The organism is Bacillus sp. JUb11 (assembly GCF_024807925.1).
GTDB lineage: Bacteria > Bacillota > Bacilli > Bacillales > Bacillaceae > Bacillus > Bacillus altitudinis.
Genome location: NZ_JANUEZ010000005.1, coordinates 288358 through 373883 on the forward strand (window position 1 = coordinate 288358; position 85526 = coordinate 373883).

The 85526-nt window shown below is 39.9% G+C and carries 83 protein-coding genes and 1 pseudogene; 69 read left to right on the forward strand and 15 right to left on the reverse strand.

What is annotated here, in order from left to right; genetic code table 11:
* Positions 1–45 precede the first annotated feature (45 nt).
* The 30 genes from rnjB (at position 46) to M2369_RS11800 (ending at position 40262) form a co-directional block, all read left to right on the forward strand.
* Positions 46–1713, forward strand: a complete 1668-nt coding sequence (rnjB, locus tag M2369_RS11655) for a ribonuclease J2 (RefSeq protein WP_008344715.1) — start codon at positions 46–48, stop codon at positions 1711–1713.
* Positions 1714–1834: 121 nt separating this feature from the next.
* Positions 1835–2563: a ClpP family protease gene (locus M2369_RS11660; protein WP_008344713.1), complete on the forward strand. Its 729-nt coding sequence runs from the start codon at positions 1835–1837 to the stop codon at positions 2561–2563.
* Positions 2560–2796: a YlzJ-like family protein gene (locus tag M2369_RS11665; protein ID WP_008344712.1), complete on the forward strand. Its 237-nt coding sequence runs from the start codon at positions 2560–2562 to the stop codon at positions 2794–2796. Before M2369_RS11660 ends, M2369_RS11665 begins: the two co-directional genes overlap by 4 nt.
* Before the next feature lie 110 nt (positions 2797–2906).
* The gene (locus M2369_RS11670; protein ID WP_259254269.1) at positions 2907–5282 is read left to right on the forward strand and encodes an FtsK/SpoIIIE family DNA translocase; all 2376 of its coding nucleotides are present in this window, start codon (positions 2907–2909) and stop codon (positions 5280–5282) included.
* A 164-nt stretch (positions 5283–5446) separates the two neighbouring features.
* Positions 5447–6172, forward strand: coding sequence for a GntR family transcriptional regulator (locus tag M2369_RS11675; protein WP_008344706.1), 726 nt, complete (start codon positions 5447–5449; stop codon positions 6170–6172).
* 102 nt (positions 6173–6274) lie between these two features.
* Positions 6275–7504 carry a bacillibactin exporter BcbE gene (gene bcbE, locus M2369_RS11680; RefSeq protein ID WP_172793306.1) on the forward strand — a complete coding sequence of 410 codons (1230 nt, stop codon included), beginning with the start codon at positions 6275–6277 and terminating at the stop codon, positions 7502–7504.
* Positions 7505–7823: 319 nt separating this feature from the next.
* Complete coding sequence (locus M2369_RS11685) at positions 7824–10940, forward strand: MMPL family transporter (protein WP_100325014.1); 3117 nt, start codon at positions 7824–7826, stop codon at positions 10938–10940.
* Positions 10941–11085: 145 nt separating this feature from the next.
* Complete coding sequence (gene yfmF / locus M2369_RS11690) at positions 11086–12366, forward strand: EF-P 5-aminopentanol modification-associated protein YfmF (RefSeq protein ID WP_259254274.1); 1281 nt, start codon at positions 11086–11088, stop codon at positions 12364–12366.
* Positions 12363–13655 (forward strand): EF-P 5-aminopentanol modification-associated protein YfmH, encoded by a 1293-nt coding sequence (gene yfmH, locus M2369_RS11695; protein WP_058337317.1) that lies wholly within the window; start codon positions 12363–12365, stop codon positions 13653–13655. Before yfmF ends, yfmH begins: the two co-directional genes overlap by 4 nt.
* A 151-nt stretch (positions 13656–13806) precedes the next feature.
* Positions 13807–14283 carry a MarR family winged helix-turn-helix transcriptional regulator gene (locus M2369_RS11700; protein WP_024720380.1) on the forward strand — a complete coding sequence of 159 codons (477 nt, stop codon included), beginning with the start codon at positions 13807–13809 and terminating at the stop codon, positions 14281–14283.
* On the forward strand, positions 14261–17380 hold the full coding sequence (locus M2369_RS11705; protein WP_259254276.1) for an MMPL family transporter: 3120 nt from the start codon (positions 14261–14263) through the stop codon (positions 17378–17380). Before M2369_RS11700 ends, M2369_RS11705 begins: the two co-directional genes overlap by 23 nt.
* A gap of 29 nt (positions 17381–17409) precedes the next feature.
* Positions 17410–18138: an elongation factor P 5-aminopentanone reductase gene (ymfI, locus tag M2369_RS11710; RefSeq protein ID WP_259254278.1), complete on the forward strand. Its 729-nt coding sequence runs from the start codon at positions 17410–17412 to the stop codon at positions 18136–18138.
* A gap of 72 nt (positions 18139–18210) precedes the next feature.
* A complete protein-coding gene (locus M2369_RS11715; RefSeq protein ID WP_003211590.1) occupies positions 18211–18468 on the forward strand; it encodes a DUF3243 domain-containing protein in 258 nt (85 codons plus the stop codon).
* Between the two features lie 131 nt (positions 18469–18599).
* Positions 18600–19391, forward strand: a complete 792-nt coding sequence (locus tag M2369_RS11720; protein ID WP_039166619.1) for a DUF3388 domain-containing protein — start codon at positions 18600–18602, stop codon at positions 19389–19391.
* A 23-nt stretch (positions 19392–19414) separates the two neighbouring features.
* On the forward strand, positions 19415–20326 hold the full coding sequence (locus M2369_RS11725) for a helix-turn-helix domain-containing protein (RefSeq protein WP_259254283.1): 912 nt from the start codon (positions 19415–19417) through the stop codon (positions 20324–20326).
* A gap of 75 nt (positions 20327–20401) precedes the next feature.
* The gene (pgsA, locus tag M2369_RS11730) at positions 20402–20983 is read left to right on the forward strand and encodes a CDP-diacylglycerol--glycerol-3-phosphate 3-phosphatidyltransferase (protein ID WP_008344688.1); all 582 of its coding nucleotides are present in this window, start codon (positions 20402–20404) and stop codon (positions 20981–20983) included.
* Positions 20984–20999: 16 nt separating this feature from the next.
* Complete coding sequence (locus M2369_RS11735) at positions 21000–22250, forward strand: competence/damage-inducible protein A (RefSeq protein ID WP_259254285.1); 1251 nt, start codon at positions 21000–21002, stop codon at positions 22248–22250.
* Between the two features lie 177 nt (positions 22251–22427).
* On the forward strand, positions 22428–23471 hold the full coding sequence (gene recA, locus M2369_RS11740; RefSeq protein ID WP_007499478.1) for a recombinase RecA: 1044 nt from the start codon (positions 22428–22430) through the stop codon (positions 23469–23471).
* A 300-nt stretch (positions 23472–23771) separates the two neighbouring features.
* Positions 23772–25334 carry a ribonuclease Y gene (gene rny, locus M2369_RS11745; RefSeq protein ID WP_003211958.1) on the forward strand — a complete coding sequence of 521 codons (1563 nt, stop codon included), beginning with the start codon at positions 23772–23774 and terminating at the stop codon, positions 25332–25334.
* An 89-nt stretch (positions 25335–25423) separates the two neighbouring features.
* Positions 25424–26218 carry a TIGR00282 family metallophosphoesterase gene (locus M2369_RS11750; protein ID WP_019744184.1) on the forward strand — a complete coding sequence of 265 codons (795 nt, stop codon included), beginning with the start codon at positions 25424–25426 and terminating at the stop codon, positions 26216–26218.
* Between the two features lie 202 nt (positions 26219–26420).
* Positions 26421–26681: a stage V sporulation protein SpoVS gene (gene spoVS / locus M2369_RS11755; RefSeq protein ID WP_003211281.1), complete on the forward strand. Its 261-nt coding sequence runs from the start codon at positions 26421–26423 to the stop codon at positions 26679–26681.
* A 203-nt stretch (positions 26682–26884) separates the two neighbouring features.
* Positions 26885–29929, forward strand: a complete 3045-nt coding sequence (locus M2369_RS11760; protein WP_259254297.1) for an efflux RND transporter permease subunit — start codon at positions 26885–26887, stop codon at positions 29927–29929.
* A 175-nt stretch (positions 29930–30104) separates the two neighbouring features.
* Positions 30105–31169 (forward strand): L-threonine 3-dehydrogenase, encoded by a 1065-nt coding sequence (tdh, locus tag M2369_RS11765; protein WP_178896756.1) that lies wholly within the window; start codon positions 30105–30107, stop codon positions 31167–31169.
* Positions 31169–32347, forward strand: coding sequence for a glycine C-acetyltransferase (locus M2369_RS11770; protein ID WP_259254299.1), 1179 nt, complete (start codon positions 31169–31171; stop codon positions 32345–32347). The genes tdh and M2369_RS11770 overlap by 1 nt, the downstream gene beginning before the upstream one ends.
* 158 nt (positions 32348–32505) lie before the next feature.
* Positions 32506–34032: a tRNA (N6-isopentenyl adenosine(37)-C2)-methylthiotransferase MiaB gene (gene miaB / locus M2369_RS11775; protein ID WP_007499471.1), complete on the forward strand. Its 1527-nt coding sequence runs from the start codon at positions 32506–32508 to the stop codon at positions 34030–34032.
* A gap of 1 nt (position 34033) precedes the next feature.
* Positions 34034–34468 (forward strand): regulatory iron-sulfur-containing complex subunit RicA, encoded by a 435-nt coding sequence (gene ricA, locus M2369_RS11780; protein ID WP_008344661.1) that lies wholly within the window; start codon positions 34034–34036, stop codon positions 34466–34468.
* A 248-nt stretch (positions 34469–34716) separates the two neighbouring features.
* Positions 34717–35262 (forward strand): outer spore coat protein CotE, encoded by a 546-nt coding sequence (cotE, locus tag M2369_RS11785; RefSeq protein WP_007499466.1) that lies wholly within the window; start codon positions 34717–34719, stop codon positions 35260–35262.
* A 124-nt stretch (positions 35263–35386) separates the two neighbouring features.
* Positions 35387–37963, forward strand: coding sequence for a DNA mismatch repair protein MutS (gene mutS / locus M2369_RS11790; protein WP_259254304.1), 2577 nt, complete (start codon positions 35387–35389; stop codon positions 37961–37963).
* A 22-nt stretch (positions 37964–37985) separates the two neighbouring features.
* The gene (mutL, locus tag M2369_RS11795) at positions 37986–39887 is read left to right on the forward strand and encodes a DNA mismatch repair endonuclease MutL (RefSeq protein WP_259254305.1); all 1902 of its coding nucleotides are present in this window, start codon (positions 37986–37988) and stop codon (positions 39885–39887) included.
* 204 nt (positions 39888–40091) lie between these two features.
* The gene (locus M2369_RS11800; RefSeq protein ID WP_162837044.1) at positions 40092–40262 is read left to right on the forward strand and encodes a hypothetical protein; all 171 of its coding nucleotides are present in this window, start codon (positions 40092–40094) and stop codon (positions 40260–40262) included.
* 145 nt (positions 40263–40407) lie between these two features.
* Here the strand turns inward: M2369_RS11800 and bslA are convergent, their stop codons facing one another.
* Positions 40408–40944, reverse strand: a complete 537-nt coding sequence (bslA, locus tag M2369_RS11805; protein ID WP_024720390.1) for a biofilm surface layer hydrophobin BslA — start codon at positions 40942–40944, stop codon at positions 40408–40410.
* Positions 40945–41069: 125 nt separating this feature from the next.
* The gene (locus M2369_RS11810) at positions 41070–41471 is read right to left on the reverse strand and encodes a hypothetical protein (RefSeq protein ID WP_173426647.1); all 402 of its coding nucleotides are present in this window, start codon (positions 41469–41471) and stop codon (positions 41070–41072) included.
* 590 nt (positions 41472–42061) lie between these two features.
* Between M2369_RS11810 and M2369_RS11815 the strand changes: the two genes are divergently transcribed.
* The 3 genes from M2369_RS11815 to M2369_RS11825 all read left to right on the forward strand — a co-directional run bounded on the left by M2369_RS11815 (position 42062) and on the right by M2369_RS11825 (position 44913).
* Positions 42062–42535 (forward strand): CarD family transcriptional regulator, encoded by a 474-nt coding sequence (locus tag M2369_RS11815; RefSeq protein ID WP_007499456.1) that lies wholly within the window; start codon positions 42062–42064, stop codon positions 42533–42535.
* Positions 42536–42849: 314 nt separating this feature from the next.
* Positions 42850–43599: a poly-gamma-glutamate hydrolase family protein gene (locus M2369_RS11820; protein ID WP_056704764.1), complete on the forward strand. Its 750-nt coding sequence runs from the start codon at positions 42850–42852 to the stop codon at positions 43597–43599.
* Between the two features lie 165 nt (positions 43600–43764).
* Positions 43765–44913 carry a Rap family tetratricopeptide repeat protein gene (locus M2369_RS11825; RefSeq protein WP_056704766.1) on the forward strand — a complete coding sequence of 383 codons (1149 nt, stop codon included), beginning with the start codon at positions 43765–43767 and terminating at the stop codon, positions 44911–44913.
* A gap of 89 nt (positions 44914–45002) precedes the next feature.
* Here M2369_RS11825 and M2369_RS11830 read toward each other — a convergent pair whose 3' ends face one another.
* Complete coding sequence (locus M2369_RS11830; protein WP_259254316.1) at positions 45003–46328, reverse strand: S8 family peptidase; 1326 nt, start codon at positions 46326–46328, stop codon at positions 45003–45005.
* A 584-nt stretch (positions 46329–46912) separates the two neighbouring features.
* Between M2369_RS11830 and M2369_RS11835 the strand changes: the two genes are divergently transcribed.
* Positions 46913–47647: a poly-gamma-glutamate hydrolase family protein gene (locus tag M2369_RS11835; protein WP_259254318.1), complete on the forward strand. Its 735-nt coding sequence runs from the start codon at positions 46913–46915 to the stop codon at positions 47645–47647.
* Positions 47648–47723: 76 nt separating this feature from the next.
* Positions 47724–48173 carry an OsmC family protein gene (locus M2369_RS11840; RefSeq protein WP_058213761.1) on the forward strand — a complete coding sequence of 150 codons (450 nt, stop codon included), beginning with the start codon at positions 47724–47726 and terminating at the stop codon, positions 48171–48173.
* Positions 48174–48219: 46 nt separating this feature from the next.
* Here the strand turns inward: M2369_RS11840 and erbB are convergent, their stop codons facing one another.
* The 4 genes from erbB to M2369_RS11860 all read right to left on the reverse strand — a co-directional run bounded on the left by erbB (position 48220) and on the right by M2369_RS11860 (position 49848).
* Entirely contained in the window at positions 48220–48588 is a 369-nt protein-coding gene (gene erbB, locus M2369_RS11845; protein ID WP_007499443.1) for an SMR family multidrug efflux transporter EbrB, read from the reverse strand.
* A 15-nt stretch (positions 48589–48603) separates the two neighbouring features.
* Positions 48604–48921 (reverse strand): SMR family multidrug efflux transporter EbrA, encoded by a 318-nt coding sequence (gene erbA / locus M2369_RS11850; RefSeq protein WP_017367286.1) that lies wholly within the window; start codon positions 48919–48921, stop codon positions 48604–48606.
* Between the two features lie 2 nt (positions 48922–48923).
* Complete coding sequence (locus M2369_RS11855) at positions 48924–49466, reverse strand: TetR/AcrR family transcriptional regulator (protein WP_041507251.1); 543 nt, start codon at positions 49464–49466, stop codon at positions 48924–48926.
* A gap of 112 nt (positions 49467–49578) precedes the next feature.
* Entirely contained in the window at positions 49579–49848 is a 270-nt protein-coding gene (locus tag M2369_RS11860) for a spore coat protein (RefSeq protein WP_259254322.1), read from the reverse strand.
* Positions 49849–49952: 104 nt separating this feature from the next.
* On the opposite strand from M2369_RS11860, the gene M2369_RS11865 reads away from it, so the two are divergent.
* The 9 genes from M2369_RS11865 to M2369_RS11905 all read left to right on the forward strand — a co-directional run bounded on the left by M2369_RS11865 (position 49953) and on the right by M2369_RS11905 (position 56827).
* Positions 49953–50354 carry a YmaF family protein gene (locus tag M2369_RS11865; protein WP_007499437.1) on the forward strand — a complete coding sequence of 134 codons (402 nt, stop codon included), beginning with the start codon at positions 49953–49955 and terminating at the stop codon, positions 50352–50354.
* A gap of 69 nt (positions 50355–50423) precedes the next feature.
* Positions 50424–51374: a tRNA (adenosine(37)-N6)-dimethylallyltransferase MiaA gene (gene miaA / locus M2369_RS11870; protein WP_259254324.1), complete on the forward strand. Its 951-nt coding sequence runs from the start codon at positions 50424–50426 to the stop codon at positions 51372–51374.
* 25 nt (positions 51375–51399) lie between these two features.
* Positions 51400–51621 carry an RNA chaperone Hfq gene (gene hfq, locus M2369_RS11875; protein ID WP_003211269.1) on the forward strand — a complete coding sequence of 74 codons (222 nt, stop codon included), beginning with the start codon at positions 51400–51402 and terminating at the stop codon, positions 51619–51621.
* A 161-nt stretch (positions 51622–51782) separates the two neighbouring features.
* The gene (locus M2369_RS11880; RefSeq protein WP_096881442.1) at positions 51783–52115 is read left to right on the forward strand and encodes a YmzC family protein; all 333 of its coding nucleotides are present in this window, start codon (positions 51783–51785) and stop codon (positions 52113–52115) included.
* Between the two features lie 79 nt (positions 52116–52194).
* The gene (locus M2369_RS11885) at positions 52195–52407 is read left to right on the forward strand and encodes a hypothetical protein (RefSeq protein WP_003212415.1); all 213 of its coding nucleotides are present in this window, start codon (positions 52195–52197) and stop codon (positions 52405–52407) included.
* A 265-nt stretch (positions 52408–52672) separates the two neighbouring features.
* A complete protein-coding gene (gene nrdI, locus M2369_RS11890) occupies positions 52673–53065 on the forward strand; it encodes a class Ib ribonucleoside-diphosphate reductase assembly flavoprotein NrdI (protein WP_017359034.1) in 393 nt (130 codons plus the stop codon).
* Positions 53025–55127, forward strand: coding sequence for a class 1b ribonucleoside-diphosphate reductase subunit alpha (nrdE, locus tag M2369_RS11895; protein ID WP_017359033.1), 2103 nt, complete (start codon positions 53025–53027; stop codon positions 55125–55127). Before nrdI ends, nrdE begins: the two co-directional genes overlap by 41 nt.
* Before the next feature lie 17 nt (positions 55128–55144).
* Positions 55145–56125, forward strand: coding sequence for a class 1b ribonucleoside-diphosphate reductase subunit beta (gene nrdF / locus M2369_RS11900; protein WP_024720404.1), 981 nt, complete (start codon positions 55145–55147; stop codon positions 56123–56125).
* Positions 56126–56209: 84 nt separating this feature from the next.
* A complete protein-coding gene (locus tag M2369_RS11905; protein WP_058213759.1) occupies positions 56210–56827 on the forward strand; it encodes a hypothetical protein in 618 nt (205 codons plus the stop codon).
* A 55-nt stretch (positions 56828–56882) separates the two neighbouring features.
* Here M2369_RS11905 and M2369_RS11910 read toward each other — a convergent pair whose 3' ends face one another.
* The gene (locus M2369_RS11910) at positions 56883–57641 is read right to left on the reverse strand and encodes an N-acetylmuramoyl-L-alanine amidase (protein WP_259254325.1); all 759 of its coding nucleotides are present in this window, start codon (positions 57639–57641) and stop codon (positions 56883–56885) included.
* Between the two features lie 320 nt (positions 57642–57961).
* On the opposite strand from M2369_RS11910, the gene spoVK reads away from it, so the two are divergent.
* The 5 genes from spoVK (at position 57962) to glnA (ending at position 63500) form a co-directional block, all read left to right on the forward strand.
* The gene (spoVK, locus tag M2369_RS11915) at positions 57962–58921 is read left to right on the forward strand and encodes a stage V sporulation protein K (RefSeq protein WP_008344008.1); all 960 of its coding nucleotides are present in this window, start codon (positions 57962–57964) and stop codon (positions 58919–58921) included.
* Positions 58922–59041: 120 nt separating this feature from the next.
* Positions 59042–60304 carry a GTPase HflX gene (gene hflX / locus M2369_RS11920; protein ID WP_017359031.1) on the forward strand — a complete coding sequence of 421 codons (1263 nt, stop codon included), beginning with the start codon at positions 59042–59044 and terminating at the stop codon, positions 60302–60304.
* A gap of 18 nt (positions 60305–60322) precedes the next feature.
* On the forward strand, positions 60323–61603 hold the full coding sequence (locus M2369_RS11925) for a methionine gamma-lyase family protein (protein ID WP_259254327.1): 1281 nt from the start codon (positions 60323–60325) through the stop codon (positions 61601–61603).
* Between the two features lie 91 nt (positions 61604–61694).
* On the forward strand, positions 61695–62105 hold the full coding sequence (locus M2369_RS11930) for a MerR family transcriptional regulator (RefSeq protein ID WP_007499423.1): 411 nt from the start codon (positions 61695–61697) through the stop codon (positions 62103–62105).
* A gap of 60 nt (positions 62106–62165) precedes the next feature.
* Positions 62166–63500, forward strand: coding sequence for a type I glutamate--ammonia ligase (gene glnA, locus M2369_RS11935; RefSeq protein WP_007499421.1), 1335 nt, complete (start codon positions 62166–62168; stop codon positions 63498–63500).
* 129 nt (positions 63501–63629) lie between these two features.
* Here glnA and M2369_RS11940 read toward each other — a convergent pair whose 3' ends face one another.
* Together M2369_RS11940 and M2369_RS11945 are read right to left on the reverse strand one after the other, a co-directional pair.
* Complete coding sequence (locus M2369_RS11940) at positions 63630–63890, reverse strand: YesK family protein (RefSeq protein ID WP_024720407.1); 261 nt, start codon at positions 63888–63890, stop codon at positions 63630–63632.
* Positions 63891–63924: 34 nt separating this feature from the next.
* Positions 63925–64344, reverse strand: coding sequence for a stress protein (locus M2369_RS11945; RefSeq protein WP_159159677.1), 420 nt, complete (start codon positions 64342–64344; stop codon positions 63925–63927).
* A gap of 190 nt (positions 64345–64534) precedes the next feature.
* On the opposite strand from M2369_RS11945, the gene M2369_RS11950 reads away from it, so the two are divergent.
* The 8 genes from M2369_RS11950 to M2369_RS11985 all read left to right on the forward strand — a co-directional run bounded on the left by M2369_RS11950 (position 64535) and on the right by M2369_RS11985 (position 72132).
* Positions 64535–65380, forward strand: coding sequence for an SMI1/KNR4 family protein (locus M2369_RS11950; RefSeq protein ID WP_259254328.1), 846 nt, complete (start codon positions 64535–64537; stop codon positions 65378–65380).
* Positions 65381–65778: 398 nt separating this feature from the next.
* A complete protein-coding gene (locus M2369_RS11955) occupies positions 65779–66888 on the forward strand; it encodes a response regulator aspartate phosphatase (RefSeq protein ID WP_039166523.1) in 1110 nt (369 codons plus the stop codon).
* Positions 66889–67023 (forward strand): hypothetical protein, encoded by a 135-nt coding sequence (locus M2369_RS11960; RefSeq protein WP_259254329.1) that lies wholly within the window; start codon positions 66889–66891, stop codon positions 67021–67023.
* 88 nt (positions 67024–67111) lie between these two features.
* A complete protein-coding gene (locus tag M2369_RS11965) occupies positions 67112–67333 on the forward strand; it encodes a hypothetical protein (protein ID WP_259254330.1) in 222 nt (73 codons plus the stop codon).
* A 487-nt stretch (positions 67334–67820) separates the two neighbouring features.
* On the forward strand, positions 67821–68156 hold the full coding sequence (locus tag M2369_RS11970; RefSeq protein WP_056704783.1) for a hypothetical protein: 336 nt from the start codon (positions 67821–67823) through the stop codon (positions 68154–68156).
* 571 nt (positions 68157–68727) lie between these two features.
* The gene (locus M2369_RS11975; protein ID WP_259254331.1) at positions 68728–69606 is read left to right on the forward strand and encodes a hypothetical protein; all 879 of its coding nucleotides are present in this window, start codon (positions 68728–68730) and stop codon (positions 69604–69606) included.
* A 106-nt stretch (positions 69607–69712) separates the two neighbouring features.
* The gene (locus M2369_RS11980) at positions 69713–71638 is read left to right on the forward strand and encodes a T7SS effector LXG polymorphic toxin (RefSeq protein ID WP_259254332.1); all 1926 of its coding nucleotides are present in this window, start codon (positions 69713–69715) and stop codon (positions 71636–71638) included.
* Positions 71639–71643: 5 nt separating this feature from the next.
* Positions 71644–72132: an antitoxin YezG family protein gene (locus M2369_RS11985; protein WP_259254333.1), complete on the forward strand. Its 489-nt coding sequence runs from the start codon at positions 71644–71646 to the stop codon at positions 72130–72132.
* A 69-nt stretch (positions 72133–72201) separates the two neighbouring features.
* On the opposite strand, the gene M2369_RS11990 is transcribed toward M2369_RS11985, so the two are convergent.
* On the reverse strand, positions 72202–72663 hold the full coding sequence (locus M2369_RS11990) for a macro domain-containing protein (protein WP_259254334.1): 462 nt from the start codon (positions 72661–72663) through the stop codon (positions 72202–72204).
* A gap of 186 nt (positions 72664–72849) precedes the next feature.
* On the opposite strand from M2369_RS11990, the gene M2369_RS11995 reads away from it, so the two are divergent.
* Both M2369_RS11995 and M2369_RS12000 read left to right on the forward strand, forming a co-directional pair.
* On the forward strand, positions 72850–73392 hold the full coding sequence (locus M2369_RS11995; protein ID WP_046526678.1) for a GNAT family N-acetyltransferase: 543 nt from the start codon (positions 72850–72852) through the stop codon (positions 73390–73392).
* Positions 73393–73532: 140 nt separating this feature from the next.
* Positions 73533–74114 carry an undecaprenyl-diphosphatase gene (locus M2369_RS12000; protein WP_259254335.1) on the forward strand — a complete coding sequence of 194 codons (582 nt, stop codon included), beginning with the start codon at positions 73533–73535 and terminating at the stop codon, positions 74112–74114.
* Positions 74115–74171: 57 nt separating this feature from the next.
* Here the strand turns inward: M2369_RS12000 and M2369_RS12005 are convergent, their stop codons facing one another.
* A complete protein-coding gene (locus tag M2369_RS12005; protein ID WP_024720418.1) occupies positions 74172–74543 on the reverse strand; it encodes an iron chaperone in 372 nt (123 codons plus the stop codon).
* A 385-nt stretch (positions 74544–74928) separates the two neighbouring features.
* On the opposite strand from M2369_RS12005, the gene M2369_RS12010 reads away from it, so the two are divergent.
* The 5 genes from M2369_RS12010 (at position 74929) to M2369_RS12030 (ending at position 78962) form a co-directional block, all read left to right on the forward strand.
* On the forward strand, positions 74929–75582 hold the full coding sequence (locus M2369_RS12010) for a CotZ-related putative spore coat protein (RefSeq protein ID WP_096881450.1): 654 nt from the start codon (positions 74929–74931) through the stop codon (positions 75580–75582).
* A gap of 74 nt (positions 75583–75656) precedes the next feature.
* Positions 75657–76001: a DUF3992 domain-containing protein gene (locus tag M2369_RS12015; protein ID WP_008343952.1), complete on the forward strand. Its 345-nt coding sequence runs from the start codon at positions 75657–75659 to the stop codon at positions 75999–76001.
* A 44-nt stretch (positions 76002–76045) separates the two neighbouring features.
* Positions 76046–76921 carry a BclA C-terminal domain-containing protein gene (locus M2369_RS12020; protein ID WP_259254341.1) on the forward strand — a complete coding sequence of 292 codons (876 nt, stop codon included), beginning with the start codon at positions 76046–76048 and terminating at the stop codon, positions 76919–76921.
* A gap of 244 nt (positions 76922–77165) precedes the next feature.
* Complete coding sequence (locus tag M2369_RS12025; RefSeq protein ID WP_056703282.1) at positions 77166–78278, forward strand: response regulator aspartate phosphatase; 1113 nt, start codon at positions 77166–77168, stop codon at positions 78276–78278.
* Between the two features lie 462 nt (positions 78279–78740).
* Complete coding sequence (locus tag M2369_RS12030; RefSeq protein WP_024719106.1) at positions 78741–78962, forward strand: hypothetical protein; 222 nt, start codon at positions 78741–78743, stop codon at positions 78960–78962.
* A gap of 39 nt (positions 78963–79001) precedes the next feature.
* Here M2369_RS12030 and M2369_RS12035 read toward each other — a convergent pair whose 3' ends face one another.
* Both M2369_RS12035 and M2369_RS12040 read right to left on the reverse strand, forming a co-directional pair.
* Entirely contained in the window at positions 79002–79697 is a 696-nt protein-coding gene (locus M2369_RS12035) for a YoaK family protein (protein ID WP_008343947.1), read from the reverse strand.
* A 34-nt stretch (positions 79698–79731) separates the two neighbouring features.
* Positions 79732–81597 (reverse strand): DNA ligase D, encoded by a 1866-nt coding sequence (locus M2369_RS12040; RefSeq protein WP_259254346.1) that lies wholly within the window; start codon positions 81595–81597, stop codon positions 79732–79734.
* Positions 81598–81712: 115 nt separating this feature from the next.
* Here M2369_RS12040 and ku point away from each other — a divergent pair, with 115 nt between their 5' ends.
* Positions 81713–82561 carry a non-homologous end joining protein Ku gene (gene ku, locus M2369_RS12045; RefSeq protein WP_007499384.1) on the forward strand — a complete coding sequence of 283 codons (849 nt, stop codon included), beginning with the start codon at positions 81713–81715 and terminating at the stop codon, positions 82559–82561.
* Between the two features lie 28 nt (positions 82562–82589).
* Here the strand turns inward: ku and M2369_RS12050 are convergent, their stop codons facing one another.
* Entirely contained in the window at positions 82590–83033 is a 444-nt protein-coding gene (locus M2369_RS12050; protein ID WP_007499382.1) for a DUF2188 domain-containing protein, read from the reverse strand.
* A gap of 159 nt (positions 83034–83192) precedes the next feature.
* Between M2369_RS12050 and M2369_RS12055 the strand changes: the two genes are divergently transcribed.
* The 4 genes and pseudogenes from M2369_RS12055 to M2369_RS12070 all read left to right on the forward strand — a co-directional run.
* On the forward strand, positions 83193–83666 hold the full coding sequence (locus M2369_RS12055; protein ID WP_051404169.1) for a VOC family protein: 474 nt from the start codon (positions 83193–83195) through the stop codon (positions 83664–83666).
* Positions 83667–83714: 48 nt separating this feature from the next.
* Complete coding sequence (locus tag M2369_RS12060; RefSeq protein ID WP_259254351.1) at positions 83715–84128, forward strand: Rrf2 family transcriptional regulator; 414 nt, start codon at positions 83715–83717, stop codon at positions 84126–84128.
* A gap of 134 nt (positions 84129–84262) precedes the next feature.
* Positions 84263–85113 (forward strand): annotated as a pseudogene (locus tag M2369_RS12065) (SDR family oxidoreductase).
* A gap of 132 nt (positions 85114–85245) precedes the next feature.
* Positions 85246–85526: transposase (locus M2369_RS12070; protein ID WP_259254352.1), on the forward strand; the 281-nt coding region annotated here is incomplete at its 3' end.

The following is an 85526-nucleotide window of genomic DNA, read 5'->3' on the forward strand; positions in this document are numbered from 1 at the left end:
CATTAAGCGATGATGGACGGGCTTGAGACTAGGAGGATAAGAATTTTGAAAAAGAAAAATACAGAGAACGTAAGAATTATTGCACTGGGAGGCGTTGGAGAAATCGGGAAAAACTTATATGTCATTGAGATTGATTCCGACATATATGTTGTAGATGCAGGACTCATGCATCCAGAAAACGAAATGCTAGGCATTGACGTGGTCATTCCTGATATCTCTTATTTAACAGAACGAGCTGATCGGGTGAAAGCAATTTTTCTTACCCACGGACATGATGAAGCAATCGGAGGCGTATTCCATTGCTTAAGCAAATTGTCTGTACCAGTTTACGGTACGAAGCTGACCCTTGCGTTACTTCGAGAAAAGTTAAAGCAATACGGCTTCAATCAAAAAGCTGATTTGCGAGAGGTTCATGCAAAGTCAGTCATTACATTTGAAACAACAAAGGTATCGTTCTTTAGAACGAATCACAGTATTCCTGATTCAGTCGGAATCAGCTTCAAAACATCTCTTGGTTCAATCGTATGCACAGGTGATTTTAAATTTGATCAAACCCCAGCGCTTAACCAAGCCTGTGACATCGGAGAGATTGCGAAAATTGGAAACAATGGCGTTTTAGCACTTCTTTCAGACAGTGCAAATGCTGAAAAACCAGGCTATACACCTTCTGAGGCGCTCGTCCAAGACGAAATCTCAAATGCGATGTACAATGCTGAAAATCGTGTGATTGTCGCTGTATCTTCATCAAATATTAATCGTGTACAGCAAATCATTAATGCCACAAACCAAAATGGCCGTAAGCTTGCAGTAGCAGGGAAAAATATGATGACAACGCTTCAGCTTGCGATCAAACTTGGTTATGTGACAGCAGACGAAGAATTATTTGTTCCAGTCCAAGAAGTGAAAAAAATGGCGAAAAACAGTGTGGTCATTCTCACAGCAGGAAGCCACGGTGAGCCTCTCGCTGCTTTAACAAAAATGGCGAAACAAAATCACAAACAGCTTCATATTGAAAAAGATGACACGGTTGTGATTGCGTCTACACCTCTTCCAGGACAAGAACTCACCTATTCAAAAACGGTGGATTTCCTTACAAGAAGCGGAGCACAAGTGATTTTTGCTCAAAAACGTGTGCATGTATCTGGACATGGCTGTCAAGAAGAGTTAAAGCTCATGCTGAACTTACTGAAGCCAAAGTATTTAATTCCAGTAAACGGCGAATATCGCATGCAAAAAGCACATTCTCGTATTGCTGAAGAAGTGGGCATGAAACGAAGCGACATTTTCTTAATTGATAAAGGGGATGTTGTGGAATTTAGAGGTCAAAACGTCAAAATCGGTGAAAAAGTACATCAAGGGAACATTTTGATCGACGGTCTTGGTGTTGGTGATATTGGGAATATTGTCTTACGTGATAGACGACTATTGTCTCAAGATGGCATCTTAATTGTGGTCATTACGCTCGATAAACAAAAGAAACAATTAATTTCTGGACCTGAGATCATCACAAGAGGATTTGTTTATGTAAGAGAATCCGAGGAGCTGATTGTGAAAGCAACAGAAATGGTCAAAGGGATTGTGAAAGAGCAAACGGAAAACTCAATTGTTGAATGGTCAACACTGAAACAATCCATGCGCGATGTACTAAATCAATTCCTATATGAAAAAACAAAACGTAAGCCAATGATCATTCCAATTATTATGGAAGTGTGATGAGAAAAGTCCAAAGAGCACAAGCTCTTTGGGCTTTTTTGATGTGACATGATGAATGCGGATGGAATGTGACGATCTTGTTCATAATAGGAGGAGAGTTTTTAGGAAAGGATGGAGACAAATGGACGAACAGAATGAACAGCAGCCTGAGCGAAAACCAGAAGAAAAAGATAGCATTATGAGCAAAATACAACAGCTTGGTGAAACAGCCGTCCCGCAGTTGTCACAAGATACAAACATACATTGCCTGACTATTATTGGACAAATTGAAGGGCACATGCAGCTGCCGCCACAAAATAAAACAACCAAATACGAACATGTCATTCCACAAATCGTAGCAGTTGAACAAAACCCAAAAATTGAAGGGCTTCTGATCATTTTAAATACAGTGGGCGGCGATGTAGAAGCAGGACTAGCCATTGCAGAAATGCTCGCTTCTTTATCCAAACCGACTGTATCCATTGTGCTTGGCGGCGGCCACTCTATTGGGGTCCCAATCGCCGTATCGTGTGATTATTCATACATTGCCGAAACAGCAACGATGACCATTCACCCTGTACGCTTAACCGGTCTAGTCATCGGTGTTCCGCAAACCTTTGAATACTTAGATAAAATGCAGGAAAGAGTCATAAATTTTGTCACGAGTCACTCAAACATTACAGAAGAGAAATTTAAAGAGCTTATGTTCTCTAAAGGCAATCTAACAAGAGACATCGGGACAAATGTCGTTGGCCATGAGGCGGCTGAATACGGACTGATGCATGAAGTCGGCGGCGTTGGACAAGCGATTAAAAAGCTGAACGAGCTTATTGGAGAACGGGCTGCACAAAACGAGGGGCTGATCCAATGATTTTATATACACCTATGCCTTATGAAGCCATTTACGCTGAGGAACAAGGAGAACGCAAACTCCAGCAGGTAAACATTCAGGGCGTGCCAGTGATGGTTGAAATGAAAGAAGATGAAGCGGAAATCGTTCAAGTAATGAGTACGAATCCAATGGACTTTTTGAATCAGGAGCTTGCACCAGGTAAGCGATTGAAGTTACATTTAGGCACCAATCAAACCGACTCATATGAATGATTCTATGCTATAATAAAGGGAAAACTTACAACAAGATGCAGCCAAAACCAGGCTGCTTTCTTTCTGATCTTTTCGTAGGTTATATTTTCTTTTGTAGTAAGGTGATGAGTATGGCGAAAAAGAGAAAACGTAAAACAAGAAAAAAACAAAATAAACAGCTAAAACTGAAATATGAACTAAATGGGTTAGTCTGTATTGCCATAGCGATCATTGCCATTTTACAGCTAGGTGTAGTTGGACAAACCTTTGTACATCTATTCCGATTCTTTGCAGGTGAATGGTTTATTCTCTGCCTTATCGGATTATTTCTTTTTGGTGTAACGATTTTTTGGAAAAAACAAATTCCTGATTTACTGACAAGAAGAAAAGCAGGTTTATACTGCATCATTGCGAGTATCTTGCTTTTGTCCCATGTGAAGCTTTTTCAGCATCTTTCAGCTGCAGGCGTGATAGGCTCTCAAAGTGTGATCAGAAATACGTTTGAGCTATTTTTAATGGATATGAAAGGTGAGACAGGCTCGCCCGATTTAGGAGGTGGTATGATCGGTGCCGTATTATTTGCGGCCTCCTATTTCTTGTTTGCACAAGCAGGGTCGCAAATCATGGCCATTGTGCTAATGCTGATTGGCATTGTTCTGATCACTAACCGGTCACTGCAAGAAATGGTCAAAAAAGTGACGCTACCTGTATCACAATTTTTGGTGAAGCAGTGGAAAGCATTTATTGAAGATATGAAAGGCATAAGGCAGGCGAAAAAGAATGCACCTGCGCAGAAAACAAGTGAAAAGAAAAAACGTTCACGCATACAAGAAGAGGCCGAAGAAGATCATGATCAAATCTTGATCGAGGAAGAAGAGCAGGCTTCTGACAATCGTCAGCCGATTATCTCAAGTTTTGCTGATCGAGATGACATGCTCACACCGCCGGTTCAAAAAGATCAGCCGGTCAATGAGCCAGATCCTCTTCAAGAAACTGTACAAGGCACTCCGTCTCATGATACAGGGGATGAACCGAAAGAAGCTCCGCCTATGACGTTTACGGAGCTTGAAAATAAGGATTATGAGCTGCCATCGCTTGATATTTTAGCTGAGCCGCAGCATTCAGGTCAGCAAACAGATAAGAAGAATATTTATGAAAATGCAAGAAAGCTTGAAAAGACCTTCCAAAGCTTCGGTGTAAAAGCAAAAGTGACACAAGTTCATTTAGGGCCGGCCGTCACAAAATATGAAGTATACCCTGATGTCGGCGTGAAGGTAAGTAAGATCGTCAACTTGAGTGATGATTTAGCCCTTGCATTAGCAGCAAAAGACATTCGAATTGAGGCGCCGATTCCTGGTAAATCCGCCATCGGAATTGAAGTGCCCAACGCAGAAATTGCGATGGTTTCTTTAAAAGAGGTTTTAGAATCGAAACAAAATGACCGCCCAAATGCCAAGCTACTCATCGGACTGGGCCGAAATATTTCTGGTGAAGCTGTGCTGGCTGAAATGAACAAAATGCCGCATTTACTTGTGGCTGGCTCAACAGGAAGCGGAAAAAGCGTATGTATCAATGGCATTATCACAAGTATTCTCATGAGAGCAAAACCTCATGAAGTGAAGATGATGATGATTGACCCGAAAATGGTTGAATTAAATGTTTATAACGGCATCCCGCATCTGTTGGCTCCAGTTGTAACCGATCCTAAAAAAGCCTCACAGGCACTTAAAAAAGTGGTTAGTGAAATGGAGCGCCGTTATGAATTGTTTTCTCATACGGGCACAAGAAATATTGAAGGGTACAATGATTACATTAAACGAATGAATCAATCAGAAGAGGCGAAGCAGCCAGAACTACCTTATATTGTCGTCATTGTAGACGAGCTTGCTGATTTAATGATGGTTGCTTCCTCTGATGTGGAAGATTCCATTACAAGGCTTTCTCAAATGGCACGTGCTGCAGGGATTCATTTAATTATCGCCACACAGAGACCTTCGGTTGATGTCATTACTGGTGTCATTAAAGCCAATATTCCATCCCGTATTGCATTTAGCGTATCGTCACAAACCGATTCAAGGACCATTCTTGATATGGGAGGCGCAGAAAAATTGCTGGGCAGAGGGGATATGCTGTTTTTACCTGTCGGTGCGAACAAACCAGTTCGTGTACAAGGCGCCTTTTTATCAGATGAAGAAGTGGAACATGTCGTTGATCATGTCATCACACAGCAAAAAGCACAATATCAAGAAGAAATGATCCCAAGTGAAGAAACGCAAGATCAGCTTGGGGCTGTGGACGACGACTTATATGATGAAGCAGTTGAACTGATCATTGGTATGCAGACGGCCTCTGTTTCTATGCTGCAAAGGAGGTTCCGCATTGGTTATACTCGTGCTGCACGTCTTATTGACGCAATGGAAGAGCGCGGGGTTGTCGGACCATATGAAGGAAGTAAACCGAGAGAAGTCCTCCTTTCAAAAGAACAACATGACGAGCTCTCTTCATAATTCGAAGAGAGCTTTCCTAACACAAAGTTAACGATATATTGATTATGTTAACTGGATGTCAGACTATTTATTTATTTGCAAAAACGTGATATAGTTATGTTCATCTTATCTCGGAATAGAGATTTCTCATCTTATCATTTGCATTGATTAGACGGAGGGAAAACATGTCGACCAAAACAGACAATCGCCATTTATATTTGAAAGTGATTGACCGTATTAAAGAAGATATTCAAACAGGCGTATATGCCGAAAAGGAAAAGCTGCCTTCTGAATTTGAGCTCTCAAAGCTTTTAGGCGTGAGCAGAGCGACACTTCGTGAAGCCCTTCGTATATTAGAAGAAGAGAAATATTTAATAAGAAGGCATGGTGTGGGGACTTTCGTCAACTCAAGACCGCTTTTTTCTACTGGCATTGAACAGCTGACAAGTGTCACAAAAATGATTGAACAGGTCAATATGACGCCAGGTACCATCTTTTTGTCCTCACAAGAAGGGGAGCCGACGGAGAATGATGTCATTCGTTTTCAGTGTGATGAATCCGAGAAGGTTTTTTCAATGGAACGCGTTCGAACAGCAGATGGACAGCCAGTCGTCTATTGTTTAGATAAAATTCCGGTCAAACATCTTCCCGCTTCTTTTACTCACGAGGAAGAGTCGCTTTTTGAGCTGTTTGGGAGAGAACCGCATAGCGGAATCAAATATGCAGTGGCAGACATCGAACCGATTGGTTATCACGATCAGGTTTCACCGATATTAGAATGTGACCCAGAAACAGCGTTACTATTACTGAAACAAATGCACTATGATCAAGATGATCAGCCGGTCTTATACTCGCTCAATTATTTTCGAGCGGATAAATTCAGCTTTCATGTCATACGTAAACGATTTTAAAAAGCAGTCGCTTCCATAGGCGGTTGCTTTTTGTTTGTCTATACATAAAACCCGTGAAACATGCCACACTAATACGTAACAGTATATAGAATTGGGTGAATGATGTTGGGCGAGAAAACAGTCAGTAAAAAGAATATTATTGCATTATCATCAGTGCCTCTAATCATGACGCTTGGGAACTCGATGCTAATACCCGTATTACCAGAGATAGAAAAGAAACTCTCAATCACTTCCTTTCAAGTGTCACTCATTATTACGGTATACTCCGTTGTGGCGATTTTGTGTATTCCGATTGCCGGTTATTTATCTGACCGAATTGGGCGGAAAAAGGTGCTTTTGCCTTGTCTTTTAATCGCAGGGCTTGGAGGAGCTGTTGCAGCTGTTGCCTCAACCATCATGAAAGAACCGTACATGTGGATTCTATTTGGCAGGGTCCTTCAAGGAGTTGGCTCAGCCGGGGCAGCACCTGTCGTTATGCCGTTTATTGGCGATTTGTTTCACGATGATGAAGAGGTAAGTGCGGGACTTGGAGCAATTGAAACTTCTAATACAGCTGGAAAGGTACTCAGTCCTATTATTGGGGCACTTCTCGCTTCTTGGTTTTGGTTTGTGCCGTTTTGGTTCATTCCATTCTTTTCAATCATCAGTTTTGTGATGGTTCTGTTTATGGTTGAATCCGCAAAGAAAGAGGAAGATCCGCCTACATTTAAAGAGTTTTTAAAATCAACAAAGACGATTTTTAAACATGAGGGACGCTGGCTTTATGCCATTTTTGCTATTGGTGGTTTTATTATGTTTCTTCTTTTTGGCGTGCTCTTTTATTTATCAGATAACCTAGAGGCAGCGTATCAAATAACGGGTGTCAAAAAAGGCTTGCTGCTAAGTATCCCGCTCCTTTTCTTATCAATCAGCTCGTATATTGCGGGGAAAACAATCGGGAAAGAAAAGGGGAAAATGAGGATATTTCTCATCGTTGGTATGGCTCTTTTATCACTTTCGTATATATTTTTATGGTGGAATCACAGTTTTTACGTGTTGTTTGTCTGCTTAAGTATTGGCGGCGTAGGGATTGGCATTGTGCTTCCAGCACTTGATGCGTTGATAACAGAAGGGATTGAAAAAGAGCAGTGTGGAACCATTACGTCATTTTATAGCAGTATGCGTTTTATCGGTGTTGCTTTAGGACCTCCAATTTACGCATTTCTTATGGATAAAGGAGACTCCATCGTTTTTATTCTATCGACCATATGTAGTCTCATTTCATTATTTTTGGTCCTCTTTTTCATCCAGCCAGATGAAAAGGATGAAAGTGAACAATTGAAAACGGTTTAAACATAGAAAAAAGACGGTATTTTGCCATCTTTTTTCTTTTTTATAAATTGACATGTAAAATTTTGATAGTTAAACTAATGTATAGTAATATCTTTTAAATTATCCCAAATAGGAGGTGTTCAAAAACATTCATTTTCTGTCTTTGTTTTAAGGCAGAAATTGAGCTCGTGGCTGATGATGGATATGCGTTTCTTCAACACGAAAGGACAATTGAATAGGTCATCCTGCCATTAGCACGTTGAAGGAGACGAAGTCAGCACTTCAGACACGCTCAAAAACAGCAAATTGATTGATGAACTAGAAGGAGCTTGAAGCAGCTATGTTGCAAATAATTAAAGCAAGATGGATTGTATTAATGGTGTGGATGATAACAGCTGTGATTCTGTTTATTACTGCGCCCGATTTAGAGGAATTAACAAGAGAAAAAGGGCAGTTAAAGGTTCCAGAGGGGACACCAACAGCTGAGGCACTTCACTTATTGGATAAGCTTTCAGATCATAATGGGAAAAAAGATACTGGTGTGATTGTATTCTCCGAACAACATTTGTTCCCTGCCAAAGAGCAGGAATTAAAAAAGGCTTTAGCTGCACTCATGACACATGCCCCAGAACTCCACATTGACGGAATTACTTCGTATTTTCATGTAGATCGTGACATTCAAAAACAACTTTTATCAAAGGATAAAAGTACACTTCTTGTTCCATTCAAATTCGACCACTACGAAACAAAAGCTGTGAAGGTTAAAGAACGAATTGAGGAAGTTTTAAAGCCCTACAACGTCTCATATGAAATGACAGGTCAAAAATTTGTGGACTCAGATGTCATTAAAAGCTCTCAACAAGGTCTGAAGAAAACTGAACTTATCACGATGATTTTTATTTTCTTTATTTTAATAATTGTATTCAGATCGATACTGGCACCTGTTGTTCCGCTTATTACGATTGGCATTTCTTATGCTGTCAGCCGGTGTATTGTGGCTTTTCTCGTAGAATATACACCATTTCCTATTTCTAATTTCACTCAGATTTTTATGGTAGCTATTATGTTCGGTATAGGAACGGATTATTGTATATTACTTTTAAGCCGTTTTAAAGAGGAGATTGGTCAGGGGCGTGATGTCAAAGAATCGATTATCATCACGTATCAATGTGCAGGGAAAACAGTCTTTTTCAGCGGCTTAGCTGTGTTAGTCGGCTTCTCAAGTATTGGTTTTGCAAAATTCCAATTGTACCAATCAGCCGTCAGCGTTGCCGTAGGCGTTGGCATCCTGCTCATTGCACTTGTCACAATCGTTCCCTTTTTTATGTCGGTTTTCGGAAAATCCCTTTTTTGGCCGTCTAAAAGAGAAAACATTCGTCATCCACAAAGTAAGATTTGGGAATGGGCTGGGCGCTTTTCATTTAAAAGACCGCTCATCAGCTTAGGTGTAGTTGCACTCATCACTGTTCCTCCGATTCTGATGTATGACGGCACTCTTTCTTATAATAGTTTAAATGAGATTGGGACAAAGTATGAGTCAGTGTCTGCATTTAATACGATATCTGAGCAATTTGGCTTTGGTGAAGCGCTGCCGCTGAATGTGCTTGTCGAAAGTGACAATGAGCTCGATAATCAAGAAAAGATTGTCATGATTGAAAAACTGACCCGTAAGTTAAATGACATTGAGGAAGTGAAAGCGGTTCGCAGTGTCACTCGCCCAGTTGGAGACGGGTTAAGTCAGCTCTACGTTACCTCTCAAGCGAAAGAGCTGGGAGGAGAGCTTGGGAAAGGTCACGAGGGCATCGGGAAAATTACAGATGGCTTGACCGAAACAAACTTAGCACTTCTCAAACAAAAACCAAAAATTGAAGAATCCGCTAAAGGGATTGATCAATTGATTGATGGGACAAAAGCCATCAAAGGCGGTATCGGAGAAGTGAGGAAATCACTCATTTCTTTAGAGGATGGTGTGAGGCGTAGTAAAGAGGGCGTAGGAACCATTCGCACTGAAATCAAACAAGCGAAAAAAGAATTAGAGCAAGAATACCGCAGAAGTGAAACCATGATTCAAGATCTTGAACGAGTCGTAAGCACACTGGAAGGTCACGCAACATCAAATGAGCAGCTGATGACAACGATTAAAAAAGTGAAACAATCCTATGAAAACGTATCATTTGAAGGGCTTGAAAACCGGCTTCCAGAAATCAAAGACATGAATGAATATAAAGAAATCAAAAAAGTATTCAAAGACACAAAAGGAATGCTCGATCAAGCTGGAGAGCAAATGAGCGTCTATGAAGAGGAAGCATCTGCCTTTAAACAAAAGATCAAGAAAGCAGATCAAGTCATTCAAACGTTCTCAAGCAAGCAAAAAGAAATCAAACAACAAGTAAAGGCGCTGATGACAGGTCTAGATCAAATTTATGATGGTCTTGATGAAACGAATAAAGGACAAAAACAGCTCATCAAAGAAATGCCTAAAATTGAAGATGGCGCAGATCAGCTGACAGATGGCCAAAAAGCCGTGAAAAAAGGGTTTAACCAGCTATCATCTAAACTATCACTATTAACAGATGGATTAGATGAAAGTATTTCCGGACTTGAGCAAGTAAAAAGCGGCTTTACCGAGGCAGACAGCTACTTAAAACAGCTTCAGGAAGCACCAGATGAAGAAGTAACGGGCTGGTTTATACCAGAAGAAGTATTGAAACGCCATGAGTTTAAGAAAATATTTAATACGTATATGTCCCCAGATCGTAAATTAACAACCTTTGAAGTGATTTTAAATGTAAATCCATACAGCAATGAAGCAATGAAAGGTGTAGCAAAAATCGAAGAAACCCTTGATCAATATTTACCTGTAAGTGGTTTGAAAAATGCCAATTACGGTGTATCTGGTATCTCCAGTTTAAATGTTGACTTAAAAGAAACGTCAGACGGTGACTTTATCAGAACGGTTATTTTCATGTTAATTGGTATCTTTATTATTTTAGTTTTATTACTAAGGTCAATCGTCATGCCGATATACTTAACACTTTCACTCATATTAACGTATTTTACATCCATTGGCTTAACAGAATGGATTTTCAAAACATTCTTTGGCTACGATGGTGTCAGCTGGGCTGTTCCATTTTTCAGCTTTGTTATCCTTGTGACCCTTGGCATTGATTATTCGATCTTCCTGATGGATCGCTTTAATGAATGGAAGGGAGAGCATGTTCAAGCATCCATGATATCAGCGATGAGAAATATGGGGTCCGTCATTATTTCAGCAGTTGCTATTTTAGCGGGTACTTTTGCTGCGATGCTGCCATCGGGTGTATTATCATTAGTTGAAATTGCAACGGTCGTACTCATTGGACTTTTATTATATGCTTTTGTTGTTCTACCACTCTTTATCCCGGTCATGGTTCGCATCTTTGGAAAATGGAATTGGTGGCCGTTTAGAATGAAATAACAACATGCGTCTCTGCTTTTAGCAGAGGCGTTTTTATTTCCTATCCTTTCCTCTGATTGATATAATGACTATTAAATGGCTGTTTCACGTATATATCAGCTATGTTCTAATACATAATAAATAGGATGAACAAAGGAGGTTTCTCATGACGTACTTACAAGAGAAGACATTTGATACACCTGGTCTTCATACTCATATTGTCAAAACAGAAAAATTTAAAACCGTGACGATCCTTTTTAAAATGCTTGCGCCTTTATCCAAAGATGACGTCACCATGCGTTCCCTTTTCCCGCATGTGCTTTTAAGAGGAACAGAAAAAATGCCGAAAACGGGAGAGCTTCGTGCTTATTTCGACGAGCTCTATGGGGCGACCGTTTCCGCAGACATGGCGAAAAAAGGTGAAAATCACATCATTACCTTCCGTCTAGAAATGGCGAATGAAAAATATTTAAAGGATCAAACCCCTTTACTAGAAAAAGGGATTGCCTTACTTTCTGAACTATTATTCCACCCGTACGTGGAAAACGGAGTATTTCATGAATTGTACGTTGAGCAAGAAAAACGAACATTGAAACAGCGCATTCAAGCCGTTTATGATGACAAAATGCGCTATTCAAACTTAAGACTTGTACAGGAAATGTGTAAAGGTGAGCCATATGCACTGCACGTCAATGGTGAAATGGAAGACGTCGAAGCGATTACGGCAGAAGCGCTCTTTAAAGCATACGAACATGCACTTAAGTCCAACCAGCTGGATCTCTATGTTGTGGGAGACGTTGATGAACAAGACATCAATCGAATGGTCTCGCAATACTTTAAAACAAGTGAAAGAGAGCCAGTCAAACAAAATACCGAATCATCAAGATCACAAATAGAGCTAAAAGAAGTCATTGATGAAGAGGACGTAAAACAAGGAAAGCTGAACATTGGCTTTCGCACACATACAACGATAGCAGATGAAGATTATCCGGCGCTGCATTTGTTTAATGGCATATTCGGCGGCTTCTCTCATTCAAAGCTATTTATCAATGTGCGGGAAAAAGCAAGTCTTGCGTACTATGCAGTCTCTAGACTTGAGAGCTTTAAAGGTTTGATGATGGTCATGTCAGGAATTGAAGTCGGCAACTATCAGCAGGCAGTAGACATCATCAAAGAACAATTTGATGCCATGCAAAAAGGCGATTTTTCTGATGAAGCAATTGAACAGACAAAGGCTGTCGTCAAAAATCAGCTGCTCGAAACCATTGATACGTCTTATGGAACAGCGGAATACTTATATCAGCATGCCGTCGTGCCAACAGGGGAGAGCCTCGATTCCTTTTTAGAAGCGTTAGACAGAGTGACAAAAGAGGACATCATCAAAGTGGGTCAAAAAATCGAATGGGATACGACCTATTTTCTTAAAGGAACGGAGGGTGCTTCATGACAGTGAAAACAATTCAATTCGACCAGCTGCAAGAAACGGTCTATCACGAAAAAATGGATAGCGGACTTGACGTCTATGTGCTCCCGAAGCAAGGGTTTAACAAAACATATGCAACCTTCACAACAAAATACGGTTCTGTCGACAATGAATTTGTGCCGCTTGGCAAAGAAGACATGATCCGAGTGCCTGATGGAATTGCCCATTTCTTAGAGCACAAGCTGTTTGAAAAAGAAGATGGAGATGTGTTTCATACATTTAGTAAACAAGGAGCAGCCGCAAATGCTTTTACGACATTTACGAGAACAGCTTACTTATTCTCGAGCACCTCAAATGTCGAACAAAACCTTGAGACACTCATTGATTTTGTGCAAGAACCTTATTTTACTGAAAAAACTGTCGAAAAAGAAAAGGGCATCATTGGTCAAGAGATTAACATGTATGATGACAATCCCGACTGGCGTTTATTCTTCGGTTTGATTGAAAATCTATATCAAGAGCATCCTGTGAGAATTGATATAGCTGGAACAGTAGAAAGCATCGCTCCGATTACAAAAGATCATTTGTATGAATGCTATGAAACGTTCTATCACCCAAGCAATATGCTTCTATTTGTTGTCGGTCCCGTTGATCCGAAGCAAATATTAGATCAAGTTCGAGCGAATCAGGCGAAAAAGCCATTTACAGACCAGCCAGAGATCAAACGAAAAGACATCAATGAGCCTGAAGGTGTGTACCGAAAAGAATACGAACTTCCAATGAACGTACAAGGTTCAAAATGTATGTTTGGATTAAAAACAAAGAATCCTCATAAAAAAGGCAATGAACTGTTAAAACATGAGCTCGGAATGAATCTCATTTTAGAGACGCTGTTTGGTAAAAGCTCCTTACAATATGAACAGATGTATGAAAAAGGCTTAATTGATGAGACCTTCAGCTACGATTATACGGAAGAAGGCGGTTTTGGCTTCACTTCAGTTGGTGGAGATACAAATGACCCTGATCAACTCGCAGATGAATTAAAAGAAACGCTTCTTCAAGCAAAAAGCCTGATCACAGAAGAAAAGATTGAACTTGCTCGCAAGAAAAAAATTGGCAGCTTTTTAAAAGCAATGAACTCCCCGGAGTACATCGCCAATCAATTCACTCGATACGCATTCTTAGAAATGAGCTTATTTGATGTCGTGCCAGTACTGGAGCAAATCCAATTAACAGATATTCAGCAAATCTTAGACGAAGAAATTGATGAAGAACGAATGTCAGTTTTTAAAGTCGTACCGAAAACAAAATAAAACGAAAAAAGACAAACTCAACATATAAGAGTTTGTCTTTTTTGTGTCCAATGGAAGAAAGCGCTTTATATGCGAAGATATTGATTGACAATTGTTTCGGTAATTAGTTAAACTCTTTAATAGTTAAACAATCAAACTAAAGGAGCAGCATATGGTACAAAATAAAATTGCCCAGCTCATCCAGAGATATGCGGACGTCTATCTCATGATGGAAAAAAAAGTATCGAGTATGATCACGGAAAAGCTCGATAAAGAACTGACACTTGATCAATATTACTCGCTTCGATACATCAATTTACACCCAGGATGTACATCAACAGACCTTGCCATCGAATGTAATGTCAATAAAAGTGCTGTGACATCCATGACCAATCGTCTTTTTAATAAAGATTATATTTATCGAGAGCATGATCAAGCTGATCGAAGAAACGTTCATCTTTATGTGACACCCGAAGGAAAAGAAGTGGTCAGCCGAATGGAAAAGCAGCTTCAGGATCTTGTTCGGTCATATTTAGAAAAATTTGATGAAAAAGAAATAGAATCATTTATTCAAACATATGAAAAGATTTATCAAATTATCATCGAAGAGGAGGCACAACATAGTAATGAGAGCAATCATAAAGGGTAGATGGCTGATTACGATCCTTTGGGTCGTACTAGCGGCTGTATTATTAATCACCGCTCCTAATATGGCGCAATTAACAAAAGAAAAAGGGCAGATTTCTGTTCCAGATGGTTATCCTTCTTCCTACGCCGATCAATTATTAAAGAACATGTCTGAAAATGGGGATACGGAAAAATCGATCGTCATTGTCTTTCAAGGAAAGGATATCGTCAAAGAAAGAGAAGCCTCTTTAAAGAAAGCGATGGAGATTTTAGAAAAGGATCAAGATCTCCATGTTGAAGACATCACTTCTTATTTTGATGCAAACAAAGATATTAAAAAACAGATGCTCTCTAAAGATCAAACAACACTTCTTGTTCCAGTTACATACGACTCGAACAAAATCAAAGCATCCGATTTTAAAGAAAGAGTCAATGAAAAGCTTAAGAGTCTGAACCTGAAATTTGAAATGACAGGGCAGCCGCTAATTGACGATGATGTCATCACAAGCTCACAAGAAGGTCTGAAAAAAACGGAATTCATTACAATAGGGTTTATTTTAATTGTTCTTGTGCTTGTCTTTAGATCCGCAGTGGCACCGTTCGTTCCTTTAGTGGCCGTGGCGCTTTCCTATTTGGTCAGCCAATCAATTGTGGCTTACCTAGTAAAGTATGTTGATTTTCCGCTCTCGACCTTTACCCAAATTTTTATGGTCGCCATCATGTTTGGGATTGGAACCGACTACTGCATCCTGTTGCTAAGCCGGTTTAAAGAAGAACTATCTCACGGAAAAGATAAGATTGAGGCGATTATTACAACATATAAGACGGCAGGTAAAACCGTTTTATTCAGCGGAATTGCTGTCCTCATTGGTTTTACGTGTATCGGTTTAGCCCAATTCCAACTGTATAAATCAGCTGTCGCCGTGGCGGTTGGTGTCGCCGTGTTAATTGTGGCACTGCTCACTGTCGTTCCATTCTTTATGGCGGTTTTAGGAAAAGTGTTATTTTGGCCGATCAAAGGCGATATTGCCCACCCGCAATCGAAAATGTGGGAAACAGCCGGTCGTTTTTCATTTAAGAAACCACTTCTCAGCTTGCTAATCGTTGCAATTATTACCCTTCCAGCGATTCTTATGTATAAAGGAACACTTTCATATAACAACCTAGACGAAATCGGCAATAAATACGAATCCGTCAATGCATTTAATACGATCTCTGACAAATTTGGACCAGGTGAAGCCCTTCCAGCAACCGTTGTCGTGAAATCATCCGATCTTTTAGACAATAACGAAGGTCTGATTGCTGTTGAAAAACTAAGCCGCGCCATTGAACAAACAGATGGCGTGAGTAAAGTAAGAAGTGCGACACGCCCTGTTGGAAAAGGACTGAATGATCTGTACGTGAAATCTCAAGCCAAAGAGCTAAATAACGGGCTTGATAAAAGTAACGAAGGGTTGAAAAAGATCCAAGATGCTCTTACAACCATGAGTAAATCCATCGAGGATCAAACACCACAAATTAAATCATCTGGAAAAGGCATTAACAAATTGATTTCTGGAACCGAATCCGTAAAATCAGGTATTCAAAACGTCGAAAAAAAGATGAGAGATCTGCAAAACGGAATTGATCAAAACAAAAAAGGTGTTTCTGAAATTAAAGAAAGAATAAAGGGTGCAAAAAAGGAATTAACAGATCAAGTCGCACAAGTGAATCAGCAAGTGGCACTGTATAAAAGCATTTCCAAAGAATTAAAAGCAGCATTGGCACAAGTTGATACTTCATCCTCTGCCGCAGCGGATGTGAAAGCTTTGATCAGTCAAGCGAATAAACAGTTCAGTACACTTGAAGAGCAAATTCCGCAAGTGAAAGAAAATCAATCATATCAAGCCATCAAGGCTTCATATAAGGAACTTTCTACTACCTTGCAAGAAGGAGCCAAACAGGCTGACAGCTATGCAAAACAAGCAAAAGAAGCAAAAAAACAGCTTGAAGCAGCAGATGCTTTTATCGCAAAAGCTTCAGAGCAGCAAAAAGTGTTTACAAATCAAATTGATGAGCTGATTGCTGGCTTAGAATCCATTGAAAACGGGCTAGATCAAACGTCTAAAGGCCAAGGACAGTTAGCTGATAGTATGCCTAAACTTGCAAATGGAGCCGGCGACATCATTAATGGTCAAAAACAAATGAAAGAAAAAATTGGCGGCTTTGGTGACGATCTGACCAAGCTGACAGATGGTCTAAACAAAAGTGTCGACGGCCTTGAGAAAATTTCAAACGGCTTAATGGGTGCAGGAGACTACTTAGATGAACTGAAAAACGCACCAGATCAAGACATGGCCGGTTGGTTTATTCCAAAAGATGTCCTAAAAAATAAAGCTTTCAAGCAAGTGTTCGATTCCTATATGTCGGATGACCGCAAAATGACAAAGATTGACGTCATTTTAGAAGACAATCCATATGGAAACGACGCCATGAAAACAATTAAACAAGTAGAAGCTTCCGTCAAACGTGCACTTCCTGAAACAAACTTAAAAGATGTTTCATTTGGCGTATCTGGTGTTTCAAGTATGAACGCTGATTTAAAACAGCTGTCAGACCAAGACTTCAATAAGACGGTTTTTTACATGATGATCGGTATTTTCTTAATACTAGTGATTCTCTTCCGTTCTCTCGTGATGCCGCTTTACTTAGTTGGATCGCTGATTTTAACGTACTTTACCGCCATTGGTGTAACAGAATTTATTTTCACCCATTTCTTCGGATATCCGGGCATCAACTGGGCTGTTCCATTCTTTGGCTTTGTCATCTTAATGGCGCTTGGAGTCGATTATTCGATTTTCTTAATGGAACGTTTCAATGAATACAAAACAAAAGACATTCAGTTTGCCATGACTGAATCAATGAAAAATATGGGATCTGTTATTATGTCTGCTGCCGTCATTTTGGCAGGAACATTTGCAGCGATGCTGCCATCAGGTGTATTGTCACTCCTACAGATTGCAACACTTGTTCTCACAGGGCTTTTATTGTATGCACTCGTTGTGCTACCATTGTTCGTACCTGTGATGGTCAAATTGTTCGGATCAGCGAATTGGTTCCCATTTAAACGAAAAGAATAAGGATTCCATAAAGAAAGTAGGAACAAAGTATGAGTCGTTGGGCACTGATTACTGGTGCCAGTGGCGGAATTGGGCAGGCGACAGCCAAAAAGCTTGCCCAAGAAGGCTGCCATCTGATGCTCCATTATCATCAAAATGAACAAGCGGCTAGTCGTCTTTCCGCTGATCTCAAAGAAACATATCAAGTAGAAACGTACGTCGTTCAGGCTGATTTAGCGAAAACAGGCGGAGCAGCAGAGCTTGTCAGCCGCCTGCCGCTTGATCCAGATATTCTTGTTTTAAATAGCGGAAAGAGTCATGTTGGTTTAGTGACAGATACTGAAAAAGAAATTTTAGCCAGCATGGTGCAGCTTCATGTGACAAGTCCATATGAGCTTACCCAATCTATTTTGCCTGCCATGATCCAAAAAAAGTCAGGTCATATTATTGCAGTTAGCTCGATATGGGGGGAAACGGGTGCCTCGTGTGAAGTACTGTATAGTATGGTCAAGGGTGCTCAAAATGCCTTCATTAAAGGGCTTGCCAAAGAGCTTGCCCCAAGTGGAATTAGAGCAAATGCAGTCTCACCAGGTGCTGTTCAAACTGATATGATGAAAAGCTTCACACAAGAAGACCTTGCGATGATGGAAGAGGAGATTCCGCTCGGCCGTCTTGCCGCACCTGAAGAGATAGCCGATGTCATTTGGTTTCTCGCCTCAAAGCAGTCAAGTTATATGACAGGTCAAATTTTATCCGTTAATGGCGGCTGGTACTGTTAAAAACGTGTATAATTCGTCACTCCATGACAAAAGCTATGGCTGTAATTCATCTTTTCGAATGGAGGAATCGACATGTCAGTACTTGAGAACTGGGACCATTGGAAAAACTTTTTAGGAGACCGTTTAAATCATGCGCAGGATAAAGGCTTAAAAGATGATACTATCAATAACCTTGCGTATGAAATTGGCGGATACCTGGCTAATGAAGTTGAAGCAAAGAATGAGCAAGAAAGAGTACTTGCTGACCTTTGGAGCGTCGCATCAGAAGATGAGCAGCGCGCAATTGCCAATATGATGGTCAAACTGGTTGAAAATAATAGCTCGCACTAAACAAAAAGAGGGGTCGTTTGTGCCTCTCTTTTTATTTTAACTGTTTCACAACATTGTGCTTTCTAAAAATGTGAAAATGCTTTATGATAAAGGAAGGTAAAAATTTGCCACAATGAAGGGGGTAATATCATTTGGCAAAGCTCGAATGGTATTTTGAATATGAGATACAGGTGAACCGTCCCGGACTTTTAGGAGACATTTCTTCTTTAATGGGGATGCTTTCAATTAATATTGTGACAATTAATGGTGTTGATGTATCAAGACGCGGCATGCTTCTTCGCTGTGACCACACAGAACAAATTAAGCGGCTTGAATCAATTTTAAATACAATGGAAACGATAAAAGTAACGAAACTAAGACAGCCAAAACTTCGTGACCGTTTAGCTGTTCGTCATGGAAGATACATTCAGCGTGATGCGGATGACAAAAAGACGTTCCGTTTTGAAAGGGACGAGCTTGGTCTACTTGTCGATTTTATGGCTGAATTATTTAAAAAAGAAGGACATAAATTGATTGGAATTCGCGGAATGCCGCGGGTTGGAAAAACAGAATCAATTGTTGCTTCAAGTGTATGTGCAAGTAAGAGATGGCTGTTTGTATCGTCTACTCTTTTGAAACAGACCATTCGCAGTCAGCTGATTGCAGATGAATACAGCCCAGATAACGTCTTTATTATTGATGGGATTGTGTCGACAAGAAGAGGTTCTGAGAAGCACTTGCAGCTTTTAAGAGAAATTATGAGACTGCCTGCTACAAAGGTTGTAGAGCATCCAGATATCTTTATTCAAAATTCAGAATATACAATGGATGATTTCGACTACATCATTGAATTGCGTAATAGTGCAGACGAAGAAATTACATACGAGCACGCTGAAGAACCACAAGTGTTTGATCATTCTGGTTTTTCTGGCTTCGATTTTTAATATGGTAATGGTAGGTGTTTGTTTTGACTGAATTGGGAAAACGGCTCGTTGAGGCCAGAGAGGAAAAAGGGATGTCGCTGGAGGATCTGATGGCGGCAACCAAAATCCAAAAGCGCTATTTGCTAGCAATAGAACAAGGAAATTATGATATCATTCCAGGTAAATTTTACGTCAGAGCGTTTATTAAACAATATGCCGAAGCCGTTGGACTGAATCCTGAACAATTGTTCGAAGAGTTTCGTAAAGATGTACCAAGCACGTATAACGATGAAGTGTCTGATAAATTATCAAATATTAAACCGCAAAGAGAGCTGCCAAAGCCTGCCTCAAAGGTACTGGAGCTGCTTCCGACGATTTTAATCATTGGAGGGATCCTTGTGGTGATCGCTATCATTTATGTGATCGTTCAAGCGGTTAATCATGATAGCGGACAAAAAAATAATCAGGCGGCTCCTCAGCAATCAGAATCAAAATACGAAGTGTCTGAGGATTCATCGCTTGCAAAGGATCAAAAGAAAAAGGATAAAGCTTCGTCAGATGATCAAGAAACATCATCTGAAAAAGACGATTCCTCAAAGGATTCATCTAAAGACGATAAAGATGTTTCTTTGAAGGCGACGAATACAGAGGGTTCTACGACAACGTATGAAGTATCAGGTGCAGAAGAGATGGAGCTAACCATTTCTGCCTCACAAGCTTCATGGCTTCGTGTGAGAGACGAATCTGGAAAAGTGCTGAAGATGGGTGAATTGAAAGATGGCGAATCGTTTAAAACAGACTTAACTGATCTTTCCCAAGTCGATATCCGCTTAGGAAATGCATCGGGAATCGATATTAAAGTCAATGACGAAACGCTGAAGTACGAATTAGACCCTAAAAACACCATGACACAAAACATTGTGATTGTGAATAAAGGAAAGGAAAAGTCATCTTAAGCAAGTAGATGACTTTTCTTTTGTTCCTACTATTATATATACATAAAAAAATGGCTTATTGGAGGATTGGAATTCATGTTTAACTTACCGAATAAAATTACTCTTTCTAGGATCGCCTTGATTCCTGTGTTTATGTTGATTATGCTTGCTCCATTAGATTGGGGTGTTGCGCGCTTTGGTGACGTCAGCATCGAAGTCACTCACCTTGTTGGAGCGATCTTGTTTATTGTCGCTTCGACAACCGACTGGATTGATGGTTACTATGCACGTAAGCTCAATTTAGTCACAAACTTTGGTAAATTTTTAGATCCGCTTGCAGATAAATTGCTTGTTTCAGCGGCTTTAATTATACTTGTTCAATACAATCTCACACCGGCATGGATGGCAATTGTGATCATTAGCCGTGAATTTGCTGTAACGGGCCTAAGGCTTGTCTTAGCTGGAGGCGGTGAAGTGGTCGCAGCCAATATGCTTGGAAAAGTGAAGACGTGGGCGCAAATCATTGCGATTTCGGCACTTCTTTTGCATAACCTGCCGTTTGAACTTGTATCATTCCCTTTTGGTGATCTTGCCATGTGGGTAGCGGTGTTCTTCACTGTTGTCTCAGGATGGGATTACTTTGCGAAAAACTGGGAAGCCTTAAAGAATTCTAACTAAAAAGGACGTGTACGCTTTGAAGTCAGAGAGAAAAGCAGAAATTATTGCAGTCGGTTCCGAACTTTTGCTAGGGCAAATTACGAATACGAATGCACAATTCATCAGCAAACAACTAGCTGAAATTGGTGTGAATGTTTATTACCACACAGCAGTTGGTGACAATCCAGAGCGTTTAAAAAGGGCCATTCAAGTGGCACAGGAAAGATCGAATTTTATTATCTTCTCAGGTGGTCTTGGACCAACGAAAGACGATTTAACAAAAGAAACCATTGCGAGTACGCTCGGTAAAGAGCTTGTGCTAAATGAAGAAGCATTTGAGTCTATTCAAGAATACTTCCGTAAAACCGGACGTGATATGTCGCCGAACAACCGTAAACAGGCGCTCGTTCTAGAGGAATCTGATGTGCTCGTAAACCGTTTCGGAATGGCACCTGGTATGTTTATACAAGAGGGAGATACGTTTTACATTCTGCTCCCTGGACCGCCAAGTGAATTGCACCCGATGTTTGAAAACGAAGCGAAGCCGCTTATTTCTGAAAAACTCGGCCTAAAGGAAAAAATCGTGTCTGTTGTCTTGCGTTTCTTTGGCATCGGTGAATCTCAGCTGGAAACAGATCTTGAAGATTTAATTGATGCACAGACCAATCCAACGATTGCACCGCTTGCAGCTGACGGGGAAGTGACGCTAAGGTTGACAGCCAAGCATGAGGATGAAAAAGAAACAGAGCGTCTGTTAAAAGAAACAGAAGCACAAATTTTAGAACGGGTCGGCGAGTACTTCTACGGATATGGTGATACATCTCTGGCCTTTGAAGCTTCAAAGGCCTTGCATGAACACGGGAAAACTGTAGCAGCGGCTGAAAGCCTGACTGGTGGTATGTTTTCAGAGTGGCTGACAGATCTCGAAGGGGCATCATCCATCTTAAACGGCAGTGTGGTTTGTTACACAAATCAAGTCAAGCAACAAGTGCTGGGCTGCCGTGAAGAAACATTGTCTTCTCATGGCGCTGTCAGCAAAGAGTGTGCGTTAGAGCTCGCAGAAGGCGTTAGAAAACTGACGGGAAGCGATATCGGTATTAGCTTTACAGGTGTGGCAGGTCCTGAACCACACGAAGGACAGCCGGTTGGAAAAGTATTTATCGGGCTATCGACAAAAGACCAGACAGACGTGTTTGAATGGATGTTTACTGGCAGTCGATCAGGCATTCGCAAGCGTGCTGTGAAATATGGTTTGCACCACCTTCTCAAATTATTAAAAGATAGTTAATTTTGTTTTTTATGAGGTTTACTCCTTTATAAAAGAGCGTTTTTTCTAATAGAAACAGCTCTTTTCTTAAATAATCTGCCAAGAAAAAATCGAATATGTGTTCGTTTTTTTCTTGGCAAATGACGTAAAACAAGGTATAGTATAGATAGTGGAATTGATAAAGGAGGAAACAATAGAATGAGTGATCGTCAAGCAGCCTTAGATATGGCTCTTAAACAAATAGAAAAACAGTTTGGTAAAGGCTCTATTATGAAACTAGGAGAGCAAACAGATACACGTATTTCAACAGTACCTAGTGGTTCGTTAGCACTTGATACTGCGCTTGGAATAGGTGGATACCCTCGCGGCCGTATTATTGAAGTATATGGTCCAGAGAGTTCTGGTAAAACGACAGTAGCACTTCATGCGATTGCTGAGGTTCAGCAGCAGGGAGGACAAGCTGCATTTATCGATGCGGAGCATGCGCTAGATCCAGTTTACGCTCAAAAATTAGGTGTCAATATTGATGAGTTATTGCTTTCTCAGCCGGATACAGGAGAACAAGCACTTGAAATTGCAGAAGCACTTGTTCGTAGTGGTGCAGTTGATATTGTTGTCATTGACTCAGTAGCTGCTCTTGTACCAAAAGCAGAGATCGAAGGAGACATGGGAGATTCACACGTTGGTCTTCAAGCACGTTTGATGTCTCAAGCACTTCGTAAACTATCTGGTGCTATCAACAAATCAAAAACAATTGCGATCTTTATTAACCAAATTCGTGAAAAAGTAGGGGTTATGTTTGGTAATCCTGAAACAACGCCTGGTGGACGTGCACTTAAGTTCTATTCATCTGTTCGTTTAGAAGTACGCCGTGCTGAACAGTTGAAACAAGGGAACGACATCATGGGGAACAAAACGAGAATTAAAGTTGTGAAAAACAAAGTGGCACCGCCATTCCGTATTGCCGAAGTAGACATTATGTACGGTGAAGGTATCTCGAAAGAGGGAGAAATCATCGACCTTGGAAGCGAACTAGATATCGTACAAAAGAGCGGGGCTTGGTATTCTTATCAAGAGGAACGTCTTGGACAAGGACGTGAAAATGCGAAGCAATTCCTAAAAGAGAATAAAGACATTCTTCTTATGATTCAGGAGCAGATCAGGGAGCACTATGGTTTGGATACAAACGGAGTGAAATCAACTGACGAAGAAGGACAAGAAGAATTGGAATTGAATGACTAAAAAGACGCTGAAAAGCGTCTTTTTTTTACAATTACATAACAGCTAGCGGGTCAAAAGTTCTGTCTTTGCTTGAAATAACGACTTACGCCTTAGTCTGACTAGCTTGACAAGTATTTCCGACACAATTACAATGGGAATGTATCACTTGTTTTTCTTAACATGATTGATAACTAATTTAAACTTGACAAGGGCAGTGAGGATCTCATTCCCTGTGAAGGCCCTGTATGTTGAGACACAAAACAATGTACATGCCGACACTTTATTTGTAAAACCAAGTTCATAGCAAGAGGAGGTGAAAATATGTCGCCTACGATGTTTACGATCATCTCCATTTTGCTGAGCCTAATCTGTTTAGTTGTTGGCTACTTTGTTCGTAAAACCATTGCAGAAGCAAAAATATCCGGCGCAAGAAACATGGCCGAACAAATTGTTGAGGATGCAAAGCGTGATGCGGAAGCATTGAAGAAAGAAGCGCTCTTAGAAGCGAAAGATGAAATTCATTCGTTTCGTGTAGAGGCGGAGCAAGAAGTTCGTGAAAGACGTAATGAGCTTCAAAGACAAGAAAACCGTTTACTTCAAAAAGAGGAAAACCTTGATCGCAAGGATGAATCTTTAGATAAACGGGAGTCCCTGTTGGAGAAGAGAGATCATTCTCTGAATGAACGACAACAACATATTGAAGAGATGGAAAGCAAAGTGGATGATATGATTCGTTTGCAGAAAGCTGAGTTGGAGCGTATTTCTAGTCTAACTCGAGATGAAGCGAAACAAATCATTCTGGATCAAGTTGAAAATGAGCTTTCCCACGACATTGCAGTCATGACGAAAGAATCTGAAAACCGGGCGAAAGAAGAGGCTGATAAAAAAGCGAAAAACATTCTTTCACTTGCGTTACAGCGTTGTGCAGCTGATCATGTAGCTGAAACAACAGTATCTGTAGTCAATCTTCCAAATGATGAGATGAAAGGTCGTATTATCGGACGTGAGGGACGAAATATCCGTACGTTAGAAACGTTAACAGGTATTGACCTGATCATTGATGATACACCTGAAGCTGTCATCTTATCGGGCTTTGATCCGATAAGACGTGAAACAGCGAGGATAGCTCTGGACAAGCTAGTCCAGGATGGACGTATTCATCCTGCACGAATTGAAGAAATGGTGGAAAAATCACGCCGTGAAGTCGATGATTATATCCGCGAGATGGGTGAGCAAACGACATTTGAAGTCGGAGTTCACGGTTTGCATCCGGATCTCATCAAAATTCTCGGTCGCTTAAAATTCCGTACAAGTTATGGACAAAATGTCCTGAAGCATTCAATTGAGGTTGCACATCTTGCAGGTCTCATGGCTTCAGAGCTTGGAGAAGATGCAAAGCTTGCAAAACGAGCAGGTCTTCTGCATGACATTGGAAAAGCCATTGATCATGAAGTAGAAGGAAGCCACGTGGAAATTGGCGTTGAGCTTGCGACGAAATATAAAGAGCATCCTGTTGTCATCAACAGTATTGCATCTCACCATGGTGACCAAGAACCGACATCTATTATCGCTGTTCTTGTTGCGGCAGCCGATGCATTATCTGCAGCACGCCCTGGTGCAAGAAGTGAGACGCTTGAAAATTACATTCGGAGACTTGAGAAATTAGAAGACATCTCTGAATCTTATGAAGGTGTTGAAAAATCGTTTGCGATACAAGCTGGACGTGAAGTGCGTATTATGGTGAAGCCAGATTCAATTAATGATCTTGAAGCTCACCGTCTAGCAAGGGATATTCGTAAGCGGATTGAGGACGAGCTCGATTACCCTGGTCACATTAAAGTGACAGTTATTCGAGAAACTCGCGCAGTAGAGTATGCAAAATAGAGCGGTGCGCTTAGCGCCGCTTTATTTTTTTGTGTAAATATGCAACACTGATAAGAAGATCATTTTATAAGAGAAAGGGTTCAAAACGTATGAAAATATTATTTGTTGGAGATATCGTTGGTTCACCTGGCAGAGATACACTGAAAGAATATTTGCCAAAGCTAAAGAAAAAATACCAGCCACACTTTACGATTGTCAATGGAGAAAATGCGGCTCATGGGAAAGGACTCACAGAGAAAATCTATCACGAGCTGCTTCAAGCTGGGGCTGATGTGCTCACGATGGGGAACCATACATGGGATAAAAGAGACATTTTCGATTTCATCGATGATGCACCCCATATTGTTCGTCCGGCAAACTTCCCGCAAGGTACACCAGGGAAAGGTCTCACTTTTATTAAAAAACAAGGTAAAGAACTAGCTGTCATCAACTTGCAAGGCCGCACATTCTTACCTCCGATTGACTGCCCATTTCAAAAAGTAGATGAGCTCATAGCAGAAGCTTCAAAACGTACACCGTTTATTTTTATTGATTTTCATGGTGAAGCCACAAGTGAAAAACAAGCAATGGGCTGGTATACAGACGGCCGTGCATCATGTGTCGTTGGAACACATACACATGTTCAAACAGCAGATAACCGCGTCTTGCCAAAAGGAACTGCTTATATTTCGGATGTTGGCATGACTGGTCCTTATGACGGTATTTTAGGTGTTGATCGGGAAACGATTATTAAACGATTTAAAACGAGCCTCCCTGTCCGTTTTGAAATTGCAGAAGGCCGCACGACATTAAGTGCAGTGATCGTAGAAATTGACGAACCGTCGAAAAAAGCTGTCAAAATTGATCGAATTTTGATAAATGATGACCATATTTTCTTTGAATAAATATTCACATATTTATTTCAGAAAAATATTAATCAGAAAGAAGGAATATGCGCCCTCTATCGTGAATATAGTAAAAATGGTAGTTAGCCTGCTATTTTTGAAAAACATTTTGGGGATGGATTTTCAAAAAAATAGCAACATCTAACAAAGGTTGTTCTAATGAACACTCACTTATCCATTGTAAATTTAAGGGGGAGCAAAAATGGAAATTTTAAAAGTTTCAGCAAAGTCAAATCCAAATTCAGTAGCAGGAGCATTAGCCGGCGTTTTACGTGAACGCGGTGCAGCGGAAATACAGGCTATCGGCGCTGGAGCACTGAATCAGGCGGTCAAGGCTGTCGCCATTGCAAGGGGATTTGTTGCGCCTAGCGGAGTGGATTTGATATGCATTCCAGCCTTTACTGACATTCTTATCGATGGAGAAGAAAGAACAGCAATCAAACTGATTGTTGAACCACGATAATTCTAATTTTATTATTTTCAACCTGCTTACATCATGTAAGCAGGTTGTTTTTGTTTACCGCTATACATTTCTCATATAACATATTTCTTTCACAAAATAGATAGAAAATGACATATTAGAGCTTGCATTTTTTCACCATGATGATAAATTAAGATTAAGTTGAAAATACTTCATCAAAAATAAATATTTAAGTAGGTGAAATAATGATCGAAGCTTTTTTAAAAAGAGGAAAGCTTGTTTTTATTTTATTTTTTATCGTTCTCATTGCTGGAGGTTATTTGTTTACACAGCTTCCTAAACGAGAACTGCCAGAGTTTCAAGCAAATATTGTAACCATTTCGACTGTTTTCCCTGGTGCTGATGCAAAACAGGTAGAAAGTGATGTCACCAATAAGCTCGAGTCGGCCATTTCTGATATCAATGGTGTAGAGAAGACAAGCTCTGTTTCTGCTATTGGTTTCTCAAATATTGTGCTTGAAATTGATGATCAAGCCGATTTTCAAAAGGTGGCAAGTCAAATCAAGAGTGAAACCACAAATGCGGCCTCTTCTTTTCCAGATGGTGTGATGGAGCCAGATGTAAAGGATGAGTTTGGCAACGTGCCAGTTGGTTCTTATATGATTGTAGCAAGTAACTCATCTGATTTAGCAAAAAGTCAGGAATCGCTGCGTGCGTTAAAAGAAAAAGTGGAGGACATCAAAGGTGTTGATGGTGTCGTCATCAAAGGGTTCAATGACAAACAAGCAATATTGAACTTGGATTCAAGTAAACTGGAGGATAACGGGTTAAACGTGACCGATGTCACAAATGCCATCAATCAAGAATTTGACACATCCCCTCTAGGTGACGTCCAGGCAGATGGAGAAAAGGTCAAGCTGTCCATTGATGCCTATGATCGTTTAGATCAAATTAAGAAGATTGAGATTTTCTCAAAAACGAGCCGAGAGCCTGTTACAATCGGTGAGCTTGGTCGTTTAAAAGAAGTAGAAAAAGAGAAAAGTGATATCGTTTCATATAACGGAAAGCCAGCCTATTCATTTACAATCAATATTAAGCCAGGACTGGATATTCCTAAAATGTATGACAAAGTCAGTGCGGTCATTGAAAAAGAGAAAGAGCTGCCAAATGGTGTGGATTGGATAGACTACTATTCACAAAAAAGTGAAGTAGATGCCATTTTTAACGATTTAATCAAAGAAGCGATCGTGGCCGTTATCGCCGTCATTGTCGTCACCACACTTGGCCTAACCATTGGTGGTGCGTTTATCGTTTCACTTGCGATTCCTCTATCCATAACGATCGGAACCATCCCGCTGCCTTTTTTACAAGTGGACCTTAATCAAATTTCAATTATTGGCTTTATCATTGCGCTAGGGATACTTGTAGATGACGCCATTGTCGTCAACGATAATATTTTAAGGCAGATGAAAAAATACGAAAGTCCGCTTAAAGGAACAATTGCAGGTGTAAAAGAAGTGGCTGGATCCATTTTGACGTCAACGCTGGCTGTTGTCTTTGCTTTCTTGCCGCTTGTTTTCCTTTCTGGTGCGAACGGTTCATTTATTCGAGCGTTACCGTCTGTTCTAGTCACAACTGTACTTGCGTCAATGGTCATTTCATTGACACTTGTGCCAGTGTATCAATATACAGCAAATCGAAAAAGAAAGAACAAGAAGATTCAAAAAGAACCTGGTTTCTTAGGCAAACCATTAAAAAGGTTAGCCGATTTTTATGCAGATCGAGTACTGACAAACATCGTGAAGCGACCACTTCTCATTGGATTAAGTGGTTTGCTCGTTGCCACACTTGCCTTTTTGCTTATTTTCGCCACACCATTTGAGTTTTTCCCTGCGGCGAATAAGAAAGAGGTGGTTGTCACTGTGACACTGCCAAGTGAAACAACCTTAGATAAAACGAATGAAACATTAGAGAAAATAGAACAAGAGATCAAACAGCAAAAAGGCATTGAAGAGACGGCCATTTTTGCAGGCGGCGGTGTGCCGAACTTGTTTAATGAAAGTATCTCAAACACAAGTGATCATACGGGTCAGGTTGTTGTCAGAGTAGACAATGAACAGATGACAAGCAAAGCATTGATCGATCGTATGACAGAGCCATTGCGAAAGAAATTTAAAGATGCTGATATCTTTATGAAAACCATTGTTCAAGGACCGCCAACGGGGGCGCCTGTGACCGTAACCATTGCAGGAGAACAATTTTCAAAGCTCGTGGATGTGAAAGAGAAGCTCACAAAAGAAATGAAAGAAAGCGGAGCAAGTCTGATCACAGACGATGTCAATCAGCCGGTGAAAACCATCTCATTTGAATTGAATCGTGACCGAATGGCAGAGGATGGGCTCACTGCTCAGTTTGTCAGCAGACAGCTTGGCCTTGTCACAGAAGGAATTCCATTAGGCACCTTTAAACAAGGAACAGATGACATCGACCTCGTAGTGAAACAAGACATGAGCACACATCAAAACGGACTGAAGCTAAAAGACATCAAGGTGCCTGTGAGTGCAAATGAGGGTGGCATGCCTCAACTTGAGCCGCTTAGCCGATACGTAAAAGAAAAAGAAACAGAGCAATTTGAAAGCATTCCGCATGAAAATGGGATGCCGACGATCACGTTAAAGGCATATCCTGGCACATCAGATACGTTTAAAGACGATATGACAGAAGTCATAAATGAAGTTGGGAAAAGCGATGCAGCGAAGAATTTGACCATTTCTCAGGGCGGAGAAAATGAAGATCAAACCCAATTCTTTATTGAAATTAGTCTCTTATTTGGGGTAGTCTTGCTGCTCATTTATGTGACCATCGCTTTCCAGTTCAATTCACTCATGCTTCCGCTTTTAGTTCTTGGAACGGTTTACTTAGCGATATCCGGAGCCATTATTGGACTATTTGTCACTCAAACGCCGTTTAGCTTTATGGCCACAATGGGGATTGTTTCATTGGCAGGTATTGTTGTCCGAAATGCGGTCGTTTTGTTTGAATTTATTGAACAGAGGCGCAAGCAAGGTCTCGATCAACAGGCAGCTGTGATTGAAGCGGGGAGGGCAAGGATTAGACCTATTTTGCTGACAGCATTTACAGCACTTGTCGCTCTTATGCCCGTTGCTTTAAGTAATGACCCACTCTTTAAGCCGCTAGCGATCTGCATCGTATCAGGTGTCTTTTTCTCAACGATTCTGACACTACTGATTGTGCCGGCTTTATATGTAGCCGTTTCAAAAAAACGCTGACAACTTAAAAGCAAATCTCCGAATAAAAGGAGATTTGCTTTTTTTTAGAAAAATACCTAAAAAAATATGTGGAGTGTTCATTTGTCTTCTCCTGAAAGACAGTGGTATTTACGTCTAAAATAAGACATGATAAGATCGGATTGGGAGAAGTTTTTTAACAAAGGGGTTGTACGTCATGTGTGGAACGATGAAAGCGATTGTTAAAAAAGAAAGCGCTTACGGAGCGGCAATGATGGAAATGCCGATTCCAGAAATAAGTGATCATGAAGTGCTCATCCAGGTAAAGGCTACATCGATATGCGGAACGGATGTGCATATTTATAATTGGGATGATTGGGCGAAGGGGAGAGTCAAAGCACCGTACATTTTTGGTCATGAATTCACAGGGGAAGTTGTCAAAACGGGGAACCAAGTCTCACGAGCAAAAGTAGGGGATTTTGTATCGGCTGAGACGCATATTGTCTGTAATCAGTGTTATATGTGTTTAACGGGTCAGCAGCATTTGTGCAGCGATACGAAAATTTTAGGGGTAGACATTGATGGCTGTTTTGCTGAATATGTCAAAGTACCAGAACAAAATGTGTGGCATAATCCAGCTCAAATGCCAGTGGAACTTGCATCTATTCAAGAACCGCTTGGAAATGCTGTTCATACAGTTCTGCATACACCTGTTTCAGGAAAGTCAGTGGCGATTTTTGGCTGTGGTCCCATTGGTTTAATGGCGATTGCGGTTGCAAAAGCCTCCGGGGCTGTCCAAGTGTTCGCTGTTGATAAAAATGAATACAGACTGGATCTTGCCCGTAAAATGGGTGCAGATCATATCGTGGATATCGGAAAAGATGATCCTGTTGCCATGATTAAGCAGCTCACGCGAATGGAAGGGGCAGACGTGATGTGTGAGATGTCAGGACATCCCGTTGCGATTAATCAAGCACTCGAAGCTTGTGCAAATGGAGGGAAAGTGAATATACTAAGTTTGCCAGAGCGGCCAGTAACCATTGACATTACGAATCAAATTGTTTTTAGGGGATTAACCGTGCAAGGGATCACGGGGAGAAAAATGTTTGAGACGTGGCGTCAAGTATCCGAACTTTTAAGAACGAATACCATTGATGTACAGCCGGTTGTCACCCATACGCTGCCATTTGAAGATTTTGAAAAGGGATTTGAACTCATGAGAAATGGTACGTGCGGGAAGGTCGTACTGATCATGCCATCATATCAAAGGGGGACGAAATGATGAAAGAATTTACGTATTTACAAGATGAATTGGACACAATGAAGCAGCAAGGCACCCATCAAGCACTGAAAGAAATCGATTCCAAACAATCTTCCACGGTGACATTAAATGAACAATCCGTCATACAACTCTCTTCAAATAACTACTTAGGTCTCACCTCACATCCAAGGCTGATGAAAGCGGCAAAAGAGGCAATTGATGAATTCGGTGCTGGAACAGGATCTGTACGAACCATTGCTGGAACGATGACAATGCATGAACGGCTTGAAAAAAAGCTCGCTGCTTTTAAAAAGACAGAGGCAGCCCTCGTATTCCAATCAGGCTTTACGACCAACCAAGGGGTCCTATCCAGTATTCTCACAAAAGATGATATTGTCATTTCAGATGAGCTGAACCATGCCTCAATCATCGATGGGATTCGCTTAACAAAGGCAGATAAAAAAGTATATGCTCATTCTAATATGGAAGAGCTTGAGAAAATTTTGAAGAAATCGATGAATTACCGCGTCCGTCTTATCGTGACAGATGGTGTGTTCTCAATGGATGGAGATATTGCACCGCTTCCTGAGATTGTAAGACTTGCAGAAGCATATGATGCCTTTGTGATGGTAGACGATGCCCATGCGTCTGGAGTACTTGGTGAAAATGGGCGCGGAACAGTGAATCATTTTCAACTTGACGGCAGAGTGCATATTCAAGTTGGCACACTTAGTAAGGCAGTTGGTGTGCTAGGCGGTTACGTCGCTGGTTCTGCCGTTTTAATCGACTATTTAAAGCATAAAGCAAGACCGTTTTTATTCAGCACCTCACATCCGCCGGCTGTCACAAGAGCCTGTGAAGAAGCCATTGAAGTGCTGTTAGACGAACCGGAGCGCATTGAAACACTTTGGGAGAACGCGGTCTATTTTAAAGAAAAAGTCATCGGTCTTGGATTTGAGGTGGCACAAACAGAAACGCCTATTATTCCGATGATGATTGGAGACGAGGCACTCACTTTCCGTTTTTCAAAAGCATTAATCGAGCGCGGCGTTTTCGCTCAAGGCATTGCTTTTCCAACTGTAGCGAAAGGAAAAGCGAGAATTAGAGCCATCATCACAGCAGAGCACACAAAAGAAGAGCTTGACCGTGCACTGACAATCATCGAAGAAGAAGCAAAAAAACTGAATATACTTGATTGAGAGAGCTGAGGCTCTCTTTTCTTTTGATCAAGAGTATTGATGACTGTCCAGATGAATAGACATTTTTCATAGAAAAAACACATATGAATTTATTTTCAATTCACGACAAAATAGTCTATACTGTAGGGTGGAGCTTGGTTTGAAAGGAGTACAAATTCATGAATGAAGAGCAGAGAAAAGCGAGCGGACAAGTAAGTTCATCGGACAAAAAATCCGAGAAGGACTACAGCCAATATTTTGAAGCTGTGTACATTCCGCCTTCCTTAAAAGATGCAAAAAAACGGGGTAAAGAAGAAGTCGAATACAATCAATTTCAAATTGACGAGCGGTTTCAAGGGTTAGGGAACGGCCGCAAGTTTTATATTCGCACATATGGCTGTCAAATGAATGAGCATGACACAGAAGTGATGGCTGGTATTTTTATGGCGCTTGGTTATGAACCAACAAATTCGACTGAAGATGCGAATGTCATCTTATTAAACACATGTGCCATTCGTGAGAATGCAGAAAACAAAGTGTTTGGAGAGCTTGGTCATTTAAAAGCATTAAAGCGTGAAAAGCCAGATTTAATCTTAGGCGTCTGCGGATGCATGTCGCAAGAAGAATCTGTCGTTAACCGTATTTTAAAGAAACACCCATTTGTTGACTTGATTTTCGGTACCCACAACATTCACCGCCTGCCAGAGCTATTATCTGAATGCTACCTTTCAAAAGAAATGGTCATTGAGGTTTGGTCTAAAGAAGGCGATGTGATTGAAAATCTTCCGAGAGCCCGCCAAGGAAAAATTAAGGGCTGGGTGAATATTATGTACGGTTGTGATAAATTCTGTACATACTGTATCGTCCCTTACACGCGCGGTAAGGAAAGAAGCCGCCGTCCGGATGAAATTATTCAAGAGGTCAGGCGCTTAGCAGCAGAAGGATATAAAGAAATTACCCTTCTTGGTCAAAACGTGAATGCGTATGGAAAAGATTTTGAAGACATGGAATATGGTCTTGGTCACCTCATGGATGAGCTGCGTAAAATCGATATTCCACGTATCCGTTTTACAACAAGCCACCCGCGTGACTTTGATGATCACTTAATTGAAGTGCTTGCCAAAGGCGGTAACCTTCTCGACCATATTCATTTGCCGGTTCAATCAGGAAGTTCTTCTGTGCTGAAACTCATGGCAAGAAAATACGACCGTGAACGTTACCTTGACCTAGTGCGCAAAATCAAAGAGGCAATGCCAAATGCTTCATTAACAACGGACATTATCGTTGGGTTCCCAAATGAAACAGATGAGCAGTTTGAAGAGACGCTTTCCCTCTATCGTGAGGTTGAGTTTGATGCGGCTTATACGTTCATTTACTCTCCAAGAGAAGGAACACCAGCAGCCAATATGAAAGACAACGTGCCAATGCGTGTAAAAAAAGAACGTCTGCAGCGCCTGAATGCACTCGTAAATGAAATTTCTGCGAAAAAAATGAAGGAATATGAAGGGCAGACTGTCGAAGTATTAGTAGAGGGTGAGAGTAAAAACAACCCTGAGATCCTAGCCGGATATACAAGTAAAAGCAAGCTTGTGAATTTTAAAGCACCAAAAGAAGCGATTGGCAACATCGTCAAAGTGAAAATCACACAAGCCAAAACTTGGTCTCTTGACGGAGAAATGGTTGGAGAAGCTATCGAGGTGAATTAAAATGACGCTTTATTCAAAGAAAGAGATTGTCGAGCGCGCAAGAGAGCTCGCGAAAATGATTTCTGAAACAGAAGAAGTTGATTTCTTCAAAAAAGCAGAAGCGCAAATCAATGAAAACACAAAAATTGCAGCGATCATTAATCAAATTAAGGCACTTCAAAAGCAAGCTGTGAATTTAAAGCATTATGGCAAACATGAAGCCTTAAAACAAGTGGAAGAAAAAATTGATGCCCTGCAAGAAGAACTGGATGAGATCCCAGTGATTCAAGAATTCAAAGAATCACAAACAGAGGTTAATTCCCTGCTTCAGCTTGTAGCGCACACAATTTCTAATCAAGTAACGGATGAAATCATTCTTTCAACCGGCGGTGACCTCTTATTAGGAGAAACCGGTTCAAAAGTGAAAAACTCATCCCCAAGTTGCTCCATTAAATGAGAAAACCCCGCAGATGCGGGGTTTTTTGTTTTCTGATGTAAGAATTACATACCTTCTTTCTCCTTCAGCTTCCATCAACCCCAATCTCTCACTCTCCAACTTTTCCAATTTTCAAGGCAAGTTTATGGGCGACCATGCATACACTGAAACAGAAATGAATTTAATTGAACATGAGACTCAAAATCGTGACACACTAGACGAATGCCCAGCATAAGATAAAACGATCAAGAACAAGGAGGCATGCCGGAATGTCTGAATACAGAGAAATTATTACAAAAGCGGTGGTTGCAAAAGGGAGGAAATTTACCCAAAGCACACACACCATTTCTCCATCGCAAAAACCAACCAGCATCCTAGGCGGTTGGATCATTAATCATAAGTACGATGCTGAAAAGGTCGGTAAAACAGTTGAGATTGAAGGTACATTTGATATTAACGTGTGGTATTCTTACGCAGACAACACGAAAACCGAAGTGGTCACAGAACGTGTAAAATATGTAGATATCATCAAACTGAGATATAAAGATAAAAACTTCCTTGATGATGAGCACGAAGTGATTGCGAAAGTCTTACAGCAGCCCAATTGCTTAGAAGTCACCATTTCTCCAAATGGCAATAAAATTGTCGTTCAAGCAGAGCGTGAATTCATTGCTGAAGTAGTAGGGGAAACCAAAATTGTTGTAGAAGTCAATTCAAGCTGGAAAGAAAAAGATGATCACGAATGGGAAGAAGAAGTGGATGAGGAATTAGAAGATATTCATCCAGAATTCCTCGCGGGTGATCCAGAAGAGTAATTGATGACTAGGGCGCATATCCCCCTAGTTTTTTTGTGCCTTGATCTAGGGAAAAAAGGTGAATTTTTATGCTATAATGAAAGATGGTATGAATTCGAAAGTAATATAGTGAGGGATTAGAAATATGGCAAGTTATACGCCCATGATACAGCAATATTTAAAGATCAAGGCAGATTACCAAGATGCCTTTTTGTTTTTTCGCTTAGGCGATTTTTATGAAATGTTTTTTGATGATGCAAAAGAAGCAGCACAAGAATTAGAAATTACGTTAACAAGCAGGGATGGCGGCACGATTCCAATGTGTGGTGTTCCATATCATTCTGCGTCTGCATACATAGAACAACTGATAGAAAAAGGCTATAAAGTCGCCATTTGTGAGCAGGTGGAAGACCCTAAAACGGCAAAAGGTGTGGTCAAAAGAGAGGTCGTTCAACTGATTACACCAGGTACGGTCATGGATGGCAAAGGACTGAATGAAAACGAAAATAACTTTATCGCGTCTGTTTCCAGCTTTCAAAATGGCTACGGTCTTGCGCTTTCCGATTTATCAACAGGTGAAAACATGGCGGCTTTCATTGAACGGTTAGATGAAGTTGTGTCTGAAATTTATTCTGTCGGTGCAAAAGAGATTGTGGTATCAAAGAAGCTCGATGAAGAAACGGTGAAAACCCTGAAGGAACGCTGCCAAGCGACCATCTCATACGAAGATAGCGATGAATTAATAGATGAAGCTGAACGACTCGTTTCTCATCTTGACGAGCATCTGAAAATAGCATTTTTAACACTCTATGCATACTTAAGAAGAACGCAAAAAAGGAGTCTTGATCATCTTCAGCAAGTTCAAGTATTTGAGCTTGAACAAACGATGAAAATTGATCTTTACTCAAAAAGAAACCTTGAATTAACAGAAACCATCCGTTCAAAAAGCAAGAAGGGTTCTTTATTATGGCTCTTAGATGAAACAAAAACGGCAATGGGCGGAAGATTGCTGAAGCAATGGATTGATCGTCCGCTCATCCGCCTTTCACAAATCAAAGAACGCCAGGAAATGGTGCAAATTCTGATGGAACATTTCTTTGAACGAGAGGATCTGCGAGAACGTTTAAAGCAAGTGTATGATCTTGAACGTCTAGCGGGCCGTGTGGCATTTGGAAATGTGAATGCCCGTGATCTTATTCAATTGAAAGAATCTCTCAAACAAGTGCCGGCTATTAAAGAGCTCGTCCATTCTCTCCCAGAGGATATGGCGAAATCTAGAGCAAATGACATTGACCCATGCGGTGATTTACTTGATTTATTAGAAGATGCTCTTTATGAGAATCCGCCGATGACGTTAAAAGAAGGCAATTTGATTAAAGACGGCTACAATGCAAAATTAGATGAATATCGTGATGCGAGCCGAAACGGGAAAGATTGGATCGCTCGTCTTGAACAGCAAGAAAGAGAATATACAGGCATTCGATCGTTGAAAGTCGGCTTTAATAAAGTGTTTGGCTACTATATCGAAGTGACCCGTGCAAATACGCATTTATTAGAAGAAGGCCGTTATGAAAGAAAACAAACCCTTGCCAATGCAGAGCGGTATATTACACCTGAATTGAAAGAAAAAGAAGCCCTTATTCTTGAGGCGGAATCAAATATTAGTGAATTGGAATATGAACTATTTTCTGCGCTTCGGGAACAAGTAAAAGCCTATATTCCTAGATTACAGTTGCTCGCAAAACAAATGAGTGAGCTTGATGCGCTGCAATGCTTTGCGACTGTGAGTGAAAAGCGGCGTTATGTCCGCCCTGAATTTTCATCAGATGAAGTGGAAGTCATTGATGGTCGTCATCCTGTTGTTGAAAAAGTGATGGATCATCAAGAGTATGTGCCGAATGACTGCCAAATGGGCAAAGGGAGACAAACCTTGCTCATTACTGGTCCGAATATGTCAGGGAAAAGCACATATATGAGACAAATGGCATTGATCTCGATTCTTGCGCAAATTGGCTGTTTTGTGCCAGCATCAAAGGCAACCCTTCCGATTTTTGATCAAATCTTTACACGTATTGGGGCGGCAGATGATTTGATTTCTGGTCAAAGTACTTTTATGGTAGAGATGCTCGAAGCAAAAAATGCGATGGTACATGCGACAAAGAACAGCTTGATTTTATTTGATGAAATTGGACGCGGGACAAGCACTTATGATGGAATGGCTCTTGCACAGGCAATCATTGAATTTGTGCATGATCATATTGGAGCCAAAACCCTTTTCTCCACTCATTATCATGAACTGACGGTACTTGAATCCCAATTAAGCGAACTGAAAAATGTCCACGTACGAGCTGAAGAACATGAAGGGACAGTTGTTTTCTTACATCAAATCAAAGAAGGAGCAGCGGATAAAAGCTACGGCATCCATGTAGCGCAGCTTGCTGAACTGCCTGATGCGATCATTGATCGAGCTCAGACCATCTTAACGGAGCTTGAGAGCGGATCACATGAAGTGATTCCGCGCGTCTCTAAAGCCCCGAAAAAAGAAATGGCTGAGGAAAAACAGCAGCTTTCTTTCTTTGAAGTGGAAGAAAAACCGCAAACAAAACCTGTGCTGAAAAACAAAGATCAAGCAGTAATCGAAGAATTGAAGTCATTTAATTTAATGGATATGACACCGCTTGAAGCGATGACAAAGCTATATGAATTGCAAAAGAAATTATAATGTAAGGTGAGGTGAGCAAGAAATGGCAAAGATTATTCAGTTATCCGATGACCTATCAAATAAAATTGCAGCTGGTGAAGTGGTCGAACGCCCGGCTTCTGTAGTGAAGGAGCTCGTGGAAAATGCGATCGATGCTAGTAGTACTGTCATTGAAATCGATGTAGAAGAAGCAGGACTTTCTTCTATTAGAATTATTGATAATGGGGTGGGAATCGATGCTGAAGATTGTAAGCTCGCCTTTCAGCGTCATGCGACGAGTAAAATCAAAGATGAAAATGATCTGTTTCGTGTCAGGACGCTCGGTTTCAGGGGGGAGGCGCTGCCAAGTATTGCCTCCGTCTCTCACTTAGAAATGAAGACAAGTACCGGTGAAGGTGCTGGAACACACTTAGCTCTCCAAGGCGGGAAGATCATTTCGGAGAAAAAAACCTCTGGCCGTCGCGGCACCGAAATTGTGGTCACCAATTTATTTTATAATACGCCAGCCCGTCTAAAATACATGAAAACTGTTCATACGGAGCTTGGCAACATTTCTGATGTTGTGAACCGAATTGCACTTGCTCATCCAGAAGTGTCGATTCGTTTGCGACATCAAGGAAAAGTGCTGCTTCAAACAAATGGAAACGGAGATGTGCGGCATGTGCTTGCGGCCATTTATGGAACGGCAGTGGCCAAAAAAATGCTGCCACTACATGTACAATCACTTGATTTTGAAGTGAAAGGCTATATTTCCTTACCAGAAGTGACAAGGGCATCACGTAATTATATGTCTTCTGTTGTCAACGGTAGATATGTCAAGCATTTCCCGCTGGTGAAAGCCATTCATGAAGGATACCATACACTGCTCCCGATCGGACGCCATCCGATTACATTTATTGAGATGAAGATGGACCCAATTTTAGTCGATGTGAACGTACATCCTTCTAAACTTGAAGTAAGACTAAGTAAAGAGCAAGAACTTCATGAGTTGATCAAACAAGGGATTAAGGACGTCTTTCAAAAGCAGCAGCTTATTCCAAGTGCTTCAGTGCCAAAAAAAGCACCAATGACAGCAGTGAAAAATGAGCAGCAGTCTTTATCTTTTGATTCTAAACAAACAATGAATAGCCGAATGGAAACACCTGTTTTCTATGAGCCGGACTCGCTCGAATCGGCTGTATACGAGACCAGTCAGAACAACACATACGGGGTGCGTGAACCGGAAAGTACGGAAGCGACTTTACCAGCATCGTCTGAAGAAACGTTTGACCATGTATATGTAGAGGAATCTGCAGCTTCGCATGAACAACATGACGAAGTGATGCTGGAAGACAGTGCAGCCCAGCATCAGGCTGAAAGTGAACGTGTCCCTGTGATGTATCCGATTGGACAAATGCACGGAACGTATATTTTGGCTCAAAATGAACGCGGTCTTTATATCATCGATCAGCACGCTGCCCAAGAGCGAATCAAGTATGAGTACTTTCGTGAAAAGGTAGGAGACATTGAACAGGAAGTGCAAGAAATGCTTGTTCCATTAACCTTTCACTACTCAAAAAACGATATGTTGATTATTGAAGAGCATATCGATATTTTAGCCAAAGTAGGGGTCTTCTTAGAGCCATTCGGATCAGGCAGCTATATCGTTCGATCGCATCCGCAGTGGTTTCCTAAAGGAGAAGAGGCTGAACTCATCGAAGAAATCATTCAGCAAGTACTTGATGAAAAGCGTGTGGATATCAAGAAACTGAGAGAAGAAGCGGCGATCATGATGAGCTGTAAAGGCTCGATTAAAGCAAATCGTCATTTGCGTCACGATGAAATCAAAGCCTTATTAGATGAACTCCGGCAAACACAAGACCCATTTACATGTCCGCATGGTCGACCGATTATAATTCATCATTCCACATATGAAATGGAAAAAATGTTTAAACGGGTGATGTAGCTAGGTTTGAGATGGTGGGTGAATCGGTTTGCCCACCAATTAATTTTTCAATCCGATAGTCTATTTCGTGTTGTTGTGATGTGAAGATAAACATCCGCTGTCATGTTGTAAGGATAACCCCTTTCCTCAAATGGATAGGGGTTTTTGTTATTTGGTTATACGATTAAGTGAAGCGTGATATGATTGTAAAAAGGAGGGAATATGATGACATTCAAAAAAGCGTTCAATATAGGTTACTTTGTTCTGCTTTTATCTTTTGTTGTCGTATATTTTTTGCTTCCAGTCGATCAACTATTTACCGCAATTATGATCCTAACCTTACTATTTGGAGTATATCAATTTGTGATTTTTAAAAAACTAAAAGAGCAAAAATAACAATAAAAAACGCCATATATGGGTTTGCCAACTAAATGATGACAGACCATCATAAGATATGGTGTAACAATTATATAAAATGCAGTAAGCACAGCGGCAAGACATGTGATAAATGAGAAAAAGCGCTCTAAGAGCGCTTTTTTGTTTAGCATCCGCAAGGATTTGGCGGTGTGACGACAACTGGTCGTTTATTAATATCAATCGTATCCTCTGCATAAAATGTGGAACCGATGCTGATCGCACGATTTTCTGCACGGAACGTATATGTACCTGCAGCAGGAAGTACTTTATGAGAAAGTTGTAATGTATATTGGGAACTTCCGAATAAATCGAAACGAGCTGGAATGCGGACAGTTTTTCCATTGTTCAAAATGTAACTGTCTTTTAAAGCTTTTCCATTGATAATATCCTTTGTTGTGGCTTGAAAACCTGCTGGTAAAGTAAATTCAACTGCACCAATACTTAGAACAGAATTTGGACGGTAAGTCAGGTCAATGTCAGAAAAAGACCATTCTTGTTTACTTGCTCCTGTGATTTTTGCATAAAGGGCAGCTGGCCTTGCATTCGTTGAAGCTTTGCTTTCCTCTGTTTTAGCCCCTTCAGCTGATGCGGCTAGCGGTACTGAGAGTGCCATGACCAATGTAAGCATCCCCATCATAATCATTGTCCATGTTTTCTTCATTTCTTCCTTCCCCCTTGGTTGATTATAGGTAAATAATAGATGATTACATCCATTATTTACCTATAAGGTTACCATATTCCTATATGTCATTAAATGGTATTTTATACCCTTATTTTGCTTGTTTTTTAGTAATAACGGGGTAGGAATGCATTTGGTTGGTTCATTCCGTAAGCATTTCCTGTCATATGATGATTTGCAGGCATCATCATCTGCATATCATGATAGCCGTTTGGATGGTAGGGAGCCATACCATAACCGCCGTAGTGACCGAAGTGATGGTGATCGTTCATCTGTACATTTGAATAGGGTTCATACTGCTTCGTAAAAGGGGAATAAGCTGAATGATGATGCGGGTGGTGTCCGCTATAAGCATCTTTTTTACCGGTATGATAATGATTTGGCATATTCATAGGGTCATGCATGTTTGGTGCGATCATATGCTCATGATTGGCTGTATACACATTTTCAAACGTGTGATAGGGATTTCCTTGATGGTAATGGTTGGTTTGGTTATTCATATTATTCATTTTGTATCTCATCCTTTTTTTCAGGTTGCCATATCTTATGAGCTGCACCTGTTTCATGAGCCTATCCATATGAAAGAAAAGAACGACATGTAACAAAAAAACCGGCTTTTCAGCCGGGAAAACAAAAAGCAGGTGCAGCGTCAAACGCTAAAATGAGAAGCTATGTCTTTTTCTGCGACGCTTCTTACATCTGCTGCAGACACTTTTAGGAAAATAATGGGGATCGTAGCTTCTTGACGTATCCCAAAAATCGCTCTCAAACCAATCATCTTTTTTATGATAAAACTTCTTTTTTTCACACGGATCAATATGGTGATGATCGTCATGCTTTTTATAGCATTTTGAGTGGGAATGTTTGCTCTTGCATTTGCACATTGTCATCCCTCCTAAATGTGACTCAATGCTAGTATATGCAAGAAAGGTGTACGAGGACTGGATGGTGGCGCTCCTTTTGTAAAAAAAGGCTAATTCTTTAAAAACTCAAATAAAAAGAATTGACTAGTGCTAAATTAACATGATAAAATATAAATTTTTATCCTCTGCTGAAATGTGTTATAATGATATTGTGAATACTTTCGGAGGTGGCGGATTTGTTTCAAATAGGTGATAAAATTGTTTATCCAATGCATGGAGCCGGTGTGATTGAAGGAATGGAAGAAAAAGAGATTTTAGGTAAGACGCAGGAATATTTTCTGATTCAAATGCCGAATATGCAGATGATGGTCCCAAAAGGCAGAATCAATCAACTAGGTATACGTCCGGTAGCTGATCAAGCTACGCTGAAAGTTGTGATGAACAATTTTGCAGAAGAAACAAACGACGACACGCTTACTTGGAAGCAAAGATATGATGAAAATCTGAAAAAGCTAAAAACAGGTTCGATTGAAGATGGCGCAGACGTTGTCAAAGATCTGATGAGACGTAATCAGAAAAAAGCCTTAAATTCTAGTGAAAAGAAGATGCTTGAAGATGCACGGGGCATGTTAGTGAGCGAAATTTCACTGGCACAAGGCATGTCGCAAGATGAAGTGCTGACAGCATTAGAGAATGAATTAAGAGTTTAATGCTGGATATACAGAGACTGGCTGTAAACAGAAGGAGATATTCCTTTTGTTTACAGCTTTTTTATTTGAAAAAAGATGAAAATTCCCAATTTTGTAGGTGTTTTTGACTAAAACTAAAATGAGGTCATAGGATTTAGTTTTTACTTGCACATGAACCGTTTTAAAGAAGCCGAAAATACCTAGGGCAACATAAAAAAACAGGTAAGTTCTCCTGATTCATGAAAAGGAGCCGGACATTCTTTGAATTCTTTTAGCGATTGATAGTAAAATAATGCGATAAGATGACATCGAAGAGAATGAAAAGGAGCGGTGAAATGAAAAGACTACTCATATGTGGATTCATCTTTCTCATCCTGTGTGCTCTTTTAATGGTGAAATGCAGCCATTCTATCCAAGAAAATAAAGAGCAAAAACAACATCATGAAGAAGTAGAAAAGTATAAGAAAGAGCGAAAAAAAGGGGATCAATATGAAAGTTTTAAACAGCTTATACGGCATGAAAGAGACGGATATGAGATAGAGTTTCATGAAAAAGGGGGAAGTGACTTACTTGTCTTTTCTCCTCACGGCGGCGAAATTGAACCAGGAACAAGTGAAATTGTAGAAGCATTTGAAAAGAAGTACTCTACGTATTTATTTGAAGGGACAAAACAAGACAACAATCGTGACTTGCATATCACTAGTACAAAATTCGATGAACCGATTTTGGTTCAAATGATTAAAACATATCCCTTTTCTATATCCATTCACGGCTATAAAAGTGATAGAAGACATACACTTGTGGGCGGGACAAACGAAAAAATGCAAGAAGCGGTTGTGCGAGAACTAAAAGACCGGGGCTTCTCCGCAGAGCTCGTGCAAAAAGGCGAGCGCCTCTCTGGAACGGATCCAAACAACATTAATAATCAAAATGCAAGTGGCGAAAGTGTCCAATTAGAAATTAGTACTGCGCAGAGAAAAGCCTTTTTTGACAACTTTGATACGAGAAAAGGAAAGAAAAAAGCATTTAGTCGCTATGTCAGTGGTTTAAAAGAAGTGCTTAGAGAATTCGACCCTTCTTCGTAGAAAAAAGGTTTTGATGGGCAAAAGTACTCTCTTTAAACTTGGTAAAAAAGATAGAAATGTGCAAAACCAACGTAAAATATGAAATAAATGGCAATTTGCCTTAAAATCATAAATTATGTAAAATAATAGTTATCAGTTTGATATGATAGAATGGGGCTGAAGTGGATGGCACACAAAATACCATCTTCCGAAGTAGGTGTAAAAATCAATCAATGGTACACACATATTTGCAAATTTGAAGTTGATCAGGCAAACGATATGAAGCGCCTTGTTGAAGAAGACATTCATGAGATGGAAGAAGATCAAGATTTATTACTCTATTATTCTCTCATGGATTTTCGCCATCAAATGATGCTTCAGCACTTAACGCCAGTCCATGCAGGGAATGAATCGCTTCAAGCGGTTTCTTTTCCAAAAGAAATTGAAGAGGCAGAAGATGAGATGACGGGTTTATTGGGCTATTACTTTCATTTTTTCCATGGAATGTATGCATTTACCCAGCACCGGTATATCGAAGCCATTTCTTATTATAAGCATGCGGAACATCAGCTGATCTTAGTGACAGATGAGATCGAAAAAGCGGAATTTTATTATAAAATTGCTGAAGTATACTATCATATGAAACAAACCTATTTTTCTATGCATTATGCGAAAAAAGCGAGAGACATCTATAAGAAACATCAGCTTTATGGAAAAAGAAGCATTCAATGCGATTTTGTGATGGCAGGTAATTGGATTGATGTAAATCAGCATCAAAAAGCGCTCCCGTATTTAGAAAAAGCTTTAAAAGTGTGTGAAGCAATGGAAAGAAAAGAATGCACATCTTATTTTAAGGCGATGGCCCTCAATAACTTAGGAACTTGTCATTATAGTATGGGAACCTATCATACAGCGACTGTCTTCTTTGAACAAGCCATTTCACTTTATCAAAAAGATCAAGCTGCAACGATGATCAAATCATTGTTTTCACTGGCTCTTACTTGTTTTAAACTCGAAGATATGGAGCGAGCGAGTGAGGCTATAAAGGAAGGCATGAATCAGGCCTCTATATTGGGAGATGAAATTTATCAATTGAAATTCCAATTTTTACAGGCACTCTATATAGAAACAGACAGCTCTGAACAATTGAGATCAGCCCTTTTGGGACTACGAAACAAAAAAATGTTTGCTGATTTAGAGGAATTGGCACTTGATGCGGCTAATTATTATAAGGAACGCGACATGTACAAGGAATCTTCCACTTTTTTTGAAATTGTGATCGAAGCGCGTACGCACATTCAAAAAGGAGATGAGATGTATGAGAACGAAGCATAACATGTCAGCTGCTCAAGTAGAAGAAAGACTTCACACATAAAAACAGACAAAACAACACCCTTTACGAAAAACGTAAAGGGCTTTTTTATTTATTCTTGGATTGCTTTTTCTGCGTCGATGGCACCTGCTCCGTAAATCATTGGGTCCTCTCCAGACCACTTGCTTGTATTTTCTTTTAATAAGGCTTTGACTTCATCAGGTGTTAAATCTGGTGAATGCTCTAATAATAGTGCGCAGATACCGGCACAAATGGGTGTCGCCATCGAAGTGCCAGATAACGTCGTATAATCATCATCGACTCTACTTGATTTATCTAGTTTATCTAGGAATGATCTTTGTGATCTAAGAGAGACGATATTGACTCCTGGTGCGAGGAGGTCGGGCTTTGTTTCACCGTAGACCGTTGGACCTCTGCTCGAAAATGGTGCCACGACATCGTCACTTGATTCTGGCGTATTTCGATCGTCATAGGCTCCGACTGTAATGACTTTTTGACTCACGGCAGGGCTTGCGATCGTTTGACTGTTAGGACCGGAGTTCCCGGCAGCAACGCATACGACAATCCCTTGATCCCAAGCTGCATTAACAGCGCGCACCATCGGATCGTCTTGTTCGTCATCATAACGCTGCGCATCGCCGCCTAGTGACATACTGATGATGTGAATTGGGTCATCAGGATGGTCTTCGTTGAACTGTATGCACCACTCAACACCTTCTATAATAGTAGAAAGTGATCCAGCGCCTTGTTTATTTAACACTTTTACCCCAATGATATTGGCTTTTGGAGCGGGTCCTTTGTATAAGCCGTCTGAGGCAGCTCCGTCTCCAGCCACATCCCCAGCGCAATGCGTTCCATGACCGTTATCATCATAAGGTTTCGTTTTTTGTTTGACTAAATCTACAAAGTCGCGAATTCTTCCATCTAAGTCCTCATGTGGGTATACGCCTGTGTCAACGACCGCAACCGTAATGCCTTCACCGGTTAAGGTCGTGCCATTTCGGACGACTTCATCCGCATGACTTGATTGTGTTGCCACATCCAGCAGTGCATGTACCTGTCTGTCTAAATATATTTTGCGAATATGCTCCCCATTTGCTAAGAGTTCCTCTAAAGCAGCAGGGGTAAGATCAGCTGCGCAGCAGTTAATATGTGAAAAATGTTTTTTGATGTTTGTTTTTCTGCTTTTTTTCATTAGCTGCTTTGTGCTTTGAATACCTGCTTCAACTGCATCTTCTTTAAATTCAATGATGACCCGAAGCTTCTTGCTCTTCTTTAACCTTCCTTCAAAAAAACGATGAAGAAAACAAGGCGTCCACTTAAAAGGCTTATAGAGGTGAAGGACGGTTTCTCTTAAAGGCTGATCCAATTTACTAGCATGTGTTCTGACCATTTGTACCATGGAAAATCCAAACATGTGATGCCCTCCATTCTAGCTATCCATTCTCGTACACTCTTACGTTATGAACATGACAGCATCTTTGTTCGGATTCTTGTCCCTTCTTTTGTTCATATTGGCGGCTGACTCATTCCCTTTAAAAAGAAAAGCGCTTACATTTTGTAAAATAATAGAAAAAGGTGGAAATCATATCAAAACTGCCGATGATAGGTGGGAGAGTTCTTCTTAGAGAACCAGTAAAACAGAGGATTCTGCAGAAAAAAGGGGGGTTCTAGACAGGGTCAATGCTCATACAAATGTGATTCATTCCAGATGAAAAAAATCAAATTCGCATAAAAAAAAGACGAATTAAAGAAAACAGACTGGGTAGGACTAGGTCATTTTAAACATAACTTCATTTGTTTGTCATACTATTCTAACTCTGTTTTCAATCAGGAGAGGCGTTTCTGTGTATATAAATGCAATTATCTTATTTTTGAGGAATCTCATGATCTAGAGTGTTATGATCAAATTTGAAGAGAAAATGTGGAAAAAATGAAAAGAAATGATGATTCAATATTAATCATAGAAACGGCTTAGAAATCTGTTAAAGGAGAACGGGAATGAAGAAGTTTTTTGCTTTGCTTCTCCTGCTTGTCATCGGATGGGGCGTCTATTATACCATGCAAGCACAGGAACATGATGAGCCAGTGTCATCAGGTGGAGAAGACGAAAGCGGTTCAAATGATATGTATCGCAATTTTAAAGAACTGGAAGAGAATGAATCAACAGATCATTATCAAATTACATCCAATCCAGTGCCCGGCAGCCGTCTTCTAGTGATGTCGCCTCATGGCGGGAGAATCGAAGGCGGCGTTAGTGAGATTGTCCATTTTTTTGATAACGATTTTTCTACGTACTTATTTGAAGGTATTAGAGAAAATGCATCAGAACTTCATATTACAAGTACAAACTTCGATGAACCAATCGGAGTCGCACAGGCAAAAGCACATGATTATGTCTTAGCTGTTCATGGTTATAAAGGGGAGCCGGGAATTGATCACACCCTTGTTGGCGGAACAGACTATAACCGTGCTGAGAAAATTGTGAACTCATTAGAGCGCAACGGTTTTTCTGCTGAACTTGCAGTTGCACACGCAACCCTAAGCGGAACGAGCAATCATAATATTAATAATCTTACAAAAACAGGGCAAAGTGTACAGCTTGAGATTAGTAGAAGTCAACGGGAAGCGTTATTTGACAGTTTCGATTTTCGGCAGCGGTCGAGTACAAAAAACGAGACGTTCTACCGGTATGTCAGGGCGATTCGAACGGTGCTGGATGAAGAATATACGTAAGGATGGTGCACATCTTAAGACAGCAAGATGAATTCTTGTTACACTATAAAAAGTGATAACAAAAGGAGAGACAGATATGGCGCGTCATCATTTTCATCTTCAGGCAAACTGGCCTGGTCTGCGTAACGATGTGGGGACAATCGAATGTGAACAGTTAAAGACGGAGATTTCCATTCCAAAAGAAATGGATGGACCGGGTATTGGAACAAATCCAGATGAGATGCTCCTAGGTGCAGCGGCCACATGTTATATCATTACACTTGCAGCCATGATGGAGCGGAGTCAATTAGAGAAAGAGGATTTATCGATGAGCTCTGAGGCAGTTGTCGATGTGACAAACGGTGTGTTTACATATGAGAAAATCATTCACCGTCCTGTCATCATTCTCAAAGAGTCGGCTACAGCACAGGACATAGAACGAGCTCGTAAGCTTGCACATAAAGCTGAAAGCTCATGTATGATCTCTAGAGCTGTGCAAGGGAATGTCCATATTTCCTTAGAAGAAACCATCAAAGCTGGTTATTAAGATAAAAAAGTCATTTTCTCTTGATTAATGGAGAAAATGACTTTTTTTATGACGTCCATTCGGTTTGATCGAATGGTTCTTTCTTTTCTTCCTTTTGTTTTTTGGATTGATTTAAGACAATGACGCCGCATATGACAAGTGCAAGACCAATGAATCCTTTCATATGAATGGTTTCGTTAAATAGCACGAGGCCCACAAGAGCAGTAAGTGCTGTACCGACCCCAGACCAAGTGGCATATGCAGATGACAGCTCAATTGTTTTGAGTGCCAAACTGAGAAAGGTAAAGGCACACCCAAATCCGATCAGCACCCCCATACTCGGCAGCACCTGTGTAAAACCTTGCGAAAGCTTCAGCATCGTACTGCCAAAAACCTCTGTCAAAATGGCTCCTGTTAAATAAAGCATTCCTTTCATATCACTTCACATCCTTTAAGACATATTTAATAGTACGACCCCTGAAACAAGCATCGCCATTCCAATAAGTGCTTGACGGTTCAAGGTTTCTTTGAAAAAGAGCACGCCAAAAAAAGCCGTGAGTACGGTACCTACCCCAGACCATGTGGCGTAAGACATGCTAAGTGGAATGATATTAAGGGTCAATGACAGCATGTAAAAAGCAAGTGTGTAGCCAGCGACAACGACAGCGCTAGGTTTAAAGCGTGTGAAACCATTTGATAGTTTCAGCATCGCTGCCCCGATTGCTTCTGAAAAAATGGCGATAGCCAAAAAAAGATATCCGAGGATCATCATCATCCCTCCTCTAAAATGTGTAAAATCCGATGAAGTAAAAGGGTTTTTTCCTCTCGATTCAATGGTTCAAGCTGAAACATTTCTGAAAACCATATACCATCACAGGCAAGACGGATCAGCTGGCTAAGTGCAGGGTCATTGATTTCCTCGGTTGCTTTTTCTTTAAATTCCGCATAAAAATGACGCCAAGGATTTAATAATGCTTCATCAAATGACATGGTAGCCAGCATGCTTGTACATAGCTGTGTGGTGTTTTGTCTATCAAGGTCATTTAATGTGGCCAATATATAGGCACGTACATAAGGTGCCTTTTCGTTTTTGTATGTTTCCTGATACGTGTCAAGCTGCTGACGAAAAGAGGCAACCGCATGCTCATTCATTTGCTGGATCAGGTCTTCCTTGCTCGAAAAATGATACAGTAGCCCGGCTTTGGTCATATTTGCATGTTCTGCCACCTGCTGAAGGGTGAGCTGACTCAATCCTTCTTTTAGAATGGTGTGAGCTGCTGCCTCAAAAATTTGTTCTTTTTTCGTTTTAGACATAAAAAAAACACCTACTTTACTGAACGGTCGGTAAAGTAAATGTTAACCTATGAAAAACAAATGTGTCAATCGATTCATTTTATAAGAGGATTTTTTCACTAAATCGTCATATTTAATAATAAGGGTATGGTCCATATGGCGGGTATGGCGGTGGATAAGGATAACCATAGCCATATCCTGGAGCAAGAAGCGACCCAGCTAAAAGCCCTCCAGCAAAACCACCTAAAAATGGCGGTCCAAAAAATCCAGGTCTCCCATAGCCAAAACCAGGGCGCCCAAACCCAAACCCAGGTCTCCCATAGCCAAAACCAAATCCAGGGCGTCCAAATCCAAAAGGTCTTCTCATCTCATCTTGAACAAACGGTGCGTCAAAATAATTCATAAAAAAAGACTCCTTTCACATAAAATCACTGTAACTGACATCAGTGTATTCGAGTGGCCCACTTGTGTTTGGGTGAATGCCTAAAATAAGGAGGAATGTAAAAAATGGGCCTGTATCCGTCTGATTGGGCTAAATGTCCACCTCATGCACATGCTTATAAAGCGCGAACGGATGTAACAGAAGAACATTATCATTTAATAGAAGGTATTTCTCAGCCTGTGAATGGAAGCAGTACCGACAGACATACTCATTATTACCGGGGGATCACGTCATTTGAAAGAGGGCATTTTCATAGATATTATGGCGTCACTGGACCTGCTATCCCAAGAGTGGACGGGACGCACTACCATGAAATTGAGGAAGTCACGTTTTCTGCCTATACCGACTCTGTCCCGATTCCATACGGGGGAGTCGTTTACAGTCCAGATGAAGAAAGGCCAACGCATAAGCACCGTTTAAAAGGAAAGACATATGAAGTGGTCGGGAATGAACCACTTGGCTGGTGACAAGGAGTATATAGGAGAGAAAGAGAAGTTATGCTATACTGTAGGCAGTTTGTAAAAGAGAGTGATGTTATGAAAAAACAACCAGTGATTGTATTAGTAGGTCCGACGGCTGTCGGAAAAACAAAGCTGAGCATTGATATAGCGAAAGCATTTAATGGAGAAATTATCAGCGGGGATTCCATGCAGATCTATAAAGGGATGGATATTGGAACAGCGAAAATCACCCCTGAAGAAATGAATGGCGTACCGCACCATTTAATCGATATTAAACAACCGGATGAATCGTTTTCTACAGCTGAATTTCAGCAGCTTGTCCGCTTAAAAATCAAAGAGATTGCTGCGAGAGGGAAAACGCCCATGATTGTTGGTGGAACTGGGCTATATATTCAGTCTGTTTTATATGATTACACGTTTACTGATGAGAAAAGTGATCCTGCTTTTAGAGAAGAGATGACGCTGTTTGAACAGCAGCATGGACCGATCAAGCTGTATGAAAAGCTAAAAGAAGCCGATCCTGACGCTGCAAAAGCGATTCATCCGAATAACGTCCGCCGCGTGATCAGGGCGCTTGAAATCATCCATACAACAGGTCAGAAAATGTCTGATATGAAAAACGGGCATCAAGAAGTTCCTCTTTATGACACTGCCTTCATTGGGCTGAAAATGGACCGAGAGCTTTTGTACGAGCGCATTCATCAAAGAATTGATATGATGTTAGATGAAGGCTTAATTGAAGAAGTGAGCGCACTTTATCAATCTGGTTTGAAAGATTGTCAGTCTGTTCAAGCGATTGGTTATAAAGAGTTGTATGCCTATTTTCAAGGCGATTGCTCACTTGATGAAGCCATCCAGCAATTAAAACAAAATTCCCGCAGATATGCGAAGCGTCAGTTTACGTGGTTCCGTAATAAAATGGATGTCACCTGGTTTGATATGACACCACCTTGCCACTTTTCGGACAAAAAAGAGGAAATTTTCGCATATATAGCAGGAAAGCTTGGACTTAAAGCGAAACTGTAGTTATCAGAATCAAGGAGGACGAAACATGAAACCGATTAATATTCAGGACCAATTTTTGAATCAGATCCGCAAAGACAATACATTTGTCACAGTATTTTTACTGAATGGCTTTCAGCTTCGCGGTCAAGTAAAGGGATTTGACAATTTCACGGTGCTGCTTGAGACAGAAGGGAAGCAGCAGCTTATTTATAAACATGCGATTTCAACATTTGCTCCTCAAAAAAATGTAAATCTTGAATTAGAATAAACACCCGTTTTCACCAATAGCCCCATGCAGCTGCGAATAAACCGGCCGAAACCCGCTACGTTTTTTGTCAGTGCAGAGGGGCTATTTTGTATGCCATGAAACTTTTCTGTCCAAGTTGCGTATAAATCCTTATTGCACATTTAAAAGGTGAGGGGATTTATATGGAAAATGCAGAGCTTGAATTGAGAAGGATTCGAGTGATCCTTCTTTTGATTGGAATCGTTGTCTTATTTGGATCATGCGCCATCTCGAACATCGAAACGAGACAAGAAAGTTGGTATAACCATTCTGGTGAGCATGATGGGAGCCATGTTGATGGTCTTTTACCATCATCTGTTGCGCTAAAAAATAATCACATTGCTGTTGTGAAAGATGATGAAGTACATGTATACCGGTTTGATGAAAAAGAAGGAGAGCTGACGCTCATTACGACAAAGTACATAGATGAATGGGATGAAGATGATGGTGATAGTGAAGACTTTGATGAAGAGTAAGCACGTAAATTTACAAATGAATGTGAAGTCGCTACACTATAAACATGCATCAGACATCTAGACAGAAAAGGATGAGTTCATGACACACAAAATTAAAATTAATCATTGGGAACAAACTTGTGAAGATGACTCCTGTTTCGAATATGGAACAAGCGTTTCTGTAAACGGGAAAGAGTTAGTAAGAGAAGCCTCGATCGTCTCTGCGCTTGAAGCGGTGCTCAAAGAATTAGGTGTTGAAGTGGAAATAACAGAAGTGTCAGAAGATTTACAGTGCGATGCCTACAAAAAATAAAACAAAAAGTCTAGTCTACTAAGCGATTTTTTTTCGTGTTATGATAGATTTCGGTTTCAGTTGAATAGGGAGTAGGGCAGTCTATTTTTAGAACCTGCTCTGCTCTATTTATTTGAACGTACGAGTTCGGCTATGAATGTTCGGCCGGGTTGGTTGATTTTTTTCGTTTCGAGTATCTATATGTTGTGTTTTGAAAAAACATAGTATACTATATATAGTGAATAACGAAATGATCAACAATACTAAAAACTAGGTCGTGATGGAATTGATTCAAATCGTATTTGATTCAAAAACAGGAAATGTTCAACGCTTTTTGGACAAGACCCCTTTTACAGACAAACGAAAATTGACTGGAGAAGAGTTTTTGGATACGCCGTTTATTCTCGTCACCTTTACGACAGGATTTGGACAAGTCCCTGGTACCACTCAGTCATTTTTAGAGAAAAATGCGCACCTTTTACTAGGTGTAGCGGTGAGTGGGAACAAAGTGTGGGGAGATAACTTTGCCAAAAGCGCCGATACGATTTCTAAACAATATCAAGTTCCTATTTTGCACACCTTTGAACTAAGCGGAACAAAAAGGGATGTTGAATTGTTTACACAGGAGGTAGAAAGAATTGTCACAAAATCAGGTTCCAAAGTGGATACAATTAAATAACGAGATTATGATTCAAAAAGAAGGAAAGTTTCAGTTCGACAAGGACAAAGAAGCTGTACATAGTTATTTCGTAGATTATATTAATCAAAACACGGTCTTCTTTCATAATCTAGAAGAGAAGATTGATTACTTAATAGAAAACGACTACTATGAGGAAGAATTTTTAAGACAATACAGCATGTCAGATATTAAAGAAGTATTTGAAGCTGCATATGCCAAGAAATTTAGATTCCCATCATTTATGAGTGCGTTTAAGTTTTACAATGACTATGCACTGAAAACAAATGACAAAAAGAAAATCCTTGAACGCTATGAAGACCGCATTTCAGTTGTGGCTCTTTTCTTTGCGGGTGGAGACAAAAAGAAAGCACTTGAGTTTGTGGAACTGATGATCAACCAAGAGTATCAGCCAAGTACACCAACATTCTTAAACGCAGGCCGTAAAAGACGTGGTGAGCTGGTGAGCTGCTTCTTGCTTGAAGTGAATGACTCATTAAACGATATCTCAAGAGCCATTGATATTTCCATGCAGCTGTCTAAATTAGGCGGCGGCGTCAGCTTGAACCTTTCAAAGCTTCGTGCGAAAGGTGAAGCAATCAAAGATGTTGAAAATGCGACCAAAGGTGTCGTAGGCGTCATGAAACTTCTTGATAATGCATTCCGATATGCAGATCAAATGGGACAAAGACAAGGTTCAGGCAGTGCGTACCTGAATATTTTCCACAGAGATATTAATGATTTCTTAGATACGAAAAAAATCTCTGCGGATGAAGATGTTCGTGTGAAAACACTTTCGATCGGTGTCGTCATCCCAGATAAATTTATCGAGCTTGCTAGAGAAGATAAAACAGCTTACACATTCTATCCTCATACAGTTTATAAAGCTTATGGACAGCATCTTGATGAGATGGATATGGAAGAAATGTATGACGAGCTTGTAGAAAACCCGAAAGTCAAAAAAGAAAAAGTCAATCCGAGAAAACTTCTTGAAAAATTAGCTGTTCTGCGCTCAGAATCAGGCTATCCATATATCATGTTCCAAGATAATGTGAATAGAGAGCACGCTCTGAACCATATTTCACGTGTGAAATTCTCAAACCTTTGCTCAGAAGTACTTCAAGCTTCAGAAGTCTCTTCTTACACGGACTATGATCAAGATGATGAGATCGGACTTGATATTTCTTGTAACCTTGGTTCTTTAAATATCATGAACGTGATGAAAAACAAATCCATTGAAAAAACAGTCAAGCTTGCAACGGACTCACTTACACTTGTGTCTGAAACAACAGATATCCGCAATGCACCAGCTGTTAGAAAAGCGAACAAAGCGATGAAGTCGATTGGACTTGGTGCGATGAACCTTCACGGGTATTTAGCTCAAAACCAAATCGCTTATGAAAGTGAAGAAGCAAGAGATTTCGCTAATACGTTCTTTATGATGGTGAACTATTACTCCATTAAGCGTTCAAGTGAGCTTGCAAAAGAAAAAGGGGAAACATTCCACCGTTATGAGGGCTCTGGTTATGCAACAGGAGAGTACTTCAATAAATACGTAGAAAATGATTTCACTCCAAAAACAGAAAAAGCAGCTGCGCTATTTGAAGGCATGCACATTCCAACAAAAGAAGATTGGGCAGCACTCAAAGATTTTGTAGCGGAAAATGGCATGTACCATAGCTATCGATTATGTATTGCGCCAACAGGTTCTATTTCGTATGTTCAATCGGCAACAGCGTCTGTGATGCCAATTATGGAACGTATCGAAGAAAGAACATACGGAAACAGCAAAACGTATTATCCAATGCCAGGACTTTCAGCACAAAACTGGTTCTTCTATAAAGAAGCATACGATATGGACATGTTTAAAGTGGTCGATATGATCGCAACCATTCAGCAGCACGTCGATCAAGGAATCAGCTTTACATTATTCCTAAAAGATACGATGACAACGCGTGACTTAAATCGCATCGATCTTTATGCACACCATAAAGGCATTAAGACACTTTATTATGCAAGAACGAAGGATACAGGGCAGGAAGGCTGTCTTTCTTGTGTTGTTTGATTAAAGGAGAGTTTAACGTGACAAAAATTTATGATGCAGCCAACTGGTCAAAACACGAAGACGATTTTACACAAATGTTTTACAACCAAAACGTCAAGCAATTCTGGCTTCCAGAGGAGATTTCCTTAAACGGGGATCTCTTAACGTGGAAATATTTAGGTGAAAAAGAGCAGGATACGTACATGAAGGTACTGGCTGGACTGACGTTACTTGATACAGAACAAGGAAATACAGGAATGCCGATAGTAGCTGAACATGTGGACGGTCATCAGCGTAAAGCCGTGTTAAACTTTATGGCCATGATGGAAAATGCCGTGCATGCAAAATCATACTCAAATATCTTCATGACACTTGCACCGACTGAAACGATTAGTGAAGTATTTGAATGGGTCAAGAAAAATAAATTCTTGCAAAAGAAAGCAGATATGATTGTAGGTCTGTACCGTTCCATTCAAAAGGATGACCCGATTTCCTTATTTAAAGCAATGGTTGCTTCAGTGTATTTAGAAAGCTTCCTATTCTATAGCGGCTTTTATTACCCGCTATATTTCTACGGTCAAGGAAAGCTCATGCAAAGTGGTGAAATCATTAACTTGATTTTGCGCGATGAAGCGATTCACGGTGTGTATGTTGGATTGTTAGCACAAGAAATTTACAACAAACAAACACCTGACGTGCAAAAAGAGCTTTATGATTTCTCTATCGATCTGCTTAATGAGCTTTATGAAAATGAACTTCATTACACTGAGGATATTTATGACCAAGTCAATTTATCGCATGATGTGAAAAAATTCATTCGTTACAATGCCAATAAAGCGTTAATGAACCTTGGATTTGCCCCTTACTTTGAAGAAGAAGAGATCAACCCAATTGTATTGAACGGACTCAATACAAAAACAAAGTCACATGACTTCTTCTCAATGAAAGGGAACGGCTACAAAAAGGCAACAGTTGAGCCGTTAAAAGATGACGATTTCTTCTTTGGAGATGAATCATAATTAAAACGCAAAAGTCAAAACGCATCACTCGTTTTGGCTTTTTGCCATTTCTAACAATGTGTTACATACTGGAGGTTACCGAACATGGGAAAAATGGACGAAATGATTTTAGTTGCACCGCGCGCACGCGTGTTCCAAAACGAAACACTTGCGTTTAATGGTGTGAATAGTGAAGAGAAGACAATCAGCACCATTATGAAAGAAATCGAAGAGCACTTCGAGCAGATGCGAAGAGGCGATGCAGAAGAAAATCCTGACTTCAAACAGCCGATACCTTATGTCGTGATTAAGCGTGAGGACGAAGTGTATGTATATGAAAGACTTCAAGGCGGGGGAGAGACGCGCTTACATCATAAGTTATCTCTTGGCTTTGGGGGTCATATGAATTTCATTGAAGGAAAAAATTTTGCTGAGATTCTAAAAGAAAATACCGATCGTGAACTGGACGAGGAACTTTCGATTCAAGAAGAAGACAAACTTGAGATGAAAACCCTTGGACTCATTAATGATGATGACAACAGTGTCGGCCGTGTGCACATCGGACTGTTATCAGCCCTTGAATTATCGCCGGGTGCTCATGTAGAAGTAAAAGAAACAGATCAAATCTCAGGCAAATGGATGAAAGTAACAGATTTGAAAAAGCCTGAGTATTTCGATCGTCTTGAAACATGGTCTCAATTTGTCGTGAACATTTTAGCATAATTGGATAGACAACAAACCGGCTCTAAAGATGACTTGAGCCGGTTTGTTTTTTAGATTATTGAAAAACGAATGCGTCGTGACCGGCCTGCCTTAATCGAGCGACGAGGTCATCTGCATTTTGCTTTGAACGGAAAGCGCCAGCTTGGACTCGGTACATGCCGCTATCCAGTACGACCAGCGCTTCAAATCCTTTGGATTTGAGTGTAGCTGCTAGTTCATCCGCATTGGCTTTGACCTTGAAAGCCCCGGCCTGCACTTTATATAGGTTACTTGCTTTTTTTTTCAATTGAAGGGCTTTTTCTAATCCAGTAGCATGAGCACGAGCGATCCCTTGAAGGAAAGAAGCGTTACGGAGCTTATTTGCATCAGCTACCGTATCAATGAAACCGTTTTCAGTTAAAATGGCAGACATAGAAGTTTCCCGCAGAACGTGGAAGTTCGCCGTTTTCTTGCCGCGGTCGGCAAAATCAACGGAGCGGACAATCTCATCATGAAGGGCATTGCGATACGTGGTGGTTGGTGCTGAAACGCCAGGGTACACATAACTTTCAAAACCTGTGCCTCCGCCAGCATTAATATGAATAGACACGAAATAGTCAGCTCCCCAGCTGTTTGCCGCATTCGTACGCTGGGATAACGTGACGGATTGGTCAATTGAACGACTTAAGCGGACGGAAACCCCATCATATTCACTAATCAACATATCTCTCAGAAAAAGCGCAATTTGCAGTGTGATATTTTTCTCCAAAAGTCCATTAGCAGCAGCTCCAGAATCTGTTCCTCCGTGGCCAGGATCAATAAAAATTTTCACCATCTATTCATCACCTCGTCTTTATTTTATGAGGAAATAGAAAAATTGCCTGTACAAAATGCGGAAATCATCGAGACTCTTTTCTGCACAATTTGTGATGAAAAAGCGCCATTTTTCTAAGAAAAAACAAATTGTTGGTTTGTCCGCCCGAAATGGATGAATACAATGGAAATAGCACATCATTTCCTGGGAAACCGCACAATCCCCTACAATAACCGGTATCTCGGGTCATTTTGACAGTAAACCGATGCTAGTGCGGGCGATTGTCACGATTACAGCTCCACCCGAATAGAGTAAAGAGAGAAGAGCGAGAGGTGAATACGTTGGAGCGAGCTGTCACATATAAAAATAACGGCCAAATCAACATTATACTTAATGGACAGAAGCAAGTATTGGTTGATGCAGATTCAGAGGCAGAATACCTAGAGGCCTTGCAAAAAAATGAGGCCAAACACAGCATCTTACGAGAAATAGAACGAGAAATGAACAGCCTTGTCGGAATGGATGAAATGAAACGAAACATAAAAGAAATTTATGCTTGGATTTTTGTGAATCAAAAAAGACAAGAACAAGGATTAAAGGTAGGAAAACAAGCGCTTCATATGATGTTTAAAGGAAATCCTGGCACAGGGAAAACAACGGTTGCACGGCTTGTCGGGAAGCTTTTCTTTGAAATGAATGTTCTTTCAAAAGGGCACTTAATTGAAGCGGAACGAGGAGATCTGGTTGGAGAGTACATTGGACATACAGCTCAAAAAACAAGAGATTTGATTAAAAAATCACTAGGCGGTATTTTGTTCATTGATGAAGCCTATTCTCTTGCCCGCGGAGGAGAGAAAGATTTTGGGAAAGAAGCCATTGATACCCTTGTAAAACATATGGAGGATAAGCAGCATGAATTCATTCTCATCTTAGCTGGATACTCCAAGGAAATGGATCATTTTCTTTCTCTAAATCCTGGTCTGCAATCGAGATTTCCGATCAATATCAACTTCCCTGATTATACGGTCGATCAGCTGATGGATATTGCAAAACGAATGATGGCCGATCGGGAATATGTCTTTACCCAAGAGGCAGAATGGAAACTGCGAGACTATTTAATGCACATCAAGAGCACAACGAGTCCTGCTAAATTCAGCAACGGCCGTTTTGTGCGAAACACCATTGAAAAAGCGATTCGAACTCAGGCGATGAGGCTGCTTCTTGTGGATCATTATGATAAAAAAGACTTACTTACGATTAAAAGCCATGATCTGCAAATGAAAGAGGATACGCCTTCTTGAAATGGCGTATCCTTTTTGTAAAGAGACAAGAAATTAAACCTTCCGAATGGTGGTATACGTGTGGTGTGTTTGGTATGATGGTACTACTGAAACTTAAGTACAGAAAGGAAACAACTGACGTTGAATGAACATGAAATGATCGAAAAAGCGATCCTTGTCGGCTGTCAACTGCCGCATATAACGGATGAACGCTTTCAATATTCTATGGAAGAATTAGCTTCCTTAACCAAAACAGCTGGCGGTGAAGCTGTCAGCATCATGACGCAAAAAAGAAATAGACAAGACAGCGCGACTTACATCGGGAAAGGGAAAGTGGAAGAGCTTGAAGTGCTTTGCGACGAGTTAGACTGTGACGTTATTATTTTTAACGACGAGCTTTCGCCTAGCCAGTTAAAAGCTTTGGCGACTGCCTTAGATGTGAAAATTATTGACCGTACGCAATTGATTCTAGACATCTTTGCCAAAAGAGCCCGTACAAGAGAGGGGAAGCTGCAAATAGAGCTTGCCCAGCTTCAGTATGCCTTGCCGAGACTGAGCGGACAAGGGATCAGCCTTTCAAGACAAGGCGGCGGAATTGGCGCAAGAGGTCCAGGTGAAACAAAACTTGAAACAGACAGACGTCATATTCGAAACCGCATACACGAAATTCACGGACAACTGTCTGCAGTCAAAGAACATCGCACGAGATACCGGGAACGACGGAAGAAAAATGGCGTATTCCAAATCGCTATTGTCGGGTACACAAATGCCGGGAAATCAACATTGTTTAACCAGTTAACAGAAGCGGATAGCCATGAAGAAGATTTGCTGTTTGCCACACTTGACCCAATGACGCGTAAAATGACACTTGAATCTGGCTACAGTGTACTGATTTCCGATACAGTTGGTTTTATTCAAGACCTTCCAACCACACTGATTGCAGCATTTCGTTCCACTCTTGAAGAAGTAAAAGAAGCAGACTATTTGCTTCATGTGATCGATTCTTCGAATGAGGATTATGAAGGGCATGAACGAACGGTTCATAAGCTTTTAGAAGAATTAGAAGCTGACCGTATTCCGATGCTGACTGTCTATAACAAAAAAGACCAAATCCGGCCGGATTTTATCCCTTCCTCAAAGCAGCGCCACATTTTAATCAGTGCTAGGCGCGAGGAAGATGTGAAGCGGTTAAAAGCGGATATCATGGCTGAACTGAAAAAAGATTTTTTAAAGCCATATCATGTAAGAATTCCGGCATATGAAGGGAAACTCATATCTGCCTTGAAGTCAGAAACCTTGGTGGAATCACTGGAATTTCAAAAGGAAGCAGAGCTTTATGACATCACTGGATTTAGTGGTGAGGAGCAAACCATATTAGGACAAATCAAGAAGTATATGTTGTAGGAAAGGAATTAAATCACGATGTTTCACACTTTAAAACATGGCACCATTTTAGAAAAAATAGCAGCAGAAGCAGAACAAGACATTTCACAAATACATCAGCAAATTGATCGAAAGAGCGAACAAAATGAGTGGCGGGTTCTTGAAAGCTACCGGAAACATAAAGTCAGTGACTCTCATTTTAACCCGACAACTGGTTATGGCTACGATGATATGGGAAGAGACACGTTAGAAAAGATCTATGCGGATGTATTTGGAGGGGAAAGCGCTCTTGTACGCCCGCAGATCATTTCTGGAACACATGCCATTTCCATCGCCTTATTTGGTGTGCTAAGACCTGGTGATGAATTAATCTACATGACGGGGAAACCTTACGATACCCTAGAAGAGATTGTTGGGATTCGCGGCAAAGAAGGGACAGGCTCATTAAAAGATTTTCAGATCGATTACAAAGCCATTGATTTGCGTCAAGATGGATCTGTCGATTTCGACAAAGTCAAAGAATCTATTTCCCAAAAAACAAAAGTCATCGGGATTCAGCGTTCTAAAGGCTATGCGTCAAGACCATCCTTTACAATAGAAGAAATTGAACAAATGATTTCATTTGTGAAAGACATCAATGAGGACATCATTGTATTTGTTGACAACTGTTATGGTGAATTTACTGAATTACAAGAGCCGTGTCATGTGGGTGCAGACCTTATGGCAGGTTCGCTCATTAAAAACCCAGGCGGCGGCCTTGCCAAAACGGGCGGCTACATTATTGGAAAAGAAAAATGGGTAGAAGCTTGTTCTTATCGAATGACATCTCCAGGCATCGGCAGTGAAGCGGGTGCATCGCTGTATGCGCTCCAGGAAATGTATCAAGGATTTTTCTTAGCACCGCATGTTGTTGCACAAAGTTTAAAAGGTGCCGTGTTTACAGCGCGTTTTCTTGAAAAACTCGGGTTCCAAACAAACCCGTCGTGGAATGCGAAAAGAACCGACTTGATTCAATCTGTAGAATTTGGAGACCCTAAAAAAATGATTGCATTTTGTCAGGCCATTCAATATGCATCACCGATTAACAGTCATGTCACACCTCATGCGAGCTATATGCCTGGATACGAGGACGATGTGATTATGGCAGCGGGCACATTTGTCCAAGGAGCCAGCATTGAATTATCAGCTGATGGTCCAATTAGACCGCCTTACACAGCCTATGTTCAGGGTGGTCTCACGTACGCCCATGTGAAAAATGCCATTTGCAGTGCTGTAGATGCCTTACTAGAGCAAGGTTTTATTGATGTGCCTGCTCGATAAAAAAATCCATGTTAATATTCCTGACATTTCGTTGACACATAATATAACATGACATATAATAAATTTAAGCAAAGAGGAGGAGACAGTTGAGATGAGTGATAACATTCGCCGCTCAATGCCTTTATTCCCAATTGGGATTGTCATGCAGCTAACAGAATTATCTGCAAGACAAATTCGCTATTATGAGGAAAATGGTTTAGTATTTCCAGCTAGAAGTGATGGGAATCGCCGATTATTTTCTTTCCATGATGTTGATAAATTACTAGAAATCAAAAACCTCATCGAACAAGGTGTAAACATGGCAGGAATCAAAAAACTTTTTGCCAAAGCTGAGGCAGAAAATCCATCGTCTGAAACAAAGACAGAGGAGAAAACCACAGCGAAGCACAACTTGACAGATGATGAACTCAGGAAGCTACTGAAGAAGGAACTCATTCAGGCTGGACGTTTCCAACAAGGAACGACCTTTAGGCAGGGGGATATGTCAAGGTTCTTCCGTTAACCAATTAGCAAAAGCATTGCTATACACATTTTACCTTTTGTAGGGGAGGAGTTTTACGAAATGGCAAAGTACACAAGAGAAGATATCGTAAAATTAGTAAATGAGGAAAACGTAAAGTACATCCGTCTGCAATTTACAGACATTCTCGGAACAATTAAAAATGTTGAGATTCCTGTGAGCCAGTTAGAAAAAGCTCTCGATAACAAATGTATGTTTGATGGTTCATCTATTGAAGGGTTTGTACGTATTGAAGAATCAGATATGTACCTATATCCAGATCTAAACACGTTTGTTATTTTCCCTTGGACAGCAGAAAAAGGTAAAGTTGCACGCTTTATTTGTGACATTTATAAGCCAGACGGAACACCATTTGATGGAGACCCTCGTAACAACTTAAAGCGTATCTTAAAGGAAATGGAAGAACTAGGATTTAGTGATTTCAACCTTGGACCTGAGCCAGAATTCTTCTTATTTAAATTAGACGAAAAAGGCGAGCCAACGCTCGAACTAAACGATAAAGGTGGATACTTTGACCTTGCACCAACAGATTTAGGTGAAAACTGCCGCCGTGACATCGTGCTTGAGCTTGAAGAAATGGGCTTTGAAATTGAAGCTTCTCACCACGAAGTAGCACCTGGTCAGCATGAAATTGATTTCAAATATGCAGGCGCAATCCGTTCTTGTGATGACATTCAAACGTTCAAGCTTGTTGTGAAAACAATCGCTAGAAAGCACGGTCTTCATGCGACATTCATGCCAAAACCATTGTTCGGTGTAAACGGATCTGGTATGCACTGTAACCTATCATTATTTAAAAATGGTAAAAACGCATTCTTTGATGAGAAAGCAGACTTACAATTAAGCGAGACGGCTAGACACTTTATCGCAGGTATTGTGAAGCACGCAACAAGCTTCACAGCGGTCACAAACCCGACGGTGAACTCTTACAAACGTCTTGTTCCTGGCTATGAAGCACCTTGCTACGTAGCATGGAGTGCACAAAACCGCAGCCCATTGATTCGTATTCCAGCATCACGCGGCATTAGCACACGTGTAGAAGTACGCAGTGTAGACCCATCTGCAAACCCATACCTTGCACTAAGCGTATTACTTGCAGCAGGTCTAGACGGAATCAAAAACAAACTAGACGCACCAGCGCCAATCGACAGAAACATCTATGTCATGGACAAAGAAGAGCGCCTTGAAAACGGCATCGCTGACTTACCTGCAACACTTGCAGAAGCACTTGAGCTGCTCAAGTCAAACGAAGTCATGATCAACGCACTAGGCGATCACTTATTCGAGCACTTCATCGAATCAAAAGAAATCGAATGGGATATGTTTAGAACCCAAGTACACCCATGGGAACGCGATCAGTATATGTCTCAGTATTAATAAAGAAAACCCCTTGGAGCCATTGGCTTCAGGGGGTTTTTATTTAATTAGTTGGTTTTGTGATATTTTCATGCATATTTCACTTTTAATAATCGAAAGAGCCACTTCTTATGCAGAAGTGGCTCTATGTTATTTATGACTAAAATAACTCAAGGTACTATTAATAATTAAGGTGATCACAGATGCAATCAGTAAAGATATACTGATTGCACCCAGTCCTAAACCTTCCCACTTTCCTACGAAAAAACTTATTAATAATAAGATAATACTGATGAGAATGAGAATCGATGGTATTCCATACTGTAAAGGTGCATTCTTTCTTTTAAAGATCAAAGAAACACCCAATATAACAATCGTAAGGATAACTGTTAGCAGCCAAAATGATGACATTTATTGACCTTCCTTCTTTTAAAAATATATGAAATTATTTTATTTCCTCATCCATTACTTTCTTATACTTTTCAAATTCAGAATCTTTCATTTCACCGTTCATTTGTAATAAAAAGTTTCCTTTTGAATAGGTGTGAGAGAAGAACATAGATCCAGCATTGCCTAACTCATCATAATAAGATTTCGCCTGCTGTAAATCAGTTTCATTTCCGAATTTAAAAATCCTTCCACCAGCATTTTCACCTAAGGAAGGAATAAGAATTCTTTTTCCTTCTTCTCTTATATTTCCAAACTCTTTTTGTTTAAGATCAGATGGTTTTTCTGCTTCAAGCCCAGCACTTTTAAAAGCTTCAATAATATTGGCTGTCGTGAGCTGTTTTTCATTTGATGCTGTGCTACTGCAAGCTGTTAGCATCATTAAACAAATAAAAATGAATATAGATAATTTCTTCATATTGGATCCTCCTGATTTTTAGGTGCAAAGGAAATTTTACATGAAGTACCTTCTTTTTACTATCGTTTCGACAAAAATAGACATTGCGAATGACTAAGTAACAAATATTCTTCTTTTATTTTGACTAAATTGTCAAATATACTCATCAAGATGGTATACTTATGTGCATATTTTACTAGGAGGCATCACCTTGAAATTATTTTGGGAAATAGACGAGGAAGGTTACTATACGTTAAAAAAGATCAACGAAGCAGAAATAGCTAAAGCTGAAAAGAAACTTGGAATCACTTTGCCAGATACATATAAAAAGCTCATATTAGAACAGAATGGTGGTTATACCATTCATAATGCTTTTCCAACCACTCACTCTAATTCATGGGCTGAGGATCATATTCAATTTAATCACCTGCTGGGAATTGCTGAAGATGAAGGAATTATGGATAGTGCCTATTTGATAAAAGAGTGGGAGCTGCCAGAAGGGCTTGTTTTGATCAACGGGGATGGCCATACTTGGGTAGCGATGGATTATCGAAAAACGAAAGAGAATCCTGCAATTCATTATTTTGATGTTGAGATGGAAGAAGACTTTAAGTTAGCAGATTCCTTTGATGAATTCATTGAGGGGCTTTATACAGCTAAGTACAGTGTTGATGAGGAAGCAGCAGAGGGTGAATACGAAGAAGAAGAGGAGGAATATATAACTAAAGCAGAACTTGAAGCGATCTTAGAGAAAGAAGCAGCTAATCCAGCCGATATTCATCAAATTACTAAATATCCGTTACAAGATTTAGAAGAAGTAGAGTGGTTCTTTAAAAGAATAAAAAGTTACATTGAATCTGTTAAAGATGAAGACGTTCTTTTTGAAGTAGCTAGAAGCATTGAAACAATCCTTATATTAAGAGTATATACAATGCCAAGTAACGATATTATAAAAAAGACATTATTTGAAATTGTAGACATTTTTGAAAAAACTAAAATTCCTCAGATAACTGTAACAGCTGGAAATTTCGCTGTTAATATTGATTTTTTAGATTAAGGCAAAATTAGAGCATGTAGAGTATACTGTATAGGTTGAATTTTCAAAGAGTGAATGAGAACGGATGTTTAATTATCTGTTTTGATTTCATTATAATATAATTTAGATTGACCCCTTCATGAACCTGGCTGAAACTCAGTCAGGTCTTTTTATATCAATTTCAAAACAATATTTTGTGAATTTCTTTTTAAAAAATGAAGGTGGTCAATAAAAGAAATAAGTATCAAGTCCTTTCTGGCTACTCTCTCTTTTAACCAACTCTTATAATTGCATACCATTCAATTATTATCATATTTGCGGGATACCGAAAATTTCTATTATGAGCAGATTCACTTTACATATGTTGTAAAATGCGTGTTAGAATTATACTAGGGATTTGTTTAGAAGGGGGTAAAGGAATGTCAGGATTAATTGCCTCTCAGGAGGTAGGGAACATGTTAAACACTTGGAATCTTGCGATACAAAAAGGGGATTTATCGGCAGCTATAGAAATGCAAGATGACATAGACAGGGCAATTGATTTAATGGAAGAAAATCAAGATATTCTTTTGTACTATCAACTTTTGAGCTTTAGGCTTAAGCTGAAACTTCAGAATATTAGCAGAAATTTAGATAAGCCATTCTTTCAGCGGAATGCTCCAGACGAAAAAGAAGAAAAAACAAATAAACTCATGTCATATTACTTCTACTTTTATAATGGGATCTATCATGACTACTTGCAAGATTATGATAAGGCATTAAGTTACTTCAGAATAGCTGAAAAAAAGTTGGCTTATGTTGATGATGAAATAGAAAAAGCTGAATTTCATTATAAAATCGCAGTTCTATTTTATGATTTGAAAATGACCTTTTTATCAAAATATCATGCACAAATTGCGTGTGACACATTTAATGCGCATGAAACATATATCAAAAGACAGATTAACTGTAGGATGCTACATGCGTTAAACTTAATTGATCAATTTGAATATGATAAAGCAAGAGCTCTTTTTAGTGAAGCTGAGAATATGATCGAAAGTATTAATGACAATCATTTAATCATTCATCTATATTACAATATGGGTTTTCTAGAAAGCAAAAAAGAAAATTTAGAAGAAGCATCAGCACTATTTAGGCGCACGTTGAGTTATAAAGAGATCGAAAATCAAGATTTATTGAAGATGAGATGTTTATATGAACTTTCTAGAATAGAAATCTCCAGTAAAAGTAATGACGCGATTGAATGGATTGATCTAGGCATTTCTTTATCAGAACAAGTCAACCATAACGTTTTTCAAATAAAATTTAAATTGTTAAAAGAACTATTGTATGAAAAAAATCAATCTCAATTGAACAATATAAACAATCTGTGTTTAGAGCTTGAAGAGAAAAGAGTATGGGTTGATTTAGAGGAGATTCTGGTTGATGTGGCGAAATATTTAGAGGGGAGAGGCTTGCTGAAACAGTCATTAAATTACTATAAAAGAGCCTTACTCGCAAGCCAGTATGTAGGAAAAGGAGTGAATTAATTGAAGAAGTCGGTTTTTATTACATTTTCACTAGCTGTGGTAGCTCTAGGTACACTTTTCTTTACAAACGGTTTGACTCAACCTCTACATGAAGATGTCCAAACAGTTGCATCAAGAGGTAGCTCTGGAGGTTAATTGGTTAAAAAACGATAAAGTGGATTAAAGTGTCAGGCTCCTTATGGTATTCTGGTAAAAGAATATGCCATAAAGGAGTCTTTTTTATATGAAAATATTAGATGCTCCATTTGCTTTGATGGCAGCGTATAGAGATTCTAAAAAAATAAATGAATTTATTTGCTTTTTGAAGAGGGAAATTTCAGTGTCCGTTAGAGGAACTCTGGGTATTACCCAATTTCACTGTATATATTTATGCGAGAGCTGTATAAAGCATGGGATTCTGAAAAACCGAAAAAAATTTATGAAGAAAGAGAAGAAAACAATTTGAGGTAAAAACAAATATAGTACATACTTTCAATTTTGTTACTTAAATCCTAAATATGGCACTGACTGTAGAATGTTAAGACTGATTGTTTTATAATTTCACGGTAACATAACTTTCTCTGGATTGTAATTAAAAGTATAAAACGTAAGTGAATGTATATCGGGGGATTTGGATGATAAAAAAAGAAGTTTTTCAAATAGTTTTGTTTACAGTCCTTTTGGCAATTTTTCTTTATCAAGGTGTACAAAGAGATTTTCCTTTTGAATATCTGATTACATTAGTTACATGCTATGTTGCAGTGATAGTTTATAGAATTATAAAAGTAATGAAATATAAAAAGAAGCAAAGTACCGTTAAGTAGTTTGAGCTATTTTTGTTTGCGGTGTCCGCAATCACTATTGGGATCAGACGTTTGAGGTCATGGCTCTTTGGCATGTTGACATTAAGAATTATATAATGAACTAAAATTTAACTTCAGAGGTGCTTTTGAATGTCTATTCAAGTGGATGATGATGATGTTTTAGAGATGTGTAATATATATGCTCAAGAAACTCATCACAGAGAAGCATTGATTTTAGGAAACAGGAAGGGTCTATTGGAATTAAAAAATGCGATAGATCAGGCTTTAAAAACTGGTAGTGCTGTTGCAAATTTATACCCATCTGATTTTGAAGGGTATGAAACTTGTATTGCTCTAGTGGATGATGAAAAGCAGTTTGAGAAATTAATTACTCCTTATGTAGAGGAATATACACAAGATGATGATGCGATTGATCCAATTGATATTATTAAAGACTACGATTCCAAAAAAGAAAAACCCTTATAATAGGGTTTTTCTTTTTTTAGTGGAGTATAGTTTCACCTTTTTTAGCTTTGTGTTTACTTGGAGTAAGGGATGGAGAAAGTTCTTTCTTTACATGTAGGTGTGAAAATAAATGAATGGTAAACAGAATATTACAGGGTGGCATTACAACCCCAAGTGATTTGAGATGCAAAACACTAATAAGTGTCTTAATGATTGCTATCATAATTTGATGAAGTTGTGATGGAGTTTGAACGTGAAAGTAATCTATTTGAGTACTGTCTACCGAAGTGTAGACTATAAGAGCAACTTTGCTAAATCATTTTTGAAAGGTCTTAAAAAATATGATATCGTTGAGAAAAAATTGTTGGGGGGATGTATATGAAAAGCACATTATACATGTTGTTAGGAGCCATCATTTTAACATATTTTACTTTGATTTTACCTTTTTCAAAAATATACAATAGTGGACTGTTTGAAGTATTGTCTTTTTGGTTCATTCTAATCTTTGTATTTTCTTATAATAATAAAAACCATACTTGAGATATTTACTGGTTTTTCTTTATATGGTAGTGTGTGGGCGGAGGTGTTTGGGATGAAAATCAGGTTCATACTCATTTTACTAGCTTTCGTATTCTCATTGACAATATTTGGGGGTATTTCAAGTGCAAAAAGTAAGGAAACTAAAAATAATACAAGCCAAGAACATTCAGTCAAACTTGAAGTTGTCAAGTCTACTACATATTATAATTCACTAGATGGAGAACGAATTGAATATAATTCTGAGAATGAAAAGCGGATTGCAAAAACAAAATTAGAGGACATAAAGAAGTATAAAAAGCTCACAGGAAAAAGTATTTCATACGAAGATGTAGGGTTGAAAGATAATGGTGATTTAGGAGAATCTGATAAAATACATACCTTATCATCTTTACCGCCAACCGATCCGGCAACAAATAGCAAACTGCTTATTTCTCAACAAGTTTTTTATAAAGGTACATCTGGAACTAATTATAAATATCAATATCATTCTTATGCCGAATGGTTTAAAAAGCCTGTTAACCATAAGAAAGATGCGTTTGCAGTAGCTTGGGATACATCTGCAGTCCCTTTATCAGGTACTTTTGAGGGGTATTGGCAGCAACAAAAGGCCGTTGCCGACGGTAAAGGTGGCCTCACACATGTAACAGAAGATAAACAACTATCAGCTGATACAGACTCATACAAAAATTATGGTCATGGAGTTATTCTTTCACCTGGCTATGGAGATACTCAATTTATAACAATGGATAGAGATGTACTCGTTCCAACGTCTAAAAAAGGAGATCCTGCAAATATTATCACAAAATATCATCACACTTATGCAACAATAAATGGTATTTCCATTAGTGTTGGCCCAGCTTCAATAAGTTTTAGCGATAGTTGGGGAGATGATTTAGTTACAGAATATAGCTTTGTATATGGAGATAGATAAGAGAAGAGTGAAGCCCTATTGGTTAAAAAACGATAAAGTGGATTAAAGTGTCAGACTCCTTATGGTATTCTAGTAAAAGAATATGCCATAAAGGAGTCTTTTTTATATGAAAATATTAGATGCTCCATCTTTACTATCAGCTGTAGAACAGAGATCAAAGGCCTATCATGAGCTTCAAGAAGAAATGAAAATTGTGAAAAAAGCATTAAAAAGTGTGTCGGGATTAGGTGATGAATTTACTGGAAAAGGTGCAGACAATATCAAATCTTTTTATGAGGATCTTGCGCTGTACACAGACACTTATCTTGATTTTATCGATATGAAGAAAGCTTTTTTAGATGGAGTGAAAGGAAAGCTGGATGATGAATCATTAGGCGGGAGTACATTTATTGATGAGCACTTCCTAGATGCTCAATTGAAGCAAGGCATTCAGAACAATAAAGATATGGTCAAAGAACAAAAAGAGACACTTTCCACTATTTTTGACGATATCAGTGATTTAATTGAATTACATACATTTTCAAGTAAAGAGGTCAATGAACATTTAGACGATGCGAACAAAAAAAGAAAAGAGACCATTGAAGTTTTACATCAAATAGACAATGATTTAAAAACGGAATACGCAAAGTCAGAAGCGGTTGAGAACCACCTCAACACTTTTTATGCAAAGATGATGGCTGCTACTGGAAAAGGAAAGAATGCTCAGCCAATGTATTATGATGCAAAAGCATTTCATAAGACAGACGTGTACAAGGACCATGATCAGATTGATGCTCAAGTGAAAGCCTATTTAAAGGTGAAAAAAGATGAAAAAGAAAAACGAAGAATCAAAGAACTGAAAGAAAAGCTCAATGATCCTTCGTGTCTATCAGAAGCGAAGTACTTTGAGATTGTAGATGAGATCGGTTATGAGAATCTCACATATGATCAAAAAATGTATTACAGCCAGCTTCTCCAAATCAAAGCACAGGAAGAAGCATCGGAGGTATTCGTTGATAGTGTAAAAGGTGCTGCAGTGGGTCTATATGATGTAGCAAAAGATACAGTAGTTGGTATCTACGATCTTGTGACAGATCCTGGAGGTGCCGTTGAATCGGTCGTAACGGCTGTTTCTCATCCAATTGAAACGTCGAAAGCGATTGGAAAATCGATTTCAGACTCATTCCAAAAAGAAGTCATAAATGGTGACGCGTATTCGCGGTCACACTGGTTCGCCTATGCGACTGGTTCACTTGCAGAAATTGTCTTTGGTTCTAAAGGTGCAGGAGCCATCACAAAAACAGGGACAACAGCTGCCAAAACAACAGTGAAGAAAGGGCTTGAACAAGGGGCAAAATCATTAGATAGAGTCTCTATTCCGAATCTATTGCCATATTCACCAAAGTTTCAACTAGCAGGTGGAGGGAAACTCCCTTATAACGTGTTTGACGGAGAAAATCTCAAAAATAAACTCCTCTCCATGGCAAAGCGTCTAGACAACAACTCAGGATACGGAATCTCTAAGACAGGCAGAAGATTACCAGCACCCAAATCACCACCGACCGTTGTCAGTTACGGAGATCATTATGTGAGATGGAAACGTAAAAAAGTGCTAAAGCCTAATGTTGTCTATTCAACCAAACAAGGTTACACCTACACAACAGATCACTATGGTCGCATTGTCAAAGTCGAAGCAAGTGATTTAAAATATGGAGAGATGAAAAGAAACCAATATGCTCAATCCAATTCAGGAAAGCCGGATCGATTACTGGATGATGATGGAGGGCATTTAATTGCATCTATTTTTAAAGGGTCTGGGGATATTGATAATCTGGTGCCGATGAATTCGCAGATTAATCGTAGTGGCGGGAAATGGTATGAGATGGAACAGAAATGGAGAAAAGCATTAGCATCAGATCCCCCAAAGCGTGTAGAAGTTATAATTGAGCCGAAATATTTAAATGATTCAATTAGACCCTCTGAGTTTGGTGTGTTTTATAGCATAGAAGGAAAAGATAAGTATCTAATTATTGAAAATAAAATCGGAGGGTGAATAATATGGAAAACATAACAATAGATTCTATCTATCAAAAAATAGCTGAACTTCTTCATGATAACATTCCAGTTGAATGGGAAGAAATACGAATGTATACGGAAGTGGTCAAACACGAAGCAGAAATAACTTTTTACTTTAGAAAAAAGGGGGATAAGGAGTTTATTTACGGGCACAATATACCTAAATTATTTAATATCAGTAGATCAATATATATGGATTTTTTAGTTGAATTAACACGATTATTTAGACAGTTAAAAACATTATATGAAAAAAATAATTATGGTTCATGGACTAATCTCACGCTTGAGATGGAGCATTCAGGTAAATTCTCGATTGAATATGGGTATGAGGATATTTTCTCATTAGGTATTGATGGTGATCAAAGAATAGCCGTTTGGGAATACGAAACGTTCGGATTTCTACCTGAAGATGAGGAAGATAAAGAAGCTGTGCTAAATTATTTGAAAAATAAAGAAGAAAATAGCAAATAGCAAATGACCCTCCAAATGAATGAAGGAGGGTTTTTGTAATATTTGTTTCATAAGAATTTCTCATTTTACTTATTTAAACCGATAAACCGTCACTTCACAATCGCTAAGGACCTCTTCTATCATCTCTCGAACAATCGTCCAATCTCCGCCTGCCAAGCCGCAGCCGATCCCATAAGGAATGGCGATAGAATGAAGGGGGTTCTCTTCATTTGGATTTGTCACTGTCTGTTTTAGATGTTCAAAGCAGCTGCGTAATGCGTCGTCATCTGTTTGTTTTGTTTTTCTTCCGTATCCAACTTGAGCGAATAAGTTGGCAATGGTTTTTCCATCGTTTGTTGTGATGAGCTGGACGGAGCTTAATAAATCATCTCCTTGTTCTGCACATAAACGTTTATAGTCTTTATACACATTTGGGTATTTGCTTTTGATTTGCTTTGCTAATCCTGCTCCCATGACACCCTTACAGTTCACTTGGTGACAGATGATATCTTCTTCTGCGTCTAAGATATTGCCTTCTACCGTTTTGATCATTTCAAGTCATCCCTTTTCAATAAAATGCAAACTTATGTTCTATTATATCAGTTTTGATGACATTATTTCATTACAAAAAGCGCTTGGAGTTTAAAAAATGGATACGTCCATGCGATCAAATGATCAAGAACAGTCCATGACATCTAAAATAGTGAAAGATAAAGAAGAAATAGTAAGGAGACCCTTATGGATAAAATAGAAACAAAACGGTTAATTCTTAGACCATTTCGCGATGAAGATGCACCTGGAATGCTTGCATACTTATCTCATCCAAGAGTAAATTGTTTTCTGGATGATCAAATCTCTACATTAGAAGAAGCGGTCGCTAAGGTGCAAAAAAGAAAAGCAGATCACTCTTATATGGCGATTTGTTTAAAAGAAAGTCAGTTGATTATCGGTGAACTGTTTCATTTAAAAGATAAGCCTGACACGTATTCAATTGGCTGGAATTTTCATGCGTTATATGAAGGGAAGGGATATGCCCGTGAAAGTGCAGAAGCTCTCTTGTCATATCTATTTGTCAATCAAGGAGCAAGGCGCTTATATGCATATGTAGAAGATGACAATGATCGATCTCAAACATTATGTGAGCGTTTAGGCATGAGGAAAGAAGGCCTCTTTCTTGAGTTTGTTTCATTTACTACAAATGAGGATGGCACCCCTAAATATGACAACACCTATCAATATGCTTTGCTGAAAAAAGAATGGGAGCAGTTTCATTCTAAATAGTGCTTTGTTTCTTTGTATCCGGATGACAACGAAGTGACAAAAATGTGAGATGATCCCTTTATTTTGTTCGCTCGATCGATGTCACGGTCTTCTTTTTTCATTTATCCTTTTCCTAAACGAAGCAAAAGGAATGAAATGAGATGCAGGAGTTTAATGAACGGGTATTTCGGTCGATTAATCAACTTAGTATGAATCACGATGTCTTAAATCCAGTTCTTATTGGATTGGCTGAATATTCAGTGATGTTCATTGCGATCATGTTTTTGATCATGTGGTTTCAAAATCGGAGCAGAAGAAACAGATGGATGATGATATCTGCTGGGTTGACCTTTATCTTGGCAGAGATGTTAGGGAAAGTCGCTGGGCTCTTTTATTCCAATCAGCAGCCCTTTGCAGAATTGAATCATGTTAATCTTTTAATCGAAAAGGAAGTGAACAACTCTTTTCCTAGTGATCACACCATTTTTATTTTTTCCATTTGTATGGTCTTTTGGCTTTTCCACAAGCGTCGTATTTATTGGCTTTTCATTGCCTGCGCTGTAGGATTTTCAAGGATTTGGGTAGGTGTTCATTATCCATTTGATGTGTTGGCTGGTGCTATGATCGCCTGTTTAACGGCGGTAACCGTTGTTTATTTGCCGCTATTCCAAAAGGGCGTTAGCCTGCTGCTGTCGTGCTATGAATGGGTGGAGCAGAAATGGACAGGAGAGAGAACCAAATAATATGTAAGTCCATGAAAAAACACCCCAATCTGTTATGAAATCAGATCGGGGTGTTTATTATTTTCGCCAAAATGTGGAACAATCTGCTTTGTCTTCAATGTTAAATTCGATGATTTTTTTTAGCAGAGGATAGTCAATCGGTAAGCTTTCCTTCATCCGAAACATCTTTTTTCCATGGTCATAACCAGCTTGTACAATATCTGCTGAAAAGTGATCAATCCCTTTTCCTTCTGGTGCGACAGAAATGTGGTGTTTTGCGACGCTAAATCCAATAATAAATGTGCCATGATCTGTGAACATGGGCTGATTCCAAGCAATTCTTGGCTCTAATTGAGGGAATGTGTCTGATATCCATTGTAAGATGTCTTGCATGCGCTGTTTCAGCTCTGGATGACTGATGTTACTTACATATTCTTTAAAAACCTGCATTGTTTTCATCCTCCATATTCATCAAGCCTCAGACGGGATTCGAACCCGCACTCCTTTCGTAAGCATAGGCTAGGGGGCAACACGCTTCCCTACGGAATTTCACCGACAGGAGTTTCACCTGTCTCAGCTCATTTGCTTTTCGGTGCTTCTGAAACCCTTGCCTTGCGACCCGCCAGCTACAATTGTTTTACGGCGCTCTTCCCTTCTAGAGCTACTGAGGCACGGAAAGTTCTTGTTCATATTATATAGAGAAACTTGAAAAATGAAAAGCTATGCTCATCATCTAATCCAATCGCACAAAATAGTCAAAGGCACATATGATAAAAGACCATATAGTTATGTATACAGCATGGAATTGGGCTGATTGTAAGTGACAAACCTGTTGATGAGTAAACTAAAAGAGATAAACAATCAAACAAAATTAGAAGGCTTTACTCACAAACGTTCGATGAGTTCTCCCTTTTTGCTCACCATGGAAGATGGGGAACCTTTTTACTCATGGGTGTTTTTTGAAAGAAGTGTGTTTAAGACTTGCTATTTTTCTTTGAGCTCTATCAATGAAAAGCAGAATTGTGTGGTGTTGGAACTTCTTGTACCGTGCTGCAATAGATCAACATGCTGTCAAAAAGTTTTGTATCGATCCAGTTCGAAAATTCTTGTAGATCTTTCTTTTTTATGTGGAATCATTGAAGTAGGGCTTCCTGTATATGATGCGCTTATTTTAAAAAACATAGAATCTCACCACATCTTTCTTTGTTTTTCCACAACGCCCAGTTCGGTGGAAGTATGGCGGAATGGAACAAAATTTCTCAATACGGCAACTGTTGTGTTGCATCATCAAGATCATCAGGATGTACCAGTCGCAATTAGGATTCACACTGGTACATTTTGTTATGATCTTCTTGTCCAAAAAGGAGAAAGTCGTGCGATTACTGTGAAAGATGTGAAATTTATCTTGAAATCTCCATCAACTGAAAATGTGCAAGCACGATTAGACATGCAAATCAACATGGTGCAAAGAAGAAAAATAAAGCTTTGAAGCTGTGATAATCGCACAATCATCCAATATCAATGGATCATAGTCTATCAAGACTAGGTTGAAGGAGGGTTAAAATGGCTATTTTAGGCGGATGTAGTAATGAACAAGCGGGCTTTGTAAATGATGCAGTATGCTTCACACTTGATTTAGCAGCAGCAGCTGATGCAGTTGTCGTCTGGACAGATGGAACACCTTATGTCATAAACGGAACCATCATGGTGGAAAATAATGGGATTGTGGCTGTAGCACCTACTGTGGCTTTAGAGGTAAACGGTACAGCTGTTCCTGATTTCACGGTACCTCCAGGAGAGAGTCGATCCATTACGCTCAGTGATCTGAACTCGATTGGGATTTTAGCTACTGGTGGAACCTCGACTGGAAGTATTGTCGTTTCGTTTTCTCTCAATTATCAGTATTAGTGTGTATGTCTTGAAGATTCCACAGTTTGAAAGTAGTGAGAGACATGTGCGCCCAACTTAATATGTGTGGAGGAATAACCGGCCCGACTGGAGCCACAGGTCCAACCGGTGCAACGGGCACAACTGGAGTCACAGGTCCAACCGGTGCAACGGGTCCAACTGGAGCCACAGGTCCAACGGGAGTAACTGGCGCAACAGGGACAACTGGAGCCACGGGTTCAACAGGAGTAACCGGCGCAACCGGCTCGACGGGTCCAACGGGAGCCACAGGTTCAACAGGAGTAACCGGTGCAACTGGAGCCACGGGTTCAACAGGAGTAACCGGCGCAACCGGCTCGACGGGTCCAACGGGAGCCACAGGTTCAACAGGAGTAACTGGCCCAACGGGAGCCACAGGCACAACTGGTGCCACAGGTTCAACAGGAGTAACCGGTGCAACTGGAGCCACAGGTCCAACGGGAGTAACTGGCTCAACCGGAGCAACAGGTGACACAGGTCCAACCGGTACTAGTTTAACAACTAACTCGATGTACGCATCCAATACGTCGGGAAGTACGGTGCTGGTTGTTTTAGGCGGAACGGCAGTGACGCTGCCTAATAACCAAAGTTTAGATGGATTTACCGTAAGTGGTGGTAATACGGTGTTTACTGTACCTGTTTCAGGGCGGTATTTTATCACGTATCAAGTAAATACAAGCGCTGCACTTCTGGCAGGAACAAGGGTGATTAACAACGGAACACCCATAGCAGGGTCTATTTTAACACCTGCTTTATCTACATCTACCTACAATGTATCTCTCATTACAACACTTGCAGCAGGGAATCAAATTTCTCTTCAAATATTCGGTTTAGTCGCAACCGTAGTATTACTTGGCGGGGGATCTGTTGGAGCGGCATTAACCATTATCAGATTGGAATAAATCCAAAAAGCCCAATAAGGGCTTTTTTTCAATTCAACCGTGTCCTTTAATAGAAAAAAGACGGAATTTTTAGTGTATACATCATTGACTAGGAGAAAGAAACGCAATAACAAAGGAATCGGTTATTGAAGATTCAAGTGATTCATATTAAAATGATGTCAAATGGACGAATTAGCAATTGCTAATAGAAGTTCCATATTTAGTGAAATCATGTGGTGTAGCTGAAGGTGATTGGGGGTGTAGAATGAGCAAAGTTCCTGTGGCGGAATTGGCATCACTATTAAATGACTGGAACATGGAAATCAAAAAAGATCATGCAGATGAGGCAGAACGGCTATTTGCTAAAGCGAAACAGGCAGTAGAGGAAATTGATGATGCTGACATCCTCATGTATTATTCTCTTCTAGAGAAAAGGCATCATATTCTGATGTACAATTTAAGAGGGCAAAAGGGCAATGTTTCAACGAAAAGTATAGAAGGCCATTATGGGAAAAAAGATGATGATTTGTCTAATCGCCTTGCTTATTATTTTGATTTTTATGAGGGTGTGTATGAACAGCATCAGGGGAATTATGAGGTTGCATTACAGATGTATCAAAGTGCGGAAAAGCTCTTAGATAAAATTCCAAGTGAAATCGAACGCGCTGATTTTGATTTTAAGGTCGCGTGGCTTTACTATCGCCTGAGTCATATTATGCTTTCATTAAGTTATATTCGTAGGGCTCTACACGTCTATAAGCGTCACAAGCACTATGAAAGAAGAACTGCACTTTCATATTCTCTTATTGCAGCCAACCTTACAGAGATTGGCAGGTACGAAGAAGCGCTTGAGAATTATCGTTTAGCGGAAGAGGTGTTGACTAGCGAACAGGATGATTTTATGCTGGCTCAGCACCACCATAATGTGGCCATTTTATATTCATTTTGGAATAAACCGAAAGAATCTATACGACATCTTGAAAAAGCATTGTCTCATCAAGAGTATTATGATTCAGATTTCTTTTTCCATTCTACGTATCTGATCAGCCGGGAACTCTGTGTGATTGGTGAAAAGCAGCGTGCAAGCCAGTATATAGAGGCTGCATATGCCCGAATGAAAGAAGCTTCTCATGAAGTGTTTCAGCTCAAAATAGGCATCGTACATGATCTTTACTTAACGAATGTGCCACAAAGATTTCAGCAAATTAATGAGAAATTAAGAAAGTTAGAAGAAAAGAATGAATATCATGAAGTGAAAGAGCTTTCTCACTTTGCTGCAAAGTATTGTGAAAAGCAAGCACTTTATGAGCAGTCTGTTTTTTACTTGAATAAAAGTTTAGAAGCGGATTTACATATGAAAAGAATGGGGTTGATATAAGATGAAAACAGGATTAAAAGTATTATTCGTTGTAGGGTTAGCGGTCGCTGCGGCTGTTTTAACTGAAAATGTAGCGGGTTCTTTCGAAGTAGCAGAAAAAATCATTGGTGGTTAATCGCCCAATCATATCTCGCCCTTGTTGATGATGATCAGCAAGGGTTTTTTATATGGGTGAAAATAGGCTCTTCTTATTAAACGCTGCAAGAACGTTTAATAAGAAGAATTCGCAACAAAGGGGGTGTGCAAATTTGTTACCTGCTCCATTATTCTAAATAAACATAGGGCAGAGCAACAAGTTAAAAAGGTCACCTTTCTTTGCTTAATTTAATTTTTTGCAGGACTTTTCATTCAAATTTCATCAAATTGGTCTATTGTACATAGAAATTGTTACAAAAGAGGGAACACCGCTCCATTTGTCACGCATACGATGAGATGAGGTGTAAGTTGAAGGCAGGTGATTGTATGGATTCACGGGTGTATGGAGGCTTTCATGGCGGCGGTTTTAGCGGCGGAGCAGTAGGACCTCATATTGGCTTTGGCGGGTATTATGTGAGCCCTGGCGTGTTCTCGGGCTTAGGAGGTTACCCTGGATATGGGGGGTTCGGGACGTTTTCTGGATATTCTCCATATGGCTCCACATTCATTATGGGGCGTCCTCCTGGTTTTTATGTAAGAAGTTATTAATGTTTCATCACAGTGATTGAAATAGCCATCTAAGATTGGCTATTTCAATTGGTGAAAGTGCTTAAATGTAGCTGTGATCACAATAACCCCTAGGATGCAAATAGGAAGCCAAATGATGATAAACGGATCGTAAGCATCTGTATACGCAGCTAAAGCAGCTCCTAGGCAGTAAAAGACAATAGAACCGATTCGCAGCAAGCTCACATGTTGAATAGGGGCTTTTCTTTTTTCCCGATTTGATAAGCGTTGCGCCAAATCTTCAAATAAGTTAGCAAGTGTACTCGTTAAAACTGTTGTAGAAATGCCAGCGACATTTAATTTGCGTGCGGCCGCCGTTTGCATGCCCATCGCCATACTTAAAAGGATAATTAGCATAAAATAAGCACCTTGCGTATAAGGAAAAATGGTCATAAGAGCAAATAGAAGCAAGATGATGACTTCTATGATAAAGATGCGTGTAACGGCTTTTGGCCAAAATGTTTTTTCTTGTTTTCCACCTATGACAACAGCTAGTAAAACACCTAGAACAAATCCACTAAGTGCCGTGATGGAATGAAGAGCGGTTAACTGCAATGAACTGCCTGCTGCAATGCCAAGCAGTACTATATTTCCCGTCATATTTGCTGTAAACACGTGCCCTAGGCTTAAATAGCCAATAACATCCACTATTCCTGCGGTAAGACATAAGAACATCAGGGCAATGTTTCGTATTGAGTGTGCGGTCAAAATGGTCATCCCTTTCTTTCTCTCTAATGAATAAGTGTAACGCTTAATGACCGCTTATGTCCATTTTATGAGCTGGTAACATGTCCTGCAGCTGATATAAAACTTGTCGAAAAGAATCATCATTCACATGGTGCCTCATTTGCCGGAATGGGTCGCCTTTTTCCTTTAGACGTTTCATAACAGCCGGCATCGTAAATAAAGAAGGGTGACATTCTTCGCTGTTTAATTCTTCCCATTCGATCGGTGTTGCAACAAGTCCGAGCTCGTTTCCTCTCGGGGAATACGGGGCGATGATTGTTTTTCCAGCATCATGTTGAAGGTAGTCTAAATATAAACGGTTGCCGCGGTTTTTCTTTAGACGCTCTAGCGTAAACAGCTCGGGTGCTTGTTCACATAAAAATTGACAGATGAACGCAGTGAATTGTCTAGTTTGTTCATATGTGAAGGCATTTTTCTTCAATGGGATATAAACTTGTAGCCCTTTCCCACCACTTGTTTTAATAAATGCGGTGAGAAAGAGTCCATCTAAAATGACCTTGATTCGTTTGGCTGCTTCTATTGCTAGGTGAAACTCTTTAACAGAAGGCGGATCTAAATCAAATACAATTTCTACAGGCCGATCTGTATCTCTCGTTTCAAAAGGAATATGAAATTCCATCGCCAGCTGGTTACCAAGCCAAAGCAACGTGTCAGGATCATTACAGATTGTGTAAGAAATATCGTGCGCTTGATCTGTCTCAACAAAATCAGGCGCATAATCGGGCGTTGCCTTTTGATAAAAAGATTCTCCACCAGTGCCATGAGGAAAGCGTATTAACGTAAGACGTCTTTCACGTAAAAAGGGTAATAAATAGGGAGCGGCTTGCCTCAAATAAAGTAAGTAATCTGCCTTTGTGATATGAAGGGCAGGTACAACCGGTTTCTCTGGGTGGGTGACGTCAATCATAGCTGGGAGCGGATAAAGCTGTTTGAGCATGTGTTGAAAGGTACACGTTGCTGGATCTGCATCGAATAAAAACGAAGAAAACCGGGGCTCTCGTAAGGCTGATCCATCAAAAGAGATACAGGCAATCTTTGCGACAATGGATGGTGGGATTTCATAATGTGATGCTCCAGTCATTTGACCTTTGGTTAGAAATAAGGTGCGCAGGGTTTGTTCTTCTTCTTTAGAAAAACCATGCTTAAATTGGACAACCTCTATGAGATTCGTTTCTTGATAAAGACATCCTTGAAAATAGCCATTGTCTTTATCAAAACGAGTCACGATGACAGATACATACCGCCAATTTTTGATTTTGAGCCATTCTTTCGAGCGGGTATGCTCCTGCCATTTACTCATCTTCTTTTTAGCCACTAATCCTTCCGCTAAATAGGTCAGCATGATTTTTTTCATGTCATCAGGGCTGCTATCGGTTTGGATGATTTGAAGAAGAGAGGGGTGATTCAGCTGAACGGAGGGAGGAAGATTTGCTTCTTGGAACACCTCATGCAGCTCAGCTTTTCTTTCAATCAGCGGTAAATCAACGAGGGATTTCCCTTTAAATCTCAATAGATCAAATGCAATCAAATGACATGGAAACCGCTTAGCCTGGCGTTGAATGGTTTCTTTGTTTTTCAGGCGGCCTCTTTGCTGAACCTTTGTAAAGTCGCTTTCTTGTTCACTCAGTAAAAAGACCAATTCTCCATCTAGGGTCAGCGGTAAAAAAGGTGCAAGCGGTTCCGTTAGTTGCTGGCACTGATCAATGACTTCAGGAAATTGTTCATTTAATCGCTTTCCGGCTCTGCTCTCTAAATGGATGGTGTCTTTTTCCCAAATAAGAATGGCCCTGAAGCCGTCATATTTTAATTCATACAGCCAGTCTGCTCCAACAGGAATATCATGTGCAGACGTTAAACGCATCGGTTTCATTGTGTATTTCACTTCCTTACATCATGTGTTCTTAGAGTGGGATGAAATTTTCATAAACATACATAACTCAGATGAAAACATTGCATAGTAAGGAGAAAAGAACGGAGGCGTTACGATGCATACAGTATGGAAGGGTGGCATTAGCTTCGGACTGGTGAATATTCCAGTCAAGCTGTTTACCGCTACAGAAAACAAAGATATTAAATTAAGACAACTTCATAAAGAATGCCATACGCCGATTAACTACAAAAAGGTTTGTGCTAACTGCGGCGAGGAGGTAGCGCCAGAGCAAATTGTAAAAGCGTACGAGTATGCCAAAAATAAATTCATTGAATTGGATGAAGAAGAACTCGAAAGGCTGAGAAAAGAAAATGAAGAAAAAGCCGTCGAAATCATTGATTTTGTGAAGATAGAAGAAATCGACCCCATCTATTATGAAAGAAGTTATTTTCTATCTCCAGATACTGGCGGAGCAAAGGCTTATTCATTATTAAGAAAAGCGTTGCAAGAATCAGGGAAAATCGGTGTAGCCAAGATCATGATTCGCTCAAAGGAGCAATTAGCGATTGTTAGGTGCTACGAACATATTTTACTAATGGAAACCATTCATTTCCCTGACGAAATTAGGCAAGTGTCAGACGTCCCGAATATCCCGCAAGAGGAAAACATCGTGAAGAAAGAGTTAGATACGGCACTCCTTTTAATTGAGCAGCTGACCACCACATTCGATCCAGCCGCTTATCGCGATGAATACAGAGAGCAGCTGATGAATGTAATTGGAGACAAAATCTCTGGAGAACATACCGTTCAACCAGCAACGACAGGTAAAAAAGAGGCTTCATCCAATGTCACCGATTTGATGGCCGCTTTGCAGGCTTCTATCGATCGATCAAAACCAGAAAAAACGAAAAAAGCAGCACCTAAGAAAAGAAAAGCACCCGCTAAAAAAGAAAAGAATGCATAAAGAAAAGACCGCTCGCCAAAGGGCGGTCTTATTTTGGCTTCACCACATCCTGAATCGTCCCGTCTGTTCGGTGGATGACAACTGCTGTTCCTTTTTTAGATGAAATCTCTTTCGCGCGGTCGATGGCTTCCTGTTTCGTTTCTTTTACCTCACTTGCACGCTTCGCTTTTTCAGTTTGAACCGCCCAGCCTTCATCATGTTTCACGACATGCTGCGCATGATCCATGAGCTCAGGTCGTGCAGAGCTGCTTTTCTTAGAAGGAGTCACAGAACCATGAGAGTGAAAGTCCTCCATTTCTTTTTCCGTCGCATTCTTTTTCCACTCTTTTGCTTGATTGATCGCAATTGGAATCGCTCTACCTTCTTCATAGCCTTCCTGCACCATTTTGTTGGCAATCTCAAGTGCTTTTTTTCGAATGACTTTGTCTAGTGATTGGAATGAAGCTGGATAATCTTCCATTGTCCAAGGCATATTGAACGCTCCTTTCTTTTATTTGAACACCTTCCCCCATATGCAATGGATCAAACATTTCACCATCTCAATCCAATGGCTTGGTTGAAATACATCGTTTTGCTGAGGAAGAATGTTTTCAATTCCTGCACAATAGAAGATAGTAAAGGAGTGATTGAAATGATGATGAAAGGCTTGTATGAAGCACATTTACCTGTGAGTGATTTGAAGGCATCCATTTCTTTTTTTGAAAAATTGGAATTAACGCTTGCTCATGAAAATGAACGAGTGGCCTTTTTATGGATTGAGAAAGGAAAGAGCTGGCTCGGCCTTTGGAAGGTTGATATGTCCACTGTTCCATATCACCCAGCGACGCGACATGTGGCCTTCCAAATAGAAACATCCAGCCTTGACCAGATCAAAGAATGGCTGATAGAAAAAGGGATCAGCATACATCCGATGTTTGGCTTTTCGGAAGAGCAACAGCCTTTAGTACTTGATAATCCACCACAATTTCATGCCGCCATTTATTTTCTTGATCCCGATGGGAATCTGCTTGAATGTATTGCACCGCTAGAAATTGATGCAGCAGAACATCATGAGATGATGACATTTGAAGATTGGGAAAGAAAGAAAAATCCGTTTATTGATTGACAAAACCGCTCATTGTAACTATATTGATTACAACGGTGGTGAAGGAATGTGAAACAAATTAGCAGCAGGTATACCATTGCTGTTCATATCTTATCTTTTATTGCGGGTGTTTCAAAAGAGTGCACAGGGGATTTTATTGCAGAAAGTGTCAATTCAAATCCAGTCATTATCAGAAAAATGATGGCTATGCTCAAAAAGGCGGATCTCATTGAGATTCGCCGAGGAGTTGGCGGTGCTTCCTTAAAAAGGCCGGCAGAGGACATTACTCTACTAGATGTGTACCAGGCTGTGGATGTAAGCGCAGATGAAGAGTTATTTAACTTTCATCAACCAGTCATTGCATGTTCAATTGGTCAAGCCATGGATACGAGACTGCGGCAAGAACTTAAAGAAGCACAGTCCGCACTTGAGCATCACCTTAAACAAGTGACAATTAAGCAATTATTAATCGAGGCGGAGTAGAAAAAGCTCATACATAGAGCTTTTTTTACCCATTCGTTGTAACCATTTTGATTATAACGAATGCTATGATGTAAGAAACAAGCTGTTTCATTCAGGAACATCACCGTTGAACGAAAAATGAGGAGGTCAAATCAATGACATTATTAGTGACAGGTGCAACAGGACAACTTGGATCGCTCGTCGTCAAACATTTGCTCGCGAAAGTGCCAGCTGAACAAATTGCGGTCAGTGTTCGAGATCCGCAAAAGCAGTACATCTAAAGGAAGCTGGGGTGGATGTGCGCAAAGGAGACTTCACACAGCCGGATACACTTCAATCAGCGTTTCAAGGGATTGACCGTCTTTTGATCATTTCGTCTGGGGATGGAGAACGAGTGAAGCAGCATCTAAATGCCATCGAAGCAGCGAAAGCAGCGAATGTATCATTTATTGCTTATACAAGTGTTGTCAATGCAAAAGAAAGTCAGCTTAACCTAGCACATGACCATGCAAAAACAGAAGAAGCGATTTTGGCTTCTGGCATTCCTCATGTTTTTTTAAGAAACAATTGGTATGTGGAAAATGAAAAAGATACGATTCTGGCATCAGTCAACGGAGCGCCGTTTATCAGCCCAATTGGTGAAGGTAAAGTCGGCTGGGCAACAAGAGATGACTATGCAGAAGCAGCAGCAAATGCGTTAACAATGCCGGCACATGATCAGGAAATCTATGAATTGTCAGGACCGCTTCGCACACACACTGAACTTGCACAAATGGTTAGCAACGTGAGCGGGAAAGAAATCAAAGTAGAACACATGGATGTAGATACATTTGGAGAATTTTTAGCGTCAAATGGTGTACCGAAAGAAGCTGTTCCATTTGTCAAAGCGATGCAAAGCGGAATTCGCGATGGGGCATTAGCAGTCGAAAGCCATGATTTCGAAAAACTATTAGGCCGTTCTTTAACACCTATTGAAGATAGAATACGAGAAATGATATCAAACTAAACAATTAAAAACGCCCTGTAAAAGGGCGTTCAGGCTGTCGAGAAAATCTCGACAGCTTTATTTTTTTCCTTAAATTTTCCACTACCCCATTTTATAATAGAGAAAAGCATACTAAAGGAAGGTGTTTTTCTCATGTTCCACACTAGAAATTCTTCTCAGCACGAAGCCGAATTTGTATTGCTAGATCAATTGGTCGAAGAGGATCACCTGCTTCGTAAAATTGATCAGTACATTGATTTTTCATTTATCATAGACAAAGTAAAACCATATTATAGTGAGAATAAAGGTCGTCCCTCACTTGATCCACTTATTTTGTTTAAAATGATGTTTATCGGATACCTGTACGGTATCCGTTCTGAAAGACAACTTGAAAAAGAAATTTACTATAACATGGCGTATAGATGGTTTTTAGG

Excerpts from the sequence above, each read along its gene's own strand:
- glnA (WP_007499421.1), top strand. The coding sequence starts at position 62,166 with ATGGCAAAGTACACAAGAGAAGATATCGTAAAATTAGTAAATGAGGAA.
- M2369_RS11925 (WP_259254327.1), top strand. The coding sequence starts at position 60,323 with ATGTTTCACACTTTAAAACATGGCACCATTTTAGAAAAAATAGCAGCA.
- M2369_RS11770 (WP_259254299.1), top strand. The coding sequence starts at position 31,169 with ATGAAAGAATTTACGTATTTACAAGATGAATTGGACACAATGAAGCAG.
- M2369_RS11955 (WP_039166523.1), top strand. The coding sequence starts at position 65,779 with ATGTCAGGATTAATTGCCTCTCAGGAGGTAGGGAACATGTTAAACACT.
- M2369_RS12030 (WP_024719106.1), top strand. The coding sequence starts at position 78,741 with ATGGATTCACGGGTGTATGGAGGCTTTCATGGCGGCGGTTTTAGCGGC.
- M2369_RS11945 (WP_159159677.1), bottom strand. The coding sequence starts at position 64,344 with ATGAAGAAATTATCTATATTCATTTTTATTTGTTTAATGATGCTAACA.
- miaB (WP_007499471.1), top strand. The coding sequence starts at position 32,506 with ATGAATGAAGAGCAGAGAAAAGCGAGCGGACAAGTAAGTTCATCGGAC.
- M2369_RS11820 (WP_056704764.1), top strand. The coding sequence starts at position 42,850 with ATGAAAAGACTACTCATATGTGGATTCATCTTTCTCATCCTGTGTGCT.
- M2369_RS12010 (WP_096881450.1), top strand. The coding sequence starts at position 74,929 with ATGAGTAAACTAAAAGAGATAAACAATCAAACAAAATTAGAAGGCTTT.
- rny (WP_003211958.1), top strand. The coding sequence starts at position 23,772 with ATGTCGCCTACGATGTTTACGATCATCTCCATTTTGCTGAGCCTAATC.
- M2369_RS11760 (WP_259254297.1), top strand. The coding sequence starts at position 26,885 with ATGATCGAAGCTTTTTTAAAAAGAGGAAAGCTTGTTTTTATTTTATTT.
- miaA (WP_259254324.1), top strand. The coding sequence starts at position 50,424 with ATGAAAAAACAACCAGTGATTGTATTAGTAGGTCCGACGGCTGTCGGA.
- M2369_RS11985 (WP_259254333.1), top strand. The coding sequence starts at position 71,644 with ATGGAAAACATAACAATAGATTCTATCTATCAAAAAATAGCTGAACTT.
- yfmF (WP_259254274.1), top strand. The coding sequence starts at position 11,086 with ATGACGTACTTACAAGAGAAGACATTTGATACACCTGGTCTTCATACT.
- ku (WP_007499384.1), top strand. The coding sequence starts at position 81,713 with ATGCATACAGTATGGAAGGGTGGCATTAGCTTCGGACTGGTGAATATT.
- yfmH (WP_058337317.1), top strand. The coding sequence starts at position 12,363 with ATGACAGTGAAAACAATTCAATTCGACCAGCTGCAAGAAACGGTCTAT.
- M2369_RS11975 (WP_259254331.1), top strand. The coding sequence starts at position 68,728 with ATGAAAATCAGGTTCATACTCATTTTACTAGCTTTCGTATTCTCATTG.
- M2369_RS11830 (WP_259254316.1), bottom strand. The coding sequence starts at position 46,328 with ATGTTTGGATTTTCCATGGTACAAATGGTCAGAACACATGCTAGTAAA.
- M2369_RS11685 (WP_100325014.1), top strand. The coding sequence starts at position 7,824 with ATGTTGCAAATAATTAAAGCAAGATGGATTGTATTAATGGTGTGGATG.
- M2369_RS12055 (WP_051404169.1), top strand. The coding sequence starts at position 83,193 with ATGATGATGAAAGGCTTGTATGAAGCACATTTACCTGTGAGTGATTTG.
- M2369_RS12005 (WP_024720418.1), bottom strand. The coding sequence starts at position 74,543 with ATGCAGGTTTTTAAAGAATATGTAAGTAACATCAGTCATCCAGAGCTG.
- M2369_RS11995 (WP_046526678.1), top strand. The coding sequence starts at position 72,850 with ATGGATAAAATAGAAACAAAACGGTTAATTCTTAGACCATTTCGCGAT.
- pgsA (WP_008344688.1), top strand. The coding sequence starts at position 20,402 with ATGTTTAACTTACCGAATAAAATTACTCTTTCTAGGATCGCCTTGATT.
- M2369_RS11905 (WP_058213759.1), top strand. The coding sequence starts at position 56,210 with ATGGGAAAAATGGACGAAATGATTTTAGTTGCACCGCGCGCACGCGTG.
- M2369_RS11865 (WP_007499437.1), top strand. The coding sequence starts at position 49,953 with ATGGGCCTGTATCCGTCTGATTGGGCTAAATGTCCACCTCATGCACAT.
- M2369_RS11855 (WP_041507251.1), bottom strand. The coding sequence starts at position 49,466 with ATGTCTAAAACGAAAAAAGAACAAATTTTTGAGGCAGCAGCTCACACC.
- M2369_RS11860 (WP_259254322.1), bottom strand. The coding sequence starts at position 49,848 with ATGAATTATTTTGACGCACCGTTTGTTCAAGATGAGATGAGAAGACCT.
- M2369_RS11715 (WP_003211590.1), top strand. The coding sequence starts at position 18,211 with ATGTCAGTACTTGAGAACTGGGACCATTGGAAAAACTTTTTAGGAGAC.
- M2369_RS11835 (WP_259254318.1), top strand. The coding sequence starts at position 46,913 with ATGAAGAAGTTTTTTGCTTTGCTTCTCCTGCTTGTCATCGGATGGGGC.
- mutS (WP_259254304.1), top strand. The coding sequence starts at position 35,387 with ATGGCAAGTTATACGCCCATGATACAGCAATATTTAAAGATCAAGGCA.
- M2369_RS11800 (WP_162837044.1), top strand. The coding sequence starts at position 40,092 with ATGACATTCAAAAAAGCGTTCAATATAGGTTACTTTGTTCTGCTTTTA.
- M2369_RS11705 (WP_259254276.1), top strand. The coding sequence starts at position 14,261 with ATGAGAGCAATCATAAAGGGTAGATGGCTGATTACGATCCTTTGGGTC.
- M2369_RS11670 (WP_259254269.1), top strand. The coding sequence starts at position 2,907 with ATGGCGAAAAAGAGAAAACGTAAAACAAGAAAAAAACAAAATAAACAG.
- M2369_RS11980 (WP_259254332.1), top strand. The coding sequence starts at position 69,713 with ATGAAAATATTAGATGCTCCATCTTTACTATCAGCTGTAGAACAGAGA.
- cotE (WP_007499466.1), top strand. The coding sequence starts at position 34,717 with ATGTCTGAATACAGAGAAATTATTACAAAAGCGGTGGTTGCAAAAGGG.
- M2369_RS11840 (WP_058213761.1), top strand. The coding sequence starts at position 47,724 with ATGGCGCGTCATCATTTTCATCTTCAGGCAAACTGGCCTGGTCTGCGT.
- erbA (WP_017367286.1), bottom strand. The coding sequence starts at position 48,921 with ATGATCCTCGGATATCTTTTTTTGGCTATCGCCATTTTTTCAGAAGCA.
- tdh (WP_178896756.1), top strand. The coding sequence starts at position 30,105 with ATGTGTGGAACGATGAAAGCGATTGTTAAAAAAGAAAGCGCTTACGGA.
- M2369_RS11750 (WP_019744184.1), top strand. The coding sequence starts at position 25,424 with ATGAAAATATTATTTGTTGGAGATATCGTTGGTTCACCTGGCAGAGAT.
- M2369_RS11910 (WP_259254325.1), bottom strand. The coding sequence starts at position 57,641 with ATGGTGAAAATTTTTATTGATCCTGGCCACGGAGGAACAGATTCTGGA.
- M2369_RS11810 (WP_173426647.1), bottom strand. The coding sequence starts at position 41,471 with ATGAATAATATGAATAACCAAACCAACCATTACCATCAAGGAAATCCC.
- M2369_RS11990 (WP_259254334.1), bottom strand. The coding sequence starts at position 72,663 with ATGATCAAAACGGTAGAAGGCAATATCTTAGACGCAGAAGAAGATATC.
- M2369_RS12035 (WP_008343947.1), bottom strand. The coding sequence starts at position 79,697 with ATGACCATTTTGACCGCACACTCAATACGAAACATTGCCCTGATGTTC.
- ymfI (WP_259254278.1), top strand. The coding sequence starts at position 17,410 with ATGAGTCGTTGGGCACTGATTACTGGTGCCAGTGGCGGAATTGGGCAG.
- M2369_RS11825 (WP_056704766.1), top strand. The coding sequence starts at position 43,765 with ATGGCACACAAAATACCATCTTCCGAAGTAGGTGTAAAAATCAATCAA.
- mutL (WP_259254305.1), top strand. The coding sequence starts at position 37,986 with ATGGCAAAGATTATTCAGTTATCCGATGACCTATCAAATAAAATTGCA.
- M2369_RS11930 (WP_007499423.1), top strand. The coding sequence starts at position 61,695 with ATGAGTGATAACATTCGCCGCTCAATGCCTTTATTCCCAATTGGGATT.
- bslA (WP_024720390.1), bottom strand. The coding sequence starts at position 40,944 with ATGAAGAAAACATGGACAATGATTATGATGGGGATGCTTACATTGGTC.
- recA (WP_007499478.1), top strand. The coding sequence starts at position 22,428 with ATGAGTGATCGTCAAGCAGCCTTAGATATGGCTCTTAAACAAATAGAA.
- M2369_RS12050 (WP_007499382.1), bottom strand. The coding sequence starts at position 83,033 with ATGCCTTGGACAATGGAAGATTATCCAGCTTCATTCCAATCACTAGAC.
- M2369_RS12025 (WP_056703282.1), top strand. The coding sequence starts at position 77,166 with ATGAGCAAAGTTCCTGTGGCGGAATTGGCATCACTATTAAATGACTGG.
- spoVS (WP_003211281.1), top strand. The coding sequence starts at position 26,421 with ATGGAAATTTTAAAAGTTTCAGCAAAGTCAAATCCAAATTCAGTAGCA.
- M2369_RS12040 (WP_259254346.1), bottom strand. The coding sequence starts at position 81,597 with ATGAAACCGATGCGTTTAACGTCTGCACATGATATTCCTGTTGGAGCA.
- M2369_RS12020 (WP_259254341.1), top strand. The coding sequence starts at position 76,046 with ATGTGCGCCCAACTTAATATGTGTGGAGGAATAACCGGCCCGACTGGA.
- ricA (WP_008344661.1), top strand. The coding sequence starts at position 34,034 with ATGACGCTTTATTCAAAGAAAGAGATTGTCGAGCGCGCAAGAGAGCTC.
- M2369_RS11940 (WP_024720407.1), bottom strand. The coding sequence starts at position 63,890 with ATGTCATCATTTTGGCTGCTAACAGTTATCCTTACGATTGTTATATTG.
- M2369_RS11700 (WP_024720380.1), top strand. The coding sequence starts at position 13,807 with ATGGTACAAAATAAAATTGCCCAGCTCATCCAGAGATATGCGGACGTC.
- M2369_RS11660 (WP_008344713.1), top strand. The coding sequence starts at position 1,835 with ATGGACGAACAGAATGAACAGCAGCCTGAGCGAAAACCAGAAGAAAAA.
- M2369_RS11885 (WP_003212415.1), top strand. The coding sequence starts at position 52,195 with ATGACACACAAAATTAAAATTAATCATTGGGAACAAACTTGTGAAGAT.
- M2369_RS11880 (WP_096881442.1), top strand. The coding sequence starts at position 51,783 with ATGGAAAATGCAGAGCTTGAATTGAGAAGGATTCGAGTGATCCTTCTT.
- M2369_RS11665 (WP_008344712.1), top strand. The coding sequence starts at position 2,560 with ATGATTTTATATACACCTATGCCTTATGAAGCCATTTACGCTGAGGAA.
- M2369_RS11970 (WP_056704783.1), top strand. The coding sequence starts at position 67,821 with ATGTCTATTCAAGTGGATGATGATGATGTTTTAGAGATGTGTAATATA.
- erbB (WP_007499443.1), bottom strand. The coding sequence starts at position 48,588 with ATGAAAGGAATGCTTTATTTAACAGGAGCCATTTTGACAGAGGTTTTT.
- bcbE (WP_172793306.1), top strand. The coding sequence starts at position 6,275 with ATGTTGGGCGAGAAAACAGTCAGTAAAAAGAATATTATTGCATTATCA.
- hfq (WP_003211269.1), top strand. The coding sequence starts at position 51,400 with ATGAAACCGATTAATATTCAGGACCAATTTTTGAATCAGATCCGCAAA.
- M2369_RS11965 (WP_259254330.1), top strand. The coding sequence starts at position 67,112 with ATGAAAATATTAGATGCTCCATTTGCTTTGATGGCAGCGTATAGAGAT.
- M2369_RS12015 (WP_008343952.1), top strand. The coding sequence starts at position 75,657 with ATGGCTATTTTAGGCGGATGTAGTAATGAACAAGCGGGCTTTGTAAAT.
- M2369_RS11675 (WP_008344706.1), top strand. The coding sequence starts at position 5,447 with ATGTCGACCAAAACAGACAATCGCCATTTATATTTGAAAGTGATTGAC.
- M2369_RS12000 (WP_259254335.1), top strand. The coding sequence starts at position 73,533 with ATGCAGGAGTTTAATGAACGGGTATTTCGGTCGATTAATCAACTTAGT.